This window comes from Streptomyces sp. 3MP-14 (assembly GCF_006334905.2).
In the GTDB taxonomy this organism is placed as follows: Bacteria; Actinomycetota; Actinomycetes; order Streptomycetales; family Streptomycetaceae; genus Streptomyces; species Streptomyces triticirhizae.
In genome coordinates this window covers 57672-143678 of the sequence record NZ_VDLZ02000020.1, presented here as the reverse complement: position 1 = coordinate 143678, position 86007 = coordinate 57672, and the positions used below count along the sequence as shown (strand labels likewise).

Below are 86007 nucleotides of genomic sequence, written 5' to 3'. Positions count from 1 at the left end.
ACCACCAACACCGAACGAACCGCCGCACTGACCGACTACCTCCACACCTACAACTACCATCGCTCCCACACCGCACTCGGAGGCCAACCACCCATCAGCCGCGTAAACAACCCTGCAGGCCAATACATCTAGGCCCGGCGTCGTGGTCCGCGCCAGAGCCCCAACCCCCGTGACGCGCTTCGGTGACGGACAGCGACCAGTCGGGCTGCCCCGCACCGGCCACCGGCCCGCAGGCAAACCCCGCACCCACCCCTACTCCGTCCCGTTCACCCCTCGCTGACCCACGGAGATCCAAAGGGCAGCCCCAGATGCCGTGGGCGCACCCGTCCGCCCGGCCCTCGGCGCCCCCTTCCCGCGCGCCCGTCCGGGCGCGCGGGCCGCCCGGGGACCGTGATCGGGCCAACAGCACTGCCCGTCGATATAAGTGTATTATGCATGTAGTCGCGTGACGTGGCGGCCCCCCGACCGCCCCACGCCGGAACCCCCCACACCACCGTTCACAGAGAACCGTTCGCAGAGAACACCGTTCAGACGGGAGCAACCCCCATGCCCAGTCAGGCCGCAGCTGTCCCGGCGGCCAGCCCGTTCGCTCAGCCAAAGGCGGTCTTCGCCGTCGCCTTCGCCTGTGTGGTGTCCTTCATGGGCATCGGACTGGTGGACCCCATCCTCCCCGCCATCTCGGAGGACCTGGATGCCACGCCCAGCCAGGTCACCCTCCTCTTCACCAGCTACCTCGTGGTCACCGCCGTCGCGATGCTGATCACCGGCTGGGTCTCCAGCCGGCTCGGCGCCAAGCGCACGCTGCTGCTCGGGCTCGCCATCGTCGTCGTGTTCAGCGCGCTCGCCGGCGCTTCCGGCAGCATCGGCGGGATCGTCGGGTTCCGCGCCGGCTGGGGCGTGGGCAACGCCCTCTTCATCGCCACCTCCCTCGCCGTGATCATCGCCTCGGCCAGCGGCGGCTTCGTCGGCGCCATCGTGCTCTACGAGACCGCGCTCGGCCTCGGCATCGCCGTCGGGCCGCTGCTGGGCGGGCTGTTGGGCGAGGTCAGCTGGCGCGGCCCCTTCTTCGGCGTCGCCGTGCTGATGGCCATCGCCATGCTCGCCACCTGGGTGCTCGTCCAGCCCGACGAGCCCAGGCCCGATGAATCCAGGCTCGGCAGCCCCGGCGGGCCCGCGCCGGAACGGACCCGGCTGAGCGAGCCGCTGCGCGCGCTGCGCCACCGGGGCCTGCTCACCATGTCCCTGACCGCCCTCTGCTACAACTGGGCGTTCTTCACGGTCCTCGGCTACGCCCCGTTCCCCATGGGCCTCGGCGCGATCCAGCTCGGCCTGGTCTTCACCGGCTGGGGCCTGATGGTCGCGTTCTTCTCCGTCTTCGGCGCGCCCTGGCTGCAACGACGGTTGGGCATCGCGCGCACCCTCTACGGCAACCTCACGCTCTTCGCGCTGGTGGTGCTCGTGATCGCGGTGTGGACGGAGCACAACCCGGTGCTGATCACCGCCGTGATCGTGGCCGGCGTCTTCATCGGGGTCAACAACACCGTGACCACCCAGGCGGTGATGACGGTCTCGCCCGTTCCCCGGCCGGTGGCCTCGGCCGCCTACGGCTTCGTCCGGTTCATCGGCGGCGGGCTCGCGCCCTATGTCGCTGGCAAGCTGGTCGAGGCGAGCAATGTGCATGTCCCGTTCTATGTGGCCGCCGGCGCGCTGCTGTTGGGGCTCGGCATCCTCGCCACCGCGCACCGGCTGCTGGGCGAGGCGGAGCGCGCCCAGGCCGCCGAGGCCGCGCACGCGCCGGCGGAGCCGGCCGAGCCGGCCGCGCTGATCCCGGCCGCCGGCGACCAGCCGGCGACGGTCGACGCGGTGATCGCCGCGATCGGCGCCGGCCCCGAGGCGGAGGCCGTGGCGGCCGCCGCCGCGCGGCTGGCCCGGGCGGACGGGCGACCCGTCGAGGTCGTGCACGTGCGGGAGTACGCCGTCAGCGGCCAGGGCACGGCCGAGGCCGAGTCCCTGGACGCCGCGCTGGCCACCGTGCGGGAGCAGGTCAGGCAACTGAACGCGGCGGGCGTGCCCGCCGTCGGCCATGTGCTGCCCGCCGCCCTGGGCCACGGCGCCGCCGGCCGGCTGCTGGCCGAGCACGCCCGGGCGGTCGGCGCGCGGGCCATGGTGATCGGCGCGCCCCGGCACGGCGGGCTGCCGGCGCTGATGGACGCCAGCGCCAGCGGGGAACTCCTTCGCCGCCTGCCCTGCGACCTGGTGATCGTCAACGGGCACGAGCGGGAGCCGCTGCCGGCCGGCTGACCGGGCTCCGGGGATCGAACGGGCCCCGCCGGCCGGCATGGGGTGCCGGCCGGCGGGGTACTCGGCGGCGGCAGAACCGTCGGCGCCCCCTGGAGGTGGAGCATGAGCCGGACTCGTGTGGTGATCGTCGGAGCGGGGTTCGCCGGCTACCGGGCCGCCCGCATCCTCAACCGGACCGCACGGCGGCGCGTCGAGGTGGTGCTGCTCAACCCCACCGACTACTTCCTCTACCTCCCGCTGCTGCCCCAGGTGGCCGCCGGCATCCTGGAGCCGCGACGGGTCAGCGTCTCGCTCACCGGCACCCTGCCGCACACCCGGCTGGTGCTGGGCGAGGCGAACCGGGTCGATCTGGAGCGCCGCACCGTGCACTACTGCGACCCGGAGGACCGGCCGGGCGAGTTGGAGTACGACGTGCTGATCCTGTCCGTCGGCAGCGTCAACCGGCTGCTGCCGATCCCGGGCGTTGCCGAGCACGCGCACGGCTTCCGGGGCCTGCCGGAGGCGCTCTACCTGCGCGACCACGTGGTGCGCCAGCTGGAGATGGCCGCCCACGAGCCCGACCCCGAGGAGCGGCGGGCCAGGGCCACGTTCGTGGTGGTCGGCGCCGGCTACACCGGCACCGAGGTCGCCGCGCAGGGCGCGATGTTCGCCGACGCCGTGATGCGCACCGAGAACGCGGGGGAGTGGGTCAAGCCCCGCTGGATGCTGCTGGACATCGCCGACCGGGTCCTGCCCGAACTGGACGAACGGCTCAGCCAGACCGCGGACCGGGTGCTGCGCCGGCGGGGCGTGGACGTGCGCACCGGGATGTCCGTGAAGGAGGCCACCCGGGACGGGGTGCTGCTGGACGACGGCGAGTTCGTGCCGTCCCGGACGCTGGTCTGGTGCGTCGGGGTGCGGCCCGATCCGCTCGTGGCCGACCTGGGCCTGGACACCGAACGCGGCCGGCTGACCGTGGACAGCTACCTCAACGTGCCAGGACACCCCGAGGTGTTCGCGGCCGGCGACGCGGCGGCGGTGCCTGACCTGACCCGGCCCGGGCAGTTCACCCCGATGACCGCCCAACACGCCTGGCGGCAGGGGAAGACGGCGGCCCGCAACGTCTCGGCCCTGCTGGGGCTGGCCGAGCGCCGCCCCTACGAGCACCACGACCTGGGCTTCGCCGTCGACCTGGGCGGGCTCCAGGGCGCGGCCAACCCGCTGGGCGCCTCGCTCTCCGGACCGCTGGCCGGCGCGGTGACCCGGGGCTACCACCTGATGTCGATGCCGGGCAACCGGGTCCGGGTGAGCGCGGACTGGCTGCTGGAGGCGGTGCAGCCACGGCAGGCCGTGCAGTTGGGCATGGTCCGCTCCGGATCGGTGCCCCTGGACACCGCGTCGCCGGAGCTGGCCCGGGTCTTCCGCGCCGACCGCCCGCAGCCGTAGCCAGACCGGCAGTTGGTGGCCCGGCGGTGCCGGCGACGGTGGCCCGGCGGTGAACGCCCCGCCGGGCCACCGGCGTTGTCGCGTCGAAACGGCCCCGGCCGCGCCGAGCGGGCCCGGCCGGGGTCGGTCAGGCCGGCACCCGGTCGGAGTCCCGTTCCCAGACGCGGTGTTGGGCGATCACATCGGCGAACGCCGGCAGCACCGACCCCGGGTCGGTGCCGGTGACGACGCCCAGGTTGTCCACGGCCGGCTCGCCCTCGTCGGCCAACCGGATGCCGGGCAGGCCGAGTTCGCGCAGCAGCCCGATGCCGGAGCCCAGCGCGGCGATCGCCTTGCCGTGCTTGAACGCCTGCGCCACATAGCGCAACGCCAGCCCGTCGCGGCTGAGTTCGAGGGTGCTGGCCTCGCCGCCCGGGACGCACACCGCGTCGTAGAGGACGGAGGACATGGTGGCCATCGCCCGGTCCACCCGCACCGTTCCGCCCTCGGCCGAGGCCACCTCGCCGTCGTGCGCGGCCAGCACTTCGGGCACCGCGCCGCCGCCGGCCAGGGCCTCCCGGACGGCCGTCACCTCGGTGCCCGAGACGCCGTCGGCGACCAGGATCGCGACCTTGCGGGTCGCGATGGAGCCGGGCTGGCCGACGGCCATGGACAGGGCAGGCGAGGTGCGTCCCGGGTTCTCGGCGACGGCCTCCGCCGGCGGGTTCACGCCGATCCCGGTGGCGACGGCGACCGCCAACTCGTGGTCGATGTGGTTCAGTTGCTCGACGGTGCGGGCCCGCACCTCGGGCGCGTTCACCTTGCCCAGCTCGAAGCGGAACGCCGCCACGATGTGCGCCTTCTCCCAGGGCGCCATGCTGTTCCAGAACAGCTGCGGCTGGCTGTAGTGGTCGTCGAAGCTGGGGCTGCGGCGGCGGATCTTCTCGCCGTCCACCCGCACCTGGGAGTGCCGGTAGGCGCCGGAGTCCCAGTCCGAGAGCGCGGGGCAGCCGCCGCCCAGGCTGTTGGGGGAGTAGGCCGTCTGCCCCGGGTGGATGCGGTGTTGGCCGTAGCCGTCGCGGTGGTTGTTGCGCACGGTCGCCAACGGCCGGTTCACCGGCAGCTGTTGGAAGTTCGGCCCGCCGAGCCGGATCAACTGGGTGTCCAGATAGGAGAAGTTGCGGCCTTGGAGCAGCGGGTCGTTGGTGAAGTCGATGCCCGGCACCACATGCGCGGTGTGGAAGGCGACCTGCTCGGTCTCGGCGAAGAAGTTCTCCGGGTTGCGGTCCAGCGTCATCCGGCCGATCGGCCGCAGCGGGACGACCTCCTCCGGGATGATCTTGGTGGGGTCCAACAGGTCGAAGTCGAAGGCGAACTCGTCGTCCTCCGGCACGAGTTGGACCGACAGCTCGAACTCGGGGAAGGCGCCCGACTCGATCGCGTCCCACAGGTCCCTGCGGTTGAAGTCCGGGTCGGCGCCGGCGATCTGCTGGCACTCGTCCCACACCAGCGAGTGGGTGCCCAGCAGCGGCCGCCAGTGGAACTTCACGAAGGTGCCCCGGCCCTCCGCGTTGACGAAGCGGAAGGTGTGCACGCCGAAGCCCTGCATCATCCGGTAGCTGCGCGGCAGCGCGCGGTCGGACATCAGCCACATCACGGTGTGCAGGGTCTCCGGCTGGAGCGAGACGAAGTCCCAGAGCGTGTCGTGCGCCGAGGCGGCCTGCGGGATCTCGTTGTCCGGCTCCGGCTTCACCGCGTGCACGAAGTCCGGGAACTTGATCGCGTCCTGAACGAAGAAGACCGGGAAGTTATTGCCGACCAGATCGTAGTTGCCCTCACGGGTATAGAACTTGGTGGCGAAGCCCCTGACGTCGCGCACCGTGTCCGCCGAGCCGCGCGAGCCCGCCACCGTGGAGAACCGCACGAAGACCGGCGTGGCCCGGTCGGGGTCCTGGAGGAAGTCGGCCCTGGTGTACTCGGCCAGCGACTCGTACGGCCGGAAGTGGCCGTAGGCGCCGGCGCCCCGGGCGTGCACCACCCGCTCCGGGATGCGCTCGTGGTCGAAACGGGTCAGCTTCTCCCGGAAGTGGAAGTCCTCCAGCAGGGTGGGCCCGCGCTCGCCGGCCTTGAGCGAGTTGTCGGTGTCCTCGACCCGGGTGCCGAAGTCGGTGGACAGCGGCCCGTCCTCGGGCCGGTCGCGCAGCGGGTCCAACTGCCGCTGTTTGTCCAGTTGTTCCTCGTCGGGCATCGGCTCTCCTCACGGTGGGGGCGGCGGCGCGCCCACGGCTGGGGGCGGCGCCGGGTGTGGCGCCGCCCGCTGCGCGCGGGCCGGGCCAGGGGGAAACGCCGGCGCCGCGCGTGCGCGCCGGGTGCCCACGCCGGCGCGCGACAAACGCCCGCACACCGGTGGTTTTCGGCCGCCCGGGCCGGGTACCCGTCGGGGTCGGCCGCTGGCCCGTTCGGCCGGGGGCCGGGGCGAGCGCACGTTCGCTCAGCGGGTCAACGTCCGCCCCCGCGCCGCGCCCTGCCCGGTCAGCGCGTCCACCGCGACCAGCAGCTCCGCCTCGCCGATCGCGTCCAGGCTGTCCGCCGCCGCGTCCCCCAGCCGCAGGTGCGGCACCCGGTAGGGCAGCAGCCGGTCCACGCCCAGACACGGCGGCAGCAGACACACCACCGGTGTGCGCACCGCCGCCGCCAGATGGGCCGGCCCGGTCGCCCCCGACACCAGCGCGCCGGCCCCGGCCAGCACCCCGGCGAGCCGGGGCAGCCCGGTCAACCCGCCCAGGTCCAGCGCCCGCCGCCCCGCCACCCGCCGGGTCAGCGCCCGTTCGTCCGCGCCCCCGGTCACCACCACCCGGTGCCCGGCGTCCGCCAGCGCGGCCACCGCCCGCTCGGCCCGCGCCGGCGTCCAGGAGCGGTCGGCGACCCGGCCGCCGGGATGCACCACCAGATAGGGCCCGTCGCCGGTCAGCTCGCGCGCCGGCTCGTGCCCGGTGACGGCCAGCGCCCCGTCGTCGCCCGGCGGCGCGGGGAAGCCGGCCGCCTCGGCCAGGTCGAGCGCGGCCTCCGCCTCGTGCCGCCGCTCGGCCCTGCGGTGCCGCAGCTGGAGCAGCGATCCGGGCCAGTGCTCGCAGTCGGCCGCCACCCACGGCACCCCGGACATCTTCAGCAGCAGCGCCGCCGGCAGCGGGCTCTGCCCGTGCGAGGCGAAGACCAGCGCCCGCTCGAAGCGGCGCGCCGCCAGCCGTTCCACCAGCTCGTTCACCGTGGAGCGGCGCACCGCCGGCGGGGAGATCGACACCCAGGGCGCGTCGTAGACCAACACCTCGTCGACGCCCGGCAGCAGCCGGCCGGCGGCCGCGCCGCGCGGCCCACACAGCAGCGTGGTCGAGGCCGAGCCGGCGGCCACCGCCCGGACGGCGGGGCCGGCCAGCAGCACGTCGCCCGCGCCGTCGAGGCGCACGACCAGGGTGCGGGGAGGGGTGCGGGGAGGTCGGCTCATGGCCGGCCGAGTTGCCCGATCCGGCCGGCCCAAACGGCGGCGCGCGCGCCGGCGCGCGGGCCCGTCACGCGCCCGCGCGCACGACACCGGCGGCCGACCGCCCCCACAACGGGGGCGACCGGCCACCGGCCGACGGTCTCACGGGCCCGGGCGGGCTACTCCTGGCGCACCTCGACGGTCCCGCGCGCGTTGACGGTCTCGCGCGCCTCGACGGCGCCGCGCGCCTCGACGGTCTCGCGCGCCCGTCGGCGCCCGGCGCCCGCCGGCGCACCCGCCGGCTCGACCCCGTCGATCTGGGCGCGCACCCGCTCGCACGCGCGGTTCAGCAGCCGCGACACATGCATCTGCGAGATGCCCAGCTTGGCCGCGATGCGGCTCTGCGTCATGCCGTGGAAGTACCGCAGATAGAGGATGTGCCGCTCCCGCTCCGGCAGCGAGCGCAGCGGGTGCCGCACCGCCTCCCGGTCCACCACCCGGTCGAAGCCGGGCTCCACGGTGCCCAGGGTGTCCAGCAGCGAGTAGTCGCCGTCCGCGCCCGGCAGTTCGGCGTTCAACGACAGCGTGCTGTAGCTGTCCAGCGCCTCAAGCCCGGTCCTGACCTCGTCCTCGGTCAGCCCGCTGTGTTCGGCCAGCTGCGCCACGCTCGGCCCCCGGTCGTCCAGCCGGAAGCTGAGCTGCCGCGCCGAGGCCCGCACCCGGTTCCGCAGCTCCTGCGTCCGCCGGGGCACGTGCAGGCCCCACATGTGGTCCCGGAAGTGGCGCTTGACCTCGCCCACGATGGTGGGCACGGCATAGCTCTCGAACGGGCGCCCCCGGCTCGGGTCGTAGCGGTGCACCGCCTTGACCAGGCCGAGCGCCGCCACCTGCTCCAGATCCTCCAGGGCCTCGCCCCGGTCCCTGAAGGTCCGGGCCAGCCGGTCCGCCATGGGAATCCAGGCGCAGATGACATCCCGGTACAACGCCTCGCGCTCCGGGCAGTTCGGCAGTTCCGCGATCCGTTGGAACTGCCGGCTGGTGTCCGGCGCGTCGTCGTGCGGATGTCGTTTCTTACGGGGACGTGCTGGCGTATTCATTCCTTGCTCTCCCAGGTGAGGGTGGGCGTGCGATTCCGCGCTGAACTCGCCACGGGAAGAGACCGCTGTTCCTCAGTCTGCACGGGATGTCGCCGCGCCACATCTCGGGAGGGAACGGGCGGGAGCGGAGCCGGTGAGGCCGGTGAAAAAGGCGTCGCGGAAAGCGGGCCGGCGACGGTTATCCCGGCCCGAGGCTGGTTACCCGCCCGGCGGGGAGAGCCCCCGAGAAGTCTCCCGAGCAGTCTCCCGGGAAGAGCCCCGAGAAGACGCGTGACAAGGATCTTCCGAAACGGAAAGGAGCGTGCCATGACCTATGGCACCTTCATGGCCACCGTGCGGGAACGCGGCGAGTACGCCGCCGACGAGGCCGAGCAGGTCGTGCGGGCCGTGATCGGCACCCTCGGCGAACGCCTTCCGCCGACCTCGGCCGAGCACCTCGCCGACCAACTGCCCACCCCGCTGGCCGACATCGTCGACCAGTCCGATGGCCCGGCCCGCACCTGGGGCGTCTCCGAGTTCATCAACCAGGTCGCCGAGCACACCGAGCAGGACGAGATCGCCGCCGAGGAGGACACCCGGATCGTGTTCTCCGTGCTCGCCGACCAGATCACCGGCGGCGAGATGAACAAGCTGATCAGCCAGCTGCCCTCCGGCTACGCCGAACTCTTCGGCCACGGCGAACTCAGCTGAGCCCGGCCGCCGAGCCCGGCCCAGCCCGGAGCCCCGGCCCAGCCGGGAGCGCGCCGCCCGGACGCGCGCAGCGCCCACTGACGGCCCAAACCCGCCACGCCATGGACGCCGGCCAGTAGAACGGGGGCCGCGACCGCCCCAGGGAAGGCAACCATGGCGACACTGGCACCACCGAGGCCACCGGCCCCGGCCGAGCAGCCGGGGCCCGCGCCGGGCCGCGCCCTGGTGGGCTGGCTGACCACCACCGACCACAAGCGGATCGGCGTGCTCTACCTGACCACGTCCTTCGCGTTCTTCCTGCTGGCCGGCGCGCTCGCCCTGCTGATGCGCGCCGAACTGGCCCGCCCCGGGCTCCAGTTGCTCAGCGCCGAGCAGTACAACCAGGCGTTCACCCTGCACGGCACGGTGATGATGCTGCTGTTCGCGACGCCGCTCTTCATCGGCTTCGGCAACGTGGTGGTGCCGCTGCAACTCGGCGCGCCCGACGTGGCGTTCCCCCGGATGAACGCGCTCGCCTACTGGCTCTTCCTGTTCGGCGGGCTGATGGTCGTCGGCTCGCTGCTCACCCCGGAGGGGCCGGCCGCGTTCGGCTGGTTCGCCTACGCGCCGCTCAACAGCGCCGTCTACTCGCCGGGCATCGGACCCGACCTGTGGGTGATGGGCCTGGCGCTCTCCGGCTTCGGCACCATCATGGCGGCCGTCAACTTCATCACCACGATCATCTGTATGCGCGCGCCGGGCATGACCATGTTCCGGATGCCGATCTTCACCTGGAACGTGCTGCTGACCAGCGTGTTGGTGCTGCTGGCCTTCCCGGTGCTGGCCGCGACGCTGTTCGCGCTGGCCTCCGACCGGCTCTTCGGCTCCCACATCTTCGACGCGGCCAACGGGGGAGCGCTGCTGTGGCAGCACCTCTTCTGGTTCTTCGGCCACCCCGAGGTGTACATCATCGCGCTGCCGTTCTTCGGCATCGTCTCGGAGATCATCCCGGTCTTCAGCCGCAAGCCGATCTTCGGCTACCTCGGGCTCATCGCGGCGACCGTGGCCATCACCGGCCTCTCGGCGGTGGTGTGGGCGCATCACATGTTCGCCACCGGCGCGGTGTTGCTGCCGTTTTTCGCGCTGCTGTCCTTTCTGATCGCGGTGCCGACGGGCGTCAAGTTCTTCAACTGGATCGGCACCATGATGAAGGGCTCCCTCTCCTTCGAGGCGCCGATGCTGTGGTGCGTGGGATTTCTGGTGACATTCCTCTTCGGCGGCCTCACCGGCGTGATCCTGGCCTCGCCGCCGCTCGACTTCCAGGTCACCGACAGCTATTTCGTGGTCGGCCACTTCCACTATGTCGTGTTCGGTACCGTGGTCTTCGCGATGTTCGCCGGATTCCACTTCTGGTGGCCGAAGATGACGGGCAGAATGCTCGACGAACGGCTCGGCAGAATCCACTTCTGGACACTCTTCGTCGGATTCCACGCGACCTTCCTGGTGCACCACTGGCTGGGCGCCCAGGGAATGCCGCGCCGCTACGCCGACTATCTGGCCGCCGACGGGTTCACGGGGCTCAACATGCTCTCCTCCGTCGGCGCCTTCCTGCTGGGCCTGTCCACGCTGCCGTTCCTCTACAACGTGTGGCGCACCGGGCGGGGCGCGCGCACGGTCACCGTCGACGACCCCTGGGGCTTCGGCCGCTCCCTGGAGTGGGCGACCTCCTGCCCGCCGCCCCGCCACAACTTCCTCACGCTGCCCCGCGTCCGGTCCGAGTCGCCCGCCTTCGACCTACACCACCCGGCCATCGTCCGCGCCGACCAGGCCCGGCAGTCCGGCGGCCGGCGGGACGTGCTGGAGGTGCCGGGTCAGGGCCCCGACTGAGCGCGAACAGCGCCGGGTTGGCGGTTCAGGGGTGACGCCAGTGGTCGTCGGGCAGCGCGGAGGCGCCCACCGGGCCCATCCGCAGCATCCCGCCGTCCACCGGCCAGGACGCGCCCGTCACATAGCCGGCCCGGTCGCTGGCGAGGAACGCGATCACCTCGGCGACCTCCCGGGCGTCGCCGGGCCGCCGCAGCGGGATGCCGGGGCGTTCCAGGGTGTGCACGTCCACGTCCACATAGCCGTTCATCGGGGTGGCGATCTCGCCCGGCGCCACCGCGTTCACCCGAATCCCGTGCTCGGCCAGCTCCAGCGCCATCACCGAGGTCAGCAGCCCGAGGCCGCCCTTGGAGGCGCAGTAGTGCGCGGTGCCGACCCGGGGCTGGTGCTCGTGGACGCTGGTGACGTTGACGATCGCCCCGCCCTCGCCGCGCGCGATCATCCGCCGCGCGGCGCGCTGGGACAGCAGCATCGGGCCGAGCAGGTTGACGTTCAACACCCGCTGCATGTCGGACAGTTCGATGTCCACGAACGGCCGGTTGCCGCCGGTGCCCGCGTTGTTGACCAGGATGTCGATCCGGCCGAACCGGTCCACGAGCCCGTCGACCAGCTCGGCCGCCTCCTCGGGCTGCCGCAGGTCGATCTCGACGGTCTCCGCCCGGCGGCCGGCCGCCCGCACCTCGGCCGCCGTCGCCTCCGCGCCGGCCGCGTCCCCCAACCAGGCGATCCCGACGTCCACGCCCTGCCGCGCCAGGGCGACGGCCGTGGCCCGGCCGATACCCGAGTTCGCCCCCGTGACCACGGCCACCCGGTCCATTGCTTGGGTCATCATGCTCTCCCGACGTTCCGTGTTGCTCGGCCGCGCACGAGCTGGCTGACCGCGCGCGTTCGCCCCCTACCCTCGCGCAGGCGCCGCGAGCGCGGCGCGCGGGGTCGCCGGACGGCGCGCGGCGCGGCCGCGCGCCGGGGTTTACGCCCGGCGGGCGGGGATACTCGCGCGCCATGAGTGATCAGCTGCCCTCACAGGCCGAGGGGGAGCGGGACCCGGATCTGCCCGACGGTGCGAACCCGGACGACGAGCTGGAACGCAGCGGCCACGAGCATCCCCGGCAGACGCCCTCGCAGGCCGAGGGCGAACGGATGGACGACCGCGACGACGAATAGCCCCGGGCGAACGCGTTTCGCCCGGGGCAGCGGGCGGGGGCGCGCGCCGCGCGCCGGCCCGGCGGGCTGTCGCGCACGACGGCCTGCGCCCGGCCACGGCTACGCTGAGGCTTCTCGGGCGGCGCGGCGCCGCCTGGTAAGGGGGAGACATCGGTGAGCCGTCACGAAGCAGCGACCACTCGGCCTTGTCGGGCCCCAAAGGTAAAGTTGAGTAAAATCCGCCCCCACCCCCGATAAACCTGCAGCTCACGAACCTGCTCCCCGCCCGCGCGGGGATGGTCCTGGCGCCGATCAGGCCGGCGTTGATGCCGATCGCTGCTCCCCGCCCGCGCGGGGATGGTCCCCGGCGGTCGGAGCGGCGCCGTTCGTCGGCGGCCTGCTCCCCGCCCGCGCGGGGATGGTCCCCCGAACGGCCAGTACGGATTCATCCCCGAGCTCTGCTCCCCGCCCGCGCGGGGATGGTCCCCGGATTCCTCGGTCCCCCCACGTTTGGAACGGCTGCTCCCCGCCCGCGCGGGGATGGTCCCCAGGCCACCAACACCCTCGCTTGGCTGATCCCCTGCCCCCCGCCCGCGCGGGGATGGTCCCTCTCCAGTGCCGCCGCGCTCGTACAGCTGCCACCTGCTCCCCGCCCGCGCGGGGATGGTCCCAACGCCTCGCCACCGTCCTCTTGGACGACGTGCTGCTCCCCGCCCGGGCGGGGATGTTCCCGGCACCCGGACCGCGTCCCAGTAGACCCCGGCCCTGCTCCCCGCCCGCGCGGGATACCCCGTCCCCCCGGCCCCTCGCCAGGCCGGCGGGGCCGCCGCCCCCGCCCGGGGCCCCCTGGGCCCCGGGCTCCCGGGGCGCCCCGCCAGGGGGCACCCCGGGCTCCGGTCAGCCGACCAGCTCTGCCAGGACATCCTCCATCGTCACGAACCCGAGCAGCGTGCCGCGTTCGTTGACCACCGACGCCAGGTGGGTCTCCGCCGCGCGCATCGCCGTCAGGACGTCGTCGAGTCGGGTGTCGAGCCGCACCTGCACCACCGGGTGCAGCGCGCGGCGCGGGAACGGGCGGTCCCGGTCGCGGTCGTTCGCCGCCAGCGCGTCCTTCACATGGAGGAAGCCCAACACCGTGCGCCCGGGCCCGGTCACCGGCATCCGCGAGTAACCCGAGGCCGCCGACGCCCGTTCCAGCAGGCGGGGCGTCACCCGGTGCCCCACGGTCACCATCCGGCCCGTCGGCACCATGATCTCCGTGACGGTCCTGCTGCCCAACTCCAGCGCGTCCCGCAGCCGTTCGCTCTCCTCGGCGGCCAGCAGCCCGGCCGCGTTGGAGTCAGCCACCATCTCCGCCAGCTCCATCTCCGTGAAGACCGACGTCACCTCGTCCCTCGGCTCCACCCGCAGCAGCCGCAGCAGCAGGTTCGCGAACGAGTTGATCCCGAAGATCACCGGCCGCAGCGCCCGGGTCAGCGCCACCAGCGCCGGGCCCAGTAGCAGGGCCGTCCGCTCCGGCGCGGCCAGCGCGATGTTCTTCGGCACCATCTCGCCGAACAGCATGTGCGCGTACGTCGCGACGCACAGCGCGATCGCGAACGAGATCGGGCGCACCAGCCCGTGCGGCACCCCGACCAGTTCGAAGACCGGCTCCAGCAGGTGCTCCATCGCCGGCTCCGCGACCGCGCCCAGCACCAGCGACATCGCGGTGATCCCCAGCTGCGCGGTGGCCATCATGGCCGACAGGTGCCGCAGCGCCCACAGCACCGTCGGCGCGCCCCGTTCGCCCGCCTCCGCGCGTGGCTCGATCTGGTCCCTGCGGACCGAGATCAGGGCGAACTCGGCGCCCACGAAGAACGCGTTGACCAGGATCGACAGCGCGCCCAGCGTCAGTTGGAAGACGGTCATCGCGGCTCACCGCCCGCCGGCCGCGCCGCGTCCTCTGGCGCGTTGATCGCCACCCGTTCCGCCCGGTGCCTGGCCGTCAGCAGCACCGTCAGCCGCCAGTCGCCGACCTCCACCGTGTCGCCGACCTCCGGAATCCGCGCCAGTTCGGTGGCGAGCAGCCCGGCGACCGTCTCGTAGGGGCCCTCCGGCACGGTCAGCCCGATCGCCGCCAGCTGGTCGAGGCGCGCGCTGCCGCCCGCCTCCCACCGCCGGGGCCCGGTCCGCGCCAGGTCGGGCGTCTCCGCCGGGTCGTGCTCGTCGCGGACCTCGCCGACGACCTCCTCCACGATGTCCTCCAACGTCACCACGCCCGCCGTTCCGCCGTACTCGTCCACGACCACGCCCAGCGAGCGCGTGCCGCGCAGCCGTTCCAGCAGCCGGTCCACCGGCAGGCTGTCCGGCACCAGGACGGCCTCCGTCAGCAGCTCCGTCACCGGCGTCTCGGCGCGCCGCCCGCGCTCGACGGCCAGCACGTCCTTGATGTGCACCGCGCCCACCACCTCGTCCAGGCCGCCCTCGAAGACCGGGAACCGCGACAGGCCCGTCTCCAACGTCAGCGCCGCCGCGTCGGCCGCCGTCGCCGTCGTCGGCAGCGCCCGCACCGCGACCCGGGGCGTCATCACGTTCTCCGCCGTCAGCTCCGCCAGGTGCAGGGTCCGCACGAACAGCTCAGCCGAGTCCCTGGGCAGCACCCCCTCGGCCGCCGAGTGCCGGGCCAGCGCCACCAGCTCCTGCGGGGTGCGGGCCGAGGCCAGCTCCTCCGTCGGCTCCATCCCGAAGGCCCGCACCAGCCGGTTGGCCATCTCGTTGAGATGCCGGATGAACGGGGCGAACGCCGCCGTGAACAGCCGCTGCGGCGCCGAGATGGCGCGGGCCACCGGCACCGGGCGGGAGATCGCCCAGTTCTTCGGCACCAGCTCGCCGACCACCATCAGCACCACCGTCGAGAGCGCCACGCCCAGCGCCACGGCGAGCGACGAGGCCAGCGAGGGCGACAGGCCGGTGTCCCGCAGCGGCCCGCGCAGCAGCGCGGCGACCGACGGCTCGGCCAGCATCCCGATGACCACCGAGGTCACCGTGATCCCCAGCTGCGCCCCGGAGAGCTGGAACGTCAGCTGCCGCACGGCCCGCACCGCGCCCGCCGCGCCCTTCTGCCCCTCGCGCGCCGCCCGTTCCAACTGCCCGCGCTCCACGGTGGTCAGGGAGAACTCGGCGGCGACAAAGACCGCGCAGGCCAGCGTCAGGGCCAGCGCCACGAACAACAGCACCACTTCCGTCACCGGGCCATCCTCTCCTCGTACCGTGCCGCACGGTCGGATGTTCCGCGTTTGCCCGCTCCGCGCCCGGGTACTCGGCGCGGCGCCCCCGGCGGCGCCCCCGGCGGGTCACGCGTGCGGGTCACACGCAGGGAGGAGCGGCCCCGATGAAGCAGGAGCACCACCCGGAGCACGACCACGGGACCGATCCCTATGTGGCGGCCGAGGTCTCGGCCGACGGCCGCGAGCTGCTGGTCACCCTGGGCTCGGGCCGCGTGGTGCGGCTGGTCGCGACCGTTCCCGTGCCCGGGGTGCTGCGGCTGCGCTCGGTCGGGCCGGGGCTCGACGAGGACGGCAGCCCGATGCTGCTGCCGCTGGAGGACCGGCCGGCGACCCTCACCAGGACGCCCGAAGGCGTGGACATCACCGGGCCCGAGGTCGCCGCCCACTGGGACGGCGGGGCGCCGGGCGAGGTGGTGCAGGGGCTGCGGTTCGGCGCGTTCGCCCGGTTCGCCCGACCCCGCGCCGAGACCGTGCCCTGCCTGGCCGGCTACCGACCGGCGACCGCCGAACGGCCGGCCGGCTGGGTGGAGACCGTCCATCTGGCGCCGGGCGCGGCCGTCTACGGCGGCGGCGAGAGCTACCAGGGCATCGACCTGCGCGGCCGCTACCGCCGGATGCGCAACACCGAGCAGAACCGGGACGGCGGCCGGGACTCCGCCTACCTCAACGTTCCCCTGCTGTGGTCCGACGCCGGCTGGGGCCTGTTCGCGCACACCGGGGCCCAGGTCGACGCCGACCTCGGCGCCACCCACTCGGAGGCCGCCTGCCTGCGGATCGACGGCGAGGACCTGGACCTGTTCCTGCTCTCCGGCGACGCGCCCACCATCCTGCGCCGCTACCTCGCGCTCACCGGCCGGCCCCGCACCCTGCCCGAGTGGGCGTTCGGCGTGTGGATGAGCCGCAGTTCCTACTTCACCGCCGACGAGGTGGTGGAGACCGTCGACGAACTCCGGCGCGCCGACTGCCCCGTTGACGTGGTGCACGTCGACGAGTGGCTCGACCAGTCCGTGCTGGACAACCCGTCCTGGTCGACCGAGGCCGACCGCGCCCGCTTCCCCGAGGGCTGGGCGAACCGGCTCGCCGAACGCGGCGTCCGGCTCAGCCTGTGGATCAACCCGTATGTGAAACGGGACGGGCCGCTCGGCGACGAACTCGCCGCCCGGGGCTACCTGGTGCGCGACGGCACCGGCAACCCGGCCTCCGTCGCCGACGACCCGGGGATCTGCGCCGTGGACTTCACCCACCCCGAGGCCCGCGAGTGGTGGTGCGAACGGCTGGCCACCACGCTGCGCACCGAGCACAACGCGGCGGTGCTCTCCGACTTCGGCGAGGAGATCCCCGACGACGCCGTTTTCGCCGACGGCCACCGGGGCGCCGACTGGCACAACACCTACGGGCTGATCTACCAGGACACCGTCCACGAGGCCGGCCGCCGGGCGCGGGCCGGCGACTTCGTCGCCATCTCCCGTTCGGGGACGGCCGGTTCGCAGCGCGACCCGGCGCACTGGGCCGGCGACCTGCCCTCCAGCTGGACCGGGCTGGTCTCCACGCTGCGCGCGGTGCTGTCCATGTCGCTCAGCGGCTGCTCGGTCGTCACCCACGACGCCGGCGGCTACTGGACCCCCGCGTCCTACCGCAGGGCGCGGGAGCTGCGCGCGACGATGACGCCGAACGCGGCGCACGCCGACGTGGACCCCGAGCTGTACGGGCGATGGGCGCAGTGGGCGGCGTTCTCCCCGCTGACCCGCTTCCACGGCTTCGGCCGCCGCGAACCGACCGCGTACGAGGGGCCGTTCGGGGAGGCGGCGGTGGCCGCGTGCCGGCTGCGGAGCCGGCTGCGGCGCTATGTCGCCGCCTCGTCGGAGCGCGGCGCGGCGGAGGGACTGCCGCTGATGCGGCCGATGCCGCTGGCGTACCCGGGCGACCGGAACGCGCGGGACGCGTGGGCGCAGTATCTCTTCGGCCCTGACGTGCTGGTCGCCCCGGTGCTGGAGCCGGGCGGCCACCGGCGGCTGTGGGTGCCGGAGGGCGAGTGGACCCCGCTGGTCGGCTGCCCGCCGCTGACCGGCCCCGGCTGGCACGAAGTGCGCTGCGCGGCTGACCAGTTCCCCGCCTTCGTCCGGGCGGACCTCGGCGTTGACACGGTGCTGGCCCGGGCGGGGGGCTCCGCCGGTTGACCGGGGGCCCGCCGGCCGCTGGCCGGCCTCGGGCCCGGGGCCGTTCGGGGCCGGGCGGCCCCTCCAGGGCCGGGGGTGTGGGTCCCGAGCCTCCCGACCCGAGGCCGGGGCCGGGGCCGGGGCGGCCGGAACGAACTCCGGTGCGGCGCAGGCCAGTTCTCGGGCGAGGGGCGCGCCCGGTTGGCCGTCCATGGCCCCGGCGTGGGCCCCGGAGCCGGGGCCGGCACGAACTCCGGCGTGGCGCAGGCCAGTTCCCGGGCGCGGGGATCGTGCGGCTGGTTGTCAACGGGCCCGGGGCGCGGTCGCCGTGGGGGAGTCGGCCGCAGGAGGAACGGCACGGGTGGCCACCGGCCGCCGACGGGCACACGGTGGAGTGAATGGCCCCGGGCGTGAGTCCGGTGACGAACCGGGGTGAACTTCGGTGTGATGCGGCGGAGTTACCCGGCACGGCACCGTGCGGCCGGTCGTCAACGGGGCCGAACATGAGCCCGATGTCGAGGCCGGTACGGACTCCGACACGGCGCCGCGCAGTTCCCGCGCGCCGGGACTCATGCGGCGCGTCGTCGACGCTGCCTGGCCACCGGCCGGGCGGGCGCCCGAAGCCCGGTGCGGCGGGGGCAGGTTCACGGGCACGGCCAACGGTACGGCTGCCATGGGGACGGCGTTCCCGGGCACGGGGACGGTGCGGAGCCGGGAGGTGGTCGGGCGTAGGGGCCCGTGCGGCGGGTCGTCAAAGGGGTTGGGCCACCGGGCCGGGCGGGTTTGAGAACTCCGGGGCGCTGCCGAAGGTTCACGGCCGCGCGGGAGGGCGCGGCTGGCCGTGAGCGGCCCCGGGCCACTCGATCGAGCGGGCGCGAATTCTGGTGCGCCACCCGTGAGTTCGCGGGCGACAGCGAGGAGGATGCCCATGGCACTGGGCACTGGGCCTCCCCGGGACCGGCCCGGACGAGCCCTCGGGCCTGGGGGCCCTCCGCCGTGCGGACGGTAACTCCGTTGCCATGACGGCGAGTTGCGGGCGTAGCAGTGGCGTGGCAGTGGCCCGGCCGGCCCCGAGACTCCCCGGGACTGCCCCGCACGAGCCCTGGGCCCCGGGGCACGCGGGGTGCGGGAACTCCGTTGCCGTATCCGCGAGTTGCCGGCAACGGCAACGGCAACGGCAACGGCCCGGCCGGCCCCAGCTCCGGCGCCCGCCGGCGCCCCGCGCCGGCGGCGCTCCGCAGTCGGCCGCGCCGCGCGCCGCGCGCCCCGCGCCGGCCCCCGGGCCCGGCCGGGCCCTCCCGCCACTATCAGCGCAGCGCTACGCGCTGCGCGTCTCGTGGCCCAGGGTCTCCGCCAGGTGGTCCAGCAGCTTGAGGGCCGCCTCGGGGATGACCGTTCCCGGGGGGAAGACCGCGACCGCGCCCGCCTCGTGGAGGGCGGGCACGTCGTCGGGTGGGATGACCCCGCCGACGACGATGCCGATGTCCTCCCGGCCGGCCGCGTCCAACTCCTCGCGCAGCGCCGGCACCAGCGTCAGGTGCCCCGCGGCCAGCGAGGAGACGCCGACGAGGTGGGTGTCGGCCTCGACGGCCTGCCGGGCGACCTCGGCCGGCGTCTGGAAGAGCGGGCCGACGTCCACATCGAAGCCGAGGTCGGCGAACGCGGTGGCGATGACCTTCTGGCCCCGGTCGTGGCCGTCCTGACCCATCTTGGCGATCAGGATGCGGGGTCGGCGCCCCTCGGCCTCGGCGAAGGCGTCGACGCGGGCGCGGGTGGTCTCGATGGCGGAGGAGGCTCCTGCCTCGTGTCGGTACACGCCGGAGATGGTACGGACGTCGCCGGTGTGCCGCCCGTAGACCTTCTCCAGCGCGTCGGAGATCTCGCCGACGCTGGCGTGGGCGCGGGCGGCACGCACGGCGTGTTCCAGGAGGTTGCCGTCGCCGGCGGCGGCGCGGGTGAGGGCGTCCAACGCGGCACGGCAGGCGTCCTCGTCGCGTTCGGCGCGCAACCTCCGCAGCTTGTCGATCTGTTGGGCGCGCACGGAGGTGTTGTCGACCTTGAGCACGTCGATGGCCCGGTCCTCGGCGACGCGGTACTTGTTGACGCCGATGACGGGCTGGCGCCCGGAGTCGATGCGGGCCTGGGTGCGGGCGGCGGCTTCCTCGACGCGGAGCTTGGGGATGCCGGCGTCGATGGCCCTGGCCATGCCGCCGGCCCGTTCGATCTCCTCCAGGTGGGCCCAGGCGCGCCGGGCGAGGTCGCCGGTGAGGCGTTCGACGTAGGCGGAGCCGCCCCAGGGGTCGATGACCCGGGTGGTGCCGGACTCCTGCTGGAGGAGGATCTGGGTGTTGCGGGCGATGCGCGCGGAGAAGTCGGTGGGCAGCGCGAGGGCCTCGTCGAGGGCGTTGGTGTGCAGCGACTGGGTGTGGCCCTGGGTGGCCGCCATCGCCTCCACACAGGTGCGGGTCACGTTGTTGAACACGTCCTGCGCGGTCAGCGACCAGCCGGAGGTCTGCGAATGGGTGCGCAGCGAGAGGGACTTGGGGTTCTTCGGCTCGAACTGGTTGACCAGCCTGGCCCACAGCAGGCGCGCGGCGCGGAGCTTGGCGACCTCCATGAAGAAGTTCATCCCGATGCCCCAGAAGAACGACAGCCGGGGCGCGAACGCGTCGACGTCCAGGCCGGCGGCCTGGCCGGCGCGCAGGTACTCGACGCCGTCGGCCAGGGTGTACGCCAGCTCCAGGTCGGCCGTCGCGCCGGCCTCCTGGATGTGGTAGCCGGAGATGGAGATCGAGTTGTAGCGGGGCATCTCGCGGGAGGTGAACGCGAAGATGTCGGAGATGATCCGCATGGAGGGGCCCGGCGGGTAGATGTAGGTGTTGCGGACCATGAACTCCTTGAGGATGTCGTTCTGGATCGTGCCGGCCAACTTGGCGGCGGGCACGCCCTGTTCCTCGGCGGCGACGATGTACAGCGCCAGCACCGGCAGCACCGCGCCGTTCATGGTCATCGACACCGACATCCGGTCCAGCGGGATGCCGTCGAAGAGCTGCCGCATGTCGAGGATGGAGTCGATCGCCACGCCCGCCATCCCGACGTCGCCGGTGACCCGGGGGTGGTCGGAGTCGTAGCCACGGTGGGTCGGCAGGTCGAACGCGACGGACAGGCCCTTCTGGCCGGCCGCCAGGTTGCGGCGGTAGAACGCGTTGGACTCCTGCGCGGTGGAGAACCCGGCGTACTGGCGGATCGTCCACGGCTGGTTGACGTACATCGTCGGGTAGGGCCCGCGCAGGAACGGCGCCATGCCCGGGTAGGTGTCCAGGAAGTCGAGACCGGCCAGGTCCTCGGCCGTGTAGAGCGGGGGAACGTCGATGCCCTCCGGGGTGTGCCACACCAGGTCCTGCACCGAGTGCCCGGTCCGTTCCTTGACCGCCGCCGCCCAGCCCTCGGCCCCGTGGTCGGCCCCCGGGGCCTGCGGGGTCTGCGGGGCCGGCGGCTCGGCCCACTCCATCGCGGAGAAGTCCGGGATCACACCACTCATCGCGCCACTCCCATCACATCGAGCGCCCCGTCCAGCGTTGCCACCGCGTCGCCGCCCTTGAAGACGAACTCGTCGACGCCCGGCGGTCGTTGCTCCAGCCGCCCGGCCAGATACACCCGCCGGGCCCCGGCCTCGGCCAGCGCCCGGGCCACGTCGGCGGCGTGTTCGGCGTACCCGTCGTCGGCCCCGCACAGGCAGGCGACCGTCGCCCCGCTGGCCGCGAACGCCCCGGCGGTCGTCGCCGCGTCCACCGGCGTCTCCGGGCGGACCGGCTCGATGCCGCCGGCCTGGAACAGGTTGGCGGCGAACGTGGCCCGCGCGGTGTGCGCGGCGACCGGGCCCAGCGTTGCCAGGAAGACCCTCGGCCGTTGCCCGTGCTCCGCCAACTGGGCGTCGGAACGGGCCCGCAGCGCCTCGTAGGCGTCGTCGCGCCGCACGCGCGGCAGCCCGCCGCCGGGCACCGGCGGGGACGGCTCGCGCACCACCGGCTCCTCGGCCAGCAGCGGGAACTCGCTGACGCCGGTGACGGGTTCGCGCCGGGTCGCCAGGCGGCGCGTCCGCTCCCGCCAGGTCGCGGCGATCCGCTCCTCGACCAGACCCGACCCCAGCGCCGCCGCCATCCCGCCGGCGGCCTCGATCTCGCGGAACCAGCGCCAGCCCGCCGCCGCCAACTCCCCGGTCAGCGACTCCACATACCAGGAGCCGCCCGCCGGGTCGATCACCCGGGCCAGGTGCGACTCCTCCACCAGGATCGTCGAGGTGTTCCGCGCGATGCGCCGCGAGAACCCGTCCGAGAGCCCCAGGCCCTCGTCGAACGGCAGCACCGTCACCGCGTCCGCGCCGCCCACCCCGGCCGCGAACGCCGCCACCGTGGTGCGCAGCATGTTCACCCACGGGTCCCGACGGGTCATCATCACCCGTGAGGTCACGGCGTGTTGGCGCTGCGCGCCCGCCGCGTCCGAGGCGCCGCTGGCCTTCGCCACCCGGCCCCACAGCGCGCGCGCCGCCCGCAGCTTCGCGATGCCGAGGAACTGGTCGGCGTCCACGGCGTAGCGGAACTCCAGCTGCCCCAACGCCTCGTCCACCGACAGGCCGCCGTCGGTCAACGCCCGCAGATACGCCACGCCGGCCGCCAGCGAACAGCCCAACTCCTGCGCCGGCGAGGCGCCCGCCTCGTGGAACGGCAGCCCGTCCACCACCAGCGCCCGCAGCGACCGGTACTCCCGCGCGCAGCGCACCGCCAACTCGACGGCCGGGCCCAGGTCGGCGGGGTTCCCGGTGCGGGCCCGCACGCCCAGCGGGTCGGCGCCCAGCACGCCGAGCGCCGCCTCGGGCGCGACGCCGCGCGCCGCGAGCAGCGCCAGGAACTCCCGCGCCGCTTCCGGGTACTGGGCCCCGGCGTCCAGCACCACGGGTGCCAGGTCCAGCAGCACCCCGTCCAGCGCGGCCGGCAGCTCGGCGACCGGGACGCCGCCGTCGCCGACCGCGATCCACAGCGCGGCGACGCCCAGTTCGAGGTCGGTGCGGAGTGCCTCGTTCAACGGCCCTGGCGCCGGCAGCACATGGCGCTGCCGGATCTCCCAGCCGCCGAGCGCGCCGCCCTCGGGCCGGCCCCCGCGCACGAAGGGCGCGCTGCCCGGGTAGCCGGGCGCCGCTCCCGCGTTCTCCGCCGTGTAGAGGGGAAGGGTGCGCAGCCCGTCCTCCAGCCGGGTGGCAAGCCGCAGCTCGGCCTCCTCGCCCGACAGTTCGCCGGCGCCCGCCTTGCGCAGGACTCCGGCCGCCAGCGCGCGCCACCGTTCACGGTCGCCCTGGGGGAAGTCGGCGGCCAGGGTGAGGCCGTCGTCGGGGGGTACGGTCAACTCCATGGCCTCGCGCTTCCGTGTAGGAGTACGGGGGACAAGTGTCCACCAGCAAAGTTCAGACCAGAGCCCTAAAGAAGCCCCTAAGCGGGCTCACGGGAACGTTTCCGGGGAGGGATAGGGGTGGTCCTCGGCGCCGTTGGGGGGCGCCGGGTCGGGGGGCGCGAGGCCGGGGACCGGCCCGCCGGGGGTCGCCGGGTGGGGGACGGGCCCGCCGGGGGTCGCCGGGTCGTTCTCCGGGGAGCCCGCCAGCACCACCCGGTCGCAGCGGCCCCGGGAGGCCGCCACCAGCAGCGCGTTGGGCCGGTCGTTGCCGTCCACCCAGGCGCGGGCCTCGGCCGGCGAGCGGCCGTGCCGGCGGTGCCTGGCCACAAGGCGGGCGTCCCGCAGCTCCTCCGGCGCGTCCACGTACCAGAGTTGGTCGATCAGGGCGCGGGCCTGACGCCAGCCGGGGGCGTCCAGCGCCAGGTAGTTCCCCTCGGTGACGACCAGCCGCACATCGGCGGCCACCCGGTGCCGCGCCGCCACCGGCTCGTCCAGCGAACGGTCGAAGTCCGGCACATAGACCTCCTCCCGGCCGGCCGCCGCCAGCAGCCTGGCCAGCAGCGCCGCATAGCCCAGTGCGTCGAAGCTGGGCTCCGAGCCCTTGCGGGACCGCAGCCCCAACCGGTCCAGCTGCGCGTTGGAGAGATGGAACCCGTCCAGCGGCACATAGGCCGCCACCCCGCCGAGCGCCTCCACGAGCGAACGGGCCAGCGTCGACTTGCCGGCGCCGGGCGGCCCCGCCAGGCCCAGCACCGCGCGCCCGCGCGCCGGCACCAGCGCCGATGCGGCCGCCGCCAGCTCGGCCGGTGAGGTGGACTCCATGGCCCTCAGCGTAAGTTAACGACGGTTCGCATGTCAGCGGGGTCGGGAGGGCAACCGGGCGTGGGCTGGGTCACGGTCGGGGCGCAGCCCGCGCCACGAGGGCTGGCGCAGCCGCCCCTCCCGGGTCCAGGCGCGGAACGCCACCTCCCCGACGAGCGTGGGCGCCACCCAGTGCGCCAGCCGGGCCCGGGGCCCCGGCACCCCGTCGACGAACGGGCTGTGGTCCCGGGAGAGCCCCGCCAGCCGAACGTCCAGGTCGGCCAGCACCGCCTCGCTGAACCCGCTGCCCACATGGCCGACATAGCGCAGCCGGCCGTCCTCGTCGTGCGCGCCGACCAGCAGCGAGCCCACCGTCCCGTCCCGCCGTCCGGCGCCCGCCTGCCAGCCGCCGACCACCACCTCGACCGTGCGCACCAGCGGCGTCTTCACCCAGCGCGGCGAGCGGCGGCCCGGCTGGTAGGGGGAGTCGAGCCGCTTGGCGACCAGCCCCTCCAGGCCGTGCCGCTCCGCCACCCGCAGCAGCCGCTCCGGGTCGGCGTCGGCGCCGAGCTGGGCCGGCGGCACCGCGATCCGCCCGGCGGGGTCGGCCGGCAGCGCCTCCAGCGCGGTGCGCCGCCGCCGGTACGGGTGGTCCAACAGCCGCTCGTCGTCCAGCAGCAGCAGGTCGAACGCGAAGAACACCACCGGGATCTCGGCGAGCAGCGCCCGCCCGGGGTGCCGCCGCTGGTGGCGGCGTTGCAGCCGGCCGAAGTCCGGGCCGCCGTCCGGGCCCAGCGCCACGATCTCCCCGTCCAGCACCGCCGAGCGGCCGGCCAGCGGGCCCTCGCCCGCCTGGGCCAGCTCGGGGTAGGTAGGGGTGAGGTCGTTGCCGTTGCGGCTGGTCAGCCGGGTGGTGCCGTCGGCGGCCACCCGCAGACAGCAGCGGTAGCCGTCCCACTTCCACTCGTAGGCCCACGCCGCGCCGGTCGGCGGGCGGCCGTCCACCGCCAGCATCGGCGCCACCGCGTCCGGCACCGCCGCTCCGGGACCGTCTCCGCCGGCCGCTCCGTCGGCCGTTGCCCTCGCCATGCCCCCAGTAGACGCCCGCCGGGACCGTCCGGCGGCGCTGGCCGGGGCGCCCGGCGCGTCAAACGCGCCCGGCGCGCCCGGCGGGTCAGGCGCTGACGCCGACCGCCCGGCCGACGGTGTCCTCGCGTTCGACCAGGTCGAGCAGGGCGCGGGCCACGTCGGCCCTGGCCACGCTGTTGCTCGGCGGGCCGCCGTCCACGACCAGCCGGTAGGAGCCCCGGCCCGGCGCGTCGGTCAGCCGGGGCGGGCGCACGGCCGTCCACGCCAACCCGCTGTCGCGCAGCGCCCGTTCCATGCCCTCCAGGTCGCGGTAGGCGTCGCCGAAGACCCGCCACAGCAGGCCGTTGAACACCGTCCTGGTCAGCCACGGCTGGTCGACGCCGGTGCTGTTGAGCGGCGCGGCGCTGACGGCCAGCAGCCGCCGCGCGCCCGCGGTGCGCATGGCCGCCACCAGCGCCTCGGCCGAGCCGGTGGCCACCCGCAGCGGGGCCTTGCGGCTGGCCGCGCCCATCGCGGAGAGCACGGCGTCGGCGCCCTCGACGGCCGGCGTCAGCTCCGCCGCGCTCAGCGCGTCGGCGGTCACCACGGTGAGCGCCGCGTGCTCGCGCACCGCCAGCCGCGCCGGGTCGCGCACCACGGCCGTGACCCGGTGGCCCGCCGCGAGCCCCTGGCGCACCACCTCGCCCCCGACCCCACCGGTTGCCCCGAGCACCGTGATCCGCACGGAACGCTCCCGTCCGTCGACGTCATCCCCCGGAGTATGCCCCGCCGGGCGGGCGGCGCGGCGTGCGGCCCCCGCCGACGCCTACGGCGCGGGCGGCCCCCGCCGACGCCTACGGCGCGGCGTGCGGGGTGTCAACGACGTTTCCCCGCGCGCGTGTTGTCGGGACGAGGCCGCCGCCGGCTGGCGAGCGTGGCGAGTAGGGCCGCCCCGCCGGCGAGCAGGGTGAGGCGGAGACAGTCGACTGCCCACTCCTCGGTCGTGGTGTGGCGCACCTCGACCCGCGGGCCGCCGGTCCAGGTGCACACGGTGCGCACGGGGAGGAGGCGCGACTCCAGATCGGGCTCCACCTCGGGAGGGGTGTGTTGGGGAGGGTCCTGGGAGCGCAGCTGCGCTCGGCAGAGTTCCTCGCGGAACTCCTCTCCGAGGAGGGAGAGCTCCCAGGAGCCGCCCGGTAAGAAGATGATCAGCGTCGCGGCTCCGAGGACACAGGTGCAGCCGATCAGCAGCCGGCGGAGCCGACGGAGCGGGGCGGCGGCTGCCGGACGCCTCAACGAATCGCCCCGCGCGGGGACATGGCGCACACGGTGTTCCCCGGAGCCCGCCCGTCGCCGCCGCGCCGGTGTGTCCCGACCCTGCCCATGTGGCCCCCCGGCTTTCGGTCGTGTCGTTACGGAGAACCATGCCCGATGGCGCCTGCGGCAGGCGACTACGGTCCACGCGGCAGCGCCCGCGCGGCAGCGCCTGCGCGCTCACGCGGACGGCGCAGTCCGGGGCGCGGGGCGTGGCCGGCGGGGGCAGGGTGGGGTGAGGCGGCCCTCGGCCGGCCGCCGGCCGAGCCTCGCAACGCGCCGGAGCACCCCGGAGGAGCCATGTCGCGACCCGCCGCATCCGTCCCCGCCGAGGGCGGCCCGCTGCCGGCCGTCTGCGGGCACACGCATCTGTTCCGGGGCGCCAGGGTCCGCGTGCAGGGGGTGGCCGACCCGGCGGGCTTCGCCGCGCGGCCGAGGCCGCTGGAGCTGGAGCTGGTCTTCTCCGACGGGGTGGTGCTGACCGTCGAGCTGCTGGTCGCCGAGGACCGGGGCGCCGTGCTCTCGGTGCCGGCCTACACCACGGAGGCAGGCGCCGGGCTGCCGCAACGGACGTGGCCCGTGCGGGAGTTCACGGTGCGGGACGCGGACGTCGAACTGCTGTTGGACGCCCGGCTGGACTGAGCGGGCGCGTCCGTCGCTGCCCGTCGAGTTGGGGGTCGCGACCCGTCTCCCGTCAACCGCCCTTCTCCGATGAAGAGTTGAGATCCCTGACGACCCGCGAGAAGCCGCCCGTGAGCCAGGTCTCCAGCGCGGGAAGGGTCTCCTCCTCCAGGACGATCATCGCCACTCTCTCGGGGAGTCGCTCCATGGCCCGCAGGACGTCGGCGAAGGGGGACTCCCGAAGGGCCGTCGCGATGCGGTCCGCCCGCGTCTCGTTGCCCTCCTGATGCCTGCGGTACCAGCTCTGGAGGTTGGACTCGGTGCTGATGAACGCGTTTCTGCGGCCCCGCACGAGATCGGGCCGATTGAGCTTGAAGACTTCGATCGTCGTCTCCCCTTTAGGAGTCCGGGGCTCGTACACGCCGGCCGCCAGCAGAAGGGTCAGGTGCTCTGCGGGGTCCTCTCTGGACGGGTCGACCAGCAGACACAGCCCGTCGGCGTCGCAGGGGTAGGCATCACGCTTCTCGTTGCTGTTGCAGTGCGAGCAGGCCAGCAGGTGGTTGACCCATTCGAAGGCTCGCAGGGGCGCGTTCGCGATCGGTTGGAAGTGATCGATGTCCGTTCCGAGGCTGTCCTCGCAGTACATGCATCGCCGAACCCCGCGCGCCATCTGTCCCAGGAGCGCTCGGACGTCCCGCTTCGCGGCCTCGGCGTTCCTCCACTCCTCGCGCGCCACTGCTGCCGTGCCGCCTCGCTCGAGGATTCTCGCGCCGCGCCTCTCCAGTAAGCGTCGGGTGGGTTCGGGAACGGAGACACGCTGGACGGGGATCACTCCTCTCCGCCCAACCGACGCGGACACCTCGGCCACCCTCGTTTCCAACGAACTGGTCAACAGCGTGCTCAGCTGCTGGTATTCGGCGATCTCCCACTCGGTGGCGGCTCCTGAGTAGACCTTCCGTTCCAGTGCGACCAACCGCTGCCGCTTCTGCTCGGCCCGGTCGGAGTACGGCGTCTCCAGCCCGAAAAGCTCTGAGAGGGCAGCGTCATCCGCGCTGCCGTAGACGATCCGCTGATACAGGTCCTCGTCCACCACCCTCGGTGGCTCGTGCTCCTCGATTCCAGGGAGCCGGACCAGGCCACCCGGGTCGGCCGCCTGGCAGATGTACGGGCTGTGGCTGGAGACGATGAACTGGATGCGGGGGAAGTGCGCTCGCAGCCAGGCGCCGATGCGCCGCTGCCAGGAGACGTGAAGGTGCGCGTCCACCTCGTCGATCAACACCACACCGGGCGCGGTGACGGCGATGCCATCCCCCTCGGACTCGTCGGGCTGCTCGGTCTCCAGCTGCCCGTAGGCGAGATGGATCTGGCGGACGATGTCCAGCACCAGGGCGGCGACCGTGCGATAGCCGTCGCTCATCTCCCGTAGCAGGTACGTCGTCTCCGCCGGGGAACCGCCCCGCTCCTCCTTGGCCACCCACAGCCCCTCGGAGTCGACGCGCTGAACCTGGTAGCCATCGGGCAACAGGCCGTCCGCCAGTATCCTGACGACCTTCTCCAGCAACTCCGCCGCTCCCGGGCGGTTCTCCAGCCGCCTCAGGTGCAGGTCGACCAGCCAGGGCACGCCTTCGGCCAGCGAGGCCTCCTCGTGAAAGAGTGTCGCCATCCGACCCGGGCCCGGTGCCAACATCAGCCGCTGCGCGTCGCCGGACCCGCCCACCAGGCGGCGGAAGGGCCCGTAGCCCGCGCACAGCCACCCCCGGGGGTTCTCGGCCCACGGTCCTCTGAGACCCCAGTGGCTCGTGGTCTCCCCCCGGTGACCGAACGTCTTCAGGGAGGGACGGAGGCCGTCCGGCTCACTTCCACGCGCGCCAGGTCGGAGCCACTCCAGGCCCAACACCATGCTGTTCTCTTCGGGTAGCCGTCCGCTGCCGCCGAACGCGTCCCGCTCGTCCCGGACCACCCGCGTCTCGACGCTGCCGGAGGAGGCCCGGGTGGACACCCAGTCGCCGAAGTCGGCCACGAGGTTCCGAGCCACAGTGGGGCCGCCCAGCGACAGCGCCAGCGCCTGGAGAAGGGACGACTTCCCCGAGCCGTTTCGTCCCGCGACAACCGTCCAGCCGCCCCGCGCCGGCAGTTCCAGGTCCACCGTGCGCGCCCCGGTGAAGCCCTTGATGTCATGGACTCGGACCCTTGAGACATACACCGTCTCCGTCGCCCCTTCCGGTCGGTCTGCGTTGCCGGGAACCTTCGGCGCTCCCGGGAACAGCCTTTCACGCGTTCCGACACGGCGGTGCGAGCGCACGTCGGGGCGTGGACCGGACTCCTGTCGCGGACACCGAGAGCAGCGATGGTCCCCGGCGCCGCGCCCGTGCGGCATGTCCCACCGCGCCCGATGGTGCGCGCCGCGTTGACGCGCCGGTGCCCGGTGAGCCACGTGGCTCACCGGGCACCGGTCGTTCGTCGTGACGGGACGTCAGCCGATCGGGGTCCAGGCGAAGTCGACCTGGTCGCCGGCGTCCAGCTGGAACTGGCAGCCGCCGACCGGGGTCGCCGTGCCGTTCACGGAGATCAGCCAGAAGTCGTCGGCGGTCTGGCTCTGGCCGTCGATGGTGGTCACCAGGTAGTCGTCGAAGGACGGGTACCAGACGCCGTCCCAGGCGAAGCCGTGCTCGGCGGCGGCGTCGTCGAGGGCCCCCGTCGGGGTGGCGCCGGGGGAGGGGTTGGCGCCGTTGTTGGTTCCGTCGCACAGCTGGGCGCCGCCGGTGGCCGGGTTGACGACATGCCCGTCGGTGCTGACGTCGCCGTCGAAGAGCACCCCGTCGGGGCCGGTCACGGTGAGGGAGACGGTGATCGGCGCGGCGGCCGACACGTTCCCCTCGGCCTGGGCCGCCGGCGCGGCGGCCAGCAGGGCGAGGCCGAGCGCGGCGGTGGTGGCGAGCACGCGTCTGTGCGCGGTGGTGGAGCGGAACGGGAGCCGGGACATGGCGAATCTCCTTAGGGACGTGCGGGATTGAGCTGAGAAGTTGACATCGGGCGTTGTGCCGGGATGTCGCTCCGGGCCGGGCCGCCCGGGGGCCGTGGCGCCCCGGGCGGCCCCGGTGGTCAGGAGGCGGAGCGGTGGCGCCGGTGGCGGGCCAGCGCCCACAGGCCGGCGCCGGCTGCCAGCAGCGCGGCGGCCCAACCGACCAGCGGCAGCGTCGAGTTGCCGGTGCTGGCCAGGTTGCCGTCGCGGTCGCCGCCGCCGCTGGCGAGCCCGTCGGAGCCGCCGGAGTCCCCGAAGGTGCTGCCGCCGTCCGAGAGGTCACCCGAAGTGCTCGCCGGCCCCGGCTCGTTGGGGTCGTCGTCGCCGGGCGGCTCGGTGCCGTCGGCGTCGCCGCTCGCGCCGCCGTCCGCGCCCGAGTCGGCGCCCGCGTCCGAACTTCCGCCGTCGTCACCGCCGTTGGCGCCCTCGCTGGTGCCGCCGTCCGCGCCGGAGTCCGAACTCCCGCCGTCGGCGCCATCGCTGGTGCCCTGGGTGCCGCCGCTGCCGTCGTCCGGGTAGCACTCGATCACGCCGGGCGAGGGGTCCGCGCCGGCGCCGTCGATCTCGCCGAGCGGCACCTCGGCCAGCGCCGGGATCACCTGGGCGGTGGCGCGCAGCGCCATCCCGTCGATGGTCGGGTCCATGTAGCCGACGCCGCCCCGGTCCCCGGCGGGGGCGGCGCAGCCGGCCTGGAGGCCGCGCAGCCACGCCAGGCCGTCCTCGGCTGCCTCGGCGCGCCCGCCGGCGAGCAGCGCCTGGACGGCCAGCGCCGTTGAGTTGGAGTTGGGCGCGCTGGTCGCGTTGTAGCCGAAGCCGCCGCCGTCCTGCTGCTGGCTCTCCAGCCAGTCGAGCGCCGGCTCGGCGTCGGCGGCCCGGCCGGCGTCCACCAGGGCCTGCACGGCCATGCCGGTGGAGTCGGTGTCCGCGTTGCAACGGTCGGGGCGGCGGCTGAGGGAGAGCGGGAAGCCGCCGCTGTCGCAGCGGGTCGACGCGAGGAACTCCACGGCCTGGTCCGGGAGTTCGCCGCTGCGGCGCAGCGCGAGGACGGCGAGGGACTGGCTGAACTGGTTGGACATGTCGCCGGTCGGCGCCGCGTCGGTGAAGCGGCCGTCCTCGTTCATCCGCTCCAGCAGCATCCCGGTCAGGTCGAGCCCGCCGAAGTCGCCCGGGTCGCGGTGCTGGATCGAGGCGACCAGCGCCAGTTTCGCGGTGCCGCCGGCGTTGACCGCCTCGGGGCCGCCGCGCCGGGCGTAGGCGGTGGCGTTAGCCTCCAGCCAGTCGGTGGCCTGCTCGGCGGCCTCGCCGGCCGTGCCGGTGGCGGCGAAGCCCATCACCAGGTCGGCGGTCAGCCCGTGGTCCTCGGAGGCGTGCGTGCCGTCGGTCAGCTGCGCGACGGACCAGGTGACGGCGGCCTCCGCCGGGGATTCCAGCTCCGGCGGCGCGTCCGCGACGGCGGCGCCCGGCACCGTCAGCAGCGAGCCGGCCAGCGCGGCCCCGGTGGCGAGCGCCGCGGCGCGGCGCCACGGTCTGCGGCGCCGGCCCGGGGCGTCCTGGTCAACGGCGGTGGGAATCATCAGTGTTCACGTTCCTTCTCAAGGGAGCGGGACAGGGGGACGAGGCCGGGGGCCGGCCGGGGAACGGCCGGCCCGGGGCCGGGATCGGTGGTCGGCTCGCCGGCCGGCCCGGTGGTCGGCTCGGTGGCCGGTTCGGCGATCGGCTCGGTGGTGGCTTCGGCCGTCGCGGCGACGGGCGGGGCCGGCCGTGGCCGGGCGGGCGGGGTGAACGTGACGGGCGCGTCGAACGCGGCCCGCCGCGCGGCGCGGCGCAGCGTCACCAGCACGGCCGGGCCCAGCACGCAGATCGCGACCGCGTTGGTCACCGCCCGGCCGGTGTCCCAGCCGAAGCTGGAGGTGGCCAGCGTGTAGAGGGCGAAGGTGCGCAGATTGGCCAGCGGCCCGGCCTCGGGGTCCATCGCCAGCTGGGTGCCGTCGTCCACGGCGAACGGCCAGAACCACAGGTTCATGAAGAAGCCGAAGGCATAGGCGCTGACCACCCCGTAGCCGGCGAGCAGCGCGATCTCCGCGCGGCCCGTCACCCGGCGCGGCAGCAGCCCGGCGCCCAGCCCGACCCAGCCGGCCGCCATCATCTGGAACGGCAGCCAGGGGCCGACGCCGGCCGTCAGCAGTGCGGAGGCGAAGAGCGAGACGTTGCCCAGCGCGAAGCCGAAGCCCGGGCCGAAGACCCGGCCGGCCAGCACCAGCAGGAAGAACACCGTCTCGATGCCGGCCGTGCCCGCGCCCAGCGGCCGCAGCGCCGCGTTGACGGCCGCCAACACCCCCAGCAGCGCAAGGGACTTGGGGTCGATGCCGCCCTCGGAGACCTCGGCCAGCACCACGGCCAGGATCACCGGCAGCAGCAGCACGAACAGCAGCTGCGCCTGGTCGGCGTGCGCCACCTCCTGCGGCTGCGGCGGCAGCAGCAGCGGCCAGCAGAACATCGCCAGGCCGATCACGCTGGCCAGCGCCAGCACGACGGCGGCGCGTGGGCCGACCCGCAACGCGGTCGCGCGTTGCGGCAGTTGAACGTCCGGGCCCGTCACGTCGCCACCTCCCTCGTCGCCAACGCGGTACGCACCTGATCCACCGTCAGCCAGGGTTCGGGCCGCAGCACCTTGGCGACCTGCGGGGCGAACGCGGGCGAGGCACACACCACGTCGGCGGTGGGGCCGTCCGCCACCAGGTCGCCGTCGGCCAGCACCACCACCCGGTCGGCGGTGCTGGCCACGAACTCCACGTCGTGCGTGGCGACCAGCACCGAGCCGCCGTCGTCGGCCAGTTGGCGCACCAGGGCCCCGAAGGCGCGCTTGGCGTCGTAGTCCAGGCCCCTGGTCGGCTCGTCCAGCAGCAACACCTCGGGCGTGGCCGTGAGTTGGATGGCGAGCACCAGGGCGAGCCGCTGGCCCTCGGACAGGTCGCGCGGGTGGGCGGCTTCGGGTATGCCGGGGGCCATCCGGTCCAACAGGCCACGGCAGCGGCCCGGTTCGGCCGCCGACTCGGCGTCGGCCTGGGCGCACTCGGCCGCCACGGTCTGGAGGTAGAGCAGGTCGGCGGCGTTCTGCGGGACCAGCCCGACCAGCCGCCTGGCCTCCTCCGGGCCCAGCGCCCCCGGGTCGGCCTCGCCGACCCGCACCCTCCCGGCGCGGCGCGGGCCCGAGCCCTGGAGCGCCCACAGCAGCGAGGACTTGCCCGAGCCGTTCCGCCCCATCAGCGCGGTCACCTCGCCGGCCCGCAGCGTCAGGTCCACCTCGCGCACCGCGACCTTCCGGCCGTAGGCGACGCTGACCCGCTCGGCGCGCAGCGCGACGGGCCGTGCCGGCGTGGCCTGGGCCGGTCCGGCCGGCGGCCCCTGCCCGGCCAGCCGGCGGCGCAGCGTCGGGGCGTGGCGGCGGGCGTCCCGCACCGAGAGCGGCAGCGGGTGCCAGCCGGCGACCCGCCCCAACTCCACGACGGGCGGCGCCACTTCCATCTCGGGCAGCAGCTCCTGCGGTGGCCCCTCGCGCACCGTGCCGTCGCCCGGCAGATACAGCAGCCGGTCCGCGTACTGGAGCACCCGCTCCATGCGGTGCTCGGCGATCAGCACCGTGGTGCCCAGGTCGTGCACCAGCCGCAGCACGGCGGCCAGCACCTCCTCGGCGGCCGTCGGGTCCAGCGCCGACGTCGGCTCGTCCAACACCAGCACCTGCGGCAGTGTCGTGAACACCGAGCCGATCGCGACCCGTTGCTGCTGCCCCCCGGAGAGGGTGCGCAGCGCCCGGTGCCGCAGTTCGGCGATGCCCAGCAGGTCAAGCGTCTCCTCGACCCGCTTCCGCATCACCTCGGGCGGCACCGCCAACTGCTCCATGGCGTAGGCGAGTTCCTCCTCCACCGTGTCGGTGACAAAGCCGGCCAACGGGTCCTGCCCGACCACGCCGACCAGCGCGGCGAACTCCTGTGGTGGGCGGTCGGCGGTGGACTGTCCCGCCACGCTGACCCGGCCGGCCAGCCGGCCGCCGGTGAACCGGGGCACCAGCCCGTTGACCGCGCCCAGCAGCGTGGACTTGCCCACCCCGGTGCGGCCGGCAACCAGACACAACTCGCCCTCGGGCAGGTGCAGTTCGACATCCCGCAGGGCGGGCGCGGCCGCGTCGGGATAGTGGAAGGAGACCGCCTCGAAGTCGATCACCCGGTCACCTCCGACGGCGGCGGGGGCGGGGTGAGATAGCCGGGCAGCAGGCCGAGCAGGATCGCGGCCAGCGGCAGCGCCGACACCTCGGGCCAACTCAGCGGCGTCAACGACGGATAGACATCCGTCGGGTCCACGCGGCTGGCCAGGTGCATCACCAGCGCGGCGGCCAACCCGGCCCCCACGGTGAGGAGTTCGGCGGCCCGCCACCGGTCGGGCCGGTAGCCGGTGCGCCGCACCCGCCGCCCGCCCGCCGCCAGGCCCGCCACCGCGACGGCCAACCCGCCCAGCAGCAGCGGCAGTCCGAGGGCCGTCGGCGCCGAGCCGTCCAACAGCCCGTACAGCCCGGCGCACACCCCCAGCAGCCCGCCGACCACCAGGGTGCCGACCAGCGCCCGTTGCCCGCCGGTCACCGCGCCCGTGCGGCCGTAGCCGCGCGAGGCCATCGCCGCCGCCAACGCCAGCGAGCGGCTGAGCGCGTCCTCCAGCACCGGGATCAGAATCCCGCGCACCGCGCGCCGCCCCTTGCCGACGCCGCCCCGCAGCCGCCGCGCCCGGCGCACCCGCCCGACGCTCTCCACCAGTTGGGGCGCCACGCTCAGCGCCACCACCACCGAGGTGCCGATCTCGTGCAGCGCGCCCGGCAGGGTCTTCAGCAGCCGCTTCGGGTTGGCCAGCGCGTTGGCCGCGCCCACACAGATCACCATGGCCGCCAGCCGCAGCCCGTCATACGCCCCACCGAGCACCTCCTCGGCGGCCACCGGGCCCAACAGCCGGATGCCGGCGGCGGCTTCGGGCAGCGGGATCTCCGGCAGGCGCAGCAGCACCGTCTCGCCGCCCCCGCCGCCGAAGACGATCCGGAAGAGCACCCGCAGCACCACGATCACCGCGCCGAACAGCAGATACATCCGAAACGACAGCGCCCAGGGCGCGTCGCCCCTTCGCCGGGCCACCACCAGGCCGGCGACCGCGATCAGGCAGGCCAGCAGCAGCGGGTTGGTGGTGCGGCTGGCGACCACCGCCAGGCACAGCGCCCACAGCCACCAGGCGCCGGGGTGCAGCGCCCGGGGCAGCGGGCCGCGCCCGGCGCCGCGCGACCGCAGCGCGGGCGGGCCGGCGAGCCCGGCGCCGGTCACCGGTCATCGGCCGGTCGCTCGTCGTCCGGCGCGTCCGCTGCGTCCGGTGCGTCCGGTGCGTCGTCCGACGTGTCGGGCACGACCCCGGCCGTGGCGTGGCGGCGCCGCTGCCAGGCGGTGAAACCGCCGGCGCCGAGCAGCGCGACCAGCAGGCCGAGCGCGGCGAGGGCGCCGGCGGACGGGCCGCCCGAGGCGTCCCGCGCGGCGGCCTCCTCCTCGAACTCCTCGTCGGTGCCGCTCCATTCGGCGGCCTCGGTGGGCTGCGGCGCCGCCTCGGCGTCGGGCTCGTCGGTGGCCTCATCGCTCGGCTCCTCCGACGGCTCCTCGCTCGCCTCCGGGTCCTCCCGGCCGTCCCCGCCGTCCGCGTCGCCCTCGGTGGCGCCGCCGTCGCCCTCGGGCCCGCCGTCCGCGCCGCCGGCGTTCTCCTCGCCCGGCGCGCCGCCCACGTCCCCGCCGCCGCCCGAGGCAGCGCCGCCGGAGCCCGAACCGCCGCTCGTGCCACCGGAGTTGCCGCTACCGCCGGAGGCAGCGCCGCCGCCGGATGCCGAACTCCCGTCCGTGCCACCGGAGTCGGAGCCACCGCCCGAACCCGAGCCGCCGCCCGAGCCCGAACCCCCGCCGGAGCCACCGCCGTTGGCGGGTCGCTGGGCGGCGATGCCGGGCGGCGGGGCCGAGCCCTCGTCCCGGTCGAGCGAGAACGACCAGCCGTCGAAGCTGCCCTCGGGCGGGGTGCGGTAGGTCGCGCCGCGCTGGCTGTACGTCCAGTCCTGGCCGTTGCCCGCGTGCCAGTACGACCAGTAGGCCGTGGCCGGCGGGGTGTCCACGCACGGCTCGCTGTCCGCGCCCGGGCGGCCGTTGATCCGGCAGATGAACGAGTCGCCCCAGCGGTTGGTGCCGGTCACCTCGAAGCCCGCGTTGCGCAGCGCGGCCAGCCCGTCCTCCTGCGGGCCGTGCGCACAGCGCACCACCCGGCCCCCGCCCAACTCGCGGAAGTCGACGACCACGGTCACCCCCGTGGCGTCCGGGCAGAAGCCGGGGGAGCCGGCGGCCGGGCGCGCGAGCCCCGGCAGGGCGGGCGCGGCGGCCCGGCCGGCGGCCGGTTGGGCGGCGGGCGTCGTGGCCGTGGCCGGCGAGGCCGGCGCCAACAGGGCGGTCAGCAGCGCCAGCAGCGCACCGAGCGCGGCGGCGCCGACCGAACGGCGTGCCATCGAAGGACCTGACCTTTCCCAGGCCCGAGGCGCGAGGCCCCCGCCGATGGCCGGGCACGAAAAACCCCGACGCACGCGCGTTGCGAGCGGCGGGGGCCGGCCAGCCAGGGCTGTGGGCTCCACGCTGCGAACCATGACAGTGAGAAGCGAAACCACGCGCGGGCCGGGCGATCCGACTCACGGCGCTCCACGGGAACGCCGCTCACGGTTGCAGGTCAGTGCCGGACTCTCACCGGACTTCCCCCGGGCCACACGCGCTCAGTTGTCCATCCGTCGTTGACGGAATCTCCTCAAGAGTAGGGAAAAAGCGATCGTCTGACCAGCCGGCGCAGACATGTTCGATGCGGGGCCCGGCGGCGGAACGGCCCGGCGCGCGCCGTCGCGGGCGCGCGCCGGGCCGGGTGCGGGCCGCCGGGATCAGCGCGTCACGCGCCGCCGGCCTCGGCTCAGGCCCCGGTTCCCGCCTCGGCGAACGTCACCCGGTGCAGCTGCCCGGGCAGGTCGTTCACCACATACAGCTCGCCGGCGCTCGACTCGCCGAACGCCGTCACCTGGGTCGGGAACTCCCCGATCACCGCGTCCTCGTAGCCGCCCGCGCCGTCCGCGCGCAGCGCCCAGGCGCTGTTGGAGCAGTAGTCGGTGGCCACATAGGTGCCCTCGGCCAGCTCCGCGAACTCGGCGCCCCGGTAGACATGGCCGCCGATCACCGCGCACCCCTCCGAGGAGGTGGAGTAGGTGAAGACCGGCTCGGTGAACTCGGCGCCGTCCCGGCACTGGCCCGGGTCGAACTCGTCGGTGCCCTCCCGGCAGGCCCAGCCGAAGTTGGCGCCGCCGCCGTCCGCCGCCAGGTGGTTGACCTCCTCCCACGCGCCCTGCCCGACGTCGCCGATCCACAGCGAGCCGTCGGCCGCGTCGAACGAGAACCGCCACGGGTTGCGCAGGCCGAAGGCCCAGATCTCCTCGCGGGCCTCGGGGTCGCCGACGAACGGGTTGTCCTCGGGCACGCAGTAGGCGAGTTCACCGCAGGACTGGCTCACGTCCAGGCGCAGGATGGTGCCCAACAGGGTGTCCGTGCGCTGGCCGTTGCCGTCCGGGTCGCCGGCGCCGCCGCCGTCGCCCAGGCCCCAGTACAGAAAGCCGTCGGGGCCGAACGCCAACTGGCCGCCGTTGTGGTTGGTTTCGGGGTGCTCCTGGGTGAGCAGCACCTCCAGGCTGTCGTCCGCGAGGCCGTAACGGGCCAGCGTCACATCGCCGTTGGGCAGCGAGGTGTAGGCCAGGTACAGCTCCTGGCTGTCGGCGAAGTCGGGCGCGACCTCCAGGCCGAGCAGCCCGCGTTCGTTGCCGGAGCCGTTGACCACGTCGGTCAGGTCGACCAGCGGCTCGTCGACCAGTCCCGTCTCCGGCGCGTACTCCCGGATCGTGCCGGCCTTCTCCGTGATGAACAGCCGGTCGGTGCCGTCGTCGGGCGCCGCGATGGCGGTGGGTCGGGTCAGGCCCTGGGCGACCTGCTCGGTGGCGAGGGTCAGGTTCTCCAGCGGAACGGCGGCCGGCTCGGCTGGCTCCTCGGCCGCGCCGGCCGTCCAGGCCAGCGCGCCCAGCGGGGCGACGGCCACCGCGAGGGCGGCGGCCACCAGCCGGCCGCGCCGGCGGCGGGGGTGCGGCGGGGGCGTGGGGGTGTCGTGATGTCGTCGCATGGCGCAACTCCAGGAATGTGGGGGCTTCCTTGTGGCGTGGGCGTCGCACGGCGCCCGGGGTGCCTGCGGGAGGCGTGGGGGTCCCGGGGCGCCGGGCACGACGGGTGGGACGCTACCGGCCGCCGTTGGTCCGCACCAGGGGGCGAACGCGTCAGCCAACGTGTCGACCAACGCGGTGACCAACGCGGCGACGGGGGACCGGAGTTGGGGCGCCGGGCGCGGTCCGGTGCCCCTGCCGGCTCGGGCCGTTGTCCCCGTCGGCGCAGGCCGTTGTCCTGGCGACACGCGGGGAAAAGGAGTTGGCCGCGCCGGGGCGTCGGGTTGGGATGGCCCGATGGACACCACGCACATCGACCAGCTCCGCGCGCGCTACGACCGCGTGCTACGACGCGAGGCCGCCCCCGACGAGCCCGGCGCCCGGGTGGAACGGACGGGCCCGGTCGTGCGGCAGACCAGCGCGCGCGGCGGCTGGAGCGGGGTGCTCTGGTCGGGCTTCGCCTCGGCCCGGGAGGCCGACGCCGCCATCGCCGAACAGCTGCGCCACTACGGCGTGTTGGGGCTGCCCTTCGAGTGGAAGCAGTACGCCCACGACCGCCCGGACGACCTCGGGCAACGGCTGACCGCCGCCGGCTTCCGCGCCGAGGAGCCGGAGACCGTGCTGGTGGCCGAGGTGGCGGCGCTGGAGCGGCGGCCCGTCTGGCCCGACGGCGTCACCGTGCGCCGGGTGACCGAACCCGCCGGGCTGGACCCCGTCATCGAGGTGCACCGCCGGGTCTTCGGCGGCGACCAGGAGCCGCTGCGCCGCCGCCTGCTCGCCCAGCTGGCCGAAGCCCCGGACCGGGTACGGGTGTTGCTGGTGCTCGCCGGCGAACTACCCGTCAGCGCCGCCCGGTTGGAGCTGAGCCCGGACGGCGACTTCGCCGGAATCTGGGGCGGCGGCACCCTGCCCGAGTGGCGGGGCAGGGGCATCTACCGCGCCCTGGTGGCCCACCGCGCGGCGCTCGCCGCCGAGGCCGGCGCCCGCTGGCTGCACGTCGACGCGCTCCCGCCCAGCCGCCCCATCCTGGAACGGCTCGGCTTCCTACCGCTCGCCGTCACCACCCCCTACCTCAGCCCCGCGCCCTGACCCGGCCGCCCGTCGGCCGCCGCCGGGCTGCCCAGCCGCGCCGCGAAGAACGCGACCGCGTCGGCGGCGGCCCGTGGCGCGGCCGTCGGGTCGGCGGGCGCCTCGGCGAAGAAGTCGTCATGCCGCACCGCCGGGCCCAACGACCGGCCCCGCGTGGTCGGCATGTGCTCGACATAGGGCCGCACCGACACCTCGTAGGGCGTGACCGCGTCGGCCCCGCCCCATCTGACCTCCACCGGCACCGTGACCGACCGCAGGCTCTCGGGGGAGAGCAACGCGCCCATGGCCGGCGCGACCTGGAAGACCGCGCGAACCCTGCGGTCGGTCAGGTCGGCGTCGCAGCCGGTCAGCAGGGCGGCCAGATCCTCGCCGTGGCCCCTGGCGCGCAGGGCCGCCAGCAGATCCGGGAACTCGGGCAGCGGCGGCAGCGGTATCCCGCCGCTCACCACCCGGGCCAGCGCCGCCCGGCGGAGCCGCGCGCCGACCAGCGCGGCCGCCGTGTAGCCGCCGAGCGAGAAGCCCGCCGCCCCGACCGGGCCCAGGGGCCGCTCGGCGGCGAGCACGTCCAGCGCGAACGTGACGTCCCTGGCGCGCTCCCAGACCTGGAGGAACGCCTCCGGCTCATAGCCGTCGACGTGGTTGTTCCCATGGTGGTCCAGCGCGACCACCTCGAACCCCGCGGCGGCCAACGGCCCGGTCAGCCACCGCATCGCGTCGGCCGAACCGCCGGTGCCGTGCGAGACCACGACCAGCGGCGGCGACGGAACGCCGCCGCCCCGGGCCCGCCACCGGTGAACGCGCACCGGGCGCGGCCGGCCGGGCGCGGTCAGGTCGTCGCGGGAGGTGTCCCGCAACAGGACGATCTCGGGGCCGTCGGCGGCCATGTCCGTCATGTGGCCATTCTAGAACGCGAGTTCGCTTCCGCCTCGTAGGTCTCAGCGCACGTCGCGCAACCACCCGCACCAGGTGGGGAGATGGTCGAGGGCGGCGGCCAACTCGTCGAGATAGGCGAGGGTGTGGCCGTGCGCGGCGGCGCGTTCCGGCGCGGTGACCGGCCGGTGCCCCAGGGCGCGCCAGAGGAGGAACGCCGCGCCGCCCAGGCGCATGTCCAGCAGGCCGCCGAACGTGGCCGGCTCCGGCGGGAGTTCGTCGCCCCCGGCCGCCCGGTAGGCGGCCACGACCTCGGTGAAGCCCACCCGCGACCGGCCGTCGGGGGTCCGGGAGAAGTCCAGCGCCGCCCGGGCCGTCTCCCAGCGCGCCAGCTCCTGCCCCGCGCCCTCCCAGTCGAGCAGCACCGGGGTGCGCGCGGTCACCAGCACATTGTCAGGCTTGACGTCGCGGTGGGTGAACACCCGTGGCGCGTCCGTGAGGTGGTCGGTGCCGGCGTCGAGCAGGCGGTGCGCCTCGGCCACCGTCGGCAGATGGGCCGCCACGGCCCGCAGAAAGTCCGGGTCGGTCTCCTTCGGCGCCGACTCCAGCCAGTCCCGCCACTCCTCGACCGGCTGCGGCGGGTGGACGTTGGCGCCGCCCGCCGGGGGCGCGACCGGCAGCGTGTGCAGGGCGGCCAGGGTGGAGCCGACCCAGCGCCGAACGGTCCCTGGCACGGCGGTCGCGTCGAGCCGTTCGCCGTCGCACCACTCCCAGACCAGGAAGCTGACCGGCTCCCCGTCCACCGGCAGGTCAACGAACGGGTCTGGGGCGGCGGTTGCCGGGAGGACCGGGCGGGGCATCGGCACCCCGGCGGCCAGGGCGGCCCGCTCGACGGCGACCGCCAGCCGGTGATCGCGCAGCCACCACTCCTCGCGGGAGCGGTTGAGCCACTTGACCGCCCACGCCCCGCGCTCGGTGCGCAGCCGGAACAGCCGGTGCGAGAGCCCGCCGGCGACCGGTCGCCACTCGTCGACGCGGTCGCCGAGGCCGAACGCCCCGGCGACCAGGGCGGCGACGGACACGGGCGTGCGTTCGGACGCGGGCGTGCGTTCGGGCGCGGGCGTGCGTTCGGGCGCGGGCTTGGGCGCGGGGGGAACGGTGGACATGCCCGCACGCTACCGGCCCGCTTTGTCCGCTGACGACCGGGATTCCGGGCCGGGGCCCCGGGCGGCCCGTTCCCGGTGAGCGCCGCCCTTACAAGGCGGATGTCGCCGGTTCGCCCGGGACCGGCCTCCGGTCCGAACTGATCCGCCCGGCACTGGCCTCCGGGTCAGCGCCGGGCGCGCGCGTAGTGGCGGGCGGCCTTGGCGCGGTTGCCGCAGACGGCCATGGAGCACCAGCGCCGGCGGCGGTTCTGCGAGGCGTCGAAGAAGTGCAGCAGGCATCCCTCGTTGGCGCAGGCCCTGACGCGGCCGGGGTCGATCGACAGCAGCCGCAGATAGTCGTCCGCCGCCAGCCAGGCGGGCAGCCAGGCGGGGGAGTCCGGCTCGGCCTCCTCGGTCGGCCCCTCGGCGGTGAGGCCGCGCCGCAACCGGCCCCTGTCCAGCACGGCGTTGACGCGGGCGAGGGCCTCCCGGCTGGGGTTGGCGGGGTCGCGCACGGCCTCGGCCAGCGCTTCGCGGGCCTGGAGCACGGCGTCGAGGGTGGCCTCGTCGGCGGCGCAGCGCTCGTCGAGACCGTTCGAACGAAGCCAGACGGCGAGCCCCGCGACGTCCGTGAGCAGGTCCTCGGTGATGGCGGTCAGCCGCCAGCGGGTGTTCAACAGGTCGAGCGAGAGCGGCTCACCGACCAGGGGGCGGGGGTCCTCTGCTGCCATGGCGCCCCACCTTAGCGCCCCGCCCACCCTAACCGGTATGGCGTGTGCCAACGGTTGACCGGCCGCGTATCTAACCGTTAAGCTCCCGATGTAACGGTTAGAACATGAACCCCCGGCGGTGGTCGGGGAGTTGGAGGAGAACGCGGTGTCGCTGCGTACCGGGCATGTCGGACTGAACGTGACGGATCTCGATCGTTCGCTGCCCTTCTATACCGAGGTGTTCCAGCTGGATGTGGCCCAGAAGGGCCAGGACGGCGACCGGCGTTGGGCGTTCCTGACCCACGACGGCGCGCTGCTGATCACGCTCTGGCAGCAGAGCGCCCAGGGCTTCGCCACGGACCGGTCGGGGCTGCACCACCTGTCGTTCCAGGCCGCGTCGATCGAGGAGGTCAGGGAACGGGAGGCCGTCCTGCGCGGGCTGGGTGTCGAGTTCGCCTACGACGGCGTGGTGCCGCACGGGGAGGGCGCCGCCTCCGGCGGGATCTTCTTCCACGACCCCGACGGCATCCGGCTGGAGATCTTCGCCGCCACCGGAGCCGAAGCGGCGCCCGCCCCCGACGCCGCCGCGCCCACCTGCGGCTTCTTCTAGTCCCACCCGCTAGTCCCACCCGCGCACCAGGCCACCTGATCAGGAACGTTCACGAAGGGGTCGCATCATGACCGCCGGCTACCACCCGGGAGAACGCGCCGTGCAGCGGCGGGCCAACGCCGTTGACCGCGCCGACCACGCCTGGCGCGCCATCCGTGACCGGGTGCCCCGGGTGGCGGCCGACTTCCTTGCCGAGCGCCGGATGCTGGTGCTCGGGGCCCGGGACGCCGAAGGGCGGATCTGGGCCTCCCAACTGACCGGCCCGGCGGGCTTTGTGACGGCGGTCGACGAGACGACCGTGGCCGTGCGCGCCCACCCCGCGCCGGACGACCCGCTGGCCGACGCGCTCGACGGCCCGGGGCCCGTTCCCCTCGGCACGCTCGCCATCGAACCGGCCACCCGCCGCCGAATGCGGCTCAACGGCCTGGCCACGCCCACCGGGGCGGGCCTGCTGCTGCGGGTGGAGCAGGTGTACGCCAACTGCCCGCGCCATATCGCGCGCCGCGCGGTGACCCACGAACTGCCGCCCGCGCGCCGGCGCCCGGAGCCCATCCGCACGCCGGCGCTCACGCCCACGCAACGGGAGTTGATCGCGGCGGCCGACACGTTCTTCGTGGCCAGCGCCGACCGCGACGGCCCGGTGGACGCCTCGCACCGGGGCGGCAGCCCCGGCTTCCTCCGGGTGCTCGCCCCCGACCGGCTCTGCTGGCCCGACTACCGGGGCAACGCGATGTACATGACCCTGGGCAACCTGGAACGCCACCCCGCCGCCGGCCTCCTCGTCCCCGACTGGTCCGGCGGCACGCTGCTCCACCTGGTCGGCCACGCGGAGGTCGACTGGTCGCCGGAACGCGCCGCCGTGTTCGCCGACGCGGAACGCGTCATCGACTTCCACGTCGAAGCGGTGCTGGAACGCCCGGCCGCAAGCGACCTCCGCTGGTCCCCGACGACGGGCTGAACGCGCTGCGCGCGGGCACCGGGCGGTGGTTGGGCCGCCCGCCCCCGCTCCGGCCGCGCGCCGCACGGCACGACAGCGCCCCGCGTCGGACCGCGTCCGGCTCCCGCCCGGTCGCCCCCCGCAGCGGAGCCCGCCCCGCCCGGGCCGGGGCCGTCGGCCCCGGCCCGTTGTCCGCCCGCGCGCAGCGCGAGGCGACAACGGGCCCCGAAAAATCCCCGTCAGCGGAACCGCTCGGCCAGTGCCACCGTGCGGCGGGCGCCCGCGACGATCGCGGGGTCGACGAACCGGCCGTCGGGCAGCGCCTGCGCCCCGGCGGCGGTCGCGGCCGCCGCGAGGATCTCGTCGGCCGCCGCCACCTCCGCCTCCGTGGGCGCGAACGCCGCCTCGATCACGGGGAGTTGACGCGGGTGGATGGCCGCCCGGCCGACCAGGCCGAGGGCGCGGCCGACCGCGCAGGAGGCCGCCAGGCCGGGCAGGTCGCGCACGTCCGGGTAGACCGACTGCGCCGGCGGCGCGAGCCCCGCCGCGCGGGCCGCGACCACCGCGCGGCTCCTGGCCCAGGCCAGGCCCGTCTCGTCGGTGACGCCCAACTCGGCCCGCAGATCGGCCTCGCCCAGCGCGATCCCGGCCACCGCCGGGTGCCCCTCGGCGATGACGAACGCCCGCTCAAGCCCCAACGCGCTCTCCAGCAACGGCCACAGCGGCGGCACCGCGCCGCCGGGCCCGCCACCCGCCCAGGCGGCGACCGTCGCCACCTCCTGCGGCGAGCGGGTCTTCGGCAGCCGCAGCCCCGCCAGCCCGGGCAGGCCGGCCAGCCGCTCGACCTCGTTCCTGGCCAACGGGCCGGTGAGCGCGTTGACCCGCACCTGCGCCGGCACCGGCGGGCGTTCCGTCAGCAGCTCCGCCGTGGCGTCCAGGGCATAGCCCTTGCGCTCGGGCGCGACCGCGTCCTCCAGGTCGACGATCACCACGTCCGCGCCGGAGCGCAGCGCCTTCGCGACCACGTCCGGCCGGTCGCCGGGCGCGTAGAGCCAGGTCAGCACGGGCCCGGTGTCGCCGGCCCTCGCGCCGTCGGCCGCGTTCACAGCGTGCCCTCCTTCCGCAGCCGGCCGATCTCCTCGGCGGGGACGCCGAGTTCGCCGAGCACCGCCTCGGTGTCGGCGCCATGGGGGCGGCCCGCCCAGCGGATGGCGCCCGGGGTCTCGGAGAGCCGGAAGAGGACGTTCTGCATCCGCACCGTGCCCAACTCCTCGTCGGGCACCTCGGCCAGCGTGCCCAACGCCCGGTACTGCGGGTCGGCGAACACGTCCCGCACGTCGTTGATCGGGGCGATCGCGGCTTGCGCCTCCTCGAAGGCGGCGATGACCGTCTCCCGGTCGTGGCGGGCGATCCAGGAGCCCACCGCCTCGTCCAACTCGTCGGCGTGCGCGGTGCGTTGGGCGCCGGTGGCGAACCACTCCGCCTCGATCAACTCGGGCCGGCCGACCAGCCGCATCACGCGTTCGGCGATCGACTGGGCAGAGGTGGAGACCGCGACCCAGTGCCCGTCGGCGGTGCGGTAGGTGTTGCGGGGCGCGTTGTTGGCGGAGCGGTTGCCGGTGCGGGGCTGCACATAGCCGAGTTGGTCGTACCAGAGCGGCTGCGGGCCGAGCACGGTCAGCAGCGGCTCGATGATCGCCATGTCCACCACCTGGCCCCGGCCCGTGGCCCGCCGCCCCTCCAGCGCCGTCATCACCGCGTAGGCCGTGGTCAGCGCGGCGATGGAGTCGGCGAGGCCGAACGGCGGCAGCGTCGGCGGCCCGTCCGGCTCGCCGGTGATCGCGGCGAACCCGCTCATCGCCTCGGCGAGGGTGCCGAAGCCGGGCCGGCGGGCGTACGGCCCGAACTGGCCGAAGCCGGTGACGCGGGCCAGCACCAACTCCGGGTTGACGGAGTGGAGTTCGTCGGGGCCCAGATGCCAGCGCTCCAGGGTGCCGGGGCGGAAGTTCTCGATCACCACGTCCGCCTCGGCGGCCAGCCGCAGCAGCAGCCGTTGCCCGTCCGGCGACGAGAGGTCCAGCGTCATGGTGCGCTTGTTGCGGCCCAGCAGCTTCCACCACAGGCCGACGCCGTCCTTGCTCGGGCCGTGGCCCCGGGACGGGTCGGGCCGGCGGGGGTGCTCGACCTTGATCACCTCGGCGCCGAAGTCGCCCAGCAGGGTGGCGGCCAGCGGCCCGGCGAAGAGGGTGGCCAGGTCCAGCACGCGCAGCCCGGCCAGCGGGGCGGGCCGGGGCGCCGGGCCCGTGTCGCGGTCGGACGCGGGGGGTTCAGCGAATTCGGCGGGTTCGGCGGATTCTGGGGCGTGGTTCATGGTGCGGTCCAGGGGTGGGGGGCTGAGCGGTGCAGCGCATCGATCTCGGCGCGGGTCGGCATGGAGGCGGAGGCGCCCGGGCGGCTGACGGAGAGCGCGGCGGCGGCCGAGGCCCAGGCCATCGCCGACGGCATCGGCCGGCCCTCGCCGGCGGCGACGGCCAGTGCGCCGACGAAGGTGTCGCCCGCCGCCGTGGAGTCCACGGCCCGCACCGGCACCGAGGGAACGCTGACCGGCTCGGCGGTCCGCGAGGCGTGCAGGCTGCCGGCGGCGCCCAGGGTGATCACCACCTCGGGCACCAGCTCCAGCAGAGCGCGGGCGGCGGCCAGCGGCTCGGACGTTCCGGTGAGGGCGGCGGCCTCGTGCTCGTTGGGCACCAACAGGTCGATGAGCGGAAGCAGTTCATCGGGCAGCGGGCGCGCGGGCGCGGGCGTCAGCACCGTGCGGACCCCGTGCGCGCGGGCGGCGCGCGCGCCGGCGAGCACGGCGTCGAGCGGCAGCTCCAGCTGCATCAGCAGCGCGCCGGCGGCGGCGATCCGCGCCTCGTCGCCCTCGGCGAGGCCGGTGACGGTGCCGTTGGCGCCGGGCACCACGACGATGGAGTTGCCGCCCTCGTCGTCCACCACGATGTGCGCGATGCCGCTGGCGCCCGGCACGGTGCGCAGCCCGTCGGTGGCCACGCCGGCCTCGGCGAGCGCGGCGCGCAGCCGGGGCGCGAACGCGTCGTCGCCGACGGCGCCGATCATGGTGACCGCGCCCCCGGCGCGGGCGGCGGCGATCGCCTGGTTGGCGCCCTTGCCGCCGGGCAGGGTGCGGAACTCCCGCCCGGAGACGGTCTCGCCCCGGCGGGGCGCGGTGGCGGTGAACGCCACCAGGTCCATGTTGGTCGAGCCCAGTACCGCGACGGCGGTGGCGCGGTGGGTGGTCATCGGCGTGCCTCCGGGGTTGGGGCGGTCGCCCCCGAAGCGGGGGCGGTGGCGTCCCGGGGCGGCGGGGCCGCCCGGCGGGTCAGGTCGGCCAGCTCGTCGAAGCCGACGCCGTCGAAGTCGCCGACGGAGCTGGCCAGTTGGTTGCGCAGCGGGGCGGTCCAGCGGCGCGGCAGCGCGTCGGGGTCGCCGGCCAGCGCGCCGGCGACCGAGCCGGCGGTGGCCCCGTTGGAGTCGGTGTCGAGTCCGGCGGCCACCGCCCGACAGATGCTGCCGGTGAAGTCGCCGTCGGCATGGGTGAGCGCGGCCGCCAACAGCGCCGCGTTGGGCAGCGCGTGCACCCAGTGGTGGTCGGCGAACCGCGCGTGCAGCGCGTCGACGGCCGCGTCGAAGTCCCGGTGCGCGCGGGCGGTTTCGACGCCGAGCCGCACGGCCGCCGCGTAACGGGACCGTGCGGGAACGACGGTGAGCCCGGCGGCCAGGCAGCCGTGAACGTCCTGACGGCCCGTCATGGCGGTGGCGACGGCGGCCGCGACAAACATCGCGCCGTAAACGCCGTTGCCGGTGTGGGTCAACACCGCTTCCCGGTGGGCGAGTTCGGCGGCCCGTCCGGGGTCGCCCGGGTGGGTCCAGCCGAACACGTCGGCCCTGATCTGGGCGCCGATCCACTCCCGGAACGGGTTGCGGTGGGTGGCCGTCGCCGGCGGCTCGAACCCCGCCAACAGGTTGCGGTAGGCGACGCGTTCGGCGGTGAACGTCCGCCCGGCCGGCAGCTCGTCCAGCCACAGCGCCGCGACGTCGGCCGTCGTGAAGTCGGTGCCGTGCCGGCGCAGCAACAGCAGGTTCAGCAGCGGGTAGTTGAGGTCGTCGTCCTCCGGGGCGCCGGCGATGTTCTCGGCCAGCGAGGCGGGGGCCGAACGGCGGTTCCACGGGTGGGCGGCCAGCAGCTCGGCCGGCACGCCCCTGGCGGTGAACCAGTCGTTCAACGGCCAGTTGCCGGCCGCCCGCGCCAGCGCCCGGATCGCCGCCAGCGGCAGCTTCTCGACCGGCTTGCCCAACACACAGCCGGCCGCCCGCCCCAGCCACGCGGCCTCCAGCCGCCGGACGTCGGGCGGCTCCGAACGGGCCGGCGGCGCGGGCCAGTCGGGGCAGGCCGCGCGGATCGCGGCCAGCGAGGTGGGCTCGCGTTCGGCCAACGGCGCCGGCAGCGCGGCCAGTTCGTCCAGCAGCTCCTCGGCGAGCCGGCGCAGCGCGGGCGTCGCGGGCTCGGGCGAGGCGCCGGCCCGCTCGGGCGCCCGGTGGCCGCCCGCCGCCAGCCAGCGGCGTTCCACCGCCGCCGCGTCCCGCCCGTCGAGCGCCGCCTGCGCCAGCTCGTGCCCGACCAGGTCCTCCGGCTGCACCCAGGTCAGCCGCAGCGCCGAACGTGCGGGAGCCGTAGGGGAGTTGGGGCCCGTCATCAGGCCGCCTCGATCGCGCGGAAGTACGCCTCGTGCACCCGGCGCCGCTCCAGGTCCCGCGCGAACACCTCGCGCGCCACCTCGGTCAGCGCCGCCGCCGGCGCGTGCAGGTCGAGCCGGCTGGCCCGCGCCACCTCCGCGCTCCACTCCTTGGGCACCGCGCGCTCGCCGCGCAGCGCGCCCACGATGGCGCCGCCCATGGTGGCGATCGAGTCGCAGTCCCGGCCGTAGTTCACCGCACCCAGCACCGTGCGCCGGTAGTCTCCGCCGCCGATCAGCACCATCCCGAGGGCGACGGGCAGTTCCTCGATCGCGTGCAGCCGGGAGGGGCGCCGCGCGCCCAGCGACGGGTTGCGGTACTCCGGCCCCACCGTGTCGAAGGGGGCGACCGCCGCGCGCAGCGGGCCCAGCGCCGCCTCCCAGTCGTCGAGCCCCGAGGCCACCTCGCAGACCGCCTCGATCGCCGCGCGGGTGCCGTCCTTGGCCAGCGCCAGGGCCGTCTCCACGACCGAGGCGGGGGTGGCGCCCGGCCGACAGGCGGCGGCGACGGCGGCCGCGAACACCCCGGCCGCCTCCCGGCCGTAGGAGGACTGGTGGGCGCCCGCCACGTCCAGCGCCTCCGCGTAGGCGGCGGCCGGGTTGGCCGCGTTGACCACCCCGACCGGCGCCATGTACATCGCGGCGCCGCAGTTGACGATGTTCCCGACGCCGGCCTCGCGCGGGTCCACATGGCCGTAGTGCAGCCGCGCCACGATCCACTTCTCGGCGAGGAAGATCCGCTGCAACGGCAGGGCCTCCGCCTCCAGTTCGGGAATCCAGCGCGGCGTGCCGATCAGGTCGGGCACCAGGTGGTCGGCGACCGCGTAGGCGTCCAGATGGTCGCGGACCCGTTCGTAGACCCGCACCAGCGCATGGGTCATCAGGGTGTCGTCGGTGACGTGCCCGTCGCCCTTGTGGTACGGCGCGATCGGGCGGGCGGTGCGCCAGTCGTCCCCGTGGAACGGGCCGACGATGCCCCACACCCGGCCCCCGTGCCGCTCGACGATCGCCTCCGGCGTCCAGCCCTCGACGGGCCCGCCCAGCGCGTCGCCCACGGCGGCGCCCACCAGCACCCCCGCCGTGCGCTCGGCCAGGCAGGGCAGCGGAGTGACCGGCTCGTTCTCGTTCATGCTCGGAGTCCTTCCGAAGGTGGTGCGACGTGCTCGTTCGTGACCGGATCGTGAGGGGTCGTTGCGGGTTCGGTTGCGGGTTCGGTTGCGTGGTCGGTGTCGTGGCGGGCCGTCTCGGGGGAGACCTGGACCGGCGTCGGGGGCTGCGGCGGGGCGCCGAGCGGCTGGGCGTTCTCCAACTGCTCGGCCAGCTCGACCAGATCGGTGCCGGCCAGCCGGGGCAGCGCGCAGCCCGCCAGCGAACGGCAGGCGTCCCGCCAGCTGGCCGGCAGCGCCTCGGCGCCGCCCACCACCCCGGTCAGCGCGCCGGCCAGCGCGGGCGCCGAGTCCGCGACCCGGGAGAGACAGGCCGCACTGGGCACCGCCTCCGTCACCGCCCCGGCGGCGGCCGTGGCCACCGCGAGCGCCACCGGAACGGTCTCCGCCGCCGCGATGCCATAGCTGTAGACGTGGTCGACGATCTCGTGCTCCAGGACCGGGACCAGCGCGAACGCGTTCCCCGGCAGCCCCGGCCGCGCGGCCGCCGCAGACTGGCCCAACTCCACGGCGCGCAGCGCGTTCCGCCGGATCTCCGTCTCCTCCGGCAGCTGACGCAGCGCCGCCGCCACACACGCGTCCATCGACCCGCCGCCCAGCGCCACCGCCACGGCCGCCGCCACCGCCCGCGCCCCGTGCACCCCGTCGCCGTCCTGGGTGTAGCGGGCGTCGAACTCGGCGAGGTCGGCCGCCGTCTCCGGCCGGCCCGGGTGGACGACGGCCAGCACGGCGGCCCGCACACAGGCCGCGTCGTCGAAGTAGTGCGGGTTGTCGTGGCCGGTGGCCGGCGGGCGCAGGCCGGCCGCGAGGTTCCCGAGCCCGGCGCGCACCGAGATCCTGGCGCGCAGCGGGATGTGCGCCGACTCGATCTCGTCCGCCTGCTCGGCGGCCGCAGCCACCTCGTCGGCCAACTCGTTCCACGCCAACGCCAGCGCGGAGCGCACCCGTTGGTCGAACGACAGGTCGCTGCCGCCGGCCGCCGTGGCCGACAGCACCGCCCGCGCGGTGAACGCCGCCCACTCCGCGTCGTCCGACGGGCCCAGCCGCAGCGGGTCGGGCGGCTGGTTGAGCGCGATCGGCACCGGCAGCGTCGTCGTCGCGTTCTGCTCGGCGAAGGTGTCCAACTCCCTGGTCAGCCTGCGGGTCCAGTCCGGCAGCCGGGTCGCCCGGTGCCGGCCCGACGGCCAGCCGGCGGCGTCGCCGGCCGCGATGCCCAGCAGCAGGCCCTCGATCCGGCGCGGCGTGCCCGCCGGGGTGCGCGCGGTCACGCGACCGCCCCCGCCCTGCCGCCGGGCGGCGGCGTCAACCGCTCGGCCACGTCCAGCACATGGCGCCCCGCCATCGACGGCAGGCAGCTGCCGCGCACCGGGCCGATCGCGCCGGCCCACTCGGCGGGGATCGCCGACTCGCCGCCCAGCGCCCCGGCCAGCGCGCCGGCCACGGCCGCCGTGGTGTCCGCGTCCCGGCCCATGTTGACGGCCGTGATCACCGCGTCCCGGAAGTCGCCCCTGGCCGCCGCGAACGCGCCGAACGCCAGCCCGACCGCCTCGGGCGCCAGATCCGTCCACGGATAGCCGCCGATCACGGTCGCCGAACGGACCGCGCGTTCCACCGACAGCTGGGTGGCCAGCGGATCGCGCCGGGCGCGCAGCGCCGCCGCCACCGCCCGGTGCAGCGAACGCGCCGTCCAGGAGTCCTCGGGCACCACCGACAGCGCGGCCTGCACCACCACCTCGGGCCGGTGCCCGACCATCGCCGCCGCCACGCCGGCCGCGACCGCGCGCCCGCCGTAGATGCCCTCCCCGTCGTGCGAGACGGTGCCGTCGATGGCGACCAGCCGGGCCGCCTCCGCCGGCCGCCCGGCCGCGAACACGCCGAACGGCGCCGCCCGCATCGCCAGCCCGTCGCTCCAGGCGTGCCGGTGCTGCGCCGAGATCGGCGCGGCCAGGCCACGGCGCAGGTTCTCCAGGGTGCCGCGCTCGCTGAACCCGGCGCCCCGGAACGGGCCCTCGTCCCGGTCCGCGATCCACTCGTGCCAGGCCGACTCGACCTGGGCCACGGTCAGCCCCGAGCCGTGCTCGGCGAGCAACAGCCCGGAGAAGATGGCGTATTCGGTGTCGTCGGTGCCGGCCGGCTCGTCGCGGACGAAGCCGTCGATGCGGCCCCACCGCTCCCTGATCTGGGACGGGGTCAGATTCTCGGCCGGCGCGCCCAGCGCGTCGCCCACCGCCAGGCCCAGCATCGCGCCCCTGGCCCGGTCCCTGGGCACGACGGGGGCGGGCGGCTGACGTCGGGGAACGGTCCTGAGCCTGCGCGGCCCCTCCTGGTCCCCGGCGGCCTGTGCCGCCGGGGTCGGCTCGGGAACGGGGTCGAGGCTGACGCTCATGTGTGTCGTGCTCATTTCTTCGGTCGTGCGGGTGCCGCCGGACGACGGGCCAGCCGGCCCGGACGCGTCCGTGGCGGCGCGTGGATCACCGGGGGTCGGCGCGCGCAGCGGATCAGCGCTGGTAGCGGTCCAGAATCCGCTGGCCGTCGTCGGTGAGCTTGTCGCGTAGCGTGTCCAGATCGATGCCGCCGCTGTAGTACTCCTGGAGGGCGGGGGTGGCGATCTTGTCCTTCCACTCGGGATAGCCGCGCACCCCGAGCACCGGGGACGGGCGCAGCTCGTCGGCTATTCGGGTCCCGGTGCGCCAGCCGTACTCCTCGGTGTCCAACGCCGGCTCGGCCAGCGCCCGCTCGCTGGTCGGCAGCATCCAGTCGCCCAGCGCCAGGTCCACCTGGTGCTCGGGCTGGGTGAGGAACGCGATGAAGTCGGCGGCCGCCTGCTGGTGGTCGCTGTCCTCGGCGACCGACAGCGTCTGCGGCGCCACGCCCTGGGCCAGCCCGTGCTCGGGCCCGCCGCTCGGCATCGGCAGCACCGTCCAGTCGAAGCCGTCCGGCGCCTGCTGGGAGACCTGCTGCCGGAACGAGAAGTTCAGCGGCAGCATCGCGTACCGGCCGTCGTAGAAGCCGGGCAGGGTGTCCGAGCCCGACATGCCCAGGCTGCTGGCGGCGGCCGTGCCGTCCTCGTGCACCTGGCGGTTGATCAGCTCGGCGACGGAGGAGTCGGCCGCGTCGTAGCGGACGACGTTCTTGCCGTCCTCGCGGGTGAAGACCTCGCCGCCGGTGGAGAGCGCCAGGTTCACCGTCTGGGTGACCGGCTCCTTCATCGACCAGGCCACGCCGTAGGTGTCGGTGTCCCCGTCGCCGTCGGTGTCCTCGGTCATCGCGGCGCTGGCCGCCTCGAACTCCGCCCAGCTCCACGGCTCCTCGGGCGTCGGCACCCGGGCGCCCGACCGTTCCAGCAGCTCCGCGTTGACCACCAGGACCCGGGGCTCCTGGAGGAACGGCACCCCGTAGATGCCCAGTCCCTCCCCGCCGTCGTACTCGGTCGTCGACCAGGCCGCCTCGGGGATGTCGGCGCGCAGCTCCTGCGGGAGCAGCCCGGTCAGGTCGGCGAGATAGCCGCCGTTGGCGAAGTCGGTCAGGTCGGAGGCGTCGTTGTGGATGATGTCGGGGGCCTCGCCGCCCTCGAACGAGGTCAGCAGGTAGTCGTGGATGTTGTCCCAGGAGCCCTGGACATAGCGGATCTGGACGTCGGGGTTGGCCGCGTTCCACTCCTCGACGAGCGCCTTGTTGGCGTCGATCGACTCGGCCTGCCAGGCCAGGCTCAGGAACTCCAGGGTGACCGGGCCGTCCCCGTCGTCCGACCCGCCGCCGCAGCCGGCGACCGCCAGCAGGGTCAGCGCGAGCCCGGCGCCCAGCGCGCGGACGCGTCCTGCGGCCCTCACGCCTTCACCGCCCCGGCGAGCATCCCGCTGACCAGCCGCCGCTGGAGCAGCGCGAAGAACAGCAGGCTGGGCAGCGTCGCCACCAGCGCGGCGGCGGCGAGCGGGCCCAGGTCGGCGACGCCCTCGGCGCCGATGAAGTGGGTCAGGATCACGGACATCGTCTGCTTCTCCGGAGACTTGAGCAGGACCAGGGCGAAGAAGAACTCGTTCCAGGCGGTGACGAAGGAGAACATCAAGGTCGCTACCAGACCGGGCGTCAGCAGCGGCAGCACCACGCTGGTCAGGGTCCGCAACCGGCTCGCGCCGTCCATCGCCGCCGCCTCCTCCAGGGAGACCGGCACCGCCTGCACATAGCCGCGCAGCATCCACAGCGAGAACGGCAGGTTCCACACCACATAGACGACGACCAGGCCCGGCAGCGCGTTGATCAGGTGCAGGTTCCGCAGCACCAGGAAGAGCGGGATGATCACCAGGACGAACGGGAACATCTGGCTGACCAGCACCCACACCGTGCCGGCCTGGCTGATCCGGGAGCGGTAGCGCACCATCACATAGGCGGCCGGCACCGCGATGGCGACGGCGATCACCGCCGAACTGGTCGCCACCAGCGCGCTGTTGAGCGCGGAACGCAGCAGCGGCTGGGTGTCGAAGGCGATCCGGAAGTTCTCCAGGGTCGGGTGCTCGGGTATCCAGGTCGGGTTGATGGAGCCCAGCTCCTGCGGGGACTTCAGCGCCGTGGACAGCAGCCACACCAGTGGGAAGCCGAGGAAGACCAGATAGCAGGCCAGCGCCAGGTACTGCCCGGCGCGGCCGGCGCCGCGCGCCAGCCGGCGGCGGGCCGGCGGCCGGGAGACGGCGGGGGGCGTGGAGACGGTCGGGGGCGTGGCAGCGGTCGGGGTCGTGCTCATCGGGCGTCCTCCTTGAGCCTGCGGCGCAGGAACAGCACCAGCAGCACCGCGATCAGGGCGACCATCGCCAGCCCCATCGCCGCCGCGTAGCCGTACTGCCCGTACTTGAACGCCTCCTCGTAGGCGAAGAGCATCGGCAACCTGGTCTTGCCGCCCGGCCCGCCCTGGGTCAGCACGTAGACCAGGCCGAACGAGTTGAAGTTCCAGATGAAGTTGAGCGCGGTGATGGCCAGCACCACCGGGCGGATCGCCGGCCAGGTCACGGCGGCGAACCGCCGCCACGCGCCCGCCCCGTCCAGCTCGGCGGCCTCCCGCAGCTCGACCGGCACGTTCTGGAGGCCGGCCAGCAGCACCACCGTGGTCTGCGGCATCCCGGCCCACACGCCGACCGCGATCACCGAGGGCAGCGCCAGCGAGAGGCTGGTCAGCCAGTCCACGTTGGAGTCGATGATTCCCAGCTGGCCGAGGGTCTGGTTCAGGATGCCGGCGTCCTGGTGGTAGACCAGCCGCCACATGACGCCGACGACCACCTCGGGCATCGCCCAGGGCACCAGCGCCAGCGTCCTCGCCAGCCAGCGCAGCCGCAGGTTCTGGTTGAGCAGCAGCGCCAGGCCCAGGGCCAGCAGGAACTGGAGCGTGGTCACGCACAGCGCCCACACCATGCCGATCCGGAACGAGTCCCAGAAGAGGGTGTCGTGGCGCAGGTCGGTGAAGTTGAGCAGGCCGACGAACTGGGTCGGCTCGGTGCGCCCCGCCTGGGCGTCGGTGAACGCCAGCGAGACGGCGTAGAGCAGCGGCCCCACGCTCAGCACCAGGATGGGTATCAGGGCGGGCAGCAGCAGGAACCAGGCGCCCCGGTCCAGGCCCAGGGCGCGTTTGCGCTGAGCCGGGGTCCTGGGGGGCGGGGTGCCCCGGTTTCCCTGTCCCGGGACGGCCTTGGCCCGGGAGGGCAACAGAGTCATGCGAACCTCATCGCGTCGGGGGGTCGGTCGCCGGCGCGGTGGAGGCGCGCACGACGAGGCGGGGGTGGGCGGTGCTGGTACGGGGTGGGGCGGGCGAACGGGGGCCGGCGGGCGCGCCGCCGCCCGCCCGGTCGGCGGGCGCGTCGCCGGCCGCGCCGGTCGGGGCGCGGGTCGGCTCCGCTCCGGGCTCGGCGGCGTGCGCCGCCCCCGGGCCGGCGGCCGGGCCCGAACCCGGGCCTTCGAGCCGGTCGAGGAGCAACTCGGCGGCGCGCCGGCCGCGTTCGGACGAGCCCAGGTCCACGCTGGTCAACGGCGGCCAGCCGACCTGGGCCAGCTCGCTGTCGTCCATGCCGGCGACCGCGAGGTCGTCCGGAATCCGCAGGCCACGGGCGAGCAGCGCGTGCGAGGCGCCCAGCGCCAACTGGTCGTTGGCGCAGAACACCGCGTCCGGGCGCGCCGGCAGCAGCCGCTCCACGGCGCGGGCGCCCGCGTCCACGCCGAAGTCGGTGTGGGCGACCAGCGCCGGCTCGTAGGGCAGCCCGCACTCGGCGAGCGCCCTGCGGTACCCCAGCTCGCGGTTCCGTCCGGGCACGGTGTCCGAGGGACCGTTGACGAACGCGATCCTGCGTCGCCCGGTGGCGTGCAGATGGCGCACCGCCAGGGCGGCGCCGGCCACCGAGTCGGCCCGCACGCTGTCCACCGGCACGCCGTCGGGCAGCGAGCCGATGACCACCACGGGCCCGGCGGCCTCGCCGAGCGCCGCGATATGGGCGTCGGTGATCCGGATCGGGACCAGGATCAGCCCGTCGCTGGTGCGGTCCTGAAGGCTGCGCAGCACGGCCAGCTCGTCCTCGGCCACCGCGTCCGTCGAGTGCAGCAGGAGTCGGTAGCCGGCGGCCTTGGTCACCTCCTGGATGGCCCGGACCATCGCCACATAGACCGGGTTGCCGATGTCGGGCATCGCGAAGGTGAGTTGACGCGTGCGTCCGCCCTTCAGGGAACGTGCCACCGCGTTGGGAACGTAGCCCAGCTCGGCCGCCGCCCGGCGCACGCGCTCGGTGGTGTCCCGGCGCGCGCCCTGTCCGTTGAGGACGCGGGAGACGGAGGCTATGGACACGCCGGCGCGTTCGGCTATGGACACGATGGTCGGCTGGCCGCCGTTGGGCATGTCCCGTCCCCTTGTGGTGTGTTCATCCGTGTTCTGAGTCGCTCGTGCCCGGTGTCTCCCGTCTGCCGGCTTTCTGGTGTCTTCCCGCCGATTGCGGCAACTCGCTCCGCTATCGGTGGGCTCCGGTAAACGTTTCCAGGCGCTGGAATCGTTTACAGATGCTCGTGGTGGGGCCGCATCCCGTCAAGGGGGTGACGGCTGTGATCCATTTCTCAGGGGGTGCCGTCATCGATTATGGCGGTTCTGTGGGCGAGTTGTCGTCCTCCTGTGGAGGCGCTCATGAGTGAGCGCCGGCGCGCGTCGTCCACGAGTGCGGACGGCGCGCGCCGGCGCGCGAAGGTGGTGTTGAAGGTGGTGTTACAGCCAGCGCGGGAGCGCCGGTGGTGTCTCGCCCGGGTGCGTCAGGCGCCGTGCGCCCCGGCCGGTGAGCCAGCGCACCAGATCCGCCTGGGCGCCCACGACCTCGGGACCCGACCCGTCGCCCAACACCAGCGGCTCGTCCCGGTCGGTCGGCACCAGGGTCACCGCGACCCGTTCGCCCCGCCGTTGCCAGCCGGCCAGCACGTCGGCGGCCAGCCGGTCCAGCAGCTCGGGCGGCAGCTCGCCGAAGCCCACGCCGTTCGCCAGGTCCACGGCGTGCACCCACACCTCCCTGGTCCGCATCCAGGCCGTCTCGCTGACCGGCACGGTGCGGCCCTGCGCGGTCACCACCTCGGCGCTCCAGGCGGCCGACGGCAGATCCCGCCAGGCCACGTTGAGGTGGACCTCGCTGTGCGCGAAGAGCGCGCGCAGCGCCCTCGGCGGCAGGCTCGCCCCCCGTTCGATCTCCCGCGCCCGCTGCTCGGGCGAGGCGTACATCGGGGTCTCGACGCCGGTCTCGGCCCAGGCGACCAGCCGGGTCAACGCCCGTGCGTTGTACCCGACATGGGCCACCAGCGCCGCCCGGCTCCAACCGGGCAGCAGGCTCGGGCCGGCCAGCTCGGCGTCGTCCAGCCGCGTCAGCTGCCGGGCGAAGAACGCGGTGCCCAGCCGGGCCAGCGCCAGCTCCGTGTGCGGCGCGGCCGCCGCGTCCTCGCGCAGCCCGGCGCCCTGGCGGAGCCGCAACGCGGCCCTGGCCTCGGCGAGTTCACCGCCGGCACCGGTGACCGCGCCACCGGCACCGCAGTCGAGACGGGCCGCCGCGTCGCCGCTCATGCCGTCGCGGCGCCGGCCGGCGCCGCGTCCCCGGCGGTCGTCGGGTCGGCCACCGTCGGGTCGGCCGCCGTCACGTTGGTCAGCGTGCCCAGGCCCTCGACCGTGGTGGTCAGCGTCTGACCCGGCGTCAGATAGCGCGCGGGCTTCCTGGCGTGCCCGACCCCTCCCGGGGTGCCGGTGGCGATCACGTCGCCCGGCCGCAGCGTCAGCACGGTGGACAGGTAGGCGATCAACTCGGCAGGACCGAACACCAGATCGTCCGTCGCCGCGCGCTGCACCTCCTCGCCGTCCACCGAGGTGACCAGCGCCGCGCCCGGGCTGAACTCGTCCGGGGTGACCAGCTCGGGCCCGAACGGCGTGGTCGCCTCGAAGGACTTGCCCGGCAGCCACTGGAGCGTCCGGTACTGCCAGTCCCGCATCGTCACGTCGTTGAGCACCGCGTAACCCGCGATCGCCGCCTCGGCCGTCGCCCGGTCGGCGCGCCGGACCGTAGCCCCGACGACCACCGCCAACTCGCCCTCCCAGTCGACCTGTTCGGACTCGGGCGGCAGCAGCACCGGGTCGTTGGGGCCGACCAGGGCCTCCGGGTACTTGGTGAACACCGTGGGCGCGGTGGGCAGTTCGCGGCCCATCTCCAGGATGTGGCTGCGGTAGTTCAGCCCCACGCACAGGATCTTCCCCGGCCGGGGGATCACCGGCGCCAACTCCACGTCGGCGAGCGGCCGTTGCGGGCCCTCCGCCGTCCGGGCCCGCTCCAGGGCGCCGGCCGCCAGCAGCGCGCCCACGTCCTCGAAGCCCAGCTCGGTGACGGTCTCGCCCGTCACCCGCACCGCCGAAGTGCCGCCCTCGGGCAGCCGGATGGTCGCCAGCCTCATCGTTTGTCTCCCTCGTTTCCCTGCGGGCCGCCAGGGCCCTGCGGCCCTTCAAGGCCCTCAACATGCGTGCGCGCGAAGCCGAGTCGTTCCATCACCGGCGCGTCGGAAAAGCGGAACAGGTCCAGCGGCGTGCCGCCCTCGGCGCCCACCCACCACGGCACCCAGGAGGGCGCCACGAACAAGTCGCCCTTCTCGACGGTGTGTTCGGTGCCGTCCAGCACGATCTGGCCGCGTCCCTCGAAGACCTGGAACACGCTGGAGCCCACCTCCCTGCGGAGGGCGGTCCGCGCGCCGGGGCGCAGCCGGTGGAACTCGGCCCTGAGGGTGGGCATCACGTCGCCGCCGGTGGTCGGGTTGACGTAACGGACCGCCGCGTGGCCCTGTTCGACGGTCGCCGGCTGCCCCTCCTCCTCCAACAGCAGCTGCTCGGTCAACGCCCGGTCGGTGTGCTCCCAGCGGTAGGCCGCGATGGGGGAGGAGACGGTGTCGGCGAGCCCGGTCAGCGGGCGCAGCCCCGGATGGCACCAGAGTCGTTCGCCGCGCGAGTAGTTGGGCGTGGCGTAGTCGGTGACCCGGTCGGAGCCGAACTCGAAGAAGCCGACGTCGGTGTAGTGCGAGAACGGGATGTCCAGGCCGTCGAGCCAGGCCATCGGCCGGTCGGTCTCGTTGTGGTGGCCGTGGAAGTGCCAGCCGGGGGTGAGCAGGAAGTCGCCCCGGCTCATCCGCACCGGGTCGCCGTTGACCACCGTCCACACGCCCTCGCCCTCCACCACGAAGCGGAACGCGTTCTGCGAATGCCGGTGCTCGGGGGCGGTCTCCCTCGGGCCCAGGTACTGGATCGCCGCCCAGAGCGTCGGGGTGGCGTAGGCGTGCCCGGCCAGCCCGGGGTTGGCCAGCGCGATCGCCCGCCGCTCGCCGCCCCGGCCGACGGGGACCAGCTCGCCGGCCCGGGCGGCCAGCGGGTGGAGCGTGGACCAGCGCCACACGTGGGGCCTGGCCCGGGGCGCCGGGCTCATCGGCATCAGGTCGCCGAGCTGGGTCCACAGCGGGATCAGGTGCTGGGCCTCGAAGTCCTCGTAGAGTCGCCGCAGTTCGGGCGAGTCCTCGCCGGTCATGGTGTTGGCGACCGACGCGTGGTCGGTGGGTCGCTCCTCCACGGTCATGAGCCGCTTCCTTTCTCGCGCCTCTCGCGCCTCTGGCGCCTTCAGCCTCGCGACGCCGCAGCCCCGTGGCGTCGGCGCCCTGAGGGCCGCCCGCCGGTCGGCCCCTTCCGTTGGCCCGCCACGCTAGGAGCGGCACCGGCGCGGCCGAGGCGGAGCCGCCCTGGATTCTGTTATGGCGAACCGTCGAGGGCCCACGGGGACACGGAACGGGCGCAGCGGGGTTGTGATCAGGCGGTCTCTTGCCGGAGGCCCGTCCCGTATAGCAGAATCGCGGAACGGAAGCCGCCCACCCCGCCGGGCGGAGTTCCTAGGGTGCGAGGCCGTAGGCAGGGCCGTCAGCGGCCGAGGAGACGGCCGTCGGACGGTCGGAAGGAAGGGCACGGCACATGAACGTTCTCGTCGTCGGCGCGGGGATCGGCGGGCTCACCCTCGCCCTGGAGCTGCACCAGGCCGGCATCCCGTGCCGGGTGCTGGAGGCCGTGCCCCGGCTCGCGCCCATCGGCGCCGGCGTGAACCTGCTGCCGCACGCCGTACGGGTGCTGGACCGCCTCGGGGTGGCGGACCGGCTCGCCGCCGCCGGCGTGGAGACCGCCGAGTCGGTGTTCTTCAACCGCTTCGGCCAGCTCTGCTACCGCGAGCCGCTGGGCCGCCGCGCCGGCTACGACCACCCGCAGCTGTCCCTGCACCGGGGCGATGTGCAACTCGGCCTGCTGGCCGCCGTCGAGGAGCGGCTCGGCCCCGACGCGGTCCAACTCGGCCGCCGCGTCGTCTCGTTCACCGACGACGGCGAACGGGTCACCGTCACCGTCGAGGACGCCGCCACCGGCGCCCGCAGCACCGATTCCGCCACCGTGGTCATCGCCTGCGACGGCATCCACTCCGCCGTCCGCGCCCAGCTCTACCCCGAGGAGGGCGAGCCCCGGTACTCCGGGGTCACCATGTGGCGCGGCGTGACGCCCTGGCGCCCGTTCCTCAGCGGCGCCAGCATGGTCCGCGCCGGCTGGCTGGCCTCGGGAAAGATGGTGATCTACCCGGTGCGGAACGACGTCAACGAGGCCGGCGACCAGCTCGTCAACTGGGTCGCCGAGGTGGAACGCCCCCGCGACACCACCCGGGACTGGACCCGCGCCGGCCGGCTGGACGACTTTCTGGACGTCTTCGCCGACTGGCACTTCGACTGGCTGGACGTTCCGGCGCTGATCCGGGGCGCCGAGTCCGTGCTGGAGTACCCCATGGTCGACCAGGACCCGTTGCCGCGCTGGACCTTCGGCGGCGTCACGCTGCTGGGCGACGCCGCGCACCCCATGGTGCCGCGCGGCTCCAACGGCGCCGGGCAGGCCATCCTCGACGCCCACGCGCTGCGCACCGCCCTGGCCGGGACGCCGGGCGACCCGCGCCGGGCGCTGCTCGCCTACGAGGCCGAACGCCTCCCGGCCACCACCCGGGTCGTGATGACCAACCGCGTCCAACCGCCGGACACCATCCTCAAGGAGGTCCACGACCGCACCGGGGACCGCCCCTTCGAGCGGATCGAGGACGTCATCAGCCAGGAGGAGATGGCCGCGATCTCCGACCACTACAAGAGAGTCGCCGCATATGACAAGGATCTCGTCAACCGCCAGTGACGCCGCCCCCGCCGCCCGCGTCACCACGTCGGCAGGCCCGGGCACGTCCGCAGGCCCGGGCACGTCGGCAGGCCACGGCGCGTCCGCAGGCCCCGCAGGCCCCGGCGCGTCCGCCGGCCGCCCGTCCGTCCGGGAGCGGGAGACCGCGACCCGGGGGGCGGCGGCCGGCTGGGCCGCCACGCCCCCGCCCTACAGCCTCGCCTCCGTTGACAACGCGCTGCGGCTGATCCACGCGCTGGACGAGCGCGGCGAACTCCGCGTCTATGAGGCGGCCGAACTACTCGGCGTCGCCCGCTCCACCGCGCACCGGCTGCTCTCCACGCTCTGCTTCCGGGGCTTCGCGACCCAGCGCGGCGACAGCCCCGTCTACCGCCCGGGCCCCGCCCTGGTGGACGCGGGCCTGCGCGCCCTGTCCCGCCTCGACCTGCGGCAGATCGCGCGGCCCCAACTCCGCGCGCTGGCCGACGAGACCGGGGAGACCGTGCACCTGGTGGTGCTGGAGGGGAACGGCGCGCGCTTCGTGGACGGCGTCGAGTCCACCCAGCCGCTGCGCGTCGGGCTGCGGGTCGGCATGGTGCTGCCGGCGCACGCCACCGCCGCCGGCAAGGCGATCCTCGCCGCGCTGCCGCCGGAGCGGGTCACCGACCTCTACCCGCGCGGCGTGCAGACGCTCACCGACCGCACCCTGGCCAGCCTGGCGGAGATCCAGCGCCATCTGGCGACCGTGGCCCAGGCCGGGCACGCCACCAACCACGGCGAGAGCGCCGACGACGTGGCGGCCGTGGGCGTGGTCATCCGCGACCAGGCGCGCCACCCGGTGGGCGCGATCGCGCTGGCCGCGCCGGCGGAACGGCTGCTGCCGCCCCGGATTCCGCTGATCGCGCAGCGGATGCACCGGGCGGCCGGCATCATCAGCGGGCACCTCCTGCCGGGCACCACGGCCGGCTGAGCGCGGGCGCGGCGTTCCGCGTGCCCGCGCTCTGCGCTCCGCACGCGCCGGGCGCGGCTTGACCTGAAGGGGACTTGAGGTTGTCTGCTGGGGCGTGACGGGAACGACCCGCCACCGCCACGCCCGAGGAGCACCGCCATGAACGCCACGCCCGCCGCCGTTCCCACGCCCGAGGACGAGGCCGCCATCCGGCGGCTGGTCGCCGACGCGTCCGCCTACCAGAGCGACGCCGAGCGTCTGCTGCCGCTGCACACCGCCGACGCGACCGTGGTCAACTTCGGCGGCCGCCGGGTCGCCGGCCGGGACGCGCTGGAGACGGCGATGCGCGCCGCGTTGGCCTCGCCGCTCGCCGACGTGACCACCTCGGTGGAGATCGAGGCGATCCGGCTGATCCGGCCCGATGTGGCGATCGTCGCCTCGATCAAGAACGTCTACGACGGGCGCGGCCCCGACGCGGACGGCGAGGAGGCCGTCCCCCTGCCGGCCAGCTCGGGCCGGCTGACCTATGTGCTGGTCAGGGAGGGCAGCGAGGTTGACAGCGAGGGGGACAACGAGGGGGACAACGAGGGCCGGGACGGCGGCGGTTGGCGGATCACCTCGGCCCAGACCACGCCCATCCTCAGCTGACCTCGGACGTCCCGGGGAGCCCGACGCCGGGCCCCGCGCCGCCGAAAACCCGCTGGGCGGCGCGGGGCCCGGCGCCGTATCGTTCCCGCCCATGACCTCGACCGCCGACCCGGCCGCCCAACTCCCCGCGCTGCGCGCCTTCCTGGCCGCCTTCGCCCGCCGCCAGGCGCCCCGCGTGGACGAACTCCCCTGTGGCTTCGCGGTGGTGAACGAGGAGCTGCCGCACTCGCGCGCGGACAACCAGCTCTTCGTGGACCGCGCGGTCGATGACCCCACGGCCCTGCCGGCGCTTGTCGACCGGGCGCTGGCCGGGCTCGCGCACCGGCTGGTCACCGTGCTGGACGACGAGACCGGCCGGGCCCTGGCCGCGCCCCTGACCGAGGCCGGCTACGAGCACACCGTCGATCTGCTGATGGTCCATCAGGGGCCGGTGCCGGCGGCCGAGTCGGAGCGGCCACGCGCCGAGGTGGTCGACCTCGACGCGCTGCGCGCGCCCCTGACCCGCCGCTGGCGCGGCTTTCTGCCGGGCGCGGATGACGAGACGCTCCGGCAGCTGGTCGAACGCCGCGCGGTCCGCCAACGGGGCGCCCCCGTCGTGCGGTTCGTCGGGTCCCGCACGGAGAGCGGCGAGGTCGCCTCGTGGGCCGACCTCTATCTCGACCCGGCCGCCGGGCTCGCCCAGATCGAGGACGTGCTCACCGCCGAGGAGCACCTGAGCGGGGGCCACGGCAGCGCCGTGATGGGCGAGGCGCTGCGCCTGGCGGCCTCCGCCGGCTGCGCCACCCGGTTCCTGATCGCGGAGGCCGACGACTGGCCGCGCCACTGGTACCGGCGGCTGGGCTTCGTCCCCGTCGGCCGCATCCACTGCTTCGAACGCGGCTGACGGGGACCTGCGGGCGCGGCCGCGCCCCGAAACGGCTCAGGCCGAGCCGCTCAACGCGCCCTCGCCCGGGCGGCGTTCGCCCCGTTCACCAGGCTCGCCCCGTTCACCAGGTTCGGCCCGCTCCTCCGGCTCCGCCCGTTCGCCCTCCGGGCCGTCGCCGGCGGCCGCCGGCTCCTCGGCCCCGATCGGCCGAAGCCCGCGCAGTCCGCGCAGCGCCAGCCAGGCGACGACCAGCATCAGCCCGGAGCTGAGCATCGTGATCAGCCCGGAACCCGAACTGAACGCGTCGCGCGCCGAGTTGAGCAGCGTCTCGCCGGCCGCCCCGGGCGTCTCCCCGGCGACGGCCACCGCGCCCGGCAGGCTGTCCTCGGCGAACTCGGCCGCCTCCGCCGGCAGTTGCTCCGGGCTCTCGCCGTCCATCCGGCCCCGGTAGACCGCCGCGCCCACGCTGCCCAGCACCGCGATGCCCAGCGCCATACCCAGCTCGGTGGCCGTCTCGGAGAGCGAGGACGCCGCCCCCGCCTTCTCCGGCGGCGCCGTGCCCAGCACCAGGTCCGTGCCCAGCACCATCGCGGGCGACAGCCCGACCGCGCCGACCAGCAGCCCGGTCACCGTCCAGGCCAGCGAACCGGGGTCCACCGACATCAGCGCATAGCCCACCGCCGCCACCAGGAACCCGACCGCGACCACCCGCCCCGGCGGAACGCGCCGGGCCACGGCCGGCGCCACCATCGAGCCCACGATCATGCCCGCCGTCATCGGCAGCATCCACAGGCCCGCCCGCAGCGTCGACATGCCCTGCACCATCTGGAGGCCCTGGATGAAGAAGAGCATCACCCCGCCCGAGGTGAAGGTGGCGAGCAGCAGCAGCGTCAGCGCGCTCGTGAACGAACCGTTCCGGAAGAGCCGGATGTCCATGAGGGGCGCCGGCAACGTCCGTTGCCGCCGCACGAACAGTAGCCCCATCAGCGCGCCGAACACCAGCGAGGCCAGCGGCAACGTCGCCAGGCCGTCCTTCGCCAGCTCCTTGATCCCGTAGATCAGCGGGATCATGGTGGCCAACGACTGACCGACACTGATCGGGTCGAGCCGTCCCGGCTTGTCGTCCCGGTACTCCGGCAGCAGCAGCGGCCCGGACACCAGCAGCACCACCATCACCGGCACGCCCAGCAGAAAGACCGAGCCCCACCAGTAGTGTTCCAGCATCACCCCGCCCAACACCGGGCCCACGGCCGCGCCGGCCGAGAAGCAGACGATCCACACGCCGATCGCCATCGATCGTTGCCGGACGTCCTTAAACATGTTGCTGATCAACGCCAGCGTGCTGGGCATCAGGGTCGCTCCCGCGACGCCCAACAGCGCTCGCGCCACGATCAGCATCAGCGGCGAGGTGGCGTAGGCCGCCGCCACCGAGGCCGCGCCGAACGCCGTCGCGCCCAGCAACAGCAGCTTCCGCCGCCCGATCCGGTCACCGAGCGTGCCCATCGTCACCAGGAAGCCCGCGATCATGAAGCCGTACACATCGAGAATCCACAGCAGCTCGCTGCTGCTGGCCCCGAGATCCGCGCTCAGCTGCGGCGCGGCCAGATGCAGCACGCTGATGTCCAGCGCGAGCAGCAGCGTGGGCAGCGCCAGCACGCCCAGCCCGACCCACTCGCGCGCCCCGGCTCTCCCGGTGGCCTCGTCGACCGTCATCACACGGCCCTCCCCTCACATTGTTCTCACCCTCTCAGGCGCGAGACGCGACCTCGCGACCGGCAGATCCGGTCTAGCGGCGGCACGGCGGCACGGCGGCACGGCGGCGCGGCGGCGCGGCCGGCCCGGCGCGTTCCGGGTCCGGCGGGAGAACGGCGGGCCGGCCGTTCCCCGCCGTGCGGTGCGATGGCGGGGGAACGGCCGGCCCGGTCGGGCGGGGACCCGGCGGGCTACTCGCCCGCTGGGCCCGGGAGTTCGACGCCCTCGGCGACCGGGGTGCCGAGGTTCGGCGTGCCGTCCGCGTTCCAGTGCACCGGCTGCGCGCGGCTGGTCCGGGTGCCGCTACAGCCGTCGGACGGCGAGGAGTTGGCGTGGTAGACGATCCACGTCTCGCTGCCGTCCGGCGAGGTGAAGAACCCGTTGTGTCCCGGGCCGTAGACGCCGGCGGCGTCGTCGCGCTGGAAGATCGGCTCGGGGTGCTTGACCCAGCCGCCCGGGTCCATCGGGTCGCCGACCAGCTCCAACATGCCCAGCTTGTAGTCCGGCGTGTTGCAGTGCGAGGCCGAGTAGACCAGGAACGTCCGCCCGTCGTGGCGCAGGATCACCGGGCCCTCGTTGACGCTGCCGCCCTGCTGCTCCCACGCGTGGGTCGGCGTGGAGATCCGCACCCCGGGCGCCGCCGGGGTCCAGGGGTTGGTCAGCGGGGCGACATAGAGGTTCTGGGTGCCGCCCTCCCAGAACGAGTACAGCAGGTAGAGCCGGCCGTCCGGCATCGTCAGATAACTGCTGTCGATCATCCAGCGGTTGTCGCCGTACGGGTCGATCTGGCCCCGGTAGGTGTACGGGCCCAGCGGGTCGTCGCCGGCGCTCTCCAGCACGTGGACGTGCTGGTGGTCGATGTTCCCGGCGACGCCGGCCGAGTACGTCAGATACCAGCGCGGCCCGTCCGGGCCTTCCAGGCGGTGCAGCTCGGGCGCCCAGAAGTTGCAGCACCGGCTGGGGTCGTTCTCGGTGTAGACGGTCACCGGCTCGGCGTTCCGCAGCCCGCCGAGGGTGTCGGCGACCCGCATCTCCCAGTGCGAGGCCCAGGTGGTGCCCAGGTGGTAGTAGCGGCCCTCGTGTTGGACGATCCAGGGATCGGCGCCGTTCTCGGCGACGATCGGGTTGCTGAACGCGGCGGTCGGCGCCGGGTCGCTGGCCGGCGTCTCCTGCGAGGCGCCGGCGGGGCCGCCGGCCTGGAAGAGCAGCAGCAGGCAGCCGAGCAGGGCTGCGGTCAGAGCGCCCAGCCGCCGCTTGCGGCGGAGGGGGTGAGGGGATCTCATCGCGGCTCCAGTGAGGGGACATGTGTGGGGACCATGCGTGCGCCGGGCGCGGCAACGACCGGAGCGGTCGGCCCGCATGTTCGACATGCCGAACGAATGTCGATATCCCGGAAACGCGAGGGTAGGGCGGAGCCGGGTCCCGGTCCAGGGACAAAACCGGCCCGTCCCCCGAGGTAAACGTTCACCACGCGCGCGGGGCCGGCCAGGCCCCAACTCCCGTGCCAGAACCGGCGGATGGAGAACGGGGCGTGGCGGCGCCGTCGAGTTGGTGTGCCCGGCCGTCGTGTGACGGCCGGGCCGGCGCCATCGGGAGACCGGGTGGTTCCGCGCGGTCACGCGTAGCCGGTGCCCGACGTCCCCAGGGTCAGGTACCGCTTGTACTCGTGGGCGTCCAGCGGGTTGCCCGTGTGGCGCGGCCGGCTCGGCGGGGTGCCGCGCATCCGGCGGTCGCCCTCGGGGCGCGACAGCGCGATGCCCTCGCCACGGGTCAACTCCGGTAGCGCGGCCAACAGTTCGGGCGCCAGCCGGCTCGGCACCTCGGCGGTCAGGAGCCAGGCGTCCCCGCGTTCGGCGGAGGTGAGCACCCGGCCCTCGACCGTGGCCAGTTGGGCGGTCACCGCGCCGAGGGTGTCCGGCGGGATCTCGATCTCCAACGTCAGGCAGGGCTCGAAGACATGGGTCCCGGCGGCCCGGAGGGCCCGCATCAGCACGACCGGGGTCAGGCCCCGGAAGTCGGCGGCGACGCTGTTCGGCGCGTGGTGCCCGACCCGGAACAGCGTGACCCGACAGTCCGTCACCTCCCAGTTGTACAGGCCCTGACGCAGGCTGTGGAACACGGCCTCCGCCACGGCCTGGTGGAACGCGCGCGGCATCGCGCCCCACTCCACGTTCCGCTCGAACCGCACCCCGCTGCCGGGCGGCAGCGGCTCGACCCGCAGGCCCACGGTGGCCCAGAACTCGTTCGGTCCCCGCTTCCGCAGCTCCGACAGCGACTCCCCGACGCCCGCCGGGCGCTCGAAGTAGACCGGGGTGACCGGCGCGAAGACCGCGTCCACGCCGAAGTCGCGGCGCAGCCGCTCGCCGATCACCTCGCGCTGCACCGCCCCGTAGAGCAGCACGCTGAGCGTCCCGTCGAACGCGGTGCGCGTCCTGATCAGCGGGTCCTCGTCGGCCAGCGCCGTCAGCGCCGCGTGCAGGGCCACCTTCTGCTCGGGGCGGGCCGGCGCCACCACGGTCTCCAGGCTGGGCGGGGCGAAGTGCGCCGGCTCCGCCGCGCGCGGCGGCGAGCCGATCCGGTCCCCGATGCGCACCCCGGGCAGCCCGTGCAGCCGCCCGATCTCCCCGGCGCGCAGCGGCCGTTCGCCGGGCCCGGGCCCGGGCCCGCCGGCATCCGGGCCGACGCCTGGCGCGACCACCTCGATCCGGCCGATCCGGCCGCCGAACTCGCCCTCGGCGCCCCCGGGTTCGCGCCGCCGGAAGGTGACGCGCCGCCGGGCGCGCAACTCCCCGTCGAAGAGCCGCAGATACGCCACCTTCGCGCCGTCCGCGCCACGTTCCACGGCGAAGACCGTGCCGGCGGGCGCGGACGCCTCGCGCGGCTTCCGGGGCGGCGACAGCGCGGCCAGCGCCCTGGTGAGCGCCGGCACCCCCTCCCCGGTGAGCGCCGAGCCGGCCAGCACCGGGTGCGCGAGACCGGCCGAGGTGTGGGCCGCCAGCAGCGCGCCCAGCTCGCCGCCGGACGGCGGCCGGTCCTCGACCAGCCGGGCCAGCAGCGTCTCGTCCCGCTCGGCCAGCGCCTCGGCGACCTCGGCCGCCACCGCCGGTTCGGCCAGCGAACGCGCCAGGGCCACCGCCCGGCGGCTGCCGGCGTCGAGCACCGTGGTCAACGGGACGGCGGCCGGCGTCAGCCGCGCCCGGATGTCGGCGAGCAGGGCCGCCGGGCGGGCCCCGGCCCGGTCGATCTTGTTGACGAAGAGCAGGGTGGGCAGCCCCATCCGGCGCAGCGAGCGCATCAGCACCCGGGTCTGCGCCTGGACGCCCTCCACGGCGGAGAGCACCAGCACGGCCGCGTCCAGCACCGAGAGGGCGCGTTCCACCTCGGCGATGAAGTCGGGGTGTCCCGGGGTGTCCACGAGGTTGATCCGGCGGTCGCCGAGCGCGAAGGGCGCGACGGCGGTGCGGATGGTGATGCCGCGTTCGCGCTCCAGCTCACCGGCGTCGGTCCGGGTGTCGCCGGTGTCGACGCTGCCCAGCCGGGCGATGGCGCCGTTGTCGAAGAGAAGTCGTTCGGTCAGGCTGGTCTTACCCGCGTCGACGTGGGCGAGCACGCCGATGTTCAGAGTGGACAGGGGCACGGAGGTCCTCGGAGATCAGGAAGGAACGAGTGGGCGCTTCGACTGCTCCGAAGTGACGCCGCATCTGCCTCTCCTGTCCGTTTCCGATCACATATTCCGTGTCCATGGGTGACGGTCGATACCCGGTCCGGGGGGCCGTCCGCCCGGGCAGCGTACTCGCGCCACGGTGTGGCGCGAGTCATTTATACGTCGGCGGCGCGACCGCGCGGACGGGACGACCGAAACTGGCCTGAACAGGGCGGAAACGGACCGGTGTTCGCTGGTTCCCGTAGCGCCGGTGCACCTAGAGTGAGCAGACGCTCCACGGGGGGCGTCGCCCGGCGGCGGCCGATGCCGGCGTGGGCGTGCAGCGGACATGCGGAGTCGGCCCGGAATGGTGTACCAGGTTCCACCGGAGACAGCACACTTCGTCGATCGGGAGGACGAGCAGGCCCGGGCGTTCCGCGCCGTCTCGGAGTGGAAGGGCGCCTCCCGGCCGCTGTGCCTGGCCCTCAGCGGGCTGGGCGGCACCGGCAAGACCGAGCTGGCCTACCGGCTGGCCCGCACCCTGCGCGACCGCTACCCGGACGGGGTGCTGCACGTCGACCTGGACGACCTGCGCCGCGACGGCGCCGTCGAAGTCACCGACGCGCTGGGCCAGTTGCTCGCCGCGCTGGACATCGAGGGCCGCTGGCTCGACCGGACCCTGCGCGACCGCAGCCGGCAGTACTGGGACCGCACCGACGGCCGCCGGCTGATCGTGCTGATCGACAACGCCCGCACCGCCGCCGAGGTGGTGCCGCTGCTGCCCGCCTCCGGCGACAGCCTGGCCATCGTCGCCAGCCACGGCCCGCTCTACGACCTGGAGAGCGGCTCCGCCGTCGAACTGCCGCTCGCCCCGCTCACCGACCGGGACGCCGCCGAGCTGCTGCGGCTGATCGTGGACGACCCCCGACTCGTCGAGGAGCCGGAGGCGGTCGGCGGGCTGCTGCGGCTCTGCTCGGGGCTGCCGGCGGCGCTGCGGGTCGCCGGGCAGTGGATGCGCCGCCACCGCAGGCGCCCGCTGGCCCGGCTGCTGGCCGAGCTGGACGCCGAACTCACCGACAGGGGACTGCCGATGGTCGAAGCCGTGTGGGACGCCGCCTACCGTTCCCTCGACGCGAACGCCGCCCTGCTCTACCGGCTGGTCCCGCTCCTCCCCGGCGGCTCGTTCACCGCCGAGGGCGCGGCCGCGCTGCTCGGCCGGGGCCGCGAGGCGGCGGACGACGCGCTGGACGCGCTGGAGACGGCCGGCCTGCTCGACCCGAGGGGCCAACGGACAAGGCTGCCCGACCTGTTGCGCGCGCACGCCGAGCGCAGGGCGCGGGAGGACGGCGACGAGGGCGAACGGCGGGCGGCCGCGACCCGCGTCGTCCGCTGGTATCTGCGACAGGGCCAGCGCGCCGACCTGCTGGCCGCCGGGCCACGCCTGACCGTGGCCGCGCCGGCCGGTCCGGTGCCCGGCGCGCCGGACGTCGAGTTCGGCGCGGGCCGGCCCTCGGACGCCCACCGCTGGCTGGAGGCCGAACGGCACGCGCTGCACGGCTCGGTGGCCCTCGCGCTGCGGCTCGGGCTGCACGCGGAGTGCTGGGCGCTGGGCGAGCCGCTGTGGACGCACTTCCTCGACCACCCGCACCACGCGGAGACCGCCGAGTCCTTCGGCCTGGCCATCGAGGCCGCGCAGCGCGACGAGCACCCGCCGGCCCTGGTGCGGATGCGCAGCCAGCTGGCCCGAGTCCACTGGGAACGCGGCGAGTTCGAGGAGGCGGCCGCACAGCTGACGCAGGCTCAGGCCACCGCCGCGCTGCTCGGCGAGGGGGAACGGGACCGCAAACTCGCCGCATCCGTCGTGGAGTTCAGGGGCACCCTGCACGGCAGGCGGGGCGACTGGCAGTCGGCCGCCGCCGACTTCGCCGAGGCCCGGCGGGCCCACCGGGCCATCGACAACGCCTACGGCGTGCTGCTCGGCACCTACCGCCTCGGCGAGGCGCTTGCCGCGCTCGGCGAACTGGGTCGCGCCGAGGAGCTGTTGGTGCAGGCCCGCGCGGGCGCCGAGGAGCAGCGACGCGAACGCATCGCGGCCCGCGCGGCGTTCGCCCTGGCCGGCGTGCTGCGCCGCCTCGACCGCCCCGCCGAGGCCCGCCCGCTCTACGAGGCGGCGCTGGCCGCCGCCCGGGCGCGCGGCGCCGACTGGGACGAGGCGCGGGTGCTGCGCGCCTACGCCGACCTCGCCGACGAGCAGGGCGAGGCAACGGAGGCGGCCCGACTCCGCGCCGCCGCCGAGGCGATCGAGGAACGACGCGGGGCCGCCGCCGGCTGAACGGCCCTAGGGCGTGTCTGACAAATGATCACGATAGGGGTGACCGCGTCGTGGATGAAGAGATGCCTTTCGCCCAGGCCAACGATCTACGCTGGCTCGATGGGGAACGATCGACGCGTCCGCCACCTCGTGGTCGACAAGGCCGTCTGGCATTGGACTGTCCGGCATCGGGTGAGACCGGACTACGCTGACTGCCGGCTGACGCTTTCTCTCTTCCCAGAGGTGCCAGCGCAAGGCGTTCGACGCCGATTGGCCCTGGTCTTTGCCCCGGGCCCGGACAGAATCGTTTCGAACTCGTACTTCGAGGCGGGCACGGTCGTGCGCCTCCCGGACCGCGCCTGGCTCAACCTCTACGAGCCGGGAACGGTTCGACGCCTGCTCGACGCCGCGGCGCCTGCTCTGGACACCCGGCCATCGGTGCAGAACCTCGAAGTAGACGGCTGGCCCCACTTCGCTGAAGTCGTGGACCACGCCAATGCCGCTGAGACTCATACTTGATCTTGTGGCTGGTCGTGGTGAGTTGACGGATGCGGCGTGGGAGCGGATAGCTCCGTTGTTGCCGGTCTTGGATGGTCGGGGGCGGCCCTGGCGGGATCATCGGCAGGTGATCGATGGGGTGCTGTGGCGCTTGCGGACGGGGGCTCCGTGGCGAGATCTGCCGGAGCGGTATGGGCCGTGGCAGACGGTCTACGAGCGGTTCACCCGGTGGGAGTCCGACGGCATGTGGGCCCGATTGCTGGAGCACGTTCAGGTTCGTGACGATGCGGTTGGCCGCGTGGAGTGGACGGTTTCGGTGGACTCGACCGTCAACCGGGCTCACCATCATGCCGCCGGCGCCCGGAAAAAGGGGGCCCGGACGGGGACAGACTGGAAGATCCGCAATGCTCGGCGGCGCGGCAGGCCCTCGGCCGGTCCCGCGGCGGACTGACTACGAAGGTCCACCTGGCGGTGGACGGCCGTGGCCTGCCCCTGTCGTTTGTCGTGACGGCCGGGAACGTGAACGACTCCACGATGTTCGACGCGCTGCTGGGCGCCATCAAGGTGCCCCGCGCCACGGTTGGCAGGCCGCGACGCCGTCCCGACCGGGTGTTGGCCGACAAGGCGTATTCCTCTCGGGCCATCCGGGCCTGCCTGCGGCGACGCGGCATCCGGGCCACCATCCCCGAACGCTCCGACCAAGTGGCCAATCGCAAGCGGCGCGGCACCCGCGGCGGCCGGCCACCAGCCTTCGACAAAGAGCAGTACAAGGGCCGCAACGTGGTCGAGCGCTGCTTCAACCGTCTCAAGCAGTTTCGCGCGATCGCGACCCGCTTCGACAAGCTCGCCGTCCGCTACCAGGCGGGACTACACCCGGCCTCGCTCACCTTGTGGCTCCGCGACACCGCAGCATGATCATTTATCAGACACGCTCTAGCCGAACGGGCCTCCCCGTTCCCCCGCGAGGGGAAGGCCCCTTCAGCCGTTCAGTCCTTCAGCTGTCCTGCCCGGCAACCGCTCAGTCCTTCAGCACTCGCCGCCCCAGCGGGCCCACTCGAAGGTGGCCGGGCCTGAGACGATCCGGGAGTCCGGCGTGTCCGACGGGTAGTGCAGGCAGCCCGTCACCGCCGTGCCATCCCCCTTCGCCACGCGGTACCAGATGTGGTCGGCGCCCGGGTGGTGACGGCCGTTGTTGTAGATGGCGATGCCCGTGCTGGACGTGAGGTTGGTCTCGATGTCCCCCTGCGATATCAGCGTCGGCCTGCCCTCGAAGCTCGGGGTTTCCCAGACACAGACATGGCGCTCCGGGCAGTGGGACTTGGCGGCCGACGCCGAGGGCGCCAGGGTCAGGGTGGTGGCGGCGACGGCGAGCGCGGCCCCCGCCGCGCCGACGGTCCTGCGGAAACGCATGGGTTCCCCCTCCGTTGCGTGAGCCCGCCGGGATCGGCAGACGTCCTCAGCCTGGCGCGGCGGAAGGGGAGTTGGGCGAGGCTTCACTCCTGCGTGAACGGTCGCCGATAACGCGCCGCCGATGCTAGGGACGTCGAATGATGGAACGTCACACGGCGTGCCCGGCCTCCTCCGGCGTCGCCGGCCGCAGCGCGACGGGGAACGGCCGGCCGCCCACCACGGCGGTGAACGGGCCGACGCCGTCCGGGCGTTGGAGCAGCCGGGCGTGCGCCGCGCACAGCGCGGCCGCCGGGTCGGTGTGGATCAGCCGGCCACCCACCGCCAGCGGCGCCAACTCCAGGGCGAGCAACGGGCCGCCCCTGGCCCGCAGCACCGCCAGGTCGGCCCCGAGCGCCACGCCGGCCGTGGCGCAACCCGGATGGTCGTCGAGCGCCGCGTCGATCCAGCCGGCCGCCGTCCACGCGACCCGGTGCGCGGCGGCGGAGCGCTCGGCCCGCCGGTAGAGCAACCCGGCGCTCTGCGCGTGCCGTTCACCCGCCACGCCCTGCTCGGCGGCGAGGAAACGGGCCGGCGCCCGACGCCACGGCGGGTGCCGCTCCACGGTGACCCGCTTGCCCTCCACGCCGGCGTTCACCGCGAACGCGGTTGGCACACGCGGCGGTTGGGCCAGCACCGGCAGCGGCTCGGGATCGGGCGGCGGGCCCACCGGCGCCAACTCCAGCAATCCGTACAGCTCTTCGCGCAGCAGCGCCAACGCCCGCCCGCGCCGGGCGAACGCCGCGTCGGCCGCCTCCGCCACGCCGTTCGACACCGGCGCCGACAGCAGCGCGGGCAGCTCCTCGGCGGCCGTCAACCGGGGGCTGGCGGCCAGGAGTTGAGCCATCGGGCTGCCCGGGATCAGCTCCCGCCCGCCGTCATACGCCGCGACCGTCCGCCGGCCCAGCGCAGCGGCGTAGAGCGCGGTCGAACCGTGGTCGGTGACCACGGCATCCGCCGCCACCAGCAGCGTCGCCCACTCCGCGTGCGGCCCCGGCAACAGCAGCCCCGCCCGCAGCGCCGGCTCCAGCCACTGCTCCAGGTCGAACGAGCCCAGCCTGCTGCGCTCGTTGGGATGGGCGACCAGCGCCAGCTGGTAGCCGTCGCACGGCAGCGAACCCAGCAACTCGGCGGCCAGGCCCGGGCGTTGGGCCAGCAGCGACTCCGGGCCCCAGGTCGAGGCCAGCACCACCAGGCGCCGCGCCCCGGTACCCAACGCCGCCCGGTACCGGTCCCGGTGCCCCACCGAGGCCAGCAGCCGCTCCAGCGTCGGGTCCCCGACCACCACCGCGCGGGCGGCGGCCTGCGGGCTGGCCTCGGCGAGCCGGGCCACCTGCTCGGGGTGCGCCAAGAGGTGCCTGGTGGCCACGGTCGCGCCGTCGGCCAGCAGAAACGCCGGGTCGAGCCCGGAGGGCGCCCCCTCGGTGCCCTCGTCCGGCAGGGTCTTGCCGAAGCCCGCGCCATGCGGCAGCAGGGCCAGCGTGCCCCGCAGCGAACCCAGCCCGCCCTTGGGGCTGGCCGCCACGATCAGGTCAAACCTGTCGGCGTTCGCGCGCCCCCACGGCACCGTCCTGGCCCCCGCGCGCTCCACCGCCACCAGCGCCTCGGCGCCGAACTCAGAACCGGGAACCAGCGTGAACCTGCGGGCGATCCTGTCGTCCCCCGCGAAGACCGGCAGCACGTCCAGCAGCCGGTGGAGCGCGGTCGCCGAGCGGGCCGCGAAGAGCACCGTCCGGGCCGTGCGGCGGTTGTCCGCCGTCGCCGCGCCGGCGGTGGCCCTCGGGCTGTCGCCGCTGGTCACCGGCGGTTGCATGGGTTGTCCGACGGCATGGCTCGATCGTACTCGTCGGTGGTGGGAGGGCCAGCCGGCCTGGGAAGAATGCCGGCATGACGGAGTGGGGAGTGGCGCTGATCGCGGCCGGCTCGGCGCTGCTGGCCAGCCTGATCAGCGGGATCTTCGCCCGGTCGGCCGGCCGGCGGCAGGCGGCGGCGATGCTGGAGACGGTGCGCATCACCGTCGAGCAGCAGCGGCAGGAACGGGCGCTGGCCGCGCGCCGGGCCACCTATCTCCGCTTCCTCGACGCCGCCGAGACGGTGCTGCTGGCCCGCCGGGTCGGCGGCTCCACGGCCGAGGACCGCGCCGCGCTGCAACGCGCCATGGGCGCCGTGCAGTTGGAGGGCCCGGGCCCGGCGGTGAACGAGGCGAGTGCCCTGCTGGAGGCGTTGCGCCGGGAGCGCGGCCTGGACGAACTGGAACGCGCGCGGTTCGCGTTCATCGCCGCCGCGCGGGAGGCCCTTCGGGCGGGGGACGCGCCGCGGGTGTGAGGGGGCGGAGGCCCGGAGGCCCCGGGGGGCCTCCGGGGCCGGCCGGCGGACGGTGCCGGCGAACACCGGGCACCTCGCGCGGGGCGCCGTTCGCCCTGGGGGCGAACGGGCGCGGAGGGGTGGGTGCGGGTGGGGTGGTGGGTGCGGGTGGTAAGTGCGGGCCGGTGGCCGGTGCGGGGCAGCCCGACTGGTCGTTCTGTTGGTCGACGAGACCCTGCGGTGTGGTGGGGGCTCTGGCGCGGACCACGACGCCTGGCCTACATGGCGCACGACCAGCCGGGTGCGGGCGTAACGAATGCCGGCAGGAGGCTGGCTGGGAAGGGGGGCGCGGCTTCCGGGAGGTGGGGTTCGTTGCCGAACGGGGGTCAGCTCTGGCGACCGTGCCCTACGGGCGCGGGGACTGCGGCTTGTTCGAGGGACGGTTGGCGGCTGGGGGCGTGCGTGGCGCGCACCGGCTTCGCCGGCCTGCCCCGGCATGTCGTCCGTCTCGGATGTGGCCGATCGTCGGGCTTATCAAGGGGCCGGTGGCGGATGTTGTTGAGAGGTGCGGTGCTTCGTGGGCTCGGTCAACGACCACGCTGCCGCGCGAACATCGCCTGCCGTCGTGGTAGTCCGCGTGCCGTCGACTCCCGAAGGCGGGCGCGGGGGGTGGGGGACTCTTTTTATAGGTGCCCGTTTGGAAGTGAACGGATTGTTCAACGCCCGGGTGGCCTGCGGCTCCAGGCCGTCAACGGGGCGCGGACGTGGCCACTCCCGGACCACCCAGCCGACCAGGACGTCTCGTCGGATTCTTCCGCTAAGCCGCGCCGCCGCGAAGATCCGAACGAGACAGCCAAGGCCCGCCCACGCAGGACGACCCCGCTCTGCCGCGCGCCCGCTCAGCGCGCGGCCCGCCGGGGCCCCATCCTCCGCCCGCGCCCCGCCACGCGCAGCGTTCCGCCCGCGCGCACCGCGCACCCCACCGTCGCCGCGCCTCCGTCCACCCGCGCCGCGAGGTACCCCGCCCGCCCGTGCGTCGCACGCCCGCGCCCGCGCGGCGTTCCGCCCGCCCGCGCCGCGTACCCGGCCGGGCTCCGCCCCGCGCGCACTCCGCTCGCGCCGCGCCGCCGGGAGCAGCGTTCCGCCCCGCGCGCCCGCCCGCGCCCCTGCGCGCCCCGCCCCCGCACGGCGCCCGCGCAGGGCCCCCGCCCCGCCGCGCTCCCGCACGGCGCCCGCGCCAGGCCGGCCAGGCGCGCCCGCGCGCCGCCCGGCGCGCAGTGCCGGGGCGCGCTCCCCTAAACCCCCGGAGGTGGGGGTCAGACCTCCACCAGCACCTTCCCCCTGCTGGCCGCCCGCAGGGCATACAGGTTCTGGTACGCCGTCGGGAACGCGTCGAAGCCCCGGTGGATCGTCTCGTCGAACGCGATCTCGCCGCGTCGGACCGGTTCGCCCACCTCGCGGCGGAGCGTCGCCAGGTTCTCCTCCGTGAACCACTCCTCGGCGAAGATCCCCCGGATCGTCGTGCGCGGGAACATGATGTACGGCAGCAGCCTCGGGCCCATCCAGTCGCCGTTGACCGTCGTGGACCACTGCCAGCACACCGCGACCCGGCTGTAGGGCCGCAGCATCCGGAACGCCGCGTCGGTGACGCTGCCGCCGAGGTTGTCGAAGTAGCGGTCGATGCCGTCGGTCGCGGTCAGCAGCGCCTGGTGGGTGGCGTCCACGTCGTCGCCCTGCCGGTAGCGCAACACCCGGTCGAAGCCGAAGCGTTCGAGGTAGGGGATCTTCTCCTCGCTGCTGGTGGTGCCGATCACCCGCGCCGCCCCCGCTCGCTTGGCGAGCTGCGCGGCGAGCGTGCCGATGGCGCCGCTGGCCCCGCTGATCAGCACCGTGTTGCCCGGCTGGACGTCGAGGAACTTCGTCATGGTGCCCCACGCCGTGATCCCGGGCGTGCCCATGATGCCCAACGCCGTGGTGAGCGGCAGCCGTTCGTCGTGGTCGGCCGGGTCGAGGCGGCGCATCGCCGGCAGCCGCAGCGGGAAGCCGCCGTGCCGCCAGACCCAGGCGCGGCCGTCGCTGACCAGGTGGGTGCGCCAGCCGCCGAAGCCCTGCACCAGGTCGCCGACGGCGAAACGCGCCCCGGGGCCGGCCTCGATCACCTCCATGATGGAGTCGCCGCCGACGTGGTGCCCCAGCGGGGTCTCCAACGACAGCCCCACCAGGTACGGGTCGATGGAGACATAGCGGGTCCGCAGCAGCATCTCGTCGTCGCGCAGCGAGACGTTCAGTTCCTCGGTGACCTTCTCGTAGATCCGGCTCGCCTCGGGGATGCCGGGAACGTGTTCGCGGACGACCCACTTCTCGCTCTTCAACGTGAGTGCTCCTCGGTGAGGTGGGGGACGGCGACCGGCCGCCGGTTCGGGACGGTGGCCGGCCGGTCGGCCAACGGGCCGACGGGGATGACGAGTTGACGGGGTGGCGGCAGATGCCGGTCGATCTCGGCGGTGAACTCCCGCCCGTCGTCACGGCAGATGAACTGCATGACCTGCCGCCCGGCGGCCGCCGCGCGGATCAGCCCGCCGACGGTGACCCAGACGCCCGACATGTAGAAGTTGGCCAGCCCCGGCAGGACCGGGCCCAGGCGGTTGATCTCGCGTTCCAACGTCTCGCCGCCGTCCTCCATGAACGGCTGCCAGCCGGGGAACGCCCCGTTGTGCGCGGCGGTGTAGCGGACCTGGGTCAGCGGGGTGGCGACGTCGCGCACAGCCACCGCCTCCCGCAGCCCGGGGAAGCGTTCGTCGAGGAACGCCTCAAGTGTGGTGCGCACGCGGCGCTTTGCCGCCAGGTACGCCTTGCCGTGCCGGACCGGCAGGGTGTGCAGGACCTGGCCGCGCCGCACTCGGCTGGCCTGTTCGGGGCCCTCGCGCAGCGCGCGCCAGGGCGCGGCCTCGGAGAAGTACGTCGCGTACACCACGCTGGTCCCGGCGGGCGACAGCTCGGGGTAGTGGCGTTCGCGGAACTGGACGTTGACGCTCGGGTGCCGCATCCCCGGGAGCCGGTCGGCGAGTTCGGGGTCGAGGAGGTAGGTGGTGCAGGGGTCGGCCTCGGGGAAGTCGCGGCGCAGCCCGAGGAAGAGGGAGACATAGCCGGGTGAGAGCATCCCCGGCTCGTCGATGGTGCGGGTGTAGAGCCGGCGGTAGGTGTCGTTGAGGTAGCGCCCGCCGAGCATCCCGAGCACGGCGGTGCGCATGTCGCAGGCGGCGACCACGATGTCGGCGCGGAACTCCCGGCCGTCGCTCAGCCGCACGCCCACGGCCCGGTCGTCCTCCACCAGGATCTCCTCGACCCTGGCGTTGTAGGTGATCTCGCCGCCCAGCCGCCGGTACCGGTCCTCGATGGAACGGGCCAGCCCCAGCGAGCCGCCCTCGGGCACGCCGGCCGAGCCGTTGGCGTGCGAGGCGAGCTGGAAGTAGAACGGCAGGACGGGGAAGTCGGGGTGCTTCTCGTAGAGCACGAGGTTGAACGCGTCGCGCAGCAAGGGGTGTTGGAAGCGTCGCGCGTAGTCGGTCATCAGCTCGGTGATGGACCGTCGGATGGCGTTGAGGTAGGGGAGGAACGAGCCCATCATCCGCCACCGCTCCAGGCGGCCCATCATCGCGACGGGTTTGAGGAACGGGTAGACGTCCAGGGCGCGTTGGAAGGTGCGCAGGTTGCGGCAGAAGTGCCGGATCTGGCGGGCGTCGGCGGGGGAGATCTCGGTGAGGTGGCGGCGCAGCCGCTCGGGGTCGGAGTAGAAGTAGACGGCCCGCCCGTCGCGGGCGCGCACGACGTTGAACACGTCGAACTGCCGGATCACCTTGCCCTGGAGGGCGCCCAACTCCAGCCAGATCTGGTGCATCTCGTTGCCTGGGCCGCTGCCCAGCAGCCAGGAGACGCACCAGTCGAAGGTGAAGTCGCCCCTGGCCCAGGAGGTGCAGGAGCCGCCGGGGATCTCGTGCATCTCCAGGATGTGGGTGCGGTAGCCGTTCATCCTGGCGTAGGCGCCGGTGGCCAGACCGCCCAGGCCGCCGCCGATGATGATCATGGTCTCTCGGGTCCCTCGTGGCTCTGCCATCCTCCTGCGCTCTCCCTCGCTCTCGCTTCCCCCGCTGTCTCGCACCCCCCGGTGGGCGCCCGGGGTGTTCCCGGGCGCCCGGGTTTCAGGCGGGCGTGCCGCCGGTGGACGAGTCGGCGTCCCGGCCGGTCAGCAGCGACCGCACCAGCGCCGCGGTGTGCTCGACGCCGTCGGCGTCGAGCAGTTCGGCGTGGCCGCCGTCGCCGCGCAGCACGACCGTTCCGGCCGTGCCCGCGCCGTGCCAGCTGCCGGCGCCGCCGGGCGCGTACAGCTCGGCGTTGCCCCGTTCCGTGATCACCCCCAACGCGGCATGCACCGTGCCGGAGTTGGGCGTGCGGCTGGCGAACTCCAGGTAGTCCCTGGCCTGTTGGCGGGTCTCCTCGGCCACCACGCGGGAGCCGGTGTGGCGGCGCAGATGGTCGTGGAGTTCCTCGTCGAACGCGTCCAGCACCCGTTCGGTGAGCCGGAACGTCGCGGTCTGCCGGGGCGAGTCCACGATCAGCACGCGCCGCACCGAACGGCCGCGCGCCTCAAGCGCCTTGGCGACCTCGAAGGCGAGGTTGCCGCCCAGCGAGTAGCCCAGCAGGTCGAGCGGCCCCTCGGGGGCGATCCCGGCGACCCGGTCGGCGTAGCGGGCGACCTTGTCGTCCCCGGCCAGGTAGTTGAACGCGACCAGCCGCCACTCGGGCAGCCGCTCGGCGAGTCGCCGGTAGACCAGGCCGTGGCCGCCGGCCGGCGGGAAGCAGAACAGCGTCGGCCCCCGCTCCGCGTTGAACGTCAGCCAGGGGCGGGCGCCGGCCAGCCGCCCGGTGACGACGGCCTCCACCGTGCCGGCCATCCCGTGCAGCGTGGTCACCCGGAACAGCTCGCTGACCGGGATCGTCACCTGGAACTCGACCTGGAGCGCGTGGATCAGCTCGATCAGCCGCACCGAGCTGCCACCCACCGCGAAGAAGTCGTGGTGCAGCCCGACGCGTTCCACCCCCAGCAGCCGCCGCCAGTGCGCGGCCGTCCGCTGCTCGTAGAGGGTGACCGGCGCCTCGTAGGGAACGGCGTCGCCGCCGGCGGCCGGCGCGGGCAGCGCGGCCAGGTCGACCTTGCCGTTGGGGGTGAGCGGCAGCCGCTCCACCGCCGTCAGGTGGGCGGGGATCAGCTGGGTCGGCAGCGCGGCGGCCAGGTGGCGGCGCAGCTCGGCCTCCCCGGGCGCGTCCCCGGGGGCGCCCGGCACCCAGTAGCCGCAGAGCGCCGGCTCGCCGGCCGCGTCCGGCCGCACGGTCACCACGGCCTGGGTGACGCCGGGAACGGCCAGCAACTCGGCCTCGATCTCGCCGGGTTCGATCCGGTGGCCGCGCACCTTCAGCTGCGTGTCGGCGCGGCCCAGCAGCCACACCAGCCCGTCGGCGTCCCAGGTCGCCAGGTCCCCGGTGCGGTAGCGCCGCCGGCCGTCGCCCAGCAGGTCGGTGCGGAACCGTTCGGCGGTCAGCTCCGGCTCGCCCACATAGCCGAGCGCGACCCCGCCGCCGCCGATCCACAGCTCCCCGGTCACCCCGGGCGGCACCGGCTCGCCCCGCTCGTCCAGCACCCACAGCGTGGCGCCGGGGAACGGGCGGCCGATCGGCACCATCCGGTGCTCGTCCATGCCCCCGGTCGGGCCCTCGAAGAAGCAGCTGTCCACGGTCGCCTCGGTGAGGCCGTAGGAGTTGACCACCCGGGTGTCGGACCCGGCCAGGGCGGCCAGCCGCCGGTACTCGCCGACCTTCCAGGAGTCGGAGCCGACCACCAACAGCCGCAGAAAGTCCAGCCGTTGGGCGCTGGACGCGCAGTAGTCGGCGAGGGTGCGCACCACCGCCGGAACGAACTCCACGCAGTCGACGTCCTCCTGACGCATCGTCCGGTACAACGCCTCGGTCTGGAAGAGCAGTTCGCGCTCCACCAGCACCAGCCGGCCGCCGGAGCCGAGGGCGCGGGCGATGTCGCCGAAGAACACGTCGAACGACGGCGAGGCCAGCTGGAGATGCACCCGCACCTCGCTCTCCAGCCGGTAGGCGTCGCGCCAACCGGCGTAGGAGTGGGCCAGGTTGCGGTGGCTGACGGCCACCGCGCGCGGCCGGCCGGTCGACCCCGAGGTGAAGACCAGATAGGCCGGGTCGTCCAGGCCGGCGGGCCCGCCGCCGGCGTCACCGGTCTCGTCCGGTGCCTCCTCGCAAGGCTCCGCCAGGTCCGCCAGCGCGGCCGTGGCGCCCGGCAGCCCCTCGGGCGCCGGCCCCTCGACCAGGGTCAGCGCGACGCCGGCCGTGGCCGCCATGGTCGCCAGCCGCGCCGCCGGATAGCCGGGGTCCAGCGGAACGCAGGCGCCGCCCGCCTTCCACACCGCCAGCAGCGCCACCAGCAGCGCGGGCGACTTGGGCAGGCAGAGCCCCACCGCGACGCCGGGCCGCACGCCCCGGGCGCGCAGCCGCCGCGCCAGCGCGCCGGCCCGCCGCTCCAACTCCCCGTAGCCCAGCCGGATCGCCGCGCCCGCCCCGTCGGGCAGCACCACGGCCACCCGTTCCGGCGCGCGCCGCGCCCAGTCCGAGACCAGCTCGTGCACCGGGCGGTCCACCGTGACCGTCTCGCGCGCGCCGCTGAACTCGCCCAGCAGCCGGGCGCGTTCGTCCGGCCCCAGCATCGGCAGCGCGGTCGCCGACCGTTCCGCCTCGGCGCGGGTCAGCGCGTCGAGCAGCCGGGTGTAGTGGCCGGCCATCCGCGCCACGGTCTCGGGCCGGAACAGGTCCGAGTTGTACTTGAGCACGCAGTGGAACCGGCCGTCGGCCGCCTCCTCGTAAGCCGAGAGCGTGAGGTCGAACTGGCCCTCCTCCTCGGGGAGTTCGATGTACTCCAGCCGATAGCCGTACTTCTCGGTGGCGACCCGGTGGTGCAGCAGGATGAACATCGCCTGGAAGACCGCCGAGCGGCTCGGGTCGTGGGCGAGGCCCAGCCGCTCCACCAGCAGCACGAACGGGTACTCCTGGTGGTCGAGGCCGCCCAACACCACCGTCCGCACCCGGCGCAGAAGTTCGGCGACGCTCGGCTCACCGGACAGGTCGAGGGCCAGCGGCAGCGGGTTGACGAAGTAGCCGTAGACCGAGCCGAACTCCTCCCTGGTCCGCCCGGTCACCGGGCTGCCCACCACGATCCGCTCCTGGCCGGCGTAGCGGTGCAGCAGCAGGTAGTAGGCCGCCAGCAGCACCATGAACACGGTGGTGTGGTGCTCCCGCGCCAGCGCGTGCACCCGGGCGCTCAGCTCCTCGTCCAGCGCGAAGAACTCCGAGCCGCCGTTGTGGGTGCGCACCGCCGGCCGGGGCCGGTCCGTCGGCAGCGTCAACACCGGCGTCTCGTCGGGCAGTTGGTCCCGCCAGTAGCGGAACATCCGTTCGGCCTCCGGGCTGGCCAGGAACGCGTTCTGCCAGTTGAGGAAGTCCAGGTAGTGGGTGGTGGGCGCGGGCAGTTCACCGGGGCCGCCGCGCCGCAGGTCCTCGTGGACCGCGAGGAGTTCCTCGATGAAGGTGAACGTGGAGATGGCGTCCGAGATGATGTGGTGCACGCCCTTGGTGATGATCCAGCGGTCGTCGGCCCGCCGCAGCAGCCGGAACCGCACCAGCGGATCGCGTTCCAGGTCGTAGGGCCTGCGGTACTCGCGGATGATCAGCTGGTGGATCGCCTCCCACGGCTGGTCGGCGACGTCGAAGACCGCGCTGTCCTCGCGCGGCTCCGGCGCGATCCGCTGCACCGGACTCCCGTCCTCCAGCAGGAAGTTGGCGCGCAGCTGCGGATGGCGGGCCAGCAGCCGGCGGAACGCCTCCAACATCAGCTCCGGGTCGAGGGCGGCCCGCACCTCGACGGCGCCGCCGATGTTGTAGGCGAAGCCGTCGGGGTCCAGCTGCTTGAGGAACCACAGCGCCTTCTGGTTCTGCGTCAGCGGATAGCACGCCGGGTCGGTGTACACCGGAACGGCGGCGCCCTCCGTGTCGTCCGTGCCCTCGGCCAGCCGCGCCAGCAGCTCCTCGCGCAGCTGGCCCCGCAGCTCGCCCACCGTCGCGCCGCTGAGCAGCGCCACCACCGGCAGCGTCACGCCCAGCTCGGCGCCCAGCCTGGCCCGCAGCTCCATCGCCAACAGCGAGTCCAGGCCCAGCAGTTGGAGCCCGATCTCCGCGTCGAGCCGGTCGGCCGGCACCCGCAGCACCGCGCCCACCACGGCGGCGAACCGCTCGGCCACCAGCCGCTCCCGCCCGGCCTCGTCGGCAGCGGCGAACGCCGCGGCGAACTCCTCGGCGCCGGCCGCCCCGTGACCACCCGAGCCGTCCGCGCCGCCGCCGGCCGCGCCCGCCGCCAGCTCGGCGACCAGCGGCGGCGGCGTCGCGTACCAGGACAGGAACGTCGGCCAGTCCGCCACCGTGGCCACCAGCAGCTGCGGAACGTCCTGCCCGACGATCCGCTCCAGCACCGCCATCCCGGCGGCCGGCGCCAGCGAGGTCATGCCCCTGGCCTGCCGGTAGTGCTCGACCAGACCCAGCTCCTCGATCATCCCGGTCGCCCACGGGCCCCAGTCCACGCTCAGCGCCGGCAGCCCCAGCGCCCTGCGGTGGTGGGCCAGCGCGTCCAGGAACGCGTTGCCCGCCGCGTAGTTGGTCTGGCCGGCCGTCGGCAGCCAGGCAGCGACCGAGGCGAAGAGCACGAAGTGCTCCAGCGGCTCCTCGGCGAGTCGCCGGTGCAGCGCCCAGGCGCCCAGCACCTTCGGGTCGTGCACGGCGGCGAACGTCTCCCGGTCCATCCCGGGCAGCAGCGTGTCCCGCACCTCGCCCGCCAGGTGGAACACGCCGCGCACCGGCGGCAGCGCCGCCGCCCGGTGCCCGTCGAGCCACGCGCCGAGCGCCGCCTCGTCGGTCACATCCACCGCCACGGGCGTGACCTGCGCCCCCAGCGCCTCCAACTCGGCGACGAATCGCACCCGTTCGGCCGTCCGCTCGTCCAGCCCGGCGGCCTCCCGCCAGCGGGACCGCTCCGGCAGCGGGGTGCGGCCCAGCAGCACCAGCCGCCGCGCCCCGCGCAGCGCCAGCGTCCGGCACAGCAGCCGGCCCAGCGCGCCGAAGCCGCCCGTCACCACATAGCAGCCGTCGGCGCGCAGCCGCAGCGGCAGCGGCCGGGTCAGCCCCGACGCCGGCCGCAGCCGGCAGCCGAACCGCCGCCCGCCGCGCAGCGCCACCTCGTCCTCGCCGGCCCCGCCAACTCCGTCGGCCCCGGCGCCGCGCGCCAGCAGCTCGGCCAGCAGCGCCTCGGCCTCCCCGCGCGGCCCGCCGGCGCCCGCGCCGTCCAGGTCGAGCAGCACCCCTGGCCAGCCGGTCAGCTCCTGGTAGCGCAGCACCCGCGCCACGCCCCAGGCCCGCGCCCCGAACGGCGCCACCGGCTCCCTGGCGCGCACCGCCTGGCTGCCCCTGGTCACCACATGCAGCCGCCCGGAACGCCCCGAGGCCAGCAGCGTCCGGGCCAGCGCCACCAGCCCGTACGGCCCCAACGCGGCGTCGGTGGGCGACAGTTGGGCATCGGTGGCCAGCTGGTCGAGCGCCCGCAGGTCCACCACCGCGTCCAAGGTCCCGAGTCCGGCCAGCGACCGCGCCACCTCCTCGGCGGCGTCGACGCCCAACGGGCCCTCGGACCGCACCAGTTGGCAGTGGCCGCCGCGCTCGGCGACCAGCGCGGCCAGCGCGTCCGCCACCCCGCCCGGCGGGTCGGCGAGGACCAGCAGCCGCCCGGGCACCGGCGCCGACTCCCTCTCCAGCGGAGGCAGTTCGTCCCAGACGGGCGCGCTCAGCCAGCCGTCGACGGTGGCCGTCGAGACCGCGCCGGCCGCCCGTTCCACGTCGGCGGCGCGGAAGCCGGCCACGGCGCCCAGCGGCGCCCCGTCGTCCCCGTACAGCGTCAGGTCCCCGACCAGCAGCTCGGCGCCGCGCTCGGCGACCCGCGCCCGCACCCACACCGGGCGCTCGCCCACCGGGCCCAGCCGCACCTCGTCGATGGCCACCGGCAGCCGCACCGCGCCGCCCTCCCGCGCCGGCTCCTCGGCGAGCACCCCGGCCAGCAGCGTCTGGAAGCAGGAGTCCAGCAGCACCGGGTGCAACTGGTGCTCCCCGCCTTCGTGTTGGTGGGCCGCCGCCGGCAGCCGCAGCCGGGCCAGCGCGCCATCGGGCCCCAGCCACAACTCCTCGATCCCCTGGAACGCCGGCCCGTAGTGGTAGCCGTGCTCCGCCAGCAGCGCGTACACCTCGGCTCCCGAGCGCCGTTCCGCCGCCCGTCTCCGCTCCGCCGCAAGGTCCAACGGGCCGCCCAGGGAACGGGGTTGGCCGCTGCGCACGGTGCCGCTGGCGTGCGTGACCGGCTCGGGCCCGCCCGTGGACACCACATGGAAAGCGGCCGAGTCCGGGGCGAACGCCAGCCGCACCGGCACCGCCCGG

Annotated in this window: 61 protein-coding genes, 2 pseudogenes, 1 CRISPR repeat array and 1 riboswitch (1 of these 65 cut by a window edge); of the genes and pseudogenes, 19 read left to right on the top strand and 44 right to left on the bottom strand. The window is 74.6% G+C overall.

Going from position 1 to position 86007, the window contains the following annotated elements; genetic code table 11:
* From FH609_RS27810 to FH609_RS27800, 3 genes and pseudogenes are all read left to right on the top strand, one after another.
* Positions 1–132: pseudogene (locus FH609_RS27810) on the top strand (IS481 family transposase); the annotation flags it as partial.
* Positions 133–546: 414 nt separating this feature from the next.
* A complete protein-coding gene (locus FH609_RS27805; protein WP_139673604.1) occupies positions 547–2301 on the top strand; it encodes an MFS transporter in 1755 nt (584 codons plus the stop codon).
* Positions 2302–2403: 102 nt separating this feature from the next.
* The gene (locus FH609_RS27800; protein WP_139673601.1) at positions 2404–3726 is read left to right on the top strand and encodes an NAD(P)/FAD-dependent oxidoreductase; all 1323 of its coding nucleotides are present in this window, start codon (positions 2404–2406) and stop codon (positions 3724–3726) included.
* Between the two features lie 127 nt (positions 3727–3853).
* Here FH609_RS27800 and FH609_RS27795 read toward each other — a convergent pair whose 3' ends face one another.
* The 3 genes from FH609_RS27795 to FH609_RS27785 form a co-directional block, all read right to left on the bottom strand.
* The gene (locus FH609_RS27795; protein ID WP_139673598.1) at positions 3854–5953 is read right to left on the bottom strand and encodes a catalase; all 2100 of its coding nucleotides are present in this window, start codon (positions 5951–5953) and stop codon (positions 3854–3856) included.
* Positions 5954–6196: 243 nt separating this feature from the next.
* Complete coding sequence (locus FH609_RS27790) at positions 6197–7207, bottom strand: glycosyltransferase family 9 protein (RefSeq protein WP_139673595.1); 1011 nt, start codon at positions 7205–7207, stop codon at positions 6197–6199.
* A gap of 155 nt (positions 7208–7362) precedes the next feature.
* Positions 7363–8280 (bottom strand): SigB/SigF/SigG family RNA polymerase sigma factor, encoded by a 918-nt coding sequence (locus FH609_RS27785; protein ID WP_139673592.1) that lies wholly within the window; start codon positions 8278–8280, stop codon positions 7363–7365.
* A gap of 306 nt (positions 8281–8586) precedes the next feature.
* Here FH609_RS27785 and FH609_RS27780 point away from each other — a divergent pair, with 306 nt between their 5' ends.
* On the top strand, positions 8587–8970 hold the full coding sequence (locus tag FH609_RS27780) for a DUF2267 domain-containing protein (RefSeq protein WP_139673590.1): 384 nt from the start codon (positions 8587–8589) through the stop codon (positions 8968–8970).
* Between the two features lie 153 nt (positions 8971–9123).
* Complete coding sequence (gene ctaD / locus FH609_RS27775; protein ID WP_139673587.1) at positions 9124–10836, top strand: cytochrome c oxidase subunit I; 1713 nt, start codon at positions 9124–9126, stop codon at positions 10834–10836.
* A 25-nt stretch (positions 10837–10861) separates the two neighbouring features.
* Here the strand turns inward: ctaD and FH609_RS27770 are convergent, their stop codons facing one another.
* Positions 10862–11665 carry an SDR family oxidoreductase gene (locus FH609_RS27770; protein ID WP_139673584.1) on the bottom strand — a complete coding sequence of 268 codons (804 nt, stop codon included), beginning with the start codon at positions 11663–11665 and terminating at the stop codon, positions 10862–10864.
* Between the two features lie 170 nt (positions 11666–11835).
* Here FH609_RS27770 and FH609_RS31280 point away from each other — a divergent pair, with 170 nt between their 5' ends.
* Positions 11836–11997 carry a hypothetical protein gene (locus tag FH609_RS31280; RefSeq protein ID WP_193318083.1) on the top strand — a complete coding sequence of 54 codons (162 nt, stop codon included), beginning with the start codon at positions 11836–11838 and terminating at the stop codon, positions 11995–11997.
* Positions 11998–12251: 254 nt separating this feature from the next.
* A CRISPR array of direct repeats spans positions 12252–12709; the repeat unit is 30 nt; unit sequence CTGCTCCCCGCCCGCGCGGGGATGGTCCCC.
* A gap of 164 nt (positions 12710–12873) precedes the next feature.
* Here the strand turns inward: FH609_RS31280 and FH609_RS27765 are convergent.
* Complete coding sequence (locus FH609_RS27765) at positions 12874–13884, bottom strand: hemolysin family protein (protein WP_139673581.1); 1011 nt, start codon at positions 13882–13884, stop codon at positions 12874–12876.
* Complete coding sequence (locus FH609_RS27760) at positions 13881–15203, bottom strand: hemolysin family protein (RefSeq protein ID WP_139673578.1); 1323 nt, start codon at positions 15201–15203, stop codon at positions 13881–13883. Before FH609_RS27760 ends, FH609_RS27765 begins: the two co-directional genes overlap by 4 nt.
* 143 nt (positions 15204–15346) lie before the next feature.
* On the opposite strand from FH609_RS27760, the gene FH609_RS27755 reads away from it, so the two are divergent.
* Positions 15347–17419, top strand: a complete 2073-nt coding sequence (locus tag FH609_RS27755) for a glycoside hydrolase family 31 protein (protein ID WP_139673575.1) — start codon at positions 15347–15349, stop codon at positions 17417–17419.
* 1297 nt (positions 17420–18716) lie between these two features.
* Here FH609_RS27755 and scpA read toward each other — a convergent pair.
* The 5 genes from scpA to FH609_RS27730 form a co-directional block, all read right to left on the bottom strand.
* The gene (gene scpA / locus FH609_RS27750) at positions 18717–20939 is read right to left on the bottom strand and encodes a methylmalonyl-CoA mutase (protein ID WP_139673572.1); all 2223 of its coding nucleotides are present in this window, start codon (positions 20937–20939) and stop codon (positions 18717–18719) included.
* Positions 20936–22798 carry a methylmalonyl-CoA mutase family protein gene (locus FH609_RS27745; protein WP_139673635.1) on the bottom strand — a complete coding sequence of 621 codons (1863 nt, stop codon included), beginning with the start codon at positions 22796–22798 and terminating at the stop codon, positions 20936–20938. Before FH609_RS27745 ends, scpA begins: the two co-directional genes overlap by 4 nt.
* Positions 22799–22891: 93 nt before the next feature.
* Entirely contained in the window at positions 22892–23665 is a 774-nt protein-coding gene (locus FH609_RS27740; protein WP_139673569.1) for a nucleoside/nucleotide kinase family protein, read from the bottom strand.
* A 33-nt stretch (positions 23666–23698) separates the two neighbouring features.
* Positions 23699–24733 carry a non-homologous end-joining DNA ligase gene (gene ligD / locus FH609_RS27735; RefSeq protein ID WP_139673566.1) on the bottom strand — a complete coding sequence of 345 codons (1035 nt, stop codon included), beginning with the start codon at positions 24731–24733 and terminating at the stop codon, positions 23699–23701.
* Between the two features lie 85 nt (positions 24734–24818).
* Complete coding sequence (locus FH609_RS27730; RefSeq protein WP_139673563.1) at positions 24819–25457, bottom strand: NAD(P)-dependent oxidoreductase; 639 nt, start codon at positions 25455–25457, stop codon at positions 24819–24821.
* Positions 25458–26326: 869 nt separating this feature from the next.
* Between FH609_RS27730 and FH609_RS27725 the strand changes: the two genes are divergently transcribed.
* Positions 26327–26668 (top strand): hypothetical protein, encoded by a 342-nt coding sequence (locus FH609_RS27725; protein ID WP_139673560.1) that lies wholly within the window; start codon positions 26327–26329, stop codon positions 26666–26668.
* A 52-nt stretch (positions 26669–26720) separates the two neighbouring features.
* Here FH609_RS27725 and FH609_RS31965 read toward each other — a convergent pair whose 3' ends face one another.
* The 8 genes from FH609_RS31965 to FH609_RS27680 form a co-directional block, all read right to left on the bottom strand.
* Entirely contained in the window at positions 26721–28850 is a 2130-nt protein-coding gene (locus FH609_RS31965; protein ID WP_226962000.1) for an AAA family ATPase, read from the bottom strand.
* A 270-nt stretch (positions 28851–29120) separates the two neighbouring features.
* Complete coding sequence (locus tag FH609_RS27715) at positions 29121–29630, bottom strand: DUF4430 domain-containing protein (RefSeq protein ID WP_139673557.1); 510 nt, start codon at positions 29628–29630, stop codon at positions 29121–29123.
* A 119-nt stretch (positions 29631–29749) separates the two neighbouring features.
* Positions 29750–31243: a prenyltransferase/squalene oxidase repeat-containing protein gene (locus FH609_RS27710; protein WP_139673554.1), complete on the bottom strand. Its 1494-nt coding sequence runs from the start codon at positions 31241–31243 to the stop codon at positions 29750–29752.
* A complete protein-coding gene (locus FH609_RS27705; RefSeq protein WP_319789627.1) occupies positions 31243–32268 on the bottom strand; it encodes an ECF transporter S component in 1026 nt (341 codons plus the stop codon). The genes FH609_RS27710 and FH609_RS27705 overlap by 1 nt, the downstream gene beginning before the upstream one ends.
* Positions 32265–33890: an ABC transporter ATP-binding protein gene (locus FH609_RS27700; protein WP_139673551.1), complete on the bottom strand. Its 1626-nt coding sequence runs from the start codon at positions 33888–33890 to the stop codon at positions 32265–32267. Before FH609_RS27700 ends, FH609_RS27705 begins: the two co-directional genes overlap by 4 nt.
* Positions 33887–35026: a CbiQ family ECF transporter T component gene (locus FH609_RS27695; RefSeq protein ID WP_139673548.1), complete on the bottom strand. Its 1140-nt coding sequence runs from the start codon at positions 35024–35026 to the stop codon at positions 33887–33889. Before FH609_RS27695 ends, FH609_RS27700 begins: the two co-directional genes overlap by 4 nt.
* A complete protein-coding gene (locus tag FH609_RS31960) occupies positions 35023–36234 on the bottom strand; it encodes a hypothetical protein (RefSeq protein ID WP_226961999.1) in 1212 nt (403 codons plus the stop codon). The genes FH609_RS27695 and FH609_RS31960 overlap by 4 nt, the downstream gene beginning before the upstream one ends.
* 165 nt (positions 36235–36399) lie before the next feature.
* A riboswitch (cobalamin riboswitch) is annotated at positions 36400–36478 on the bottom strand.
* Between the two features lie 202 nt (positions 36479–36680).
* Entirely contained in the window at positions 36681–37928 is a 1248-nt protein-coding gene (locus tag FH609_RS27680) for a PQQ-dependent sugar dehydrogenase (RefSeq protein WP_139673545.1), read from the bottom strand.
* A 334-nt stretch (positions 37929–38262) separates the two neighbouring features.
* Here FH609_RS27680 and FH609_RS27675 point away from each other — a divergent pair, with 334 nt between their 5' ends.
* The gene (locus tag FH609_RS27675; RefSeq protein ID WP_139673542.1) at positions 38263–39054 is read left to right on the top strand and encodes a GNAT family N-acetyltransferase; all 792 of its coding nucleotides are present in this window, start codon (positions 38263–38265) and stop codon (positions 39052–39054) included.
* On the opposite strand, the gene FH609_RS27670 is transcribed toward FH609_RS27675, so the two are convergent.
* The 3 genes from FH609_RS27670 to FH609_RS27660 form a co-directional block, all read right to left on the bottom strand.
* On the bottom strand, positions 39033–39947 hold the full coding sequence (locus tag FH609_RS27670) for an alpha/beta hydrolase family protein (RefSeq protein ID WP_139673539.1): 915 nt from the start codon (positions 39945–39947) through the stop codon (positions 39033–39035). The two genes, FH609_RS27675 and FH609_RS27670, sit on opposite strands and share 22 nt — an antisense overlap.
* Before the next feature lie 42 nt (positions 39948–39989).
* Positions 39990–41090 carry a phosphotransferase family protein gene (locus tag FH609_RS27665; RefSeq protein WP_193318082.1) on the bottom strand — a complete coding sequence of 367 codons (1101 nt, stop codon included), beginning with the start codon at positions 41088–41090 and terminating at the stop codon, positions 39990–39992.
* Positions 41091–41254: 164 nt separating this feature from the next.
* On the bottom strand, positions 41255–41800 hold the full coding sequence (locus FH609_RS27660) for a CGNR zinc finger domain-containing protein (RefSeq protein ID WP_139673537.1): 546 nt from the start codon (positions 41798–41800) through the stop codon (positions 41255–41257).
* Positions 41801–41945: 145 nt separating this feature from the next.
* On the opposite strand from FH609_RS27660, the gene FH609_RS27655 reads away from it, so the two are divergent.
* Positions 41946–42389: a VOC family protein gene (locus tag FH609_RS27655; RefSeq protein WP_226961998.1), complete on the top strand. Its 444-nt coding sequence runs from the start codon at positions 41946–41948 to the stop codon at positions 42387–42389.
* Positions 42390–42456: 67 nt separating this feature from the next.
* On the top strand, positions 42457–43347 hold the full coding sequence (locus FH609_RS27650) for a pyridoxamine 5'-phosphate oxidase family protein (protein WP_139673534.1): 891 nt from the start codon (positions 42457–42459) through the stop codon (positions 43345–43347).
* 218 nt (positions 43348–43565) lie between these two features.
* Here the strand turns inward: FH609_RS27650 and FH609_RS27645 are convergent, their stop codons facing one another.
* From FH609_RS27645 to FH609_RS27580, 14 genes are all read right to left on the bottom strand, one after another.
* The gene (locus FH609_RS27645) at positions 43566–44432 is read right to left on the bottom strand and encodes an HpcH/HpaI aldolase/citrate lyase family protein (RefSeq protein WP_139673530.1); all 867 of its coding nucleotides are present in this window, start codon (positions 44430–44432) and stop codon (positions 43566–43568) included.
* Positions 44429–45697, bottom strand: a complete 1269-nt coding sequence (locus tag FH609_RS27640) for a CaiB/BaiF CoA transferase family protein (RefSeq protein WP_139673527.1) — start codon at positions 45695–45697, stop codon at positions 44429–44431. Before FH609_RS27640 ends, FH609_RS27645 begins: the two co-directional genes overlap by 4 nt.
* Positions 45694–46626: a ribokinase gene (locus FH609_RS27635; protein WP_139673524.1), complete on the bottom strand. Its 933-nt coding sequence runs from the start codon at positions 46624–46626 to the stop codon at positions 45694–45696. The genes FH609_RS27640 and FH609_RS27635 overlap by 4 nt, the downstream gene beginning before the upstream one ends.
* Positions 46623–48080 (bottom strand): ADP-ribosylglycohydrolase family protein, encoded by a 1458-nt coding sequence (locus FH609_RS27630; RefSeq protein ID WP_139673502.1) that lies wholly within the window; start codon positions 48078–48080, stop codon positions 46623–46625. The genes FH609_RS27635 and FH609_RS27630 overlap by 4 nt, the downstream gene beginning before the upstream one ends.
* On the bottom strand, positions 48080–49249 hold the full coding sequence (locus tag FH609_RS27625) for an ADP-ribosylglycohydrolase family protein (protein WP_139673500.1): 1170 nt from the start codon (positions 49247–49249) through the stop codon (positions 48080–48082). Before FH609_RS27625 ends, FH609_RS27630 begins: the two co-directional genes overlap by 1 nt.
* Positions 49246–50553 (bottom strand): ADP-ribosylglycohydrolase family protein, encoded by a 1308-nt coding sequence (locus tag FH609_RS27620; RefSeq protein ID WP_139673497.1) that lies wholly within the window; start codon positions 50551–50553, stop codon positions 49246–49248. The genes FH609_RS27625 and FH609_RS27620 overlap by 4 nt, the downstream gene beginning before the upstream one ends.
* Positions 50550–51686 (bottom strand): ADP-ribosylglycohydrolase family protein, encoded by a 1137-nt coding sequence (locus tag FH609_RS27615; protein WP_405379131.1) that lies wholly within the window; start codon positions 51684–51686, stop codon positions 50550–50552. The genes FH609_RS27620 and FH609_RS27615 overlap by 4 nt, the downstream gene beginning before the upstream one ends.
* A gap of 97 nt (positions 51687–51783) precedes the next feature.
* Positions 51784–53115: an ABC transporter substrate-binding protein gene (locus tag FH609_RS27610; protein WP_139673494.1), complete on the bottom strand. Its 1332-nt coding sequence runs from the start codon at positions 53113–53115 to the stop codon at positions 51784–51786.
* A complete protein-coding gene (locus FH609_RS27605) occupies positions 53112–54023 on the bottom strand; it encodes a carbohydrate ABC transporter permease (RefSeq protein ID WP_139673490.1) in 912 nt (303 codons plus the stop codon). Before FH609_RS27605 ends, FH609_RS27610 begins: the two co-directional genes overlap by 4 nt.
* Positions 54020–54985, bottom strand: a complete 966-nt coding sequence (locus FH609_RS27600; RefSeq protein WP_139673487.1) for a carbohydrate ABC transporter permease — start codon at positions 54983–54985, stop codon at positions 54020–54022. Before FH609_RS27600 ends, FH609_RS27605 begins: the two co-directional genes overlap by 4 nt.
* A 7-nt stretch (positions 54986–54992) precedes the next feature.
* Positions 54993–56153, bottom strand: coding sequence for a LacI family DNA-binding transcriptional regulator (locus tag FH609_RS27595; RefSeq protein ID WP_139673484.1), 1161 nt, complete (start codon positions 56151–56153; stop codon positions 54993–54995).
* Between the two features lie 357 nt (positions 56154–56510).
* Positions 56511–57347, bottom strand: a complete 837-nt coding sequence (locus FH609_RS27590; protein WP_139673481.1) for a maleylpyruvate isomerase family mycothiol-dependent enzyme — start codon at positions 57345–57347, stop codon at positions 56511–56513.
* Complete coding sequence (locus FH609_RS27585; protein WP_139673478.1) at positions 57344–58222, bottom strand: fumarylacetoacetate hydrolase family protein; 879 nt, start codon at positions 58220–58222, stop codon at positions 57344–57346. Before FH609_RS27585 ends, FH609_RS27590 begins: the two co-directional genes overlap by 4 nt.
* Positions 58219–59337 (bottom strand): cupin domain-containing protein, encoded by a 1119-nt coding sequence (locus tag FH609_RS27580; protein WP_405379134.1) that lies wholly within the window; start codon positions 59335–59337, stop codon positions 58219–58221. Before FH609_RS27580 ends, FH609_RS27585 begins: the two co-directional genes overlap by 4 nt.
* A 434-nt stretch (positions 59338–59771) precedes the next feature.
* Between FH609_RS27580 and FH609_RS27575 the strand changes: the two genes are divergently transcribed.
* From FH609_RS27575 to FH609_RS27560, 4 genes are all read left to right on the top strand, one after another.
* A complete protein-coding gene (locus tag FH609_RS27575; protein ID WP_139673472.1) occupies positions 59772–61010 on the top strand; it encodes a flavin-dependent oxidoreductase in 1239 nt (412 codons plus the stop codon).
* Positions 60982–61959, top strand: coding sequence for an IclR family transcriptional regulator (locus FH609_RS27570; protein WP_139673469.1), 978 nt, complete (start codon positions 60982–60984; stop codon positions 61957–61959). Before FH609_RS27575 ends, FH609_RS27570 begins: the two co-directional genes overlap by 29 nt.
* Before the next feature lie 138 nt (positions 61960–62097).
* Positions 62098–62586: a YybH family protein gene (locus tag FH609_RS27565; protein WP_139673466.1), complete on the top strand. Its 489-nt coding sequence runs from the start codon at positions 62098–62100 to the stop codon at positions 62584–62586.
* 91 nt (positions 62587–62677) lie between these two features.
* Positions 62678–63469, top strand: coding sequence for a GNAT family N-acetyltransferase (locus FH609_RS27560; RefSeq protein WP_139673463.1), 792 nt, complete (start codon positions 62678–62680; stop codon positions 63467–63469).
* Positions 63470–63505: 36 nt separating this feature from the next.
* On the opposite strand, the gene FH609_RS27555 is transcribed toward FH609_RS27560, so the two are convergent.
* The 3 genes from FH609_RS27555 to FH609_RS27545 all read right to left on the bottom strand — a co-directional run bounded on the left by FH609_RS27555 (position 63506) and on the right by FH609_RS27545 (position 68834).
* A complete protein-coding gene (locus FH609_RS27555) occupies positions 63506–65164 on the bottom strand; it encodes an MFS transporter (protein WP_139673460.1) in 1659 nt (552 codons plus the stop codon).
* A gap of 230 nt (positions 65165–65394) precedes the next feature.
* Complete coding sequence (locus FH609_RS27550) at positions 65395–66486, bottom strand: family 43 glycosylhydrolase (RefSeq protein ID WP_139673457.1); 1092 nt, start codon at positions 66484–66486, stop codon at positions 65395–65397.
* 332 nt (positions 66487–66818) lie between these two features.
* Positions 66819–68834, bottom strand: a complete 2016-nt coding sequence (locus tag FH609_RS27545; RefSeq protein WP_139673624.1) for an elongation factor G — start codon at positions 68832–68834, stop codon at positions 66819–66821.
* Between the two features lie 379 nt (positions 68835–69213).
* Here FH609_RS27545 and FH609_RS27540 point away from each other — a divergent pair, with 379 nt between their 5' ends.
* The 3 genes and pseudogenes from FH609_RS27540 to FH609_RS27530 all read left to right on the top strand — a co-directional run bounded on the left by FH609_RS27540 (position 69214) and on the right by FH609_RS27530 (position 72592).
* Positions 69214–71178: a hypothetical protein gene (locus FH609_RS27540; RefSeq protein ID WP_139673455.1), complete on the top strand. Its 1965-nt coding sequence runs from the start codon at positions 69214–69216 to the stop codon at positions 71176–71178.
* A gap of 99 nt (positions 71179–71277) precedes the next feature.
* The gene (locus tag FH609_RS27535; RefSeq protein ID WP_139673452.1) at positions 71278–71676 is read left to right on the top strand and encodes a hypothetical protein; all 399 of its coding nucleotides are present in this window, start codon (positions 71278–71280) and stop codon (positions 71674–71676) included.
* Positions 71677–71680: 4 nt separating this feature from the next.
* Positions 71681–72592, top strand: a pseudogene (locus FH609_RS27530) (IS5 family transposase).
* Between the two features lie 89 nt (positions 72593–72681).
* On the opposite strand, the gene FH609_RS27525 reads toward FH609_RS27530, so the two are convergent.
* Together FH609_RS27525 and FH609_RS27520 are read right to left on the bottom strand one after the other, a co-directional pair.
* Positions 72682–73065 carry a peptidase inhibitor family I36 protein gene (locus FH609_RS27525; protein WP_139673446.1) on the bottom strand — a complete coding sequence of 128 codons (384 nt, stop codon included), beginning with the start codon at positions 73063–73065 and terminating at the stop codon, positions 72682–72684.
* A gap of 148 nt (positions 73066–73213) precedes the next feature.
* On the bottom strand, positions 73214–74830 hold the full coding sequence (locus FH609_RS27520) for a translation initiation factor 2 (RefSeq protein ID WP_139673621.1): 1617 nt from the start codon (positions 74828–74830) through the stop codon (positions 73214–73216).
* 158 nt (positions 74831–74988) lie between these two features.
* Between FH609_RS27520 and FH609_RS27515 the strand changes: the two genes are divergently transcribed.
* A complete protein-coding gene (locus tag FH609_RS27515) occupies positions 74989–75426 on the top strand; it encodes a hypothetical protein (RefSeq protein WP_139673444.1) in 438 nt (145 codons plus the stop codon).
* A gap of 1295 nt (positions 75427–76721) precedes the next feature.
* On the opposite strand, the gene FH609_RS27510 is transcribed toward FH609_RS27515, so the two are convergent.
* The 3 genes from FH609_RS27510 to FH609_RS27500 form a co-directional block, all read right to left on the bottom strand.
* Positions 76722–77777, bottom strand: a complete 1056-nt coding sequence (locus tag FH609_RS27510) for an MDR family NADP-dependent oxidoreductase (protein WP_139673442.1) — start codon at positions 77775–77777, stop codon at positions 76722–76724.
* Positions 77774–79519, bottom strand: a complete 1746-nt coding sequence (locus tag FH609_RS27505; RefSeq protein WP_226961996.1) for a phytoene desaturase family protein — start codon at positions 79517–79519, stop codon at positions 77774–77776. The genes FH609_RS27510 and FH609_RS27505 overlap by 4 nt, the downstream gene beginning before the upstream one ends.
* A gap of 85 nt (positions 79520–79604) precedes the next feature.
* Positions 79605–86007, bottom strand: the 3' portion of a protein-coding gene (locus FH609_RS27500; protein ID WP_139673440.1) for a hybrid non-ribosomal peptide synthetase/type I polyketide synthase. 2969 nt of this gene lie beyond the right edge of the window; 6403 of the gene's 9372 nt are visible here — the last part of the coding sequence; its start codon lies off the right edge, out of view — the gene reads right to left on this strand; it ends in the stop codon at positions 79605–79607.

Excerpts from the sequence above, each read along its gene's own strand:
- FH609_RS27680 (WP_139673545.1), bottom strand. The coding sequence starts at position 37,928 with ATGCGACGACATCACGACACCCCCACGCCCCCGCCGCACCCCCGCCGC.
- FH609_RS27635 (WP_139673524.1), bottom strand. The coding sequence starts at position 46,626 with ATGACCACCCACCGCGCCACCGCCGTCGCGGTACTGGGCTCGACCAAC.
- FH609_RS27785 (WP_139673592.1), bottom strand. The coding sequence starts at position 8,280 with ATGAATACGCCAGCACGTCCCCGTAAGAAACGACATCCGCACGACGAC.
- FH609_RS27710 (WP_139673554.1), bottom strand. The coding sequence starts at position 31,243 with ATGATTCCCACCGCCGTTGACCAGGACGCCCCGGGCCGGCGCCGCAGA.
- FH609_RS27660 (WP_139673537.1), bottom strand. The coding sequence starts at position 41,800 with ATGGCAGCAGAGGACCCCCGCCCCCTGGTCGGTGAGCCGCTCTCGCTC.
- FH609_RS27515 (WP_139673444.1), top strand. The coding sequence starts at position 74,989 with ATGACGGAGTGGGGAGTGGCGCTGATCGCGGCCGGCTCGGCGCTGCTG.
- FH609_RS27630 (WP_139673502.1), bottom strand. The coding sequence starts at position 48,080 with ATGACGGGCCCCAACTCCCCTACGGCTCCCGCACGTTCGGCGCTGCGG.
- FH609_RS27670 (WP_139673539.1), bottom strand. The coding sequence starts at position 39,947 with ATGACGGACATGGCCGCCGACGGCCCCGAGATCGTCCTGTTGCGGGAC.
- FH609_RS27590 (WP_139673481.1), bottom strand. The coding sequence starts at position 57,347 with ATGAGCGGCGACGCGGCGGCCCGTCTCGACTGCGGTGCCGGTGGCGCG.
- ctaD (WP_139673587.1), top strand. The coding sequence starts at position 9,124 with ATGGCGACACTGGCACCACCGAGGCCACCGGCCCCGGCCGAGCAGCCG.
- FH609_RS31960 (WP_226961999.1), bottom strand. The coding sequence starts at position 36,234 with ATGGCACGCCGTTCGGTCGGCGCCGCCGCGCTCGGTGCGCTGCTGGCG.
- FH609_RS27575 (WP_139673472.1), top strand. The coding sequence starts at position 59,772 with ATGAACGTTCTCGTCGTCGGCGCGGGGATCGGCGGGCTCACCCTCGCC.
- FH609_RS27650 (WP_139673534.1), top strand. The coding sequence starts at position 42,457 with ATGACCGCCGGCTACCACCCGGGAGAACGCGCCGTGCAGCGGCGGGCC.
- FH609_RS27715 (WP_139673557.1), bottom strand. The coding sequence starts at position 29,630 with ATGTCCCGGCTCCCGTTCCGCTCCACCACCGCGCACAGACGCGTGCTC.
- FH609_RS27570 (WP_139673469.1), top strand. The coding sequence starts at position 60,982 with ATGACAAGGATCTCGTCAACCGCCAGTGACGCCGCCCCCGCCGCCCGC.
- FH609_RS27665 (WP_193318082.1), bottom strand. The coding sequence starts at position 41,090 with ATGTCCACCGTTCCCCCCGCGCCCAAGCCCGCGCCCGAACGCACGCCC.
- FH609_RS27625 (WP_139673500.1), bottom strand. The coding sequence starts at position 49,249 with ATGAACGAGAACGAGCCGGTCACTCCGCTGCCCTGCCTGGCCGAGCGC.
- FH609_RS27550 (WP_139673457.1), bottom strand. The coding sequence starts at position 66,486 with ATGAGATCCCCTCACCCCCTCCGCCGCAAGCGGCGGCTGGGCGCTCTG.
- ligD (WP_139673566.1), bottom strand. The coding sequence starts at position 24,733 with ATGGCGAGGGCAACGGCCGACGGAGCGGCCGGCGGAGACGGTCCCGGA.
- FH609_RS27675 (WP_139673542.1), top strand. The coding sequence starts at position 38,263 with ATGGACACCACGCACATCGACCAGCTCCGCGCGCGCTACGACCGCGTG.
- FH609_RS27555 (WP_139673460.1), bottom strand. The coding sequence starts at position 65,164 with ATGACGGTCGACGAGGCCACCGGGAGAGCCGGGGCGCGCGAGTGGGTC.
- FH609_RS27770 (WP_139673584.1), bottom strand. The coding sequence starts at position 11,665 with ATGATGACCCAAGCAATGGACCGGGTGGCCGTGGTCACGGGGGCGAAC.
- FH609_RS27755 (WP_139673575.1), top strand. The coding sequence starts at position 15,347 with ATGAAGCAGGAGCACCACCCGGAGCACGACCACGGGACCGATCCCTAT.
- FH609_RS27790 (WP_139673595.1), bottom strand. The coding sequence starts at position 7,207 with ATGAGCCGACCTCCCCGCACCCCTCCCCGCACCCTGGTCGTGCGCCTC.
- FH609_RS27605 (WP_139673490.1), bottom strand. The coding sequence starts at position 54,023 with ATGAGCACGACCCCGACCGCTGCCACGCCCCCGACCGTCTCCACGCCC.
- FH609_RS27580 (WP_405379134.1), bottom strand. The coding sequence starts at position 59,337 with ATGACCGGCGAGGACTCGCCCGAACTGCGGCGACTCTACGAGGACTTC.
- FH609_RS27725 (WP_139673560.1), top strand. The coding sequence starts at position 26,327 with ATGTCGCGACCCGCCGCATCCGTCCCCGCCGAGGGCGGCCCGCTGCCG.
- FH609_RS27800 (WP_139673601.1), top strand. The coding sequence starts at position 2,404 with ATGAGCCGGACTCGTGTGGTGATCGTCGGAGCGGGGTTCGCCGGCTAC.
- FH609_RS27595 (WP_139673484.1), bottom strand. The coding sequence starts at position 56,153 with ATGCCCAACGGCGGCCAGCCGACCATCGTGTCCATAGCCGAACGCGCC.
- FH609_RS27615 (WP_405379131.1), bottom strand. The coding sequence starts at position 51,686 with ATGAGCACGACACACATGAGCGTCAGCCTCGACCCCGTTCCCGAGCCG.
- FH609_RS27535 (WP_139673452.1), top strand. The coding sequence starts at position 71,278 with ATGGGGAACGATCGACGCGTCCGCCACCTCGTGGTCGACAAGGCCGTC.
- FH609_RS27740 (WP_139673569.1), bottom strand. The coding sequence starts at position 23,665 with ATGGAGTCCACCTCACCGGCCGAGCTGGCGGCGGCCGCATCGGCGCTG.
- FH609_RS27805 (WP_139673604.1), top strand. The coding sequence starts at position 547 with ATGCCCAGTCAGGCCGCAGCTGTCCCGGCGGCCAGCCCGTTCGCTCAG.
- FH609_RS27560 (WP_139673463.1), top strand. The coding sequence starts at position 62,678 with ATGACCTCGACCGCCGACCCGGCCGCCCAACTCCCCGCGCTGCGCGCC.
- FH609_RS27765 (WP_139673581.1), bottom strand. The coding sequence starts at position 13,884 with ATGACCGTCTTCCAACTGACGCTGGGCGCGCTGTCGATCCTGGTCAAC.
- FH609_RS27565 (WP_139673466.1), top strand. The coding sequence starts at position 62,098 with ATGAACGCCACGCCCGCCGCCGTTCCCACGCCCGAGGACGAGGCCGCC.
- FH609_RS27540 (WP_139673455.1), top strand. The coding sequence starts at position 69,214 with ATGGTGTACCAGGTTCCACCGGAGACAGCACACTTCGTCGATCGGGAG.
- FH609_RS27525 (WP_139673446.1), bottom strand. The coding sequence starts at position 73,065 with ATGCGTTTCCGCAGGACCGTCGGCGCGGCGGGGGCCGCGCTCGCCGTC.
- FH609_RS31280 (WP_193318083.1), top strand. The coding sequence starts at position 11,836 with ATGAGTGATCAGCTGCCCTCACAGGCCGAGGGGGAGCGGGACCCGGAT.
- FH609_RS27780 (WP_139673590.1), top strand. The coding sequence starts at position 8,587 with ATGACCTATGGCACCTTCATGGCCACCGTGCGGGAACGCGGCGAGTAC.
- FH609_RS27795 (WP_139673598.1), bottom strand. The coding sequence starts at position 5,953 with ATGCCCGACGAGGAACAACTGGACAAACAGCGGCAGTTGGACCCGCTG.
- FH609_RS27640 (WP_139673527.1), bottom strand. The coding sequence starts at position 45,697 with ATGAACCACGCCCCAGAATCCGCCGAACCCGCCGAATTCGCTGAACCC.
- FH609_RS27600 (WP_139673487.1), bottom strand. The coding sequence starts at position 54,985 with ATGACTCTGTTGCCCTCCCGGGCCAAGGCCGTCCCGGGACAGGGAAAC.
- FH609_RS27585 (WP_139673478.1), bottom strand. The coding sequence starts at position 58,222 with ATGAGGCTGGCGACCATCCGGCTGCCCGAGGGCGGCACTTCGGCGGTG.
- scpA (WP_139673572.1), bottom strand. The coding sequence starts at position 20,939 with ATGAGTGGTGTGATCCCGGACTTCTCCGCGATGGAGTGGGCCGAGCCG.
- FH609_RS27505 (WP_226961996.1), bottom strand. The coding sequence starts at position 79,519 with ATGGCAGAGCCACGAGGGACCCGAGAGACCATGATCATCATCGGCGGC.